At 65.8% G+C, this 108,578-nt stretch carries 121 protein-coding genes and 3 tRNA genes (2 of these 124 only partly in view); 77 read left to right on the top strand and 47 right to left on the bottom strand.

Translation table 11 applies throughout. The features are described 5' to 3' along the window. Both trxB and EV560_RS00860 read right to left on the bottom strand, forming a co-directional pair. Positions 1–401 carry the 5' portion of a thioredoxin-disulfide reductase gene (gene trxB, locus EV560_RS00865; RefSeq protein ID WP_131853074.1) on the bottom strand. It extends 565 nt beyond the left edge of the window, so only the first 401 of its 966 coding nucleotides appear in the window; it begins with the start codon at positions 399–401; its stop codon lies off the left edge, out of view. Between the two features lie 93 nt (positions 402–494). Beyond that, a complete protein-coding gene (locus EV560_RS00860) occupies positions 495–1,478 on the bottom strand; it encodes a mitochondrial fission ELM1 family protein (protein WP_248311838.1) in 984 nt (327 codons plus the stop codon). A 91-nt stretch (positions 1,479–1,569) separates the two neighbouring features. Here EV560_RS00860 and EV560_RS00855 point away from each other — a divergent pair, with 91 nt between their 5' ends. Continuing rightward, positions 1,570–2,037: an Lrp/AsnC family transcriptional regulator gene (locus EV560_RS00855; RefSeq protein ID WP_131853070.1), complete on the top strand. Its 468-nt coding sequence runs from the start codon at positions 1,570–1,572 to the stop codon at positions 2,035–2,037. A gap of 15 nt (positions 2,038–2,052) precedes the next feature. Here EV560_RS00855 and EV560_RS00850 read toward each other — a convergent pair whose 3' ends face one another. The 6 genes from EV560_RS00850 to EV560_RS00825 all read right to left on the bottom strand — a co-directional run bounded on the left by EV560_RS00850 (position 2,053) and on the right by EV560_RS00825 (position 9,142). Further along, positions 2,053–2,544: a hypothetical protein gene (locus tag EV560_RS00850; protein ID WP_131853068.1), complete on the bottom strand. Its 492-nt coding sequence runs from the start codon at positions 2,542–2,544 to the stop codon at positions 2,053–2,055. A gap of 130 nt (positions 2,545–2,674) precedes the next feature. Then, entirely contained in the window at positions 2,675–3,184 is a 510-nt protein-coding gene (locus EV560_RS00845; protein ID WP_131853066.1) for a hypothetical protein, read from the bottom strand. 53 nt (positions 3,185–3,237) lie between these two features. After that, entirely contained in the window at positions 3,238–3,732 is a 495-nt protein-coding gene (locus tag EV560_RS00840; protein ID WP_131853064.1) for a hypothetical protein, read from the bottom strand. 169 nt (positions 3,733–3,901) lie between these two features. Beyond that, positions 3,902–4,375, bottom strand: a complete 474-nt coding sequence (gene greA / locus EV560_RS00835) for a transcription elongation factor GreA (protein WP_131853054.1) — start codon at positions 4,373–4,375, stop codon at positions 3,902–3,904. Between the two features lie 99 nt (positions 4,376–4,474). Beyond that, positions 4,475–7,792, bottom strand: a complete 3,318-nt coding sequence (gene carB, locus EV560_RS00830; RefSeq protein WP_131853052.1) for a carbamoyl-phosphate synthase large subunit — start codon at positions 7,790–7,792, stop codon at positions 4,475–4,477. A gap of 141 nt (positions 7,793–7,933) precedes the next feature. Then, a complete protein-coding gene (locus EV560_RS00825; RefSeq protein ID WP_165923261.1) occupies positions 7,934–9,142 on the bottom strand; it encodes an MFS transporter in 1,209 nt (402 codons plus the stop codon). Between the two features lie 98 nt (positions 9,143–9,240). On the opposite strand from EV560_RS00825, the gene EV560_RS00820 reads away from it, so the two are divergent. Next, entirely contained in the window at positions 9,241–9,612 is a 372-nt protein-coding gene (locus tag EV560_RS00820; protein WP_248311837.1) for an ArsR/SmtB family transcription factor, read from the top strand. Here the strand turns inward: EV560_RS00820 and EV560_RS00815 are convergent, their stop codons facing one another. Beyond that, on the bottom strand, positions 9,613–10,995 hold the full coding sequence (locus tag EV560_RS00815) for an amidohydrolase family protein (protein ID WP_131853048.1): 1,383 nt from the start codon (positions 10,993–10,995) through the stop codon (positions 9,613–9,615). It lies immediately after the preceding gene. Between the two features lie 98 nt (positions 10,996–11,093). On the opposite strand from EV560_RS00815, the gene EV560_RS00810 reads away from it, so the two are divergent. Continuing rightward, a complete protein-coding gene (locus EV560_RS00810; protein WP_131853046.1) occupies positions 11,094–11,501 on the top strand; it encodes a GtrA family protein in 408 nt (135 codons plus the stop codon). On the opposite strand, the gene EV560_RS00805 is transcribed toward EV560_RS00810, so the two are convergent. Together EV560_RS00805 and EV560_RS00800 are read right to left on the bottom strand one after the other, a co-directional pair. Further along, on the bottom strand, positions 11,502–12,236 hold the full coding sequence (locus EV560_RS00805; RefSeq protein ID WP_131853044.1) for a class I SAM-dependent methyltransferase: 735 nt from the start codon (positions 12,234–12,236) through the stop codon (positions 11,502–11,504). A gap of 101 nt (positions 12,237–12,337) precedes the next feature. Next, a complete protein-coding gene (locus EV560_RS00800) occupies positions 12,338–12,586 on the bottom strand; it encodes a PilZ domain-containing protein (protein ID WP_131853042.1) in 249 nt (82 codons plus the stop codon). A gap of 143 nt (positions 12,587–12,729) precedes the next feature. On the opposite strand from EV560_RS00800, the gene EV560_RS00795 reads away from it, so the two are divergent. Continuing rightward, on the top strand, positions 12,730–13,986 hold the full coding sequence (locus tag EV560_RS00795) for an SAM-dependent methyltransferase (protein ID WP_131853040.1): 1,257 nt from the start codon (positions 12,730–12,732) through the stop codon (positions 13,984–13,986). A 7-nt stretch (positions 13,987–13,993) separates the two neighbouring features. Here EV560_RS00795 and EV560_RS00790 read toward each other — a convergent pair whose 3' ends face one another. The 8 genes from EV560_RS00790 to EV560_RS00755 form a co-directional block, all read right to left on the bottom strand. Continuing rightward, a complete protein-coding gene (locus EV560_RS00790) occupies positions 13,994–14,386 on the bottom strand; it encodes a PAAR-like protein (protein ID WP_248311836.1) in 393 nt (130 codons plus the stop codon). Between the two features lie 127 nt (positions 14,387–14,513). Next, positions 14,514–16,184, bottom strand: a complete 1,671-nt coding sequence (locus tag EV560_RS00785; RefSeq protein WP_131853038.1) for a hypothetical protein — start codon at positions 16,182–16,184, stop codon at positions 14,514–14,516. A gap of 39 nt (positions 16,185–16,223) precedes the next feature. Next, positions 16,224–17,510, bottom strand: a complete 1,287-nt coding sequence (locus EV560_RS00780) for a DUF2169 family type VI secretion system accessory protein (RefSeq protein WP_131853036.1) — start codon at positions 17,508–17,510, stop codon at positions 16,224–16,226. Between the two features lie 175 nt (positions 17,511–17,685). Then, positions 17,686–19,257, bottom strand: a complete 1,572-nt coding sequence (locus EV560_RS00775) for a hypothetical protein (RefSeq protein WP_131853034.1) — start codon at positions 19,255–19,257, stop codon at positions 17,686–17,688. Positions 19,258–19,388: 131 nt separating this feature from the next. Further along, positions 19,389–20,678 (bottom strand): DUF2169 family type VI secretion system accessory protein, encoded by a 1,290-nt coding sequence (locus EV560_RS00770; protein WP_131853032.1) that lies wholly within the window; start codon positions 20,676–20,678, stop codon positions 19,389–19,391. 280 nt (positions 20,679–20,958) lie between these two features. Next, on the bottom strand, positions 20,959–21,465 hold the full coding sequence (locus EV560_RS00765) for a GNAT family N-acetyltransferase (RefSeq protein WP_131853030.1): 507 nt from the start codon (positions 21,463–21,465) through the stop codon (positions 20,959–20,961). Next, complete coding sequence (locus tag EV560_RS00760; RefSeq protein ID WP_131853028.1) at positions 21,458–22,015, bottom strand: DUF1697 domain-containing protein; 558 nt, start codon at positions 22,013–22,015, stop codon at positions 21,458–21,460. Before EV560_RS00760 ends, EV560_RS00765 begins: the two co-directional genes overlap by 8 nt. Positions 22,016–22,056: 41 nt before the next feature. Further along, the gene (locus tag EV560_RS00755; RefSeq protein ID WP_131853026.1) at positions 22,057–22,956 is read right to left on the bottom strand and encodes a DMT family transporter; all 900 of its coding nucleotides are present in this window, start codon (positions 22,954–22,956) and stop codon (positions 22,057–22,059) included. Positions 22,957–23,049: 93 nt separating this feature from the next. On the opposite strand from EV560_RS00755, the gene EV560_RS00750 reads away from it, so the two are divergent. Then, complete coding sequence (locus EV560_RS00750) at positions 23,050–23,985, top strand: LysR substrate-binding domain-containing protein (RefSeq protein WP_131853024.1); 936 nt, start codon at positions 23,050–23,052, stop codon at positions 23,983–23,985. Positions 23,986–24,127: 142 nt separating this feature from the next. Here EV560_RS00750 and EV560_RS00745 read toward each other — a convergent pair whose 3' ends face one another. From EV560_RS00745 to carA, 3 genes are all read right to left on the bottom strand, one after another. Next, positions 24,128–24,940, bottom strand: coding sequence for a prephenate dehydrogenase (locus tag EV560_RS00745; RefSeq protein WP_131853022.1), 813 nt, complete (start codon positions 24,938–24,940; stop codon positions 24,128–24,130). Positions 24,941–25,116: 176 nt separating this feature from the next. Beyond that, the gene (locus EV560_RS00740; protein WP_131853020.1) at positions 25,117–25,443 is read right to left on the bottom strand and encodes an NIPSNAP family protein; all 327 of its coding nucleotides are present in this window, start codon (positions 25,441–25,443) and stop codon (positions 25,117–25,119) included. Between the two features lie 13 nt (positions 25,444–25,456). Further along, entirely contained in the window at positions 25,457–26,665 is a 1,209-nt protein-coding gene (gene carA, locus EV560_RS00735; protein ID WP_131853018.1) for a glutamine-hydrolyzing carbamoyl-phosphate synthase small subunit, read from the bottom strand. A gap of 145 nt (positions 26,666–26,810) precedes the next feature. Between carA and EV560_RS00730 the strand changes: the two genes are divergently transcribed. The 8 genes from EV560_RS00730 to EV560_RS00695 all read left to right on the top strand — a co-directional run bounded on the left by EV560_RS00730 (position 26,811) and on the right by EV560_RS00695 (position 34,173). Continuing rightward, complete coding sequence (locus tag EV560_RS00730) at positions 26,811–27,281, top strand: GatB/YqeY domain-containing protein (protein WP_248311835.1); 471 nt, start codon at positions 26,811–26,813, stop codon at positions 27,279–27,281. 57 nt (positions 27,282–27,338) lie between these two features. Next, the gene (locus EV560_RS00725) at positions 27,339–27,830 is read left to right on the top strand and encodes a hypothetical protein (protein ID WP_131853016.1); all 492 of its coding nucleotides are present in this window, start codon (positions 27,339–27,341) and stop codon (positions 27,828–27,830) included. A 178-nt stretch (positions 27,831–28,008) separates the two neighbouring features. Beyond that, complete coding sequence (gene dnaG / locus EV560_RS00720; RefSeq protein WP_131853014.1) at positions 28,009–29,919, top strand: DNA primase; 1,911 nt, start codon at positions 28,009–28,011, stop codon at positions 29,917–29,919. Between the two features lie 196 nt (positions 29,920–30,115). Further along, positions 30,116–32,134, top strand: coding sequence for an RNA polymerase sigma factor RpoD (gene rpoD / locus EV560_RS00715; RefSeq protein ID WP_131853012.1), 2,019 nt, complete (start codon positions 30,116–30,118; stop codon positions 32,132–32,134). A 79-nt stretch (positions 32,135–32,213) separates the two neighbouring features. Then, on the top strand, positions 32,214–32,477 hold the full coding sequence (locus EV560_RS00710; RefSeq protein ID WP_207907930.1) for a hypothetical protein: 264 nt from the start codon (positions 32,214–32,216) through the stop codon (positions 32,475–32,477). Between the two features lie 111 nt (positions 32,478–32,588). Further along, entirely contained in the window at positions 32,589–32,948 is a 360-nt protein-coding gene (locus EV560_RS00705; protein WP_131853008.1) for a hypothetical protein, read from the top strand. Positions 32,949–33,121: 173 nt separating this feature from the next. Next, the gene (locus EV560_RS00700; RefSeq protein WP_131853006.1) at positions 33,122–33,733 is read left to right on the top strand and encodes a LysE family translocator; all 612 of its coding nucleotides are present in this window, start codon (positions 33,122–33,124) and stop codon (positions 33,731–33,733) included. Then, a complete protein-coding gene (locus EV560_RS00695) occupies positions 33,733–34,173 on the top strand; it encodes a secondary thiamine-phosphate synthase enzyme YjbQ (RefSeq protein ID WP_131853004.1) in 441 nt (146 codons plus the stop codon). The genes EV560_RS00700 and EV560_RS00695 overlap by 1 nt, the downstream gene beginning before the upstream one ends. Positions 34,174–34,191: 18 nt before the next feature. On the opposite strand, the gene EV560_RS00690 is transcribed toward EV560_RS00695, so the two are convergent. Next, positions 34,192–34,509, bottom strand: coding sequence for a hypothetical protein (locus EV560_RS00690; RefSeq protein WP_131853002.1), 318 nt, complete (start codon positions 34,507–34,509; stop codon positions 34,192–34,194). Positions 34,510–34,676: 167 nt separating this feature from the next. Here EV560_RS00690 and EV560_RS00685 point away from each other — a divergent pair, with 167 nt between their 5' ends. Continuing rightward, on the top strand, positions 34,677–34,964 hold the full coding sequence (locus tag EV560_RS00685) for an HlyU family transcriptional regulator (protein ID WP_131853000.1): 288 nt from the start codon (positions 34,677–34,679) through the stop codon (positions 34,962–34,964). A gap of 116 nt (positions 34,965–35,080) precedes the next feature. Then, positions 35,081–36,391: a putative bifunctional diguanylate cyclase/phosphodiesterase gene (locus EV560_RS00680; protein ID WP_131852998.1), complete on the top strand. Its 1,311-nt coding sequence runs from the start codon at positions 35,081–35,083 to the stop codon at positions 36,389–36,391. A 13-nt stretch (positions 36,392–36,404) separates the two neighbouring features. On the opposite strand, the gene EV560_RS00675 is transcribed toward EV560_RS00680, so the two are convergent. Continuing rightward, entirely contained in the window at positions 36,405–37,427 is a 1,023-nt protein-coding gene (locus tag EV560_RS00675; RefSeq protein WP_131852996.1) for a 2-dehydropantoate 2-reductase, read from the bottom strand. Between the two features lie 234 nt (positions 37,428–37,661). On the opposite strand from EV560_RS00675, the gene EV560_RS00670 reads away from it, so the two are divergent. After that, positions 37,662–38,885, top strand: a complete 1,224-nt coding sequence (locus EV560_RS00670) for an MFS transporter (protein WP_131852994.1) — start codon at positions 37,662–37,664, stop codon at positions 38,883–38,885. Positions 38,886–39,025: 140 nt separating this feature from the next. On the opposite strand, the gene EV560_RS00665 is transcribed toward EV560_RS00670, so the two are convergent. Further along, complete coding sequence (locus EV560_RS00665) at positions 39,026–40,117, bottom strand: SMP-30/gluconolactonase/LRE family protein (protein ID WP_131852992.1); 1,092 nt, start codon at positions 40,115–40,117, stop codon at positions 39,026–39,028. 305 nt (positions 40,118–40,422) lie between these two features. Between EV560_RS00665 and EV560_RS00660 the strand changes: the two genes are divergently transcribed. Further along, positions 40,423–40,884 (top strand): NUDIX hydrolase, encoded by a 462-nt coding sequence (locus EV560_RS00660; RefSeq protein WP_131852990.1) that lies wholly within the window; start codon positions 40,423–40,425, stop codon positions 40,882–40,884. A gap of 123 nt (positions 40,885–41,007) precedes the next feature. On the opposite strand, the gene EV560_RS00655 is transcribed toward EV560_RS00660, so the two are convergent. Next, positions 41,008–41,736 carry a class I SAM-dependent methyltransferase gene (locus EV560_RS00655; protein WP_131852988.1) on the bottom strand — a complete coding sequence of 243 codons (729 nt, stop codon included), beginning with the start codon at positions 41,734–41,736 and terminating at the stop codon, positions 41,008–41,010. Positions 41,737–42,011: 275 nt separating this feature from the next. Beyond that, entirely contained in the window at positions 42,012–42,446 is a 435-nt protein-coding gene (locus EV560_RS00650) for a VOC family protein (protein ID WP_131852986.1), read from the bottom strand. Positions 42,447–42,522: 76 nt separating this feature from the next. On the opposite strand from EV560_RS00650, the gene EV560_RS00645 reads away from it, so the two are divergent. The 6 genes from EV560_RS00645 to EV560_RS00620 all read left to right on the top strand — a co-directional run bounded on the left by EV560_RS00645 (position 42,523) and on the right by EV560_RS00620 (position 48,675). After that, entirely contained in the window at positions 42,523–43,551 is a 1,029-nt protein-coding gene (locus EV560_RS00645) for a methionine synthase (RefSeq protein ID WP_131852984.1), read from the top strand. A 16-nt stretch (positions 43,552–43,567) separates the two neighbouring features. Continuing rightward, a complete protein-coding gene (locus EV560_RS00640; RefSeq protein WP_131852982.1) occupies positions 43,568–43,939 on the top strand; it encodes a hypothetical protein in 372 nt (123 codons plus the stop codon). Further along, positions 43,932–44,342 carry an acyl-CoA thioesterase gene (locus EV560_RS00635; protein WP_131852980.1) on the top strand — a complete coding sequence of 137 codons (411 nt, stop codon included), beginning with the start codon at positions 43,932–43,934 and terminating at the stop codon, positions 44,340–44,342. The genes EV560_RS00640 and EV560_RS00635 overlap by 8 nt, the downstream gene beginning before the upstream one ends. A gap of 127 nt (positions 44,343–44,469) precedes the next feature. After that, positions 44,470–45,696 carry a pilus assembly protein gene (locus EV560_RS00630; RefSeq protein ID WP_131852978.1) on the top strand — a complete coding sequence of 409 codons (1,227 nt, stop codon included), beginning with the start codon at positions 44,470–44,472 and terminating at the stop codon, positions 45,694–45,696. A 387-nt stretch (positions 45,697–46,083) separates the two neighbouring features. Beyond that, on the top strand, positions 46,084–48,486 hold the full coding sequence (locus EV560_RS00625; RefSeq protein WP_165923259.1) for a methyl-accepting chemotaxis protein: 2,403 nt from the start codon (positions 46,084–46,086) through the stop codon (positions 48,484–48,486). Between the two features lie 113 nt (positions 48,487–48,599). Next, positions 48,600–48,675, top strand: a tRNA-Ile gene (locus EV560_RS00620). 89 nt (positions 48,676–48,764) lie between these two features. On the opposite strand, the gene EV560_RS00615 is transcribed toward EV560_RS00620, so the two are convergent. From EV560_RS00615 to EV560_RS00570, 11 genes are all read right to left on the bottom strand, one after another. After that, on the bottom strand, positions 48,765–49,925 hold the full coding sequence (locus EV560_RS00615; protein ID WP_131852974.1) for a tyrosine-type recombinase/integrase: 1,161 nt from the start codon (positions 49,923–49,925) through the stop codon (positions 48,765–48,767). A 15-nt stretch (positions 49,926–49,940) separates the two neighbouring features. Then, on the bottom strand, positions 49,941–50,228 hold the full coding sequence (locus EV560_RS00610; RefSeq protein ID WP_131852972.1) for a hypothetical protein: 288 nt from the start codon (positions 50,226–50,228) through the stop codon (positions 49,941–49,943). After that, positions 50,225–50,380, bottom strand: a complete 156-nt coding sequence (locus EV560_RS35640) for a hypothetical protein (RefSeq protein ID WP_165923258.1) — start codon at positions 50,378–50,380, stop codon at positions 50,225–50,227. Before EV560_RS35640 ends, EV560_RS00610 begins: the two co-directional genes overlap by 4 nt. Further along, positions 50,380–51,306, bottom strand: a complete 927-nt coding sequence (locus EV560_RS00605; protein WP_131852970.1) for a DUF5131 family protein — start codon at positions 51,304–51,306, stop codon at positions 50,380–50,382. Before EV560_RS00605 ends, EV560_RS35640 begins: the two co-directional genes overlap by 1 nt. A gap of 2 nt (positions 51,307–51,308) precedes the next feature. Beyond that, a complete protein-coding gene (gene dnaN, locus EV560_RS00600; protein ID WP_131852969.1) occupies positions 51,309–52,424 on the bottom strand; it encodes a DNA polymerase III subunit beta in 1,116 nt (371 codons plus the stop codon). A 63-nt stretch (positions 52,425–52,487) separates the two neighbouring features. After that, positions 52,488–53,462 carry a DUF2303 family protein gene (locus EV560_RS00595; protein ID WP_248311834.1) on the bottom strand — a complete coding sequence of 325 codons (975 nt, stop codon included), beginning with the start codon at positions 53,460–53,462 and terminating at the stop codon, positions 52,488–52,490. A 36-nt stretch (positions 53,463–53,498) separates the two neighbouring features. Then, a complete protein-coding gene (locus EV560_RS00590) occupies positions 53,499–53,840 on the bottom strand; it encodes a hypothetical protein (RefSeq protein ID WP_131852967.1) in 342 nt (113 codons plus the stop codon). A 15-nt stretch (positions 53,841–53,855) separates the two neighbouring features. Continuing rightward, positions 53,856–54,053 carry a hypothetical protein gene (locus EV560_RS00585; RefSeq protein WP_131852965.1) on the bottom strand — a complete coding sequence of 66 codons (198 nt, stop codon included), beginning with the start codon at positions 54,051–54,053 and terminating at the stop codon, positions 53,856–53,858. 2 nt (positions 54,054–54,055) lie between these two features. Beyond that, the gene (locus EV560_RS00580) at positions 54,056–54,739 is read right to left on the bottom strand and encodes a hypothetical protein (RefSeq protein ID WP_131852963.1); all 684 of its coding nucleotides are present in this window, start codon (positions 54,737–54,739) and stop codon (positions 54,056–54,058) included. Then, positions 54,736–54,954: a hypothetical protein gene (locus EV560_RS00575; RefSeq protein ID WP_131852961.1), complete on the bottom strand. Its 219-nt coding sequence runs from the start codon at positions 54,952–54,954 to the stop codon at positions 54,736–54,738. Before EV560_RS00575 ends, EV560_RS00580 begins: the two co-directional genes overlap by 4 nt. Next, positions 54,954–55,364 carry a hypothetical protein gene (locus EV560_RS00570; protein ID WP_131852959.1) on the bottom strand — a complete coding sequence of 137 codons (411 nt, stop codon included), beginning with the start codon at positions 55,362–55,364 and terminating at the stop codon, positions 54,954–54,956. The genes EV560_RS00575 and EV560_RS00570 overlap by 1 nt, the downstream gene beginning before the upstream one ends. Positions 55,365–55,878: 514 nt before the next feature. Here EV560_RS00570 and EV560_RS00565 point away from each other — a divergent pair. After that, a complete protein-coding gene (locus tag EV560_RS00565) occupies positions 55,879–56,220 on the top strand; it encodes a hypothetical protein (RefSeq protein ID WP_131852957.1) in 342 nt (113 codons plus the stop codon). A 19-nt stretch (positions 56,221–56,239) separates the two neighbouring features. Here the strand turns inward: EV560_RS00565 and EV560_RS00560 are convergent, their stop codons facing one another. Continuing rightward, positions 56,240–56,950, bottom strand: coding sequence for a S24 family peptidase (locus EV560_RS00560; protein WP_165923257.1), 711 nt, complete (start codon positions 56,948–56,950; stop codon positions 56,240–56,242). 626 nt (positions 56,951–57,576) lie between these two features. On the opposite strand from EV560_RS00560, the gene EV560_RS00555 reads away from it, so the two are divergent. The 6 genes from EV560_RS00555 to EV560_RS00525 are packed head-to-tail and all read left to right on the top strand — an operon-like array spanning position 57,577 to position 62,014. Continuing rightward, entirely contained in the window at positions 57,577–58,059 is a 483-nt protein-coding gene (locus EV560_RS00555; protein ID WP_131852953.1) for a hypothetical protein, read from the top strand. Between the two features lies 1 nt (position 58,060). Further along, positions 58,061–58,525 (top strand): hypothetical protein, encoded by a 465-nt coding sequence (locus tag EV560_RS00550; protein ID WP_131852951.1) that lies wholly within the window; start codon positions 58,061–58,063, stop codon positions 58,523–58,525. After that, positions 58,522–58,734 (top strand): hypothetical protein, encoded by a 213-nt coding sequence (locus EV560_RS00545; RefSeq protein WP_131852949.1) that lies wholly within the window; start codon positions 58,522–58,524, stop codon positions 58,732–58,734. The genes EV560_RS00550 and EV560_RS00545 overlap by 4 nt, the downstream gene beginning before the upstream one ends. Next, positions 58,731–58,964 carry a hypothetical protein gene (locus EV560_RS00540; RefSeq protein ID WP_131852947.1) on the top strand — a complete coding sequence of 78 codons (234 nt, stop codon included), beginning with the start codon at positions 58,731–58,733 and terminating at the stop codon, positions 58,962–58,964. Before EV560_RS00545 ends, EV560_RS00540 begins: the two co-directional genes overlap by 4 nt. Beyond that, positions 58,961–60,454, top strand: a complete 1,494-nt coding sequence (locus tag EV560_RS00530; RefSeq protein WP_207907929.1) for a DNA methyltransferase — start codon at positions 58,961–58,963, stop codon at positions 60,452–60,454. The genes EV560_RS00540 and EV560_RS00530 overlap by 4 nt, the downstream gene beginning before the upstream one ends. A gap of 6 nt (positions 60,455–60,460) precedes the next feature. Beyond that, positions 60,461–62,014, top strand: a complete 1,554-nt coding sequence (locus EV560_RS00525) for a DNA cytosine methyltransferase (protein WP_131852945.1) — start codon at positions 60,461–60,463, stop codon at positions 62,012–62,014. A 5-nt stretch (positions 62,015–62,019) separates the two neighbouring features. On the opposite strand, the gene EV560_RS00520 is transcribed toward EV560_RS00525, so the two are convergent. Further along, the gene (locus EV560_RS00520; protein ID WP_131852943.1) at positions 62,020–62,415 is read right to left on the bottom strand and encodes a type II toxin-antitoxin system HicB family antitoxin; all 396 of its coding nucleotides are present in this window, start codon (positions 62,413–62,415) and stop codon (positions 62,020–62,022) included. Positions 62,416–62,439: 24 nt separating this feature from the next. Further along, the gene (locus EV560_RS00515) at positions 62,440–62,649 is read right to left on the bottom strand and encodes a type II toxin-antitoxin system HicA family toxin (RefSeq protein ID WP_131852941.1); all 210 of its coding nucleotides are present in this window, start codon (positions 62,647–62,649) and stop codon (positions 62,440–62,442) included. A gap of 95 nt (positions 62,650–62,744) precedes the next feature. On the opposite strand from EV560_RS00515, the gene EV560_RS00510 reads away from it, so the two are divergent. The 18 genes from EV560_RS00510 (at position 62,745) to EV560_RS00425 (ending at position 81,831) form a co-directional block, all read left to right on the top strand. Continuing rightward, the gene (locus EV560_RS00510) at positions 62,745–63,935 is read left to right on the top strand and encodes a DUF7146 domain-containing protein (protein ID WP_165923256.1); all 1,191 of its coding nucleotides are present in this window, start codon (positions 62,745–62,747) and stop codon (positions 63,933–63,935) included. Then, on the top strand, positions 63,932–65,665 hold the full coding sequence (locus tag EV560_RS00505) for a DNA primase family protein (RefSeq protein WP_131852937.1): 1,734 nt from the start codon (positions 63,932–63,934) through the stop codon (positions 65,663–65,665). Before EV560_RS00510 ends, EV560_RS00505 begins: the two co-directional genes overlap by 4 nt. Before the next feature lie 382 nt (positions 65,666–66,047). Then, the gene (locus EV560_RS00500) at positions 66,048–66,743 is read left to right on the top strand and encodes a hypothetical protein (protein WP_131852935.1); all 696 of its coding nucleotides are present in this window, start codon (positions 66,048–66,050) and stop codon (positions 66,741–66,743) included. A 339-nt stretch (positions 66,744–67,082) separates the two neighbouring features. After that, positions 67,083–67,655, top strand: coding sequence for a hypothetical protein (locus EV560_RS35635; protein WP_165923255.1), 573 nt, complete (start codon positions 67,083–67,085; stop codon positions 67,653–67,655). Positions 67,656–67,674: 19 nt separating this feature from the next. After that, positions 67,675–69,714, top strand: a complete 2,040-nt coding sequence (locus EV560_RS00490) for a terminase gpA endonuclease subunit (protein ID WP_165923254.1) — start codon at positions 67,675–67,677, stop codon at positions 69,712–69,714. 3 nt (positions 69,715–69,717) lie between these two features. After that, a complete protein-coding gene (locus tag EV560_RS00485; RefSeq protein WP_131852929.1) occupies positions 69,718–69,927 on the top strand; it encodes a phage head-tail joining protein in 210 nt (69 codons plus the stop codon). A gap of 4 nt (positions 69,928–69,931) precedes the next feature. Next, positions 69,932–71,449: a phage portal protein gene (locus tag EV560_RS00480; RefSeq protein ID WP_131852927.1), complete on the top strand. Its 1,518-nt coding sequence runs from the start codon at positions 69,932–69,934 to the stop codon at positions 71,447–71,449. After that, positions 71,446–73,434, top strand: a complete 1,989-nt coding sequence (locus EV560_RS00475) for a phage major capsid protein (RefSeq protein WP_131852925.1) — start codon at positions 71,446–71,448, stop codon at positions 73,432–73,434. Before EV560_RS00480 ends, EV560_RS00475 begins: the two co-directional genes overlap by 4 nt. Positions 73,435–73,535: 101 nt before the next feature. Then, the gene (locus tag EV560_RS00470) at positions 73,536–73,880 is read left to right on the top strand and encodes a DUF2190 family protein (RefSeq protein ID WP_131852923.1); all 345 of its coding nucleotides are present in this window, start codon (positions 73,536–73,538) and stop codon (positions 73,878–73,880) included. 199 nt (positions 73,881–74,079) lie between these two features. Then, on the top strand, positions 74,080–74,667 hold the full coding sequence (locus tag EV560_RS00465) for a hypothetical protein (RefSeq protein WP_131852921.1): 588 nt from the start codon (positions 74,080–74,082) through the stop codon (positions 74,665–74,667). Then, positions 74,667–75,071 carry a hypothetical protein gene (locus EV560_RS00460; RefSeq protein ID WP_131852919.1) on the top strand — a complete coding sequence of 135 codons (405 nt, stop codon included), beginning with the start codon at positions 74,667–74,669 and terminating at the stop codon, positions 75,069–75,071. Before EV560_RS00465 ends, EV560_RS00460 begins: the two co-directional genes overlap by 1 nt. A gap of 3 nt (positions 75,072–75,074) precedes the next feature. Then, complete coding sequence (locus EV560_RS00455) at positions 75,075–75,887, top strand: hypothetical protein (protein WP_131852917.1); 813 nt, start codon at positions 75,075–75,077, stop codon at positions 75,885–75,887. Positions 75,888–75,898: 11 nt separating this feature from the next. After that, entirely contained in the window at positions 75,899–76,111 is a 213-nt protein-coding gene (locus EV560_RS00450) for a hypothetical protein (protein ID WP_131852915.1), read from the top strand. Between the two features lie 36 nt (positions 76,112–76,147). After that, complete coding sequence (locus EV560_RS00445) at positions 76,148–77,650, top strand: phage tail sheath subtilisin-like domain-containing protein (protein WP_131852913.1); 1,503 nt, start codon at positions 76,148–76,150, stop codon at positions 77,648–77,650. A 79-nt stretch (positions 77,651–77,729) separates the two neighbouring features. Then, positions 77,730–78,113 carry a hypothetical protein gene (locus EV560_RS00440; protein ID WP_131852911.1) on the top strand — a complete coding sequence of 128 codons (384 nt, stop codon included), beginning with the start codon at positions 77,730–77,732 and terminating at the stop codon, positions 78,111–78,113. Next, complete coding sequence (locus EV560_RS00435; RefSeq protein ID WP_131852909.1) at positions 78,110–78,511, top strand: hypothetical protein; 402 nt, start codon at positions 78,110–78,112, stop codon at positions 78,509–78,511. Before EV560_RS00440 ends, EV560_RS00435 begins: the two co-directional genes overlap by 4 nt. 45 nt (positions 78,512–78,556) lie before the next feature. Then, positions 78,557–80,641, top strand: a complete 2,085-nt coding sequence (locus EV560_RS00430) for a phage tail tape measure protein (protein ID WP_131852907.1) — start codon at positions 78,557–78,559, stop codon at positions 80,639–80,641. Beyond that, positions 80,641–81,831, top strand: coding sequence for a DNA circularization N-terminal domain-containing protein (locus EV560_RS00425; RefSeq protein WP_131852905.1), 1,191 nt, complete (start codon positions 80,641–80,643; stop codon positions 81,829–81,831). The genes EV560_RS00430 and EV560_RS00425 overlap by 1 nt, the downstream gene beginning before the upstream one ends. A 35-nt stretch (positions 81,832–81,866) precedes the next feature. On the opposite strand, the gene EV560_RS00420 is transcribed toward EV560_RS00425, so the two are convergent. Then, positions 81,867–82,250, bottom strand: a complete 384-nt coding sequence (locus EV560_RS00420; protein ID WP_131852903.1) for a hypothetical protein — start codon at positions 82,248–82,250, stop codon at positions 81,867–81,869. Positions 82,251–82,413: 163 nt separating this feature from the next. On the opposite strand from EV560_RS00420, the gene EV560_RS00415 reads away from it, so the two are divergent. The 7 genes from EV560_RS00415 to EV560_RS00385 are packed head-to-tail and all read left to right on the top strand — an operon-like array spanning position 82,414 to position 88,278. Then, positions 82,414–83,523 (top strand): phage baseplate assembly protein, encoded by a 1,110-nt coding sequence (locus tag EV560_RS00415; RefSeq protein ID WP_131852901.1) that lies wholly within the window; start codon positions 82,414–82,416, stop codon positions 83,521–83,523. After that, positions 83,516–84,040, top strand: a complete 525-nt coding sequence (locus EV560_RS00410) for a phage baseplate assembly protein domain-containing protein (protein ID WP_131852899.1) — start codon at positions 83,516–83,518, stop codon at positions 84,038–84,040. The genes EV560_RS00415 and EV560_RS00410 overlap by 8 nt, the downstream gene beginning before the upstream one ends. After that, on the top strand, positions 84,037–84,567 hold the full coding sequence (locus tag EV560_RS00405; protein WP_131852897.1) for a phage GP46 family protein: 531 nt from the start codon (positions 84,037–84,039) through the stop codon (positions 84,565–84,567). The genes EV560_RS00410 and EV560_RS00405 overlap by 4 nt, the downstream gene beginning before the upstream one ends. Beyond that, positions 84,567–85,679 carry a baseplate J/gp47 family protein gene (locus tag EV560_RS00400; protein ID WP_131852895.1) on the top strand — a complete coding sequence of 371 codons (1,113 nt, stop codon included), beginning with the start codon at positions 84,567–84,569 and terminating at the stop codon, positions 85,677–85,679. The genes EV560_RS00405 and EV560_RS00400 overlap by 1 nt, the downstream gene beginning before the upstream one ends. A gap of 3 nt (positions 85,680–85,682) precedes the next feature. Further along, complete coding sequence (locus EV560_RS00395; protein WP_165923253.1) at positions 85,683–86,321, top strand: hypothetical protein; 639 nt, start codon at positions 85,683–85,685, stop codon at positions 86,319–86,321. Between the two features lie 10 nt (positions 86,322–86,331). After that, positions 86,332–87,768: a glycine-rich domain-containing protein gene (locus EV560_RS00390; protein WP_131852891.1), complete on the top strand. Its 1,437-nt coding sequence runs from the start codon at positions 86,332–86,334 to the stop codon at positions 87,766–87,768. A gap of 9 nt (positions 87,769–87,777) precedes the next feature. Next, complete coding sequence (locus EV560_RS00385) at positions 87,778–88,278, top strand: DUF4376 domain-containing protein (protein WP_131852889.1); 501 nt, start codon at positions 87,778–87,780, stop codon at positions 88,276–88,278. On the opposite strand, the gene EV560_RS00380 is transcribed toward EV560_RS00385, so the two are convergent. Beyond that, a complete protein-coding gene (locus EV560_RS00380; protein ID WP_131852887.1) occupies positions 88,271–88,795 on the bottom strand; it encodes a hypothetical protein in 525 nt (174 codons plus the stop codon). The genes EV560_RS00385 and EV560_RS00380 overlap by 8 nt on opposite strands. Before the next feature lie 14 nt (positions 88,796–88,809). On the opposite strand from EV560_RS00380, the gene EV560_RS00375 reads away from it, so the two are divergent. The 9 genes from EV560_RS00375 to EV560_RS00340 are packed head-to-tail and all read left to right on the top strand — an operon-like array spanning position 88,810 to position 92,562. Continuing rightward, positions 88,810–89,127 carry a hypothetical protein gene (locus EV560_RS00375; protein ID WP_248311833.1) on the top strand — a complete coding sequence of 106 codons (318 nt, stop codon included), beginning with the start codon at positions 88,810–88,812 and terminating at the stop codon, positions 89,125–89,127. Between the two features lie 23 nt (positions 89,128–89,150). After that, positions 89,151–89,276 carry a lipoprotein gene (locus EV560_RS35630; protein ID WP_165923252.1) on the top strand — a complete coding sequence of 42 codons (126 nt, stop codon included), beginning with the start codon at positions 89,151–89,153 and terminating at the stop codon, positions 89,274–89,276. Further along, positions 89,276–89,500 (top strand): DUF7940 domain-containing protein, encoded by a 225-nt coding sequence (locus EV560_RS00370; RefSeq protein ID WP_131852885.1) that lies wholly within the window; start codon positions 89,276–89,278, stop codon positions 89,498–89,500. Before EV560_RS35630 ends, EV560_RS00370 begins: the two co-directional genes overlap by 1 nt. After that, positions 89,497–89,979 carry a lysozyme gene (locus EV560_RS00365; RefSeq protein WP_131852883.1) on the top strand — a complete coding sequence of 161 codons (483 nt, stop codon included), beginning with the start codon at positions 89,497–89,499 and terminating at the stop codon, positions 89,977–89,979. Before EV560_RS00370 ends, EV560_RS00365 begins: the two co-directional genes overlap by 4 nt. Beyond that, a complete protein-coding gene (locus EV560_RS00360) occupies positions 89,979–90,341 on the top strand; it encodes a hypothetical protein (RefSeq protein WP_131852881.1) in 363 nt (120 codons plus the stop codon). The genes EV560_RS00365 and EV560_RS00360 overlap by 1 nt, the downstream gene beginning before the upstream one ends. Positions 90,342–90,348: 7 nt before the next feature. Continuing rightward, positions 90,349–90,543: a hypothetical protein gene (locus EV560_RS00355; RefSeq protein ID WP_248311832.1), complete on the top strand. Its 195-nt coding sequence runs from the start codon at positions 90,349–90,351 to the stop codon at positions 90,541–90,543. After that, on the top strand, positions 90,540–90,851 hold the full coding sequence (locus tag EV560_RS00350) for a hypothetical protein (protein WP_131852877.1): 312 nt from the start codon (positions 90,540–90,542) through the stop codon (positions 90,849–90,851). Before EV560_RS00355 ends, EV560_RS00350 begins: the two co-directional genes overlap by 4 nt. A 2-nt stretch (positions 90,852–90,853) precedes the next feature. Continuing rightward, positions 90,854–92,116: a hypothetical protein gene (locus tag EV560_RS36165; RefSeq protein ID WP_248311831.1), complete on the top strand. Its 1,263-nt coding sequence runs from the start codon at positions 90,854–90,856 to the stop codon at positions 92,114–92,116. After that, the gene (locus EV560_RS00340) at positions 92,113–92,562 is read left to right on the top strand and encodes a dATP/dGTP diphosphohydrolase domain-containing protein (RefSeq protein ID WP_131852875.1); all 450 of its coding nucleotides are present in this window, start codon (positions 92,113–92,115) and stop codon (positions 92,560–92,562) included. Before EV560_RS36165 ends, EV560_RS00340 begins: the two co-directional genes overlap by 4 nt. Before the next feature lie 23 nt (positions 92,563–92,585). Here the strand turns inward: EV560_RS00340 and EV560_RS00335 are convergent, their stop codons facing one another. From EV560_RS00335 to EV560_RS00325, 3 genes are all read right to left on the bottom strand, one after another. Then, the gene (locus EV560_RS00335; RefSeq protein WP_131852873.1) at positions 92,586–93,326 is read right to left on the bottom strand and encodes an HNH endonuclease family protein; all 741 of its coding nucleotides are present in this window, start codon (positions 93,324–93,326) and stop codon (positions 92,586–92,588) included. After that, a complete protein-coding gene (locus EV560_RS00330) occupies positions 93,319–94,521 on the bottom strand; it encodes an AAA family ATPase (RefSeq protein ID WP_131852871.1) in 1,203 nt (400 codons plus the stop codon). The genes EV560_RS00335 and EV560_RS00330 overlap by 8 nt, the downstream gene beginning before the upstream one ends. Positions 94,522–94,736: 215 nt before the next feature. Continuing rightward, positions 94,737–95,093 carry a hypothetical protein gene (locus EV560_RS00325; RefSeq protein WP_165923251.1) on the bottom strand — a complete coding sequence of 119 codons (357 nt, stop codon included), beginning with the start codon at positions 95,091–95,093 and terminating at the stop codon, positions 94,737–94,739. A gap of 82 nt (positions 95,094–95,175) precedes the next feature. Between EV560_RS00325 and EV560_RS00320 the strand changes: the two genes are divergently transcribed. From EV560_RS00320 to EV560_RS00305, 4 genes are all read left to right on the top strand, one after another. Continuing rightward, positions 95,176–95,538, top strand: coding sequence for a hypothetical protein (locus EV560_RS00320; RefSeq protein ID WP_131852867.1), 363 nt, complete (start codon positions 95,176–95,178; stop codon positions 95,536–95,538). 78 nt (positions 95,539–95,616) lie between these two features. Beyond that, positions 95,617–96,369: an SOS response-associated peptidase gene (locus EV560_RS00315; RefSeq protein WP_131852865.1), complete on the top strand. Its 753-nt coding sequence runs from the start codon at positions 95,617–95,619 to the stop codon at positions 96,367–96,369. An 810-nt stretch (positions 96,370–97,179) separates the two neighbouring features. Continuing rightward, a tRNA-Phe gene (locus EV560_RS00310) sits at positions 97,180–97,255 on the top strand. 30 nt (positions 97,256–97,285) lie between these two features. Beyond that, a tRNA-Arg gene (locus EV560_RS00305) sits at positions 97,286–97,364 on the top strand. Between the two features lie 117 nt (positions 97,365–97,481). Here EV560_RS00305 and EV560_RS00300 read toward each other — a convergent pair. After that, entirely contained in the window at positions 97,482–98,117 is a 636-nt protein-coding gene (locus EV560_RS00300; RefSeq protein ID WP_131852863.1) for a TetR/AcrR family transcriptional regulator, read from the bottom strand. 98 nt (positions 98,118–98,215) lie between these two features. Between EV560_RS00300 and EV560_RS00295 the strand changes: the two genes are divergently transcribed. The 9 genes from EV560_RS00295 to EV560_RS00255 form a co-directional block, all read left to right on the top strand. After that, complete coding sequence (locus tag EV560_RS00295) at positions 98,216–98,899, top strand: PspA/IM30 family protein (protein WP_131852861.1); 684 nt, start codon at positions 98,216–98,218, stop codon at positions 98,897–98,899. 42 nt (positions 98,900–98,941) lie between these two features. Beyond that, positions 98,942–99,220, top strand: coding sequence for a YiaA/YiaB family inner membrane protein (locus tag EV560_RS00290; protein WP_131852859.1), 279 nt, complete (start codon positions 98,942–98,944; stop codon positions 99,218–99,220). A 122-nt stretch (positions 99,221–99,342) separates the two neighbouring features. Beyond that, positions 99,343–102,741 (top strand): acyl-[ACP]--phospholipid O-acyltransferase, encoded by a 3,399-nt coding sequence (locus EV560_RS00285; RefSeq protein ID WP_131852857.1) that lies wholly within the window; start codon positions 99,343–99,345, stop codon positions 102,739–102,741. A 4-nt stretch (positions 102,742–102,745) separates the two neighbouring features. Beyond that, complete coding sequence (locus EV560_RS00280; protein WP_131852855.1) at positions 102,746–103,708, top strand: hypothetical protein; 963 nt, start codon at positions 102,746–102,748, stop codon at positions 103,706–103,708. After that, positions 103,708–104,586 carry a ThiF family adenylyltransferase gene (locus EV560_RS00275; RefSeq protein WP_131852853.1) on the top strand — a complete coding sequence of 293 codons (879 nt, stop codon included), beginning with the start codon at positions 103,708–103,710 and terminating at the stop codon, positions 104,584–104,586. The genes EV560_RS00280 and EV560_RS00275 overlap by 1 nt, the downstream gene beginning before the upstream one ends. Then, entirely contained in the window at positions 104,583–105,785 is a 1,203-nt protein-coding gene (locus EV560_RS00270; RefSeq protein ID WP_131852851.1) for a hypothetical protein, read from the top strand. The genes EV560_RS00275 and EV560_RS00270 overlap by 4 nt, the downstream gene beginning before the upstream one ends. After that, positions 105,782–106,897 (top strand): GNAT family N-acetyltransferase, encoded by a 1,116-nt coding sequence (locus EV560_RS00265; protein WP_131852849.1) that lies wholly within the window; start codon positions 105,782–105,784, stop codon positions 106,895–106,897. Before EV560_RS00270 ends, EV560_RS00265 begins: the two co-directional genes overlap by 4 nt. A 3-nt stretch (positions 106,898–106,900) precedes the next feature. Then, positions 106,901–107,899, top strand: a complete 999-nt coding sequence (locus EV560_RS00260) for a hypothetical protein (RefSeq protein WP_131852847.1) — start codon at positions 106,901–106,903, stop codon at positions 107,897–107,899. 222 nt (positions 107,900–108,121) lie between these two features. Then, positions 108,122–108,578 carry the 5' portion of an ABC transporter substrate-binding protein gene (locus EV560_RS00255; RefSeq protein ID WP_165923250.1) on the top strand. 1,100 nt of this gene lie beyond the right edge of the window, so 457 of the gene's 1,557 nt are visible here — the first part of the coding sequence; the start codon lies at positions 108,122–108,124; the stop codon falls past the right edge of the window.

The following is a 108,578-nucleotide window of genomic DNA, read 5'->3' as shown; positions in this document are numbered from 1 at the left end:
GAGACGCCGAAACCCTGGAAGGCCTGCTCGGAAGGCAGGCCGAGCCACTTGGCCTGGGCGCCGGTGGCGATGATCAGCGCGTCACAGGAATAGGTCTCGCCGCCATCGCCCCAGAGACGAAAGGGGCGCTGCGAGAGATCGACCTTGGCGATATGGTCGGAGACCATCCTGGTGCCCATGTGCTCGGCCTGGGCGCGCATTTGCTCCATCAGCCAGGGGCCCTGGATCACGTCGGCGAAGCCGGGATAGTTCTCGACATCCGTGGTGATCATCAGCTGGCCGCCGGATTGGAAGCCCGAGATCAGCAACGGCTCCATCAGCGCGCGCGCGGCATAGATCGCGGCGGTGTAGCCGGCCGGGCCTGAGCCGATGATCATGACGCGGGCATGGGTATGGGCCATGGTCAACTTCCTAAAACGCGCGGCGCGCTGCCGCGTCTTCGTTCCGTCAGATACGGTCTCGCTCGCGCTGTGCAAGCCCGAGACCGCTCAAGATCAGGCGATGCCGAGCTCGGCGCGGTGCTCGAGCCAGCCCTGGCGCACTCTCTCGGCAATAATCCCGGTCGAGTCTATGGGTTGATAGCGCGCGCCTTCAAGCCGTCCCTCGAAATGATGCACAGCGCCCTGTCGTTTCAGTGCTTCGAGGAAGGTCGCGAGCTTGCCGTGGCCGCCATGCGGCTCGAAGACGAGGATCGGTGCGCCGGTCGCGGCCGCCTCGCCGATCATGTTGGTGGAATCGGCGGTGGCGACGATGGCGTCGGCATTGGCGAGCAGCGGGATATAGGGGTTGGCGCCGGTGCCGTCCCACCACCAGCCGCGATGCCTGGCGAATACGGCCGCGACCGCCTTGTCCAGCTCGGGCGAGGTGCGGCGCGAGCGCGAGCCCATCAGCGCGACGCCCGACCCTGCGAGCGCGTCCAGCGCCTCGGCGAAGCGGGCGATGTCGTGCGGTTTGAAGCTATGGTGGCGGCTGTTGCCGCCAACCAGAACGGCTGCGCGCGGGCCGGGCAGGGCGGCGATGGCGGGGGGCGGGTTCGTCCGGGCGGCCGCGAGCTGCTCGGGCGCGAGCTTGTGCGGCGAGGTCACGGTGACCAGCACGTTCTCGCCGCGCAGGCGGTCATGCTCCGGGACCCAGATCAGGTCAGCGGTTGCCGCGCCGGTGCGCGGATCCTTGAGGAAGACGGTGAAGCTGCGCCCGTTCGAGGCCTTCTTGACCGCGCGCAAATAGGCGACCGCGCGCCGGCCGGAGGCGATGACGATATCGGGAAAGGGCGGGCGGATCGGGCTGTTCTGTCGGTCGGGGCCTTCGCGCGGGTCGATCGGCCCGCGCGGCATCAGCCAGACCCAGGGCTTACCGGGCGCGACATGCCTGATCTCCGGCGCGACGCCGAGCCGCTCGGCAACGCCGAGGCATTGCATCTCGTCGCCGGCCTTGCCGTCGGTGAGGACCCAGATCGAGGGCAGGGGGGCGAGCGGCAATAAAATGTCTCCGGAACTGGCGTGGAGGATGCCTTGTATCGCCTCAGCGCTGCGTCTACACCAGCGCAACTTCGTTTCCCTGGGGGATTTTGTGCGTTCAAAGCTCGACGAAATCGATATCCGCATCCTGCGCGAGCTGCAGGCCGACGGGCGGATGACCAATGTCGAGCTAGCGAGCCGGGTCGGTATCTCGCCGCCGCCATGCCTGCGGCGGGTGCGTGCGCTGGAGGAGGCCGGGCTGATCACGGGCTATCGCGCGCAGCTCGACGAGCGCAAGCTCGGGCTCGACGTCGTCTGCTTTGCCTTCGTCCATCTGGCGAGCCAGGCCGAGGCCGATCTGGAAGCTTTCCAGAGCCGCATTCGCGCCTGGGAGGCGGTGCGCGAGTGCTGGAAGCTCTCCGGCGATATCGATTTCGTGCTGAAATGCGTCGCGCCCGACCTGAAGGCCTTTCAGGATTTCGTCGGCGACCTGACGGCGCTGCCGAACGTCCGCAACGTTCGCACGGCGCTGGCGCTCGACCGGGTCAAGGACGAGCCGATCGTGCCGTTCGGCGGCTGATCCTGTGTCGCGGGCTCAGCCCCGGACCGCGCGGATGATCCAGAGCGCGTGGTTGTGGGCCAGCAGGTCGATGCGCTTGTCGGTCAGGCCGGGGGCGTACCAGGCGCCGGCATCGCCCGAGCCGTTCGAGGAATTGATCGGATAGGTGGCGAGCACGCGGCCATCGGCGCCGGTGACGGTGGTCAGGCTCTCGAGATGATCGCTGCCTTCGCCATCGTCGATGGCGCTGCCGACATAGGCGGAGAGGAAGAGCGAGCGCAGGGCCACCGTCACGACTGCGCCGCCGCGCTGCCCGTTCGGCGCGAGCGCCCGGTCGAGCTCGGCCTGGACGATCGCCCTGATCCTGCCGGCATAGGGGCCGACGCCGAGCTCAGCGAGGCGTGAGGCGTCGACGCGCACGGCGGCGATCGGCATGCCGGCGGCAATCGGCGTGGTCGTCTGGCAGCCCGCCAGAGCAATCGTTGCGGCCGCCAGGGCGGAGGCAATCAGGGCGCGACGGTCCAGCATGGCGGCGTATCCTTCGGGGTCGAACTGCTTAGAGCATGTCCGCGCTTCGTCGAAGCGCGGACATGCTCTATCCCTTTGTTTTGACGCATTTTCTTCACGAGAACCGGCGTCCACGTCGCTCGAAAATGCATTAACCGACGACGTAGCGCTTGATCCAGAGCGCGTTGTTCGCGACGAGCGCCGCGATCCGCCGCTGGTCGATATCCGGCAGATACCATGCGCCGCCGGAGCTGGACGAGATCGTCGAAAGGATCGGATAGGTCGCGAGCACGCGCCCGCCCGGCTCGACCAGCGTCGCGATGCTGTCGAGGCTGTCATTGCTCGCGCCGCCGCCGCCGAACCTGCCGCCGCCGCCGGTGCCCGCGTAGCTGGCAAGCCAGATGCCGCGGATTTCGACGACGAGCGTCGGGCCTGCTCCGCGCCGGAGCGCCGGGCCGAAAAGGGTGGCGAGCTCACGCTCCATCGCGACCTTGATGCCGGCGGCGTTCGCGCCCCAGCCCAGCTCGACGAGGCGGGAGACGTCGACGCGAATGGCTCCGACCGGAACGCCGGCTCCCAGTGGCGGCGTGGTCTGGCAGCCGGCAAGTGCTGCCGAGGCGCTTGCCAGGCCGGAGAGCATCAATGCGCGGCGATCGAGCATGGCGGGCATCCGTGCAGGAGGGCCAGGGTCCGTCCTCGTATCGGAGGACAGACCTAGCCCGGGACGACGTAGCGTTTGATCCAGGACGCGGTGGCGCGAACGAGCCGGTCGAGGCGACGTTGATCGATATCGGGCAGATACCAGGCTCCGGCATCGCCAGCATCGAGCGTCGTGAGGATCGGATAGGTCGCGAGCACGCGGTCGCCCCTGCCGAGCAGCAGGGTCTGGCAGTCGAGCGAGTCGGAATTGCCGGCGCTGCCGCCACCTGCGCCGCCGCCCACTGCAGCATAGCTGCTGAGGCTGATGGCGCGGACGGTCACGTAGAGAAGCGGCGCGCCGGGTTGCAGGGTGGGAGCGAAGGCCGCCCCCAACTGGCGCTCGAGCGCAACCTTGACCCAGGCTGCATGCGCGCCCCAATCCCGCACCAGGCGGGAGGTGTCGACGCGGATGCCGCCGATCGCCACCGGCTGTGCCAGCACGGCGTAGGAGGAGAGTGCCAGGGCGGGAGCTGCGAGCGAAGCGGCGAGGAAAGCGCGACGGGTGGTCATGGCATAGCCTCCGGATGCGATCATCCAGACATAGGGTGTCGCGCGGGCAAATCCATGTCCGCGCGCTTAGCGCTTTCCGACCCAAACCAGCCCGCAGACCGGCTCAATGGCTTCGGTGCATTCTCTTCGCGCGGACCGGAATCCACTTCGCTTGAAAATGCGGTCGAGGTCAACGGAAGCTGACGCTCACAACCTCGTAGGACTTGCCGCCGCCGGGCGTGTTGACCTGCACGGAATCGCCGACCTTCTTGCCGATCAGCGCGCGCGCGATCGGAGAGCCGATCGAGACCTTGCCCGAGCGCACGTCGGCTTCCGGCTCGCCGACGATCTGGTAGCGCTTCTCTTCCTCGGTGTCGTCGTCGATGAGCTGGACAGTGGCGCCGAACTTGATCGTGTCGCCGCCGAGCTTCGAGACGTCGATGATGTCGGCACGGCCGATCAGCGATTCGAGCTCCATGATGCGGCCCTCGTTCAGCGACTGGGCTTCCTTGGCGGCGTGATATTCGGCGTTCTCAGAGAGATCGCCCAGCGCGCGCGCTTCCGAGATCGCCGTGATGATGCGTTGGCGCTCGACCTGCTGGCGATGCTTCAACTCCGCCTCTAGAGCGGCGAAGCCGCTCGCCGTCATAGGAACCTTGTCCATCGTCCCGTCCCAAATTGCGAAAAGCCGAGCCACGGGCTGCCTCCTCGGCGGCCCGTGCCCCATCTCGATCGTTTATAGAACTGCCTCGCGGCGCAGCTTTCAGGCCGCGCGCACGAAGTAGGATTGCAGCGATCGTACTTCGAGATCGCCGCTGCGGTAGGCCTTGATGCCCTCCGCTGCCGCGATCGCTCCGGCCAAGGTGGTATAATAGGGAACCTTGTGCAAGAGGGCGCTGCGCCGGAGCGAGCGAGAGTCCGCCAAGGCCTGCGGCCCATCGGTCGTGTTGAAGACGAGCTGGATCTCGCCGTTCTTGATGGCGTCGACCACGTGCGGGCGGCCTTCCAGCACCTTGTTGATCTTGGCGGCCGGAATGCCCTCGTCCTGCAGCAGCCTGAGCGTGCCGCCGGTGGCGAGAATGCGGAAGCCGAGATCGGCGAGGATGCGGACGCTCTCCACGATGCGCGGCTTGTCCTCGTCGCGGACCGAGACGAAGACGGTGCCCTTGACCGGAACCTTCGAGCCGGCGCCGAGCTGGCTCTTGGCGAAAGCGATGTCGAAGGAGCGGTCGAGGCCGATGACCTCGCCGGTCGAGCGCATTTCCGGGCCGAGCAGCACGTCGACGCCGGGGAAGCGCGCGAAGGGGAAGACCGCTTCCTTCACGCCGACATGCCCGAGCGAGGCCGGCTTCAGGCCGAAGCTGGCGAGGCTCTCACCGGCCATGATGCGCGCTGCGATCTTGGCGATCGGCTCGCCGATGACCTTGGCGACGAAGGGCACGGTGCGCGAGGCGCGCGGATTGACTTCGAGCACGTAGATGACGCCGTTCTGGATGGCGTATTGCACGTTCATCAGGCCGCCGACATCGAGCGCCAGGGCCATCGCCTTGGTCTGGCGCTCCAGCTCGGCAATGGTCGCGAGCGAAAGCGAGCGCGGCGGCAGCGAACAGGCCGAGTCGCCGGAGTGGATGCCGGCCTCCTCGATATGCTCCATGATGCCGGCGATGAAGGCCTCCTTGCCGTCGGCGAGGCAGTCGACATCGACCTCGATCGCATCCGAGAGATAGCGGTCGAACAGCAGCGGGTTCTTGCCGAGCACCGTGTTGATCTGGCCGGTCTTGTCGTTCGGGTACTTGGCCTTGACCTCGGAGGGGATCAGGCTCGGCAGGGTGCCGAGCAGGTAATCCTCGAACTGCTCCTCGTCGCGGATGATCGCCATGGCGCGACCGCCGAGCACATAGGACGGGCGCACCACGAAGGGCAGGCCGAGCTCGGCCGCGATCATGCGGGCCTGTTCGACCGAATAGGCGATGCCGTTCTTCGGCTGCTTCAGATGCAGCTTGTCGAGCAGACGCTTGAAGCGGTCACGGTCCTCGGCGAGGTCGATCGCGTCGGGCGAGGTGCCGAGGATCGGGATGCCGGCCTCTTCGAGCGCGTTGGCGAGCTTGAGCGGGGTCTGGCCGCCGAACTGGACGATGACGCCGTGCAGCGTGCCGTTCTGCTTCTCGGTCTCGAGGATCTCGAGCACGTCCTCGGCGGTCAGCGGCTCGAAATAGAGCCGGTCCGAGGTGTCGTAGTCGGTCGACACCGTCTCCGGGTTGCAGTTGACCATGATGGTCTCATAGCCGGCATCGCGCAGCGCGTAGCAGGCATGGCAGCAGCAATAGTCGAACTCGATACCCTGGCCGATGCGGTTGGGACCGCCGCCGAGGATGACGACCTTCTTGCGGTCCGAGGGCTGGGCCTCGTCAGCCATCGTGCCGGCGAAGGGCATGGCGTAGGTCGAGTACATGTAAGCCGTCGGCGAGGCGAACTCGGCGGCGCAGGTGTCGATGCGCTTGAACACGGGACGCACGTCGAGGCCGCGGCGGCGGCTCCTGACCTCGCCCTCGCTCAGGTTGGCGAGCGCGGCGAGGCGCTTGTCCGAGAAGCCCATCGCCTTGATCTGGCGGAAGGCGCCCGGCGTGGTCGGCAGACCGTGCTTGCGGATCTTTTCCTCGGTCTCGACGATGCCGCGCATCTGGGCGAGGAACCAGGGGTCGATCTTGCAGCTCTCGTGGATCTGCTCGTCGGTGAAGCCGGCGCGCATGGCCTGCGCGACCTGGAGGATGCGGTCGGGCGTCGGCGTCGAGAGCGCGGCCTTGATCGCGTTCTTGTCGTCGCCATGGCCGACGCCTTCGATCTCGATCTCGTCGAGTCCGTCGAGGCCGGTCTCGAGCGAACGCAGCGCCTTCTGCAGCGATTCCTGGAAGGTGCGGCCGATCGCCATGGCCTCGCCGACCGACTTCATTGCGGTGGTCAGCGTCGGCTCGGCGCCGGGGAATTTCTCGAAGGCGAAGCGCGGGATCTTGGTGACGATATAGTCGATCGTCGGCTCGAAGGAGGCCGGGGTCGCGCCGCCGGTGATGTCGTTCTCGATCTCGTCGAGCGTGTAGCCGACCGCGAGCCGCGCCGCGACCTTGGCGATCGGGAAGCCGGTCGCCTTCGAAGCAAGGGCCGAAGAGCGCGAGACGCGCGGGTTCATCTCGATGACGATCATGCGCCCCGTGGCGGGATCGACCGCGAACTGAACGTTGCTGCCGCCGGTCTCGACGCCGATCTCGCGCAGCACCGCCAGCGAGGCGTCGCGCATGATCTGGTATTCCTTGTCGGTCAGCGTCAGCGCCGGGGCGATGGTGATCGAATCGCCGGTATGGACGCCCATCGGGTCGATGTTCTCGATCGAGCAGACGATGATGCAGTTGTCCTTCTTATCGCGGACAACCTCCATCTCGTACTCCTTCCAGCCGAGCACGCTCTCCTCGATCAGCACCTCGCTGGTCGGCGAGGCGTCCATGCCGCGCTCGACGATGTCGATATACTCGCTCTTGTTATAGGCGATGCCGCCGCCCGTGCCGCCCATGGTGAAGGAGGGCCGGATGATGGCGGGCAGGCCGATATCGTCGAGCACGTCGAGCGCGTGGCCAAGCGTCTTGACGTGATGCGAGCGCGGGGTGGAGAGACCGATCTTGGTCATCGCCTCGCGGAAGCGCTCGCGGTCCTCGGCCTTGTCGATCGCGTCGGCGGTGGCGCCGATCATCTCGACATTGAATTTCTCGAGCACGCCCATCTTCTGCAGCGAGAGGGCGCAGTTCAGGGCGGTCTGGCCGCCCATGGTCGGCAGCAGCGCGTCCGGCCGCTCCTTCTCGATGATCTTGGCGACGATCTCCGGCGTGATCGGCTCTACATAGGTCGCATCGGCCAGCTCCGGATCGGTCATGATCGTCGCCGGGTTCGAATTGACCAGGACGATGCGGTAGCCCTCGGCCTTCAGCGTCTTGCAGGCCTGGGTGCCGGAATAGTCGAACTCGCAAGCCTGGCCGATGATGATCGGGCCCGCGCCGATGATCAGGATCGATTTGATGTCTGTGCGCTTGGGCATGTCTGACCGGTCGGTTCGCGGGCGCGCGCCGCCCCCTCCGATCGGTCGAGCGGGGGCCAAGCGAGCGCCTGAATGAATGCTAGGCGCTCGCTATAGAGTGCAGTTGCGGCGGGGGAAAGCAAAAACGTCCCGCCGGATCGTTCAGCGCACAGGCGGGGCGATCGAGATCTCGTCGATCTCCGGCTCGCGTCGCGCCGGCCGGCGGCGGCGGATCGAGACGAAAAGCAGCGCGAGCGCGCCGATCTCGCAGAGCGCTCCGACGAAGCCGAGCTGCCAGGAGGCGCCGAGACGCAGGGTCTGCTGGCCGAGCGCCGAGCCAGCGGCGATGCCGAAATAGAGCGCCGAGGCGTTGAGCGAGAGCGCGACCACGGCAGCATCCGGCGCCATCGCCGCGAGGCGCGACATCTGCGCGGGATGGCCGGCCCAGCCGGCGCCGCTCCAGACCATGATGATCAGCGGCAGGATGAAGACCGCAGTCTGTGGCGGCAGCGTCGCGGCCACGGTCGAGGCGGCGGCGAGCGCACTGGCGAGCAGAATCAGCACGAAGGTCAGCGAGCGCTCGGGGCCGAAGCGGTCGGCGGCGATGCCGCCCGATTGGTTGCCAATGGCCGAGCCGATGCCGGTGACGACAAGCGCGGCGCTGAGCCAATGGCCGGTGATGCCGGCATGGGCGGCGAGGAAGGGCGCGATATAGGTGTAGAGCGTGAAGGCGCCGGTGGTCCAAAGCGCGGTGGTGCCGAGCGCGAGCAGCACGTCGCCGCGCCTGGCGACCTGCAGCCGCTCGCCAAGCGAGTTGGTGGCGCGCGGCAGGCCTGAAGGCAGCTGGAAGATCAGGCCGAGCAGGGCGAGCGCGCCGACGAGGGCGACGACCAGGAAGGCGAAGTGCCAGCCATAGGCCGCGACCGCCGTGCCAAGCGGCACGCCGAGAATCAGCGAGACGGTCATGCCGCCGGTGACGAGCGCGATGGCGCGGGCGCGGCGTTCCGGCGCGACCAGCGCGACGGCGACCGCATTTGCGGCCGGCATGAAGACGCCGGAGGCGAGGGCCATGACGATGCGGGCGACCATCAGCCAGGTGAAGTCGCTGGTGAAGGCGGCGAGCAGGTTGGCGAGGGTGAAGACGGTGAGCGCTCCGGCGAGCAGCGTGCGCCGGTCGACATCACCGAGCAAGGTCGAGAGGATCGGCGAGCCGATCGCATAGGCGAGCGCGAAGATCGAGATCAGCAGCCCGGCCGTGTCGACCGAGACGCCGAAGGCAGCTGCGAGATTCGGCAGGATGCCGGTGATGACCAGGCTGCCGGTACCGATCGCGAATGCGCCGCCGGCGAGCCAAAGGAGACGGGTGTCCATCGGACAGTCCTTCAAAATTTCAATGAACATTGAATTTAAGGCGGTGCCCACTTTGTGGTCAAGTTAATTTCAATGATCGTTGAATCTTGTCAGGAGTGATGGATTTCCCTATCTCGTTGGGAATGAAGCAACCTTTCCACCCCGAGCTCGACGATGTCCTGCCGGCCGATGTGTTCTCGGCGCTCGGCGATCCGATCAGGCTGGGAATCCTGGTCTCGCTGGCGGATTTCGACGAGGTCGACAAGGCGCGCTGCGGCAGTTTCGCGGAGCTCGCCTCGCCCTCGCTGCTCTCCTATCACTTCGCCAAGCTGCGCGAGGCCGGGATCACGCGCATGCGCTCCGAGGGCACTGCGCGCTTCATCAGCATTCGCCGCGAGGAGTTCGACCGGCGCTTTCCCGGCCTGCTCGACAGCGTGATCGAGACGGCGCGGAGCGATCCCTCGGTCCCGCGCGTCCGGCTGCCGGCCTGATCAGCCGCAGCAGGGACAGCCGGGCCCGAATACGGCGCGGCTGCCGAGAGCGGCGAGGCGGGCGCGCCAGCCCGGGACGCGCTGCTTGAGGTGAGCCAGCGTCCGGTCGCGATCCAGCATGGTCGGGCGGCCATCCTCCAGGACGATGTCGCCAGCGACGATGCTCGTCACCACGTCGCTCGCCCTGGCGTAATAGACCAGCGCCGCGTAGTCGCCGTAATAGGGCTGGAGATGCGGGCGATCGAGATCGACGACGATCAGGTCGGCCTTCTTGCCCGTTTCGAGCGAGCCGATCTCCTCCTGCAGCCCCATGACACGGGCTGCGCCGATCGTGTGCAGCTCCAATGCCTGAGCGCAGGAGAGGGCGGTCGGGCTGCCCAGGCGCAGGCGCATGGCATTGAGTGCGTTGCGCATGCCCTCGAACGGGTCGTTCAGCATCCAGTCGGTGGCGAAGCCGGTCGGAATCCCGCGCTCCATGATGTCCTCGAGCGGCGGATAGCGACCACGCCGCGGATAGATCGTCGGGCAATGGGCATAGGTCGCGCCGCTCTCCTGCGCGGCGTCGAGATCGCCTTTCTCCGCGAAGACGAGATGGGCGAGGACGACATCGGGAGCGAGCATGCCGGTATCGCGCAAAAGCTCGACCGGCCCGCAGCCATGCGCCGCCCGGACCTGCTCGACTTCCGCCGCACTCTGCGCGGCATGGATATGCATGCCGATTCCGAGACGGCTCGCCTCGGCGCGGGCCGCGCGCAACAGCTCGGGTGCGCAGGTATCGGTCGCATGGGTGCCGATGCGCGCCGTGATCCGCCCGCCCGCGGCGCCATGCCAGCGTTCGGCGAAGGCGACGCCGTCGCGCAGGCGTTCCTCGCCGATACCTGCATGGTGCGTGTAGTCGCCGCGCCAGAGATCGTGCAGGCGGACATCGAAGACCTTGTGGGCGATCTGGGCCCGGAGGCCGCAGGCCTCGACCGTTTCGGCGAGCCGGTGCGGCGCGTACCAGATATCGTTGATCGTGGTGATGCCGGCCTGGAGCATGTCGGCGCAGCCGGCCTCGGCCAGCAGGGCCCACTCCTCCTCCTCGATATCCTTCTCCATCCGGAAGGCGACCTCGAGCAGCGCCGCCTTGGCGGCATGGTCGTCGGTCTGGCTGCGGAAGATCAGCGAGGCGGCATGCGAGTGGCAGTTGACGAAGCCCGGCAGGACCGCCTTCGCCTCTCCCGAGAGCGTGCGGGTAGGGAACCAGCTTCCCTCGGGCTGGCGCGGGCCGGCATGGAGGATGCGTCCACGGGATATCGCGACCTCGCCGTCCGGGATCACCGGCATGCCGGGGCTGACCGGATAGAGGAACTCGGCGCGGACAAGCAGGTCGATTTCGGTCATTGCAGGTGCTTTCCACTCCCGGCCGCGATCGCAACAGCTTAGGCGGCGAGCGGCGAAGCGTGTAGGAAATCTGCCGGCATCCGGGCTATAGACCGCGCATGCCGCTCTCCCGCCTCCCGCGCCATTCGCGCCAGATCATCGCCTATGTCTTCGCCGGAGGCGTCACCGCGGTGGCGCATTATTCGCTGCTGATCGGGCTGGTGGAGCTGGCCAAGGTCGATCCGGTGCCGGCGACGCTGGCCGGCTTCGCGCTCGGCGCCGTCGTTTCCTACACGCTGAACCGTTGGCTGACCTTTGACGCGACGCATAGCCACGCCCAGGCGACCTGGCGCTTCGCGCTGATCGCCTTCGGCGGCTTCATCCTGACCGGCATCCTGATGCACGTCTTCGTCGGCCGGCTTGGGCTGCCCTATTTGCCGATGCAGGTCGTCACCACGCTGATCGTGATGGTGTTCTCATTCCTCGGCCACAAGTTCTTCTCGTTCGCCGATCGCGCTGCGCATTGATCAGCCAGGCACGATTCCGTCGCGGCCGTCGAGATCAGGCGTCTCCGGCGGCCTGCGAGCGGCGAAGGTCATCCGGTGAGGGTTGTGGCCGAAATTCGGCTGGCGCTCGACCGCGAGGTAACCGGCACCGCCGATCAGCAGGGTGATCTCGCCCTCCGTATAGGTCGCGAGGCCGAGCTCGGCGCGCAGCTTGCGGTAATCGGAGAGCGCGGTGCGCACGAGCCCCGCCAGCGCCGCGGTCAGGAAGCCGCCGCGCCAGGCGAAGGCGAGGAGCTGCGAGGCATCGGTGAGCGGGCTGACATCGGGCGGGATGACATCGGCGATGACGAGCCTGCCGCCGGGCTTCAGCTTCTCGCGCCAGAGCGCGAGCAGGTCCGACAGCTCGGTGCGGCTCAGATACTGGATCAGCGAATTGGCGACGACGAGGTCGAGCGACGCGTCCTCGAGCGCCGCGACCTCCTCGGGCGAAACGACGGCGATCTTGCGGATATGGCTGAAATTCGCCGCGAGCTTCTCGCGGACGCTCGGCGCGGCCTCGCAGAGATAGAGCTTGCCGCATTGGGCGGCGACACGATCGGCCGAGAGCGCCTCGCCGCAGCCATGGTCGAGCACGACGGCATCGGGCGAGGGGATATGACGGATCACGTCGGCCGCGACCTGCCGGTAGTGCAGGAGCTTATGGCGGGGGGAGACGTAAATCGCGTGCTCGCCGTTCCAGAAATCGCGCCAGGACATGTCTCGCCGTTGCTCGCCCGTGAGAGGGCGGCGCCGTGCCGCCCTGGAGGCCAGGACTACGACGAGCGCCCGCTCGCAACAAGCTTCGGGCGGTGCCGATCTCAATCAGTGAAGCGGATGCCGATCTCTCCCTTCCTGATCCAGACCAGGCTCGCGGCGGCGAAATTGCGCTCGTCGCCGTCGCAATAGGTCAGTTCGAGCGGCAGCGGCCGGTCCGTCTCCGGCTTCAGGCGGGCGCCCGTCAGCGACAGGTCGAGCACCCGGCATTCGACGAGAAAGCGTTGGGACGCGTCGAAAAGCTTCACCATACGCAGATGCGCACGCCATCGCTTCGCCCCCCGGTTCTCCATGCGCTTGCCTTCCTCACGCGACGATCTGCATGACGCTAAGGCGGCTGGATGGAGCGAGGCTTGAGCCACGGGCTCGCCTGCAGAGGCCGGGTTGGTGGAACGTGCAAAGCTCTCTAAGCTCTGGCGCGACTCTGGGGACGCCAATGCTGTTGTTGCCTAAACTTCTGAAGCGCTTCGTCAGGCAGGGCCGCCTGACGGTGATCACGCCCGACAACAAGCGCCATGCCTTCGGGCCGGGCGCGGGACCGATCCATTTCGCCGGCCAGGACAAGATCGCGCCCGAGGTCACGGTGCGCTTCAGCGACGACAAGATCGAGCGCGAGATCTTCCTCAATCCCGAGCTGGCTTTGGCCGAAGGCTATATGGACGGGCGCGTCAATTTCGAGGATGGCTCGACCATCCACGACCTGCTCAGCCTGTTCTGGATGCAGCGCAAGGAGATGCGCAAGCACCCGCTGCAAAAGGCGATCCGCGATGTGCGCTTCCGCATCCGGCGCTGGCGCATGCACAACCCGATCGGTGTCGCCGGCAAGAAGGTCAAGCACCATTACGACATCCCGACCGAGTTCTACCGGCTCTGGCTCGACGAGACGATGACCTATTCCTGCGCGTACTGGCATGCTCCGGACGTAGGACTGGAAAACGCGCAGAAGGCGAAGCTGCGCCATATCGCCGCCAAGCTGAAGATCGAGCCCGGCATGCGCGTGCTCGATATCGGCTCGGGCTGGGGCGAGCTCGCGATCTACCTGGCGAAAGCCTGCGGCGCCAAGGTGACCGGCCTCAACGTCTCGCCCGACCAGATGGCGGCGGCGCAGAAGCGGGCCGAGGCTGCCGGCGTCGGCGATGCGGTGACCTTCATCAACAAGGACTATCGCGAGCTCGAGGGCACGTTCGACCGGGTCGTCTCGGTCGGCATGATGGAGCATGTCGGCGTCGCGCATTACCTCGAATATTTCGAGCGTATCCGCGACCTGCTGACGCCTGACGGCATCGCGCTCGTCCATTGCATCGGGCGCGTCGGTCCACCCGGCTTCACCGGGCCGTTCTTCGACAAGTACATCTTCCCGGGCGGGTATGCGCCGGCGCTGTCGGAGGTTTTCGCAGCGGTCGAGCAGACCGGGCTCTGGCATTCCGACTGCGAATTCTGGCGCCGGCACTACCACTGGACGCTGGAAGCCTGGCGCTCGCGCTTCATGGCCAAGCGCGAGGAGGTCGTGGCGATGATGGGCGAGCGCTTCGCCCGGATGTGGGAATTCTATCTCGGCGCCTGCTCGATCTCGTTCGATATCGGCGGCGACATGGTGTTCCAGCTCCTGCTCGGACCGCATAAGAGCGCCGTGCCGGTGATCCGCGACTACATCACGGATGCGGAGAAGGAACTGGAGGCGCGCGGGTTCTGAGGGCGCGTCAGAGCGTGTTTCCCGGTGCCGGCATCGCCTGCGAGACCTTGACCACGCCGCCGAAGGCGCAGGCGCAGACGCTTTGAGCCGTCGCCATCGGAATGCCCATATGCTTGGTGCAGACCGAAGGCGGCGCCCAGGGAGCCGGGATCGTCGGCGTGCAGGGCATCGGGGTGAGAACGCCCTGCGCCGCCGCCGTCGCCGAGGCCACAGTGGGGTTGGCGGGGCTCTTGCACATGCCGAACGGCGTGATGTTCTTGCCGGGCACGATCTGGACGACGGTCGCGCTGGTCAGCCCGACCTCCTTGGGGGCGGCCGGCAGCTCATCGGCGATGAACGGCGTCGGCATCGCGCCCATCGAACACTCGAGCAAGGTCGCGGTGGTGAGGAACTGAGGCATAGGGTCGGCTCCGGAAGGGAACAGGTCAGAGCATTTCCGCGATTCCCTGAAGCGCGAAAATTCTCTAACCTTCTGTTTTAACGCATTTTCTTCACGCGAACCGGTATCCACTTCGCTCGAAAATGCTCTAGTCGAACAAGCCGCCGATCAGCATGCCGCCGCCCGCGGCGTTGTTGTTGATCGCCGGTGCGTTGTTGGTGATCTGATTGGCGGTGGTCGTGACCAGCGGGCCGTCGATATTCACGCCCTGGCCATCGATGGTGATGCTCGAGGCGCCGTAGCTGAGCTGGATTCCGCTGCGCGTCAGCTTGATGCTAGGCGCAGTCGGGTCCGCAACACGCCCGCGCATCCAGAGAGCCTGTGCCGCGGCCATGGCGCAGCCGCAGGCGCCCGAGATGGCGCTGAGCAGCACCGCCGCCTCATAGAGCTCCATGCCTTTGTCGAGCGCGGTCTTCAGGCCGTTGGCGTCGTCGGCCTTGCTTGCTTCCTGGTCGGCGCTGCCGGCCTCGAGCTCCATGCCGGACATGATCCTGAGCGCTGAGGCATAGGCGGCAAAGCCGCCGGTCTGCGCGGCGACCGACGCGTAGAACGCCACCTTGAAGGTGCCGATCGCGATCTTCATCGGCGCGGTGTCGATCTCGTTGATGCCGAGCTTGATCGAGTTGCTGGCGGAGATCTTGTGGTTCTCGTCCTGCGTCCAGGCGCCGGCAGAGCCCTTGAAGACCGCGCCATGCTCGCCGACCTCGACCTCGAAGCCCTTGCTCATCTCCATCTTGCCGGAGATCGAGCTGCCGAGGCTGAGCGCCAGCGAGTGCTCCATCTTGGCGCCGATGCTGACGCCGTAGCTCGCGTTCAGGCCGACCTCGCCCTTGTTCGCCACGGAGAAATCGAGGCTCTGGGCGCGCTTGTATTCCTGCTCGTACCAGCCGGCCGTTCCCTTGCGCTTCATCGAGACGCTGATGATCTCGCGATTGGCCTGCTGCGGCTTGATCTCGCCCTTCTTGACCCGCTCGGCATCCTTCTCGTCGGAATACTCATAGGTCGCCGAATAGTTCTCGCCGACGATCTCCTCGGCTTTCTCGTCGGCGATGAGGCTATAGGTCTTGCCGGTATGGATGTTGAAATCGCCCTTGGACCAGAGATTGACCTCGGCGTCGGTGAACATGCCGATGCCGGGCTCGTATTTCTGGTCCATCAGCAGGTCCTGCTCCCGCGTCAGGTCCGTGCCATTGTCCTTGAGGCGCTTTTCCGGCTTGCCGACGCGTAGATAGGAGAGCTTGGGAGCGCTCTTGCCGTCCTCGCCGAAATCGACGGCCTGGAAGATCGCGGCGCCGTCGGCGATGCGCGATTCGAGATTGTTCTTCAGGTAGACGTCGAAGCGCGCATCGCTGATGAAGCTCACGCCCGTGCCGGGCTTGAACGCCAGCGCGCGCTTGACGTCGGCGAGTCGTGCGGCCTCTTCCTTATCTTCCTTCTTCTCGGGCTGAGTGCCCTTGGTGGGCTCCTGCGCCAGATCCTGGTTGTCGAAGCCGGGACGTGCCTTCACATAACCACGCGTCGCGCCGACGATGATGCGCTTGGCTACCGCCGGGTCGCTTTCGGTCGTGCCGTGAGCGTGCATCCGGGGATAGCCGATGCGCATGCGCGTGTCGGCGGTCAGGCCCGCATGCTCGTAATCCGTGACATCGGAGGCCTGGAGCAGGAAATCGCTCTCCTTGCCTTTCCGTTCGAGGACGTCGTGGCCGTCATCGGCGGCGGTTTCGGTCTCGGCTTCTGCTACGGCTGCGCTGTCCTGCACGACACGGTCCCCTTTTTGTTCGTTGTCCGGCGCTGCAGCTCAGGCTGCCTTGAAGGCGGCCGTCATGGCCTCGAGCTCGGCGGTCTTCGACTTCATCAGCTCGAGCATGAAATTGAACTTCGCCGGCGTGTCCGGCGCGGCATCGAAGCCGGCCAGGATTTTTGGATCGACCTTGGCGTCGACGAGCGTCTTGCGTGCCTCGGCAAGGGCGGCTTGCTCGTCGCGCAGCAGCAATGCCGCCTCGCTCTCCTGCTCGGGGCCCTTCAGTGCCTGGTAGTCGCGATAGTGCTTCTCGAGCGGAGCGGGCTCCTCGCTCAGCAACTCCTCGGCGAGATACGCGGCGCGCAGTTCCGGCGCCCTGGCGTGGCGCGGCCGGAAGCGCTGCCGCCAGATCAGGTGCAGCTTCTCAGTGTCCATGTCGATATGGACCGTGTCGAGATCGAGCGGGACCTCGCCGAAGCGGGGCTTGTCGCTGTCGCCGAACTCACCTTCGATGAAGAGGCGCAGGCGCTTGCCCGGCAGGCCGGTGACGAAGCTGGCATGGCGCGGGTGGAGGTTCGTGAGCTCGATACGCTCGTCGCCGCGCCAATAGCCCTTGATCCACTGGTCGTCCGAAGCCGCCTGCGCCGTGCGGGGGTCGTAGTCGCGCGGCGGGAGCGGCGCGACGAAGGTCGCCCAATGCTGATCGCGCGTGCCCTCGCGGCCAAAACGCGGCTGCCATTGCGGCGAGATCGGCGCGAAGCAGGCCGGATGCTGCGGCTGTCCTGCGGCCTGCACCGGGGCGTTCGGCATTTCGATATTGGGGAGAAAGAAGAGCTTGCGGCCATCTTCCGCCGTCCAGGGCTCGCTGCCGCGGCCCATCGGATTCTCGGCAACGTTGAGGCCACCGAAGGCGCGTTCCCAGCGCAGCGGCATCTGGGTGAAGGGCAGCGGGCCCTCGATCACCATCTGGCCCTCGGCATAGCGGAGCCAGACGCGGTCACCATGAATCTTGAGGCGCTTGCTGACCGGGCCGATCTCGAGGCCGGCCTCGACCATGGTCGCAGGATGGACATCGGGTGCGTAGCAGGAACCGGTGAGGAGCACCTCGCCGAACGGCTTGTACATGACGAGATCATTGGCGTAGCGCAGGCTCCGGCCGATCTTGTCCATGTGGCGCTCGTCGCCGGTGAAGTTCGCCTGCTCATCGGCAGGTACAGTCGTCGGCAACCGCCAGTTCTGAAGCGAGAAGGTTCCCTTAACGATAAAGCTCAGCTCGGGAACAGCAGGGTCGAGCGTGCCGTCGAGCGGGATGAACTTGTAGGGCAGCGACGAGAACAGCTTCATGAAAGGTTATCCGGGCTTGCCTTGTTGTTGCGAGTGCTTTTCTGCTCCTGCAAACGTTAAGGGCTCGCCACTTCAGCATGGCATCGCAATCTTGCCTGTGACTTGCGGTTAATTTTTAAATATTTAACCGGCTTACTTTGCGGCATGGCCCGAAGGCCATTTTCTGCCGTTGCTATCAGGGCAGCATGGGCGCAACCGGGACCGGAGGCACCGGCGTGTGGTTGATGCTGGGCGCGCCGAGATTGACCGCCATGCCGCCAATCTCGACCGAACCCGTCATGCTGACGATCTTGATGCCGGTCGGACTGATCTCGATGCCGTTCGCGCCGCAGCGCAGGGCAATGGAGGTGCGCGACAGTTCGATATTGGGGGCGAGCGGGTCGGGTGTGCGCAAGGCAGTCCAGATCGCCTGCGCGGCGCCCATGACGATGCCGGCGGCGCAGGTGATCGCGCTCAGCGCCAGCGCGGCCTCGTAGACTTGCATGCCGTCGTCGAGCGCGGAGACCAGGTTATGGGTGTCATCGCCCTTGTTCTCGGCATCCGCGGCGGTCAGCGTCCGGTCGGCGCGCTCGGCGAGATAGGCGTTGAAGCCGGTGAAGGCGGCTGTCTGCGCGACGACAGCGACCGTCAGCACGGCCGAATAGATCTCGAGATTGGCCTTGATCGGCAAGGTATCGACGCCGGCAATCGTCAATTTGACGCTGCTGCTGCCGCAGAGCTCGGCATCCGATTCGAAGGTCCAGGATCCGGACGGATGCTTGAACATCGCGCCGCCGGTGCCGATGTCGATGCCGAAGCCGCGGTTGAGCTCGACCTTGCCGGAGAAGGAGGTGCCGAGGCTGGCGGCGACCGAATGCTCGAACTTCGCGCCGATGCCGAGCGAATAGGACGAGCTGATGCTGAAATCGCCCTTGTTCGCGGTCGAGAAATTCAGGGCGCGGCCGCGGTCGAAGATCTGGCGATACCAGCCGAGCTCGGTCGAGCGCAGCGCGTTGAGGTTAATGATCTTGCGGTCGACGCCCTGGTCGGTGATCTCGCCGGAATTGATCCGCTCGATATCGGCCTTGTTCTGGATCTCGTAGGTGCTGATGACGCTCTCGCCATAGGTCGAGAGGCAATAGCCCTGGGTGGTGAGGTTGATCGCCTCGCTGCTGCGCAGGTTGATGGGCTGGCGCGTCCAGGCGTTAAGCCCGCCATCGCTGAACAGGCCGATGCCGGTCTTCTGCTTCTGATCCGTCAGCTGGTTGTAGCGCCGCGGGAGCTCTACGCCGCCAATGTCCGTCAGCGGCTGATCGGCCTTGCCGATATGGAGATAGCTCAGGGCCGGCTTGACCAAGTCCGGAGCATCGTCCGGATCGGGCACGAAATCCTGGTCGACGGCGTGGAACTGCACGGCGCCATCGGCCACGCGCGTCTCAAAATTATTCTTCAGATAGGTGTTGAAGGTCGCGCCGGTGGTGAAGTTGACCCCGGTCGCAGGCTTGAAGGAGAGCGCCCGCTTGACGTTGACGAGCGGATCATCGTCGTTCGGCCGGACCGCGTTGTCCTGCTCGTCATAGGCCGGCAGATGAGCGGCGGGGAGTTCGGAGACGACGCGGCGGGCGATCTTGGCGTCGCTGACGGTCGCGCCTTGCGCGGTCAGCCGAGGATAGCCGACGCGCATGCGCGTATCCGCGGTGACACCGGGATTATCGTAGTCGAGGACTTCCGGCGCTTCGAGGAGGAGGTCGCTGGTCGGGTTGGGCACGTCGCTGACTCCTTCGATCGGCGCTCGGTTAGAGCATTTCCGCGTTTCTCCGAATCGCGAAAATTTTCTATCTATTTGTTTTGACGCATTTTCTTCACGCGAACCGGTGTCCACTTCGCCCAGAAAATGCTCTAGTGCGGCTTGAGAGCCGCCGTCATGGTTTCGAGCTCGGCCGTCTTGCTCTTGATCAGGTCGATCATCATCGTGAACTTGGCCTGGGAGTCGGGCGCGGCGTCGAAGCGGGCGATGATGCCGGGGTCTAGCTTGGCGTCGACCAGCATCTTGCGCGCCTCGGCCAGAGCGGCCTGCTCGTCACGCTGGGCCTGTGCCAGTTTCGGCTCCTGCGCCGGGGTCTTCAGCGCGGTGAAGTCGCGATAATGGGCCTCGACCGCGGCAGGCGGCTCGCTCAGCAATTCCTCGGCGAGATAGACTGTCTGGATCTCCGCACCTTGCTTGCTGCGCGGGCGGAAGCGCCGGCGCCAGAGCAGGTGCATGCGCTCGGTGGTCATGTCGATATGGACGGTATCGAGATCGAGCGGCACCTCGCCGAACCGCAACTGCTTGCCGTCCTCGGCCAGGGCCTCGATGAACAGGCGCAGGCGCTTGCCCGGCAGGGCCGTGACATAGTGGGCGTGGTCCGGGTGCATGTTGGTGAGGTCGATGCGCTCGTCTCCCTGCCAGTAGCCGGATTTGAGCCACTGGTCCTCGGGGGCGGCCTGCGCGGTACGCGGATCATAATCGCGCGGCGGCAACGGGGCGACGAAGGTCGCCCAATGCTGATCGCGCGTGCCCTCGCGGCCAAGGCGCGGCTGCCATTGTGGCGAGATCGGCGCGAAGCAGACCGGCGGAAGGCGCTGCTCATAGCTGCGGGCCGGCCGGTCGAGCGCTTCGACATTGGCGAGGAAGAAGAACTTTCGGCCGTCCTCGGCGATCCAGGGCTCGATGCCGCGGCCCATCGGATTCTCCGGCAGATTCAGGCCGCCGAAGGCCCGCTCCCAGCGCAAGGGCATCGCCGTGAAGGGCGCCGGCCCCTCGATCGCTAGCTGAGCCTGCGCATTGCGGAACCAGACCCGGTCGCCGACGACCCGAAGGCGCTTGTTGATCGGCCCGATCGTCAGGCCCGCCTCGACGACCGTTGCCGGGCGACCGTCCGGAGCATGGCAATCCGCCGTCAGCAGCACCTCGCCGAACGGTTTGAACATGACGAGGTCGTTGGCGTAGCGCAGGCTGCGGCCGATCTCGTCCATGTAGCGGTCATCGCCGGCGAAATCCTCCTGCTCGTCGGCCGGGAGATCGGTCGGCAGCCGCCAGTTATGAAGGGAAAAGGTCCCCTTCACGATGAAGCTCAGCTCGGGAGCTGCAGGATTGAGCGTGCCGTCGAGGGGGATGAACTTGTATGGCAGCGACGAGAGCAGTTTCATCCGGGGTGGTCCAGGCGCAGCCCCGACATTTCGGAGGCGCGGCTCTTAATCGAAGAAAATTAGCGCGCTGCCAATACATCGAGATGACGTAAATGGGCCAAGATGACCTGCCGTTCATAAGCTATCGGCCAAATAAATATTAGCCGGAATAGTATTTTCCGTTATGCGTGGGCTATGCTGCGGTCTCTGGGGCATTTCCGCGTTGCGCGGAAATGCCCTATCTATTTGTCTTAGGGCGTTTTCTTCACGCGAACCGGTGTCCACTTCGCTTGAAACTGCTCTAGCCGAAATCGAGCGCCAGCAGCGCTTCGTCGTAGAAGACGTCGCCTATCCGGAGCGCTCGGGATTCAATACCGTAGGGAACGAAGCCGAGCTTCTCGTAGAGCACATAGGCGCCGCGGTTGGTGGTGACGACATTGGCCTGCAGGATCAGGACATGGCGGCGCGCGTGCTCGATGACGGCCGTCACCAGCTTTTCGCCAAAACCGTGCCCGCGCGCAGTCTCGGCGACATAGACACCCCAGAGATAGCCCTTGTGCCGGGATTTGGACGAATTCAGCGTGCGGAAGCCGGCCATGCCGACCAGGACGTTGCCGAGGAAAGCGCCGAAGACCTGGCCGGGTGGCTCGGGTGCGAGCCTGGCGGCGAAGAAGGAAAGCGACTGCGCCGCCTCCTCGGCGTGGCTGGCGCCGAAGGCTTCAGGCGATGTCTCCAGGGCCGTGAGGCGCAGGTTGCGGAAGGTCTTGGCATCATCAGCGGTGAGCGGACGGATCAGGATCTCAGCCACGCGCCTCGACCTCTTCGGCGAGCTCCACGAGCTTGCTGATCGTGTTCCAGTTCCGCGCCGTGCCCTGGACTCCGAGCTGCCGCTCGATCAGGGCATTGGTCAGTTTCGACCGGCCGATACCGTCGACATAGTGCAGGTAGAGATCGCTGCCGACGAGGGCGATCTCCTCCGGGCCGCCATGGCGCTCGCGCAGTCGCGCCAGAGCACCTCCGTCCGGTTCGCGCTCCAGCGGCATGACCAGCAGATGGTTGGGCTTGCGGGTGTCGCCTGGTGCGAGGGGATTGTTCTCGACCATGCGACGCAACTCCGCGGCACTGCGTCCGATCACCCGGGGCTTGTAGGGATGATCCTGCGCGATTGCGGCCTCGAGCCGCTGTGCCAGTTCGTCGGCCTCGCCATCGTCATGGGCCGCGACGAGGTTGCCGCTTTGCAGGAGCGTCGTCGCGTGGCGAAGGCCCAGCGCGGGGCATAATCCGCGCAGGGCCTCCATCTTGATGCTGCTGGCGCCGCCGACATTGACGGCTCGGAGAAAGGCGATGAGCACGGCCATGCCGCATCATCGCAGAGCGGCACGGCCGCGGGAAGTTCGGTTCAGCGCTTCAGGTTGACGATGACGACGCCGCCGAGCGCCATCAGGCCGCCGATGATGCCGATCGGGCTCGGGATCTCGCCGAGCCAGAGGAAGCCGATCAGGGTCGCGATCGGCGGCACGCAATACTGGAAATTGGAAGCGCGAGCGGCGGGCAGCTTCGAGAGGGTGATCGCCCAGGTGCCGTAGGCGGCAAGGCTCGAGACGATCGCGAGGTAGACGACGGAGAACAGGGCTTCCGTGGAGGCCGTCTGCGCCTGAGCGATGGCGCCGGGCAGGAGCGGCGAGAGCACGAGCCCGCCGATCGCCATGTTCCAGGCGGCGACCGTGAGCGGCTTATGCCGGGCGAAGAGCGGCTTCTGCACCACTGTGGTGATGGCGTTGCAGAAGGCGGCGCCGAGGATGAGCAGGATGCTGACGCCGATATTCAGATCGAGCCCGTTGCCCAGCGCGATCAGGCCGATGCCGCTGAAGGAGACCGCGGTGCCGAGCCAGGCGGTGAGGCTGAAGCGCTCGCCAAGGATCAGCATCGCCAAGGCCGCGGTCATGATCGGATTGGTGTTGATGATGAAGCTTGCCGCGCCGGCCGGTACCACGGTCTGGCCGAGGTTCAGCAGCACGGCATACGCCGCGATGAAGACGACGCCGCCGACGAGGAAGCGCCAGATATCGCTGGTGGCCGGCAGCGGGGCGCGGGTGATGACGAGGAAGAGCGCGGACGGGATGCCGGCAATGGCGAAGCGCAAGGCCGCCATCTCAAGTGGGGAGAAGCTGGCGAGGCCGGCGCGGATCGCCGGGAAGGACGAGGCCCAGGCGATCACGGTGAAGCTGATCGTGAAGATCAGCGCGGCGTCGAAGACGGAGCGGGACTGGGCCGGGAGGGCAGGGCAGGCGGTGCTCATGGCGTGGTCCTCGGATGGGACGGAGAAGCTGCCTCCGATAGACGCCTCATCGAGCTGATTGACAAACGAGTAATTGAGGGATGATCTGTGAATATGGATCACAGCTCGCCCCTGCCGCCGCTCGATACGTTACGCGCCTTCGAGGCGGCCGCGCGCGCCGGCAGCTTCTCGGCTGCGGCAGAGGCGCTGAACCTCACCCATGGCGCGATCAGCCGGCAGATCGCCAAGCTGGAACATTGGCTCGGCACGCGGCTCTTCACCCGCCAGGCACGGGGTGTCGCGCTGACGCCCGAGGGCCAGCGGCTGATGCAGCGCACGCAGGAGGCTTTCGCGATCATCGCCGACACCTCCGATCGCTGGAGCGAGCCGCGCGGGGCGGCGGTGGTGCGCTTCAGCGCGATCCCGTCGGTGTGCAGCCTGTGGCTGATGCCGAGGCTGAAGCGGCTCGAGGCGGGCGATCCTCAGTTGCGCGTCGTGCTGCAGATCGACCATCGCCGCGTCGATCTGGAGGCCGAGGGCATCGACCTCGCGATACGATGCGGCCGCGGCGGCGCGCCGGGGCGCGTCTCGGTCCAGCTCTTCGAGGAATGGTGCTTTCCGATCGCCTCGCCGGAGGTTGCGAAGACGATCGGGGAAGGCGGCCCGGAGCGATTGCTCGAACAGCCGCTGATCCACGATTCGGATGCCGCCGGTTGGCGCGCCTGGTTCCTGGCGCAGGGGCTCGATTACCGGCCGCGCCCGCAGGACCGGCGCATCGAAGACTACAACCTTGTGCTGGACGCCGCCGCCGCCGGGCTCGGGGTCGCGCTGGCCCGCCCGCCTCTTGCGCAGGGGCAGGTCGATGCCGGACGGCTGGCCATGGTCGACAAGCGGACGGCGCTCAACCCGGTTTCCTATTGGCTCGACCGGCCGCTCGGCCAGCCGCGCCCGGCGGCCGTCGCGCTGGCGACGCGGATCGCTGCCGAAGCGGGGCTATCGCAGGCGCGGCTGGCGGCGTTCTTGAAGACCGAGGCTAAGGCGGCAGCCTGACAGCCTTTCGCGGGTATGCCGTTGATCGTCATGGTCGGGCTTGCCCGGCCATCCACGTCTTCGCAAGGCTGGGTTCAAGGCGTGGGTGCTCGCCAAAAGAGCGAGCATCCCGGGCCTCTACGCTGGCTCCTGGGGCCCCAGCTCAAGCCGCTTGCTCGGGATGGCGTGGAGAGACGTTCGGCTTGTGCCCGTTCTCCAGCAACACCCGCATCTCCTCGGCAAGGGCGAAGAACTGGTCGCGCACGGCCTTGGCGTGTGGATTGGCGCGCTCGATCGCGAGGAAGACGCCCGGCGCATCGTAGCGCACCATCTCGGTTGCCTGCATCAGCAGATCGAAGCTCGCCGTGGTCATGCGGCGTGGAAGCGGTTCCATGCCGACCAGGATTTTGGCGATGAGATGGGTCAGCCCCTGGACCATGGCCGCCTCGCGGTCATGTGCCTCGGGCGTGGTCATGATCACCGTCAGGCCGAGCGCCTTGCGCAGGAAGGCGCCGATGCGCCAGGCGCTGCTGCCGCGGATCGGACAGAGTGCGATCTTAAGGCCCCTGATGCCGTGGCGTCCGCTCTGCGGCCCGAAGAGCGGATGCGTCCCGATGATCTCGACATGAGCTGGCAAGTCGGCCTGCATCGCGAGGGCCGGACCGATCTTGACCGAGCCGACATCGAGCACGATGGCGCCGGCCTTGAGATGCGGGCGCAGCGCCGCGATGGCCGCAGGCATCTCCGCGACGGGCATGGCGAGGATGACGATGTCGCAGGCGCCGATGCCGGCGAGATCGGCGCGGGCCAGGCCCTTGCCCTCGGCGCTCGCGGGAATCTCCTGGGCGGGGTCGAACACGGCAAGGCGCAGATGCGGCTGCAGGTGCCGCGCCATGAGGCGGCCGAAGGCGCCAAAGCCCATGAGGCCGACGGAGGTGAATGGTTTCGAGGTGACTGGTTTCTTGGAGACAGGCATCGCGCTTTCCTTGAGGGGGGCCGCGATGCCGGGTGACTGCCTGAATTCAACCGCCAGCGCGGCGGTTGAGACATGGAAATGCCACCGCCTTATGAGGACGGGGCGTAATAGTTCCGGGCGAGAAGGCAGGACATGGTCATGCGCCGCATAGAGCGCGCGGCGCGGCGCCTGTCAACTCAGGGGATCGGCGAGTATTCGGTAAGCGTCATCAGCCGGTCCTCGATGGCGCCGACGAGGTCGCCGCTCTCGATCGCGGTGACGCGCTTGACCTCGATCCATTCCGGATCGGCCATGAAGCTCGCCCAGCGCGCCGTCTTGGTGTCGGCATCCGGCCAGACCAGGATATAGGCGAACTCGGTGCGCCCGGCGCTCTTGGTCTCCCACATCGCCACGATCTTGAAGCCGTGGCGTGCCATGATGCGCATCGCGTGATCGCGGAAGCGGGCGTGGAAAGCCGCCTTGTTGCGCTCGAATATCTCGTAGATGCGCAACTGATGGATCATCGCCTTCGCTCCCTTACGCGGCGGCCTTGGCCTTCTCCGCCTCCATCATCTCGATGAAGCGGGTGAAGAGATAGTGGCTGTCCTGCGGGCCGGGCGAGGCTTCCGGGTGATGCTGGACGCTGAAGGCCGGGCGGTCGTTGAGCGCGATACCGCAATTCGAGCCGTCGAAAAGCGAGACATGGGTCTCGGTCGCGTTCTCCGGCAGCGTCGCGGGATCGACGGCGAAGCCATGGTTCATCGAGACGATCTCGACCTTGCCGGTGGTCTTGTCCTGCACGGGATGGTTCGCGCCGTGATGACCCTGCTTCATCTTCATGGTCTGGCCGCCAATGGCGAGGGCGAGCATTTGATGGCCGAGGCAGATGCCGAAGGTCGGGATCTTGCGGTCGAGCAGTTCCTTGATCACCGGCACGGCATATTCGCCGGTCGCGGCCGGATCGCCGGGGCCGTTCGAGAGGAAAACGCCGTCGGGCTTGAGCGCCAGAATGTCCTCGGCCGTCGCGGTCGAGGGAACGACCGTGACCTCGCAGCCGGCCTTGGCGAGCAGGCGCAGGATGTTGCGCTTCACGCCATAGTCGATGGCGACGACCTTATGGGCGACGCTCTCGCGCTGGCCATAGCCGGCCGGCCATTGCCAGGGCGTCTCGCTCCAGTCGTAGCGCTGGGCAGCGGTGACGAGCGGCACGAGGTCGAGGCCGGCCATGTCCGGCAGCGCCGCCGCCTGCTGCTTCAGCCGCGGAATGTCGAAGACGCCGTCCGGATTATGGGCGAGGACCGCGTTCGGCATGCCCTTGTCGCGGATCAGCGCGGTGAGTGCGCGGGTGTCGACGCCGCAGATGCCGACGATGTTGCGGGCCTTCAGCCAGGCGTCGAAATGCCGGCTGGCGCGCCAGTTCGAGGGTTCGGTAATGTCGGCGTGGAGCACGACGCCGCGCACGCCCGAGGAGGCGGCGGCATTGACGGTCTCGATATCCTCGTCGTTGACGCCGACATTGCCGATATGCGGGAAGGTGAAGGTGATGATCTGCCCGGCATAGGACGGGTCGGTCAGGATTTCCTGATAGCCGGTCATCGCCGTGTTGAAGCAGACTTCGCCTGGTGCTTCGGCGGTGGCGCCGAGGCCGAAGCCTTCCAGCACCGTGCCGTCGGCAAGGACGAGGAGGGCGGTGGCGCGCGGCTCTGTCCAGCCGTCCTGGCCGGGGTTTCCTTCGGAAGCGGTCATGTCTATGTCTCGTCCAGGCCGCGTCGGGCGGCAATGCGGGGGCGGGGCAGCGGCTTCGCGCTCCGCCGGTCTGGAGCGCGAGCCTTAATGGCGCGGGTCCAAGCCGTCAATCCAGGCCCGCGCCGGGTTGTTATTGAAAAAGGGAATGAGTGAGATGACGAGCCTGCGCGAGCGCTTCATGGGCGATCTGAAAGAGGCGATGAAGGCCGGCGAGAAGGGCAAGGTCGGCGCTATCCGCCTGATCCAGGCTGCGCTGAAGGACAAGGACATCGAGGCGCGCGGCGCCGGCACGGGCGAGGCCTCGGCCGACGAGATCCTCGCGCTGCTGCAGAAGATGATCAAGCAGCGCCAGGAATCGATCGCGATCTACGACGCCAATGGCCGCCCCGAGCTCGCTGCCGGGGAGCGCGCCGAGGTCGACGTGATCAGCTCCTACCTGCCCAAGCAGATGTCCGAGGACGAGGTGAAGGCGGCGATCGCAGCGGCGGTGACCGAGAGCGGCGCCGCGTCCATGAAGGACATGGGCAAGGTGATCGCGATCCTGCGCGCCAACTATGCCGGCCAGATGGACTTCTCCAAGGCGAGCGGGCTGGTGAAGGCGGCGCTGGGCGGCTAGGTCTCCCGCACGGTTTCGCCATATCGAGGGCGCAGCTTTCGGCAAAGGAGGATCCCAATGCCGAAATCGACGATCGCCTTTGCCGCGGTGCTTTCGCTGATGACGGGAGGCGCCGCCGCCCAGCCTTCGGGCTGGAGCACGGGCTACCAGATGGGCACGGCCTATGCCGGCGTGTCGGGAGCGAGCGGCGCGCGCCTGACCTTCTACTGCGGCGAAGCCGCGGCAGCGCGCGCCAATCCGGCGATCCAGGGCGGCCCCTACCTGATGGCAGCCTTGCCGAACGATCAGCTCAAGGGAGTTGCGCCCGCCACCATCGAGGTCGTGGCCGACGGCAAGGCGATGCCGATCCCGGTCGCGGCGAAGCCTGATGGCGAACAGATCGAATTCACTTGGAAGCCGGAGCGCGGCTTCGGCCTGCCGCAGATGAGGTCGGTCGTGGCGGCGCTGCGCAAGGCCAAGCGGATCGAACTGCGTGCCGCGGGCTCGACTTTCGCGATCTCCGCCGAGGGCGCCGCGAAGGCGCTTGCCGAAGACCCGCTGCGCTGCTGAAAGGGATCCGCTGCGCTGCTGGAAAGCGGTGTGCTCTCGGCCAGGAGCAACTTGCCAGCACTGCTGCTGCCGCTTTTCGGATCGCGTTCCATGTCATGTCTGTGGATTGCGCCAATAAGCGGGGGGCATTCCGGATCGGTGATTGGCTTCGCGTTCGTCTGAGCCCACATAGAGCACAATGAAATTCCCGCCCTCCATCCTTGAGGAGATCAAGGCGCGGCTGCCGGTCTCGGCGGTCGTGGGCAAACGTGTGCGCCTCGCCAAGGCGGGGCGGGAATGGAAGGGGCTTTCGCCCTTCAACGCCGAGAAGACGCCGTCCTTCTTCGTCAACGACCAGAAAGGCTCGTTCTTCGATTTCTCTTCCGGCAAGAACGGCGACATCTTCAAGTTCGTGATGGAGACCGAGGGGCTCTCCTTCCCGGAGGCGGTCGAGAAGCTCGCGGCCGATGCCGGCGTCGCGCTGCCCAAGGTCAGTCATGAGGCGCAAGTCCAGGAGGAACGCCGCAAGGGCCTGCACGAGGTCGTCGAGCTCGCGGCGAAATTCTTCGAGGCCGAGCTCGCGGGAGAGCGAGGAGCCGGCGCGCGGCGCTATCTCCAGGGGCGCGGGCTCGATGGCGAGCCGCGGCGGCATTTCCGGCTGGGCTATGGCCCGGCCGATCGCTTTGCGCTGCGCGATCATCTCGCCGGCAAGGGCGTCAGCGCCGAGTTGATGATGGAGGCGGGGCTCCTGGTGCATGGCGACGAGATCGCCGTGCCCTATGATCGCTTCCGCGACCGCATCATGTTCCCGATCCATGACGGGCGCGGCCGGGTCATCGCCTTCGGCGGCCGGGCGATGAGCTCGGAGGTCTCGGCCAAGTACCTGAATTCGCCGGAGACACCGCTCTTCCACAAGGGCGGCCTGCTGTTCAACCATCACAATGCCCGCAAGGGCGCCCATGACACCGGGCAGATCGTCGTCGTCGAGGGCTATGTCGACGTCATCGCCATGACCATGGCCGGCTTCCCGCAGACGGTGGCGCCGCTCGGCACGGCGCTGACCGAGGACCAGCTCGGCCTGCTCTGGCGCATGGCTGACGAGCCGATCATCTGCCTCGACGGCGACAAGGCCGGGCGCAAGGCGGCCAGCCGGGCGATCGATCTGGCGCTGCCGCTGCTGGAGCCCGGCAAGTCGCTTTCCTTCGCGCTGCTGCCGGACGGGCAGGACCCCGACGATCTGGCGCGCTCGGGCGGCAAGCCGGCAATCATCGAGGTGCTGGGGGCGGCGAAGCCGCTGGTCGACATGCTCTGGACGCGCGAAGTCGAGGCCGGGCCACTCGATACGCCGGAACGTCGTGCGGCTTTCGAACGACGCCTCAAGGAGCCGCTCGGGCAGATCAAGGATGAGGCGACGCGCCGCCATTATCGCCTCGAAATGGACGAGCGGCTGGCGCTGCTCTTCGCCAGTGCGGCGCCGGCGCGTGGCGAACGCGGGCAGGGCGGCGGCTTTCAGCGCGGGCGCGGACAGGCCAATGGCGGGCGCGGCAATGGCCGTGGCGGCTGGCAGCAGCCGGCGCCCTGGGCGATCGGCCCGCTCAAGGCCTCGAGCCAGCTGACCCAGTCGAAGCTCATCACGCGCAACCGCGGCGAGGATGTGCGCGAGGCCTTCATCCTGCTGGCGCTGGCGAGCCATCCCGAGCTCGTGCTGCGCTGTGCCGACGAGATCGCGGAGCTCGCGCTCGACGGGCCGGCCGCAGAGCGCTTCCGGCAGGTGCTGCTGGATGTCGCACTCGATGGCGATCTCGACCGCGGGGCGCTCGCGGGCCGGCTGCAGCAGCCGCGGGTGCAGGAATCGCAAAGGGCGCTGCTGGCCGTCACCGGCCCGGCGGAGCGCCTCAAGCTGGCCGAAGCGGCTGATCCGGAATCAGTTTTTGACTCGATTCGTCAAGCTATCGTCTTGCATCATCGGGCGCGAACGCTACATAGCGAGCTGAAGGCAGCCGAGCGCGCATTGGCTGACGAAGCGACGGAAGCCAATTTCGCCTGGATCAAGGACGTCAAGGCCCGCCTCGAGACAATCGAGGGGACCGAGGCGATGTCCGGAGATTGAAGGGCACATGCTTCAGCGTTGCCGTCCCTGTCGCGCAACGTGCCGCGGGTGGTTCACGATTCATCAAGGGTGATCGGGTCCATCTGAACGAGATGATTTGGCTGGGTGAGCGTGCCGGACCAGCGGCCGCATCGCCCTTTTATGCGTCGGCATGGGCTTTGCAGCCCCGGCCACGAAGTGTGCGGAGCGCTGATTGATGGCGACTAAAGTGAGCGAGCGGGACAAGGCCGATCAGGTCGCACCGGAAGCCCCCCCGACTTCTGACGGACCGCTGCTCGACCTCACCGATCAGGCCGTAAGGCGGATGATCAAGCTCGCCAAGAAGCGCGGGTATGTGACCTATGACGAACTGAACGAGGTCCTGCCCTCGGAGGAATTCTCCTCCGAGCAGATCGAGGACGTGCTCGGTCAGCTCAGCGAGCAGGGCATCAACGTCGTCGACAACGAAGATCCGGAAGCCGCCGGCGAGGAACGCGCCCAGCGCGGCAAGGATGGCGCTGCCGACGACGACGAAGGCGAGGGCGACCTCGTCGAGACCGCGCGCTCGGCGCTGCCGGTCGAGGTCAAGCGCAACCTGGAGCCGACCGAGCGCACCGACGATCCGGTGCGCATGTACCTGCGCGAGATGGGTTCGGTCGAGCTGCTCTCGCGCGAGGGCGAGATCGCGATCGCCAAGCGCATCGAGGCCGGCCGCGAGGCGATGATCGCCGGGCTCTGCGAGAGCCCGCTGACCTTCCAGGCCATCATCATCTGGCGCGATGAGCTCGTCGACGGCAAGGTGCTGCTGCGCGACATCATCGACCTCGAGGCGACTTATGCCGGCCCCGACGGCAAGAACCCGGTGCAGCTGCCGGGCGAGGGCGGCGAGGAAGGCGAGGCTGCCGAAGAGGCTGCGCCGGAGGGCGAGGCCCCGCCGGACGGCATGGACGACGACGACATGGAGAACAACGTGTCGCTCTCGGCCATGGAAGCCGAGCTCAAGCCGCGCGTGCTCGAGACTTTCGACTCGATTGCCGACAACTACAAGAAGCTGCGCCGCCTGCAGGACCAGGACATTGCCAACCGGCTGGAGAACACCAAGCTCTCGCCCTCGCAGGACCGCAAGTACAAGAAGCTGAAGGACGACATCATCGTTTCGGTGAAGTCGCTCTCGCTCAACAACAATCGCATCGAGGCGCTGGTCGAGCAGCTCTACGATATCAACAAGCGCCTGATTTCGCACGAGACGCGCCTGCTGCGCCTCGCCGAGACCTATGGCGTCGCGCGCGACGACTTCCTGAAGCAGCATGTCGGTGGCGAGCTCGATCCGAAATGGCTGCTGCGCGTCTCCAAGCTCGGCTCGCGCGGCTGGAAGGAATTCGTCGCGGCGGAGAAGGACCGGATCAAGGACCTGCGTGAGGAGGTGCATACGCTTGCCTCCGAAACCGGCCTGGAAATCCAGGAATTCCGCAAGATCGTGCTGATGGTCCAGAAGGGCGAGCGCGAGGCCAGGCAGGCGAAGAAGGAGATGATCGAGGCCAATCTGCGCCTCGTGATCTCGATCGCCAAGAAGTACACCAACCGCGGCCTGCAGTTCCTCGACCTGATCCAGGAAGGCAATATCGGCCTGATGAAGGCGGTCGATAAGTTCGAGTATCGCCGCGGCTACAAGTTCTCGACCTACGCCACCTGGTGGATTCGCCAGGCGATCACCCGCTCGATCGCCGACCAGGCCCGCACGATCCGCATCCCGGTCCATATGATCGAGACGATCAACAAGATCGTGCGGACCTCGCGCCAGATGCTGCACGAGATCGGCCGCGAGCCGACGCCGGAGGAACTGGCCGAGAAGCTCGCCATGCCGCTCGAGAAGGTGCGCAAGGTGCTGAAGATCGCCAAGGAGCCGATCTCCCTGGAGACGCCGATCGGCGACGAGGAGGATTCGCATCTCGGCGACTTCATCGAGGACAAGAACGCGATCCTGCCGATCGACGCGGCGATCCAGAGCAATCTTCGCGAAACAACGACGCGAGTGCTCGCATCGTTGACCCCGCGCGAAGAAAGAGTACTGCGGATGCGCTTCGGCATCGGCATGAACACCGACCACACGCTCGAAGAGGTCGGCCAGCAGTTCTCGGTCACCCGCGAACGCATCCGGCAGATCGAGGCGAAGGCGCTCAGGAAGCTGAAGCACCCGAGCCGGTCGCGGAAGCTCAGGAGCTTCCTCGACAATTGAGGACATGAAGGCGGGCCGCGAGGCCCGCCTTTTTTCTGCTTGGATCGAGGTGAGGATCGAACCCGCAACGGAGACTGCGATGACTGCCAATCTCGATCCCACACAAGCCGAGGCTGCAACGGCCGTTGCCCAGGACGAACAGCAAAAGCAGGCGGTGGGCGATACGACTGTCGGCGAGATCGTCTCGGGTGTTGCGGATGCCGGCGTCGACATCGTCGGCTCAGGCATCGCCGAAATCGTCATCGGCGCGGTCGGCGCGACGATCGAGGGTACCGGCGTCGTGCTCTCCGTGGTCGGCGAGACGGTCGGGGCCATCATCGGTGGCACGCTTGAGGGGCTGTGAGCTGCAAGCGCCCTGAATTCTGCCGCCTACCGTCAGTCGCTGCGCAGGTTTAACGCGGGTTTCACGCCGATCGCTCTATCCTGACGGCCGCTTGGTTCTGGCGGACGAGACATGGCGAAAGCGCGGCTCTACTTTGTCATCGGCAGCGCGCTGCTCCTGGCGGTCCCGCTCGTGAGCTTCGTCTCCGGCCTCGTCATATTCCCCATCGCCTTCTATGCAGTGCTGGCGATCATCGCGAATGCCGGCCTTCCCGTTGTCGTCGCGGGCGCTGCGCTGCGGCAGCTGGGCTTCGCGATCGGGCCCAGTCGCTATTACGAGGGCTGGCTCCATTGCAGCATCCTCTGGCTCGGCTGTGCCCATGGGCTGTCGCATTGGGGCGACGCGGCTGCGAGCATGGGCGGGCGCAACATTCCCTATTTCGACGTTCTCTTTGCGCCCTACCGCTTCGTTCTCGGCCTCCCGGTCGGCTAACCGCGGTACGAGAGCATTTCCGCGCTTCCCTGAATCGCGGAAACTCTCTATCCCCTTGTTTTGACGCATTTTCTTCACGCGAACCGGTGCCCACTCCGCTCCAAAATGCTCTAGACAAGAATGGCGCAGACGCGTCTGATGGCTCGCATCGAACGCTCAGCCGGACGGTGCCCATGTCCCCCGAATTCCTTCTCACCTCGCTCATCATCGTCGCCTCGCCCGGCACGGGCGCGATCTACACGATCGCCGCCGGCCTCACCCGAGGTTCGCGCGCCAGCGTGGTTGCCGCCTTCGCCTGCACGCTTGGCATCGTGCCGCATCTTCTCGCGGCGATGATGGGGCTTGCCGCGCTGCTGCATGCGAGCGCGCTCGCCTATGAGATCGTGAAATATGCCGGCGTCGCCTATCTGCTCTTCATGGCCTGGCAGACCTTGCGCGAGCAGGGCGCGCTCAAGGTCGAGACCAGGGCCGATCCGCGCTCGGCGTTGCGCGTGCTCGTCGACGGCATCCTGATCAACCTGCTCAATCCCAAGCTCTCGATCTTCTTCGTCGCCTTCCTGCCGCAGTTCATCGCCGCGGACGAGGCGAGCCCGCTCCTGCGCATGCTGGAGCTCTCCGGCGTCTTCATGGCGATGACCTTCGTCGTCTTCGCGCTCTATGGACTCTTCGCCGCGGGGATGCGTGACAAGGTGATCAGCCGTCCGGCGGTGATGGCCTGGATGCGGCGGGCTTTCGCCGCAGCCTTCGTGGCGCTGGGGGCGAAGCTTGCGCTGACGGAGCGTTGATGCCGAAGCAGTCGCTCATCAGCATCGAGACGCGTGGCCAGGGCCTCTACGAATTCACGGACCATGTCCTCGCCTTCCTGCGCGAGGCCTCTTCCCTGCGCGAGGCTTCTTCGGCGAGCGGGGTGCTCACCCTCTTCGTGCGCCATACCTCCTGCTCGCTGCTGATCCAGGAGAATGCCGATCCGGATGTGCGGCGCGATCTCCAGGCCTTCTTCAAGCGTCTGGCGCCGCCGGCCGATGATCCGGCGATGGCCTATCTCGTCCATCGCATGGAGGGGCCGGACGACATGCCCGCCCATATCAAGGCGGCGCTGATGCCGGTCTCGCTGTCAATTCCGGTGATGGAAGGCCGATTGATGCTTGGCACCTGGCAGGGCATCTATCTGTTCGAGCATCGCGACAACCCGCACCGGCGCGAAGTCGTGCTGCATCTGAGTTGAGCTGGGCCCGGAACCCGGTCATCGCCCCGCGAAAATGTCCGGCTGCGGCCGCGGCTCCCACGATTGACCGGAGGCGATGAGGCAGCTCTTGCCCTGCGGTGTGGTGGCGAAGAGCGTCCAGGAGCCGGAACTGGCGGCAAAGATCTCGATGACGAGGCCGCTCGCGGTGAGTCCATAGCCGATGATGCGTTCACCGAACATGGTGCGAAGCTGCTCGACCGCCTCGGGCCGATCCGTGCAGGGCTGCTCGTGTGGCGTCTGGCTGTGGGCTGCGGCGGCCAGAATCAAGCCGGCCGGCACGAGCAGAATGAGCGCGACGATCTTGGACGGTTTCATGGCCGGCTCCCTGTTCGGGGCGGCCGTCGGAAGCGAGCGCAGCTCGAGGGTCGGTTGGTCGCCCTGAACCCTTAAGACGTGGGAACCGCGCGATCGGCTTTCAAGCCGGGCTGGCTCCCCCTTCCGCGTTTCGTGCCGTATAGAGGGCCGAATTGGAGGAGGTTCTCATGTCGTTTCTGAAATCCCTGTTCGGCGGGCGCAAGGCCGAGAGTGACAAGCCGGCCGGCCCGGCGAAAAGCATCGATCACAAGGGCTTCGCGATTCATGCGACGCCCTATCTTGAGGGCGGGCAGTACCAGCTCTGCGGCGTGATCGAGAAGGAGATCGACGGCGAGACGAAGAGCCATCGCTTCGTCCGCGCCGACCGTTTTCCGGGCCTCGACGACGCCGCCGATTTCACGCTGGTGAAGGGCCAGCAACTCGTCGACGAGCAGGGCGAACGCCTGTTCAAATGAGCGCGGCCGGCCTTTCATTCGAAAGTTGATGACGAAGGGTCAGGTCGCTTAAGGCTTTGTTGGCATCTCTGCGCTCTCATTGCGTGTCGAATTTACGCAGTGCGAGCGAATTCCGAATGTTCCAGGCTGTTGCCGGACCAGAAGGCGCCGACCAGCGCTTTTCGTCCGGGGCTATCACTCTCGCACCCGGTTTCGCGCCGTTTGCCGAAACCGGTTTTGAACTTCAGGCCCTGCTCTCTGCGCCGTCAGGGGGCGGAGAGCCGATCGACAAGGTCTGGCTTGCCGGCCTGTTCGATCAGCTTCCTGCCGCGGTCTATCTGACCGACGCGGATGGCCGGATCAGCTATTTCAATCCCGCTGCCGCCGCTTTCGCCGGGCGCGAGCCGAGGCTCGGCCTCGATCTCTGGTGCGTGACGGAGCGACTCTTCAACCAGGCCGGCGAGCTGATGGCCCATGCCGACGGCCCGATGGCGCAGGCCCTGCGCGAGGGCCGCGCGATTCGGAATGTCGAGCTCCAAGCCGAACGGCCGGATGGCAGCCGCATCCGCTTCCTGCAGAATCCGACGCCGCTCTTCGACCGCTTCGGCCGGCTCGTCGGCGGCTTCAACCTCCTGTTCGAGCTGAGTGGGCGCGACGAAGCCCGCATGCCCGATATGGCGGAGCATGCGGCCGATTGCGAGCGCCTGGCTTTCCGCAGGAATCTGCGCGAGGCGATCGAGAGCGGCGCAATCCTGCTGCACTACCAGCCGCAATTCCGGCCGGACGGGACAGTGATCGGCTTCGAGGCGCTGGCGCGCTGGCGCGATCCCGTGCGTGGCGTGGTCTCGCCCGCGACCTTCATTCCGGCGGCCGAGGAGGGCGGGCTAATCGCCGCGCTCGGCGCCCATGTCCTGCGCAGCGCCTGCCGCGAGGCGGCGAGCTGGGCGAAGCCGCTCAGGATCTCGGTCAATCTCTCGCCGCTCGAATTCCAGTCGGACGAACTGCCCGCGCTGGTCGAGACGATCCTGGGCGAGACCGGGCTCGAGGCCGAGCGGCTTGAGCTCGAGATCACCGAGGGCGTGATGGTGACCGACGCCGTGCGCGCCATGACGACCCTGTCGCGGCTGCGAGCGCTCGGCGTGCGCATCGCGCTCGATGATTTCGGCACCGGCTATTCGTCGCTGTCCTATCTCCACCGCTTCCCGCTGACGACGCTGAAGATCGACCGCAGCTTCGTCGCGACGCTCGGCGTCACCTTGGAATCGGCGGCGATCACGCGCGCGGTCATCCAGCTTGGCCATGCGCTCGGCATCGAGGTGGTGGCTGAGGGCGTCGAGACGCCGGAGCAGCTCGACTTCCTGATTTGCGAAGGCTGCGATCTGGCGCAGGGCTATCTGCTCGGCCGGCCGCTCGACGCCTCGGCCTATGCGCATCTGACCGGCGGCTAACAGCTTCCATCGGTCACGACGGCGTCGCCGCCTTCCGTAGCTCCGTCAGCAAGGCGGCGCCGGACCAGCGCGGGCGCTCGGCGGCCTGCTCGGCCGCATGGACCAGCCCGCACAGACAGGCGTTGACCGGTGCCTTGCGGCCAAGCGTCTCGGCCAGGCGAAGCACTTCACCATTGATCCAGTCCACCTCGGTCTTCCGGCGCGCGGCGAGATCGTCCGACATCGAGGAGCGGGCCAGCGGATCGATGGCGAGAAGCTTTCTGCCCAGCCTGGAAAACAGCGCGTCGGGCAGGTGCAGAGCGACCGGGATCATGCTCGCCGGAAGCGGCGTCAGCCGAGCCGGGCGAATGCCGGCCCGCCGCAGCAGCGCGAGGGCTTCGGCCTGGGCGAGCGCGAGGCAGCGCCTATAGGCGCGCTGGGACAGCTCTTCCTTCAGAGGCAGGTTCGCCAGCGCGTTGATGGCGTTGTTGAGGTTGAACAGTAGCTTCGCCCATTGCACCGGCACGATCTCGAGCTGACGGGTCAGCGGCAGGCCGGCCTCGTCGAAAGCGGCGAGGAAGGGCTTCAGCTCGAAGGCGGCCTTGACCTCGAGCCGGCCGTCCGAGGCCTGGTGAAAGGCGCCGGGCCCACGCGCCACGACATTGAACGGCACGATGCCTTCGAGCACGATCTGGTGCGGGAGCACGGCGCGCAGGATCGCTGCATTGCTCAGGCCGTTCTGGAAGCTGACCACGACGGCGCCGGGGCGGAGCAGGCCTGCGAGCCGGGCGGCGGCTGCGGCGGTATCGGCGGATTTCACGGTCACCAGCACGAGATCGGCCTCGGTCGCAGCGACGGCCTCGGTCGAGAACGCGATCGCCTCCGGCGGCACCTGCCAGTGGCCGCCCTGGTAATGCGAGAGCGTGAGGCCATGCTCGCGCAATTCGTCGCCGATTCGTGGGCGACCGACGAAGCAGACCTCGCTCCCCGATGCCAACAGGCGGCCACCGATATAGCAGCCGACCGAGCCGGCGCCGTAGATGCAGATCGTTGCCATGGTCTCGATGCCCGATTGCGCGCCGTCTCCTGCGCGACGAAGCTTTGGGAGCCTCCCGGCAGGACATGTCCGGGTCAAGCCCAAGCATGGCAGGGATTGCTGACAGGATCGGGACCGCGTTGCCCTATCGACGCCGTGCCGCACTGCTGCCGACGCGCTTGTCGCGCCATTCGAGGCTGCCTAATCATCAGGCAGCGAAAAAAAGCCGTTCCCTCGAGGCGGCACCGAGGAAACATGCCGCCGGAAGATCAGCGCTACGCACCCGATTCCGCCTATGCCTGGTTGCGGCTGGCGCTGGCTTTGGTGGTTGGCACCGTCGCTTGCGTCGGCACGTGGTCGGTCGTGGTCGTGCTGCCCTCAGTCCAGGCCGAGTTCGGCACGCTGCGCTCCGGGGCCTCGCTGCCCTATACCTGCGCGATGCTCGGTTTCGGCTTCGGCAATATCGCGATGGGCCGCGTCGCCGATCGCTACGGCATTCTGATACCGATCATGCTTGGCGCCGTGCTTATGGGCTTGGGCTATTTCCTGGCCGCGCTTTCCGGCAGCCTCTGGCAATTCGCGATCGTGCATGGGCTGCTGATCGGGATCGGTGCCGGAGCCGGCTTTGCGCCGCTGATCGCCGATCTGTCGCACTGGTTCCGCAAGCATCGCGGGCTCGCGGTCGTCTTCGGGGCCTCCGGCAGCTATTTCGCCGGGATGTTCTGGCCGCAGGTCATCATCTGGGGCGTCCAAGCCCATGGCTGGCGGGCGACCCATATCGGCATCGGCATCGCGGTGCTTGTGGTCATGCTGCCGCTCGCCTTCTTCTTCCGGCGCAGGCCGGCCGCCGCGACGCTGGCGGCAGCCGAGGCGTCCAGCGCCGGGGCGCGCGGCGATCTCGGGCTCTCGCCCAACCAGCTCCAGGCCTTGCTCGCGGTTGCCGGCTTCTGCTGCTGCGTCGCGATGGCGATGCCTCAGGTCCATATCGTCGCCTATTGCGGCGATCTCGGCTATGGCGTGGCGCGCGGCGCCGAGATGCTCTCGCTGATGCTCGGGCTCGGCGTCGTCAGCCGCATCGGCTCGGGCTTCGTCGCCGACCGGATCGGCGGAGCGGCGACGCTGGTGATCGGCTCGGTGATGCAGGGACTCGCGCTCTTTCTCTATCTCTGGTTCGACGGGCTGATCTCACTCTTCATCGTCACGGGAATCTTCGGCCTGTTCCAAGGCGGCATCGTGCCGATGTATGCCATCATCATCCGCGAGTACCTGCCGCCGAAGGAGGCTGGCGTGCGCATCGGCCTGGTGATGTCCGCGACCATCATGGGCATGGCCTTCGGTGGCTATATCTCGGGCGTGATCTTCGACTATTTCGCCTCCTACCGCATGGCCTTCCTCAACGGGCTCGCCTGGAACCTCGTCAATCTCGCGGTGGTGTGCTGGCTGATGCTGCGGGTGCGGCAGAAGCCCCAGCCCGCCTGAGCGGAACGCCAATCGTCATTGCGAGGAGCGACGGGGCAATCCAGGGCGACACAGAGCGCTGCCACCCCTGGATTGCTTCGCGGAGCCTGTACTCGGGCTTGCCGAAGGCAAGACCCGGGTGCTCGTAATGACGGGGCGGATCAAACCGCGCCGTGCGCCTCGACATAGAGCGCGTAGAGCGAGTGCGAGCTCGCCATGTACAGCCGATTGCCCTTCGGACCGCCGAAGCAGAGATTGGCGCAGCGCTCCGGCAGGCGGATGAACGCAAGAGGCTTGCCGGCCGGACTGAACACCATGACGCCGTCGAGATCCTCCGACTTGCCGCGCAGGTTGAAGACCTTGCGCCTTCCGTCCTCCGCCGGCTCTGCCTCGAGCGCGCCGTTGCTGCCATAGCCGCACCAGAGATTGCCGTCGCGATCGACCCGGAAGCCGTCGAGCGCGCCGAAATCGTCAGCGCTGACGACCTTCACCTTGTTCGAGGCCTTGCCGTCGGCGTCGATATCGAAGCTCCAGATGCTGCGGTTCGGCGTGCCGCGCCATTCGACCACGTAGAGCTTCTTCTCGTCGGGTGAGAAGGCGAGGCCGTTCGGATTGAGCAGGTCGGTGACGACGGCGGTGACCTTGCCGTCCGTGCCGATGCGGTAGACGTTGGTGGTCGCCTGCTCGGGCTTGGCGCGCGAGCCCTCCCATTCGCCGCTGATGCCGAAGAGCGGATCGGTGAACCAGATCGTGTCGTCGGATTTGACCACGACATCGTTGGGCGCGTTCAGGCGCTTGCCGTCATAGCTGTCGGCGAGAACCGTGATCTTGCCGTTCTTCTCGGTGCGGGTGACCCGGCGCGTCACCGAGTGCTCGCAGGTGATCAGCCGGCCCTGGCGGTCGCGGGCGTTGCCATTGGCGAAGTTGGCGTTCTCGCGGAAGACGGTGAAGCTGTTCTTCTGTTCGTCGTATTTCATGATCCGGTTGTTCGGAATGTCGCTGACGAGGACATAGCGGCCCTCGGGGAAATAGACCGGGCCTTCCGCCCAGCGCATCCCGCTCGCGAGCTGCTCCACGGTGCTCGAATAGATCCGGTACTTGGCGAAGCCGGGATCGAGGATTTCGACCGCAGGGTCGGGATAGCGCTGGTTCGGCTTGAACGGGAAGGCCTGGGCGAAGGCCGATCCGGCCAGCGAGGAGCCGGCGATGGCGGCAAGGCCGCCGGTGAGCAGGTGACGACGAGACGTGTCCACGGTTGTTCCCTCCAGCTTTTGTTGTGGCGACGCCCGGCACGAGCCGAGCTCTTCCGGCGTCCGCGTGCTGCCGCCTTGGCCATCGGCGAGCGCTCGCTGATATAGCATCGAGTTTCAGATTTGAAATCTGAAATTTCAGAGTGACTCCTGCGGATGGACCCTCCTCGGCGGCTCTCGTCCGCCGCAGGCCTCTCCGGGTGGACCCGCATGGCTGGACAGGTCGGCCAGCGCGGCTGACATTCCACCGGATGCTTGGCCTCTCATTGCCCTCGCTGGGCCGGAGGGCTTCAGCGAGGATGTCCGGGATGGCTGCCACCAGCGCGGGGCTTTTGCTGTATCGCCGCAGCGCCGAGGGGCCATCGATCCTGCTGGTTCATCCGGGCGGACCGTTCTGGAAGAACAAGGACGGCGGCGCCTGGTCGATTCCCAAAGGCGAGATCGGCGATGGCGAGGACCCGCTCGCAGCCGCCATCCGCGAGTTTCAGGAGGAATTGGGCACGCGGCCCGTGGGCGATTTCGCGCCGCTGGGAGAGGTGGTACAGCGCGCGGGCAAGCGGGTGCTCGCCTTCGCGATCGAAGGTGACCTCGATGCCGCGGCGATCGAAAGCAACAGTTTTACGCTCGAATGGCCGCCGCGGAGTGGCCGTATCGCTCAGTTTCCCGAGGTCGATCGTGCCGACTGGTTCTCCCTGCCGGTTGCGCGCAAGAAGATCCTCGAAAGCCAGCGGCCGTTCCTCGACCGACTGGAGGAGCTGGTGCGGGTGTGACGTCCGTCCGGACGGCGGATGCCAGAGCATTTCCGCGTTTCCTCGAACCGCGAAAATGCTCTAAGCTTTTGTTTTATTGGATTTTCTTGACGCGAGTCGGTACTCGCTTCGCTCGAAAATGCCTTAGCTCAGGCCGTAGTCGATTGCCGGCTTCTTGAACCAGACGCTGCTGCCGCTGACATAGCCGGATTTTTCCTTCACGGCGGCGAGCACATTTTCGGGCAAGGCCTCGGCGAGCTCGGGCTGGAACTTCCGCCCTGCATGCGCGCAGGAGAAGATCAGCGGAAAGGAAACACCGAAGGCGAGCATATAGGTTCCGAGCATGTATTGTTCGTTGTAGTAGCGCTCGACCCAGGCTGGCGGATAGTCCCATGGCCAGAGCACGTCATGGATGCCGACATCGATCCCCGGCTTCAGCTCCGGCAGGATGTCGATGAAGAAGACGGTGACGTCGGAATTCTGGAACGAGCGATGACTGCCGTCGAAGAAGACCACGCTGTCGGCGTCGAGCTTCGAGAACAGAGAGACGTCGACGAACTCGACGCCCGAGCGGATCACCTCGTCGGCGATTGCGTCGACCTCGGTGCGCGGCTCCGGATCGATCGAGATGATCCGGGTTTTGAGCTTGTGGTCCTCGATCGCGCGGCGCGCGAATTTGGTCGAGTTGCCCGAGCCGATCTCGACATAGGTCGCCGGATTGCGCCGCGCCAGGAGGTGGTAGAGCACCATGCTGTCGAGGCTCGGAAACCAGCCGTTGATCCAGCGCGGCTCCTGGCTCTTGGCATCGGCCCCGATGGGGATCGCAGAGAAAAGCTCGCGATATGTTCCAATTTTCGTAATGATTTCGCGCATCCCCTTCTCATGGTGTGAAAATATCGAGTGGATGTGCTTGGAGATTTCTTGTGAGTACCCGTAGCGTGGGCGGAAGTCGGGCGGAAAATTGATGTCGAGTTTCATGCCGATATCCTTTAGCCGAAAAGAAAAATCTGACCCTTCTATATGCTCACAGCCGCATATTACTCTTGATTTGATATGGCGCCAGTATGTCACTCGGCCGACGTCACGTCGCGGTGAGGTCAGGGCGAGGATCGCGCGGATGGTGTTCCGGGGGAGGTGATCCGATGGAATCAGGCTGGCGCGTCACCTGGCCGATAGGTGCCGAAGCACCAGACATGGCCCTCGGGGTCCTTGCAGATGAAGTCGCGGCTGCCATAGGGCTGGTCGCGCGGCTCCATGCAGATTTCCGCTCCGGCGGCGCGAGCCCGCTCGCAGCGGGCGTCGATGTCATCCGTCGCGATATAGGGCGAGGCGGTGGTGCCGCCGAGCTCGGCCGGGCGCGAGACCAGCTTGCCGAATTCATTGTTCTCGGCGGAGCCGAGCATGACGAAGCTCTCGCCCATGCGCAGTTCGCCATGGAGCAGGGTCTTGCCGTCGTCGGAATAATAGGCCGCGTGCTTCTCGAAGCCGAACGCCTCGATCAGCCAGTCATACATGCGCGGCGCGTCGGCATAGCGTAGCGAGATGCAGATCATTGCGGGTTTGGTCATTGCGATTTTGGTCATGGCGCTCTCCGATATCCCAGCTTGACGCAATCTGCGGCGTGTCCAATCTCGGCTGCAAGCCTCAAGGGTGAACGCCATGCTCCAGACCACTCTCGCCGGCAGCCTGCCGAAGCCGACCTGGCTCGCCGAGCCGGAGCGTCTCTGGGCGCCTTGGAAGCTCCAGGGCGAGGCGCTCGAAGCCGGAAAGCGCGACGCCACCATCCTCGCGGTGAAGCTGCAGGAGGATGCCGGCCTCGACATCGTCGGGGATGGCGAGCAGGCGCGGGTCCATTTCGTCCATGGCTTCCTGGCCAATCTCGACGGGATCGACTTCGCCAAGAAGACGGTGATGGGCATCCGCAACAACCGCTATGAGGTCGAGGTGCCGACCGTGACGGGGCCGATCCGGCGCAAGGGGCCGGTCCATCGCATGGAAGCGCTTGCCGCCCGCGCGCATACCAGGCGCAAGCTGAAGTTCACGCTGCCGGGGCCGATGACGATCGTCGATACGATCGCCGACGAGCATTACGGACGGCGGGAGGATCTCGCCATGGCCTTCGCCATCGCTTTGAACGAGGAGGCGCGCGAGCTGCAGGCGATCGGCGTCGACGTCATCCAGTTCGACGAGCCGGCCTTCAATGTCTACATGAAGGAGGTCTCGGACTGGGGCATCGCCTGCCTGGAGCGCGCCGCGCAGGATCTGACCGCCACGACGGCGGTCCATATCTGCTACGGCTATGGCATCAAGGCCAATATCGACTGGAAGGCGACGCTCGGCTCGGAATGGCGGCAATACGAGGAAACCTTCCCGGCCATCGCCAGGAGCTCGATCAAGCAGGTCTCGCTCGAATGCCGCAACTCGCATGTGCCGCTCGACCTGATCAGGCTGCTCGACGGCAAGGATGTGCTGGCGGGCGCGATCGATGTCGCGAGCAACGCCGTCGAGACGCCCGAGGAGGTCGCGGCGACGATCCGCGCGGTGCTCGCCTTCGTTCCGCCGGAAAAGCTCTATCCCTGTACCAATTGCGGGATGGCGCCGATGTCGGGCGAGGTCGCCTATGGCAAGCTCGCAGCGCTCGCGGCCGGCGCGGCATTGGTGCGCAAGGAACTGGGCGGGCAGGGCTGAGGATGGAGCGGGTGAGGTGAGGGGGCTGACACGGTTCGAGCATCGTGGGCAGCGTGTCATCCCGGCGCGGCGTTTCGCGCTTCGGATGGGCCGGGCGATCCTGCTCTGGATCGGGCTGACGATTATCGGCATGTGCATCGGCATGATCGGTTACGCCACGACCGAGGGCATGGGTGCGACCGACGCCTTCGTCAATGCGGCGATGATCCTCTCGGGGATGGGGCCGGTCGGCGAGCTCAAGACGCAGGCAGGCAAGCTCTTCGCCGGTACTTATGCGCTGTTCTCAGGGCTCTTCGTGGTGATCGCCACAGGCTTCGTGCTGGCGCCGGTGCTGCACCGCGTGCTCCACTCGTTCCATGTCGAAGAAGGAAAGACCGACGATGACTGAGTCCGGCCTGCAGCCTGAGGAGGAACCACGCGGCAGCCTGACCGTACGCACCATCGCCATGCCCGCCGACACCAATTCCAATGGCGATATCTTCGGCGGCTGGGTGATGTCGCGGATGGACCAGGCCGGCGGCATTGCCGGTGTCGACCGGGCGCAGGGCCGGGTGGTGACCGTCGCGGTCGAGGCCATGAACTTCATCCGGCCGGTCAAGGTCGGCGACGTGCTCAGCGTCTATACCGAGGTGGTGTCGGTCGGCCGGACATCGATGAAGATCCAGGTCGAGGCCTGGGCCAGGCGCTTCCGGACGACGTTGAATGAGAAAGTCACGGATGCGAGCTTTACCTTCGTGGCAATCGACGAGGAAGGAAAGCCACGGCCGGTGCCGCCATTGCCGAGCAGTTAGATCTGCGGCGACTCGGCGATTACGCTAATGGAATCTTCACCTCCCCTTCAGCTTGCCTGGCCGCGTTAACCATTGAGACAGCGGGTGGTGGTTCTGTCGTGGTGTCAACCCCGACAGGACCTTGGTCATGTACCACCCGGCTCGCCACTATTTTCGCAAGCTGCTCACGCTGCCGTCGCGCCTGCGTTCAGACGAACGCGGCGGCGTCCTCATGATGTTCGCGGCCGCACTCGTGCCGCTGCTGACCTTGACCGGCGTCCTCGTGGAGACGTCGCGAGCCCAGAACGCGAAGATCGACCTGCAGAATGCGGTCGATTCCGCCGTATTGGCGGCCGCGAAGCTGAACGATGCGGACAATACCCGCGTTGCAACCGCTGGCCGCTATTTCCGCTCCGCCCTGCCGACCGGTTTTCCGGGGACGGTCACCACGTCGAATTTTGCGGTTACCAGCGGCAGCGTCTCGGTGACGGGTGCCGCGACGGCGACGATCCCGACAATGTTCGGCAGCATGCTCGGCGCTCAGACGACGGTCTCGGCGAATGCCACGGCGCTGATCGCCAAGCCGCAGGTCCGCCATCTCGATCTGGTCTTCTGTATCGACGCGACAGGTTCGATGCAGAATACCATCAATGCCGTCAAGAATACCGCGCTCACCTTCGAGAGCAGCCTGAACGGCGAGCTTGAGAAGCGCAAAATCGAGAAGTTCGACTCGATGCGCGTCAAGGTCGTTTTCTACCGCGACTACGGCGGCAACTCGATTCCCACCGGAAAGAACGCGGACATGCGCGATGTCGGCGACCGGCCGGTGATGAAGGTCAGCAATTTCTACCGCCTGCCCGATCAATCGACCGGCTTTTCCACCTTCGTCTCTCCAGAGAAGGCGAGCGGTGGCGGCGACCTGCCGGAATCCGGCCTCGAATGCGTCAACGAAGGCATGAACTCGACCTGGACCAAGACGGGCGAGACGGTCGTCGGCGGCAGCAGCGCCGGCAAGACGATCACCGCCTCGTTCAACGTCATCGTGGTCTGGACGGATGCCGATGCACAGCCGCCGTCCTACTCGCGCTCGCTGCTCAATCCCGATTATCCGCCGGCCAATATCATGCCGCGCAAATGGGTGGGGACGCCGCCGGAAGTGGGGCTGTCGGATAAATGGATTGCCGCACCCGCGATGGACCACGGCAATCAGATGCTGGTCTTCTTCGGAAACGCGCAGACGACCAACTGGAAGCCGGTTTCAAAATGGCCGAACTTCTTCCAGGGCGGCACGCTCACCCAGGGCAACACGCAGCTCGTCACCAAACTGGCCGATGCGATCGCGACCAAGACCAAGACGCCGACGCTGACCCACTGACGCCCGACTGGTATTCCGCTTCGGCAATCCATGGCTCTTGCGTCAAATCTTAACGATTACTGAATTGCCGGCTCAGGTCGGCGATTCAGAATAGTGCGCCCACTTAAGCGTTTTTTAAGCGCGATCCCCCATTCCTATAGGTCAAGAGGCTTGAAGCCCTCGAAGCTGGTTCAGAGGTCTGGGGGACCTATTTCATGCCCGTTTATCGGGACATCCCGGCTGTCGGCATCGCTGCCGATCTGATCCCGCTTGGTCGGGCTCTCCACCACCTAGCCTCCGCAAGCTATGCGGCTGCGGCGATGAGCCTCTCATCGCCGGGTCGTCCGACATTCGTGGCCCTGCCGGCCTGAACCATTTGCGCGCGGCGATGCATACCGGAGACCGATGATGAACAAGGCCAAGAAGCCCGAGCGCCAGCGTACGCCGCTGCGCATCGGTATCGCCACGCGCATCTATGCCGCGCTCGGCTTTCTGACCGCGCTGACGATCGTGGCGTCGCTCGTGGCCTGGTTCTCCTATGATCGCGTCAACCAGACGGTCGCGGATATGGTCGAGCGCAAGATGCCGGTGGTCGAGCTGGCTCTCGAATTGTCCCAGGCGGCGACGCAGTCGACCGCGCTTGCCGGCCGGTTCGGCGAGGTCCGCACCGTGCGCGAGCGCGCCAACCTGACCAACGAGCTCGACGCGGTCGAGTCCCGCCAGTTCGACCTGCTGCGCCGCATCGCCCAGGGCAATGTCAACAAGGACAAGGCGCAGAAGGCAATCGACGAGCTCTCCCGCCAGATCAACGGCATCAACGACCTGACCGGCGAGCGCTTGCGCAATGCCTCCGAGGCGGCCTCCGCCCTGGCGCAGCTCGACAGCGCCCGCGAGGAGTTCGAACGCTCGGTGTCGACCGAGGCCGATGCGGCCAAGTCCGACCTCCTGATCGGCATGGAAGGCATCAAGGGCCTGACCGGCAACGAACTCGACAGCGCGCTCGAGACCGTCATCGAGAAGGATTTCGTCTCGTTCGATCTCGCACGCGGCCTCCAGGCCGATATCAACGAGACGATCGGATTGCTCCGCGAGATCGCCCAGATCGACGACAGCTCGCGGCTCGGCATGGCGGGCAACCGCTTCCAGGCCATGGCGCAGCGCGTGCGCAAAAGCATCGCCGACGCCGAGAAGCTCGCGCCGAACGAGGGGCGCAAAAAGTCGGTCAACTCCATCCTGGCCACGGGCGAAGGCAGCAGCGGCCTGATGAGCGTGCGCGACCGCGACATCATCACGCGCGAATCCGTCATCGTCGGGCTGAAGGAGCTCAACCTGGCGGCCGAGGTGGTGCGCAAGGAGGTCGAGGGCCTGGTCAAGGGCGCACGCGGCGAGGCTCTCGAAGCCAAGGCCTCGACCAGCGCCATGATCGAGCAGAGCAAGATCTGGCTGGGCGGGCTCGGCCTCGGCTCGGTGCTGGTCGCGCTCGCGCTCTCGCTGATCTATGTCCGCCCGGCGATCGTCGGACGCCTCAACCGGCTCTGGTCCGCGACCCGCGCCATCGCCGATGGCCAGCTCGAGACCGTCGTCGACACCAAGGGCAATGACGAGATCTCCGACATCTCGAAGAGCGTACTGCTCTTCCGCGACAATGCGGTGGCCCTGCGCAAGGCCGAAGAACAGAAGATCGAGGATGACGCGCTGGCGCTGCAGCGCCGCCGCGAGATGATGAAGGAACTCGGCGATGCCTTCGGCGAGGTCGTGGCGGCTGCCGCGGCCGGCGATTTCAGCCGCCGCGTCGCCGCGACCTTCGCCGATCCGGAGCTCAACGCGCTGGCCGAATCCGTGAATTCGCTCCTGGAGACGGTGCAGGGCGGCCTCGGCGAGACCTGCGAGGTCCTGGCGGAACTCTCTGCCGGCCATCTCTCGACCCGCGTCGCCGGCCTCTACCAGGGCGCCTTCGCCGAGCTCAAGGACGGCACCAACGGCCTCGCCGAGGAATTCGAGAGCACCCTGGCGCGCCTCTCCGACACGGTCGCGGCCGTACGCAGCGCAACGAGCGAGATCCTCGACGGTGTCACCGACCTCGCCGAGCGCACCACCGAGGAAAGCAATGCCGTCTCGATGGCGACCAACCAGCTCGGTGCCTTCGCCGGCACGGTGAAGAAGACCGCCTCCGAGGCCGCCCAGGCGATGGGCATGGCCGAGAGCGCCGAGCAGCGCGCCCAGCAGGGTGAGAAGGTCGTCTCCTCGGCGCTCGACGCGATGCACCGCATCCGCGCCTCCTCGAACAAGATCTCCGAGGTCATCGCGATGATCGACGAGATCGCCTTCCAGACCAACCTGCTCGCGCTCAATGCGGCGGTCGAGGCGGCGCGCGCCGGCGATAGCGGCCGTGGCTTCGCCGTGGTCGCGGCCGAGGTGCGCAGCCTCGCCAAGCGCTCGGCCGATGCCTCCAACGACGTCAAGCGCCTCGTCGAGGCCGCCCATGGCGACGTCGCGGTCGGCGTCGGGCTGGTCGAGGAGACCTCGTCGATGTTCGAGAGCATCGTCGCATCGGTCAACGACCTCACCGGCCTGATGAACGGCATCTCGCAAACCGCCCGCAGCCAGGCCAGCGACGTCTCGACCATCAACAACGAGATCGACGGCATCGGCACGATGGCGCATCAGAACGCGGCGCTGGTCGAGGAGACCAACGCGGCTCTGGCGCTCACCGACGAGCAGACCCGCGCGCTGACCGAGCATATCGGCCGCTTCAAGTTCCGCGAGGGACATGTCGCCGAGCATGGCAAGGACATGGCGCGCGCCGCCTGACCCCCGCCACCAGTATCGAAGCATGCAAAAGGCCCGCTGCGGTACCGCAGCGGGCCTTACGCTTTTAAGATCGGGCCTTGCCTGCCGGCTGGCGGCGATGTTACGCGAGATGCGGGTCGGTAGCTCAATGGTTAGAGCTCGCTGCTCATAACAGCGCCGGTGCCGGTTCGAGTCCGGCCCGACCCACCACCTCTCTATTCTGTCACTGATTTTATTGTGTTTTTTCGCCTGTTTTTTCCCACGGGCTTCAACCCGGCCTGAAAGTGGGAAAGATCTGTTCAGGCTTCGTCCTCTGAATTGGGATCGTCAACGTCCTCGATTCCGTCGAGATCGCCGAGATCGATGAAGGCCATGCCGGCGCCGGCGAGCTTCCGCCGGTTTGCCTTGCGCGTGTAGAGGGCGGCCTGCTTAGGGCTCTCCCAACCAAAGATCGCCATCAGCTGATGCTCGGTCGCGCCATTGTCAGCGGCGATTGTCGCGCCTGCCTTGCGTAGGCCGTGAGCCGAGCATTGCGGCAGGCCTGCCTGATCGCACCAGTCCCGCATCTTGTTGCCGAAGCCGTTCCCGGTGAACGGTCGATCGTACTCGGTGACCAGGAAGGTCAAGTTTCCGGCAGGGGAGTGGTCGACGATGTGGCGAAGCGCCGGCAGCACCGGAAGCTGCCGTGCCTTCGGCTTGCGTCGGCCGTGCTTCTTCTCGGTGAAATGCAGCCAGCCGTCGCGGATCATCTGCCGGCCGAGCAGCACGACATCGGAGCGGCGCACGCCGGTGAAGAGGAGAAGCCCGAGCGCGAGGTGGGCTTTGGTGCCGAGCGGGTGACGCTTCGCAAAGGCGCGGACCTCCTCGATCGTCCAGGTGTGGAAGCCGTCGCCCTCGGTCTCGAAGAGCTTGATATCGCGCGCGAGGTTGACCTTGACGATCTGGACGTTGGGGGCCACCGCCCATTTGAAGACTTGGCGTAGTGCCTTGACGCGGTTGTTGCCGGCACCGGGCAGATCGAGCTTGCGATCGCGCAGCACATAGAGCGCCTTCAGGCTCAGATATTCGAGCGGCATGTTGGCGAAGGTGTCGGACGAGTCCGGCGCGATCGGCTCGTCATAGGTCGCCTCGAGGATCTGCTTGCGCGTCTTTCTGGTCTGAAGGTCGTTGCGCAAATAGTCGGCGCATTCAGCCATGTAGCGGGCGCAGAGCCAGCGGTAAGTCCCAGGCTTGGGCAAGGTGACGGTCGAGTTCGAGGCAATCCCGGCAGCTTGTTCCGGTGTCGGCTCCCGCTTCAGGGTGTCTAGCGCGGCCGCAGCGTCATAGGCATCCCGGAAGGCTTTGGTCCCCGGCTGCTCACGAATACGGACCTTGCTATGGCCCTTGCCGCGCCAGAAATAGATGCGGACGTTGCCGTGGCGGTCCAGGTCCTCATAGACGTAAGGCAGATCGATCTGCACCCTGCTCACCGCGATTTAGACCGCGACCTTCTTCCAGCGCTCGGCGTCGGCGCCCTCGCTTTCCGCGGCATCCTGTTCGGGCAGGGCATCGAAGGCAAGATCGAGCTTCCGCACGTCCCATACGACCCGGGCATCAATCTGTTTCGGTTTCGGCATGCGGCCGTCCTCGACCATCTGGTCGAACTTGGTCGCCGACACACAGATATAGGCTGCGGCCTGCAGTCGATCGAGCCCACGGGGAGGCAGAGAGGCGGGAAGCACCTCGGCGCGTCGAGCCCTTCGGCTATAGTCGACGACGGTCATAGGATGGCGGCGAAGATGGTGGCAGCGCTGCCGATGCCCAGCACGATCGCGAGGCGTCGGCTGAAGGGGTCATTGTCCTGCCTGCCGGCGACGCCGATGGCGCAGGCGATCACGAAGGACAGGCTGCCGCCGAGGATGAGCAAGTTGGCCATCAGCAGCGGCCTCCCACGGGGAAGGCGGAATGCTCGATTCCATCGAGCAGCCGACCCGCAGCCTTCTTGCCGATGCGGCCCATGACGTGGAAGCGCTCGCCGTGAAAGCCGCGCCCGCCCTCCAGGTTGAGCCAGCGCGTCCTGTCGTTGTCGGCAAAGCGACGACTGTAGTCCTGGCGCCAGTCGGGATCGTCGCGATCGCGGTCGATCTGCGGATACCAACTGCCCCATTGCTTGAAGAAAAAAGCGGTGCCGGAGGCCGCGCATTGATCGCGGATCAAGCGGGCCCAGTCGGGATGCATCGGCCGCGGACCGCTTTCGCCACCGACGATGATCCAGTCGATTTCGGAGAAATCGCCGACAATCGGCCCGAGCAGAGGTTCGCAGGAAAGGCCGACCCAGGGGATGCCGAGCTTTGCCTTGAGGGCGCGAAGTCGCGGCACGTCGCGATCGAACTCGGCCTGGTTCACGACGGTGACGATCAGGCCCGCGTGCCCCGGCCAAATCGTGCTGGCAATCGCTCCCAGCCGCTTCTCGACTGCGCTGATGCGCTTCGTAACGATCTGGATGTCGATCCGGTCGCATTGGACGATCTTTTCCCAAGCCTCGCCAAACCAGTCGAGCGGCACCTCGAGATCAAAGAGGTCCGACATGGACTGGACAAAGACGCGGCGGCGCGAGTTGGGATGAAGCTGGCCTATCTGCGCGTCTGCGGCCCACCACGCATAGTCGTTGTCGAGCCTATTGAGCAGCCTCGCTGCGCCCTTGATCTTCTTTCGCGGCGCGCCCGTCCCCCAATGGCCGGTTGAGAACCGGTCTGACAGCGTCTCGGCATAGCAGTGGTCACAGCCGGGGCCGACCTTGGTGCAGCCCCACCAGAAGTTGACGGTCGCGTCAGTCCATTCGATTGCGGTGCCGTCAGCCATCATCAAACCCTCATCGGCATAAGCACGACGAGGAGGCTGTCGCCTTCGCGCCGCTGGAAGATGGCGGGGGCGCCCGGCTCGGCGAGCTTCATCTGGACGGTGTCGCCGGCGAGCACGCCGACGATGTCGAGCAGGTAGCGGGCGTTGAAGCCGATCTCGATCGGCGGGCCGTCGTAGTCGGGCTCCAGCTCCTCGGTGGCGGCGCCGGCGTCGGGATTGGTGACCGAGAGGGTCAGACCGGCCTCGCCGAGGGCGAGCTTCACGGCGCGGCCGCGCTCGCTGGAGATGGTGGCGACACGGTCGATCGCGGCCTTGAAGGCTGCGGCATCGAGCATCGCGATCTTGTCGTTGCCGCTCGGAATGACGCGCTGGTAATCCGGGAAGGTGCCGTCGATCAGCTTCGAGGTCAGCGTCGCCGCGCCGAGCGTGGCGCGGATCTTGGTTTGCGACAGCTCGAGCGTGATCTCGCCATCCTGGTCCTTGGTCATGCGCGCGAGCTCGGCCACCGTCTTGCGCGGGATGATGATGGCGGGCATGCCGGCCGCGCCCTCGGGCAGGGGCATTTCCATGCGGGAGAGGCGGTGGCCATCGGTGGCGACGGCGCGCAGCTTCGCCTCTCCCCCGCTCTCATGGGCGTGCATGTGGATGCCGTTGAGGTAATAGCGCGTCTCCTCGGTCGAGATCGCGAAATCGACCTGGTCGAGCGTTGCGGCGAGATCCTTCGCCGGCAGGGAGAAGCGGTGGGTGAACTCGCCGATGGTGATGTCGGGGAAATCAGATTCTGGCAGGGTCTGGACGGTGAAACGCGAGCGGCCGGAGCGCAGGGTGAGCCCCTTGTCGTCGGCGCCGTCCAGCGTGATCGAGGCCGAGGCCGGGAGCTTGCGGACGATGTCGGACAGGGTGTGTGCCGGCAGTGTGGTGCAGCCCGGCTCCGCAACCTCGCAGGCGAGGCTGGTTTCGGCCTGGATGTCGAGATCGGTGGCGCGCAGGGTCAGCCGATCGCCCTCGGCGCGCAGCAGGATGTTCGACAGGATCGGGATGGTGTTGCGGCGCTCGACCACGCGGCTGAGCGCGGCGAGGGCCGGGGCGAGCGTGTCGCGCTGGACGGTGATCTTCACGGGATGCGTTCCGCTTCAAGGGAAAAGGGGCGGGGCCGAAGCCCCGCCAGTGCTGGGAGCTGGTCAGGCCTCCGGGGAGCCTTCGAAGGTCGGCGTGCCCGTGCGATCGGCGACGGTGGACAGATCGTCGCGCACGCGCTCGGTGACGTGCAGGTCGGGCCGATACATCTGGTAGAACCACCGGATCTTGCCGCCGGCCGGGCGGTACCGGAGGCGCACCGGGATGGTGATCTTCTCGCCCATAAAGAAGGGCGCGATGTTGAGCATGAACAGGCCGGGCACCTTGAGCGGCTGGCCATTGCTGTCGCTGTGGCGTTCCTCGAAAGCGATCTGAGCCTCGCCCGTCGTCAGGTTCACGACATTCTTGACCGCGCTGTCGACATTGACCTGCAGGCCGCGCGACAGCTGGATCAGCTGCGCTGGCGTCGCGATCTTGGTGTCGAAGTCGCGCTCCAGATTGATGCGCTCGTGATCGTTCGGCGCAGTCAGGTCGGCGATACGATCCTCGAGGAATGAGGCGAAGGCGCCCTGTTCCATCGGCTCGCCATTCTGCTCAACCCAGGCCTTCCACTCCTCCGAAAGCGGGAAGTCATAGCGGATGCGATGCTTCAGATTGTCGGCCGCGCCGCCGCTCACCTTGTCGTGGTAGTCGATGACGGCGGTAAAGCCGGGCTTTTTCCAACTCGTGTCCGCGAACACGGCCGAGTGCTCGGTCTTGTGCCGGTTGAGTAGATCAACGAACGATTCGAGCGTGAGCGCCGTCGCCGTCCCGCGCTTGCTGGCCGGTTTGGTTCGGAAGGCCTCGACCAGGTCCCGGGCGGGCGTGAGAGTTCCGTTGCGGGCGTCGACGATTGCCGGGATGGCTCTTGGAACACCGGCGCCGAGATCCGGCAATTCGACGATCGTCGGTAGGGAGAAGAGGCTCTTCTTCGTCAGGTCGACAATCGCCGCGATGCCGCGCTCGGAATTGGGAATAGCCCCCTCGAAGAATGTTTCGAGGGTCGCTGTGACGGGTTCTGAGGTTTTGGCGGTGGCCACTGCGGGCTCCTGTGCTGGTGGTTGAGAGGGGCGCGATCAGGCGTTGGTGCCGACGACGCCGCGCGGGCCGTCGAACATGTTCGTCTGCTGCGGGTGTTCGGTGCTCAGCGATCCGTCATCGAGCACCCAGAAGAAGGACGAGCCGCGCACGGGCTTGGGCCGCTTGGACTGCACGTCGGCGGTGATGGTGGCGGACCCGCCCTCGACCTCGATCGCGAGCGTTAAGGTGACCGTGCCCTTTGCCTTCGCCTTGGGCCGACCGCCGCACTGCGCCTTGAGATCGGCGAGCGTCTCGGTCAGCTCCTTCGAGACGGCGGCGATTGCCTCGCCATCCTCCAGTGAGCCGATGATGGTCTGCGCATCGCGGATGCGTTTCATGGGTGGTCAGGCCTCCTAGAGAGCGCGGCGTGGCGCGGCTTGGGGGGAAGTGGCAGCGGAGAAGCGCTCGTCGAAAGCTTTCAGGCAGTGATCAGCCCAGTCGGTGGCAACCATCGCGCTCAAGCAGCTGTTTGAGGTGGCCACGGCGACCCATGCCGCGAGCCAGACCTGCGTCCGGTCGAGCGCCTCGCCCTTCTTTGGGGTGACATCCATCGTCAGGCCTCCACCGGCTGGCGCGCGGCTGGGCGCGGCGCGGGTTTCGGGGAAGAGGGAGAGGCACCGAAGCGCTCCGGAAGGTACCGGCGCAGGCGCTCGCGGAATTCATCCGCCGTGTCGGGCCAAGGCCAGACCTTGAGCTTGCCGGACAGGCGCAGCGGCTCGGCCTGCTCGATCGAGGGGTGCCAGAGCCGGGTGCCGCGGCCGAGGAAATGGTTCCGCTCGGTCGCGAGCATCCGCAGGTCGTAAGCGCGGACGATGTCTCGGAACGCGGCCGGGCAGCCGCTCGTGCCGAGGCCGGCAGCCTGGTAGATCGCCACGTCGACACTCTGCTTCAGCCTGCGATTGACCTCGCGGACGATGCGTCCGGCGCCGGCGCAATCCTGCTCGGCCAGGGCCGCCTCGGCCTCGGCGATCGGGGTCGCCTTGTCGTTCAGCACGTATTCGTGCGCATCGTGCAGCAGGAAGCAGCCGGCGGCCTTGCGGTCGCCGGTGTCGCGAAAGACCGCGTCAGCTCCGACAACGCTGTGCTGCCCGACCGAGTACGGCCCGCTGCCGATATGGCCGGTGAAGCGCGGGATGCGCGCAAGCGCGTTCGGGATGTCGATGTCGAAATCGACCTGGCGCCAGTCGGGGGCCAGGAGCTCGAAGATCCGTCCGCTCTCAGTGGGGAGCCAAGTCACGCGCGTACCCTCCGGCCGACCAGCCAATAGCCCAGTCCGACAAGCACGATCAGGAAGCCGGCCAGGACTGTCGGCTGCAGGTGATGGTCGGCGACGCCGACGAGCAGGGCGAGGAAGGTGAGGCCGGCGAGCAGGATCACGGCCGCGAGGCAGAGCCCGGCCAGGACCGTGAACGCCTCGCCCGCGAGTGAGAGGCCTTGACGGAGCGTCGTCATCAGAGCGACCCGCCGCCGATGCCGGCCCAGGTCAGCAGGCCGAAGCAGAAGATGCCGAGTGAGGCGGCCTCGACGAATTGCCGGCCCAGCGTGTCGCGGCCGAAGGCATAGACGCCCGAGGCCTCGTCCTTCTCGCGCTCCTCATTGAAGCGGCAGAAGGCGGGCTGGCCATGGGCGCGGATCTGCTCGCTGGTCCAGCCCTTGGAGAGCAGATCGGCGAGGGAGACGACGGCATCCTCGCCGCCGTCGAAGACGAGGGCGCGGATGTCCTCGACCATGCGCTCGCCGATCGCGCCGGCGGATACCATGCGTGCGCGTTCGAACGGCCAAATATAGCCGTCCTGCGTGGCGATGCGACTTTCGAGATAGCCGCGGCCATGGCCGGCGGCGTCGGCGGGGTGCTGCTTCAAGGCGGCCTCCATCGGTTGGATGGAGAATGGATAAGTTGGATAAAACCAACTGTCAATAGGAAAGTTGGAAACATCCAATTCGGTGAGATCCGACTGGACTCTTGGTCGTGGCTGGGATGTAAATGAGAACTTAACGAGAACAAACCTGGAGCGTCGGGCGTGAGTATGGCCTGGTCAGATCATCGAGTTCCAACACCGCCGTTGTCCCAACTGACGGCGCTGGAAGTGCTGTGTGAGCCCTGCGGGCGCACTCGTCGGATGGAGGGCGACAAGGTTGGTCAGCTCGTCGAGCGGGGATATCGCAGTATCGACGATCTGGAGGGGCGCCTGGTGTGCTCTGCCTGTGCGGAGCGGCGCCGTCTAACAATCATTCCCTACTTCCGCCGGGCCGGGCAGGCCATGGACGCGTCCCGGGTCTACTCTATCGCGTGCGTGTAGGCGTACTCTTGCGTGCGCGCGGGCGATGGGTAACGTGGGGCTGGCCAAAGGCTGAGGGCATTCTGGGGGGCGGGGCATGCTGAAATACGCTTTGTGTATTGCTATTGGAATGGCAGCCGCGACAGGTGCTGTAGCCCAGTCGCAAGAACAGAAGAATGTAATGCAGCACCTTGCGGTGCTGTTTGTTGCTAACAAGTGGTGTTCGGATTATCGCGTGAGCGTCACTGCCATTAGTGCGGCCGCGGCGAAGGCTAAGGTTAACGTTGATAAAGAGCCATTCCGCACATTCTTAAACGCCGAGGTCGACAAAAGCGAAGAAGCGCTTTCAGACGCTGGGGCCAAAGCTGGTTGTGACGTTATTTATGGGCTCTACGGGCCAAAAGGGTCCGCGGTCTCTGGTCAGATTATGCGCAAGTAGTTCTGTTCCTATTGAATAGTCAGCCCCAAAGCTCCTCCATGGGGATGACTCTCAAGATGCGAGCAATCTCGTGGTGGCCGAACTCAAGGCGGCCGCGCGGGTTAAATTGTTCGACCACGATTTTCTTTGCGTCCCGGCCAACGAGCATTTTCACATAGGCCTTGCCCGCCTTGTCTTCTTCTGTCGGCTTCAGCTCGACCACGATGAAATCCTCAATCGCTGGCTTTTTGGAATCTACATAGACCCGCTCGCCATCGCGGAATTTCGGCCACATCGACAAGTTGGCGACACGTAGGGCGAATACGCCCGGCCGGTTGAGTAGACCGGGAGGCCGGACGACGCGATCAACGACGTTGCCGTTCAGCTCGAAAGCGCTCTCGTCGTCGTCGATGCTCGCTATGCCGACGCCGAGTTCCTCTACGTCTCTAACTGGCGCAGACCAGGGTGCCATTGCTGGGCCCTCCATGACCGCGTTGGGTTCCGCGACATAGGGCGCTATGGGTGCGGCCGGCTCGGCCTCGAGGCGCCCCATGGCCGACAAAATTTCTGTCGACGTGGCTCCGATGGCGATGGCCAGCTTCCCGACGTTGGCGCCCGAGACGCTTCGCTTCTTCCCGATGAGAATGTCGTTCACAAACGACCTTTCGAGGCCGCCGTCGCGAGCGGCTTCGAACGGATTCTTGCGACTGATGGCGAGCTTCGCCTCGACTAGTGATTTCAGTGTGGTCATGTTGGAAATATCCCACATGACTACCGTTGGATTCGACTTGGAAAAATCCCCTTGACGAGGTTGGATGTTTCCAACTATCTCGGAGGGTATGGAAGCCGAACTCAAAACGCACCTCCTCGCTCTGGTAGAGGCATACTCCGCCTCCCAAGGCCTCGGCGTCACTACGGTTTGGCGGCGAGCGATCAATAATCCCGCATTCCAGGATCGGCTTCGCTCCGACAAGACCATCACGCTTCGCAGCTACGACCGGGCAGTTTCGTGGTTCGACGCCAATTGGGCCGAGGGCGCAGCCTGGCCGGCTGGTGTCGTGCGTCCCTCCGTTTCCCCTCCCGCCAGGCCGCCGGTCTCCCATCCCATGCCGGTTGCCGCCCCTCCCAAAGCGGGCCCTTGCTCGGAGTCGGCCTCGGCCTGCTCCGAGCCTTTCCTTGCCGGAGCTGAGGCATGACGCGCCCGCTCTGCCTTCGCCAGTCGCCGGATCGCACTGCGCAGGCCTTCGCGGGCCTGTCGAACGCGCGCCTGGCGCCTCGATATCTCGTGATCCATGGGGTCCCTCCGCCGTGATCTGACGGGCCGACTGTCCCCCCGAACCGCGTTTTTCCCAACGAAAAAGCAATGGAGCTTTTTTCGTGAGCGATACCGCTTTGCCCGATGGGCTGATGACTCTCTTCAAGACCGGTGCCCGCGCACTGGTGTTGGCCTGTGCGGCGCCTGGGCAGACCGGGCCCCAGCGCGTGGAATCGATCACCGGCTTCAGCCAGGGCCAGATCTCGAAATGGGGCAGCGAGAACGATCCGGCGCTGATGCCCCTGCATGTCGTCGGCATCCTCGAGGCCGCGAGCGGCAAGCCGATCATGACCCGCATGCTCGCGACCCTGACCGGGCACCGGCTCGAGGCCTTGGCCGAGGGCGGCGACGCGCAAGTCGATCTGATGACCGACATCGTGCGGATCACCGGCAGCCATGCCCGCTTTCAATCCACCGCCGCCGACGCGCTCGAAGACCAGAAGCTCACGCCCGGCGAGGTGAAAGAGCTGATCAAGAGCGGCATGGCCCATATGGACCAGATGTCCGCGCTGCTGCGCCGGCTCGCGCCGTTGGCGGGGGCCTGAGATGGGGCCAGGTCAATTCAAGCCGGGCTCGCTCTCCCAGCTGGTGCTGGCGCGGATCCGCGAGGGCGGCGCCTATCCGGTGACGCGCCTGCAGCTGCGCCGCAGCTTCCCGGACCGTGACAAATTCATCGGCCGGGCGCTCGACCGGCTGATCGGCTCCAACCTGGTGCGGGAGACGCCCAAGGGCTTTCTATCGTCCGATGCGCCGCCGCAAGCGCCCTTCATCGAGCGCGCGCCGGCTGAGCCATTGTCGCCGGCGACGCGCCTCAACCTGGCCGCGATCGTCAACCTTGCGCATCGCTATCGCGGTGCCGGCATGGCCCAGCATGCGGTTTCGCTGATGGACCGGGCGTGCGCGGTGAAGAGCCTGCCGGTCCATGTCCGTGAGGATCTGCTGGCGCTGGCGGACCTCTTCCGCTGCGGCGAGCATCTCTATGGCGAAGCGCCGGCCGCGAGGGCGGCATGAGGCCACGGCGTTTCCAGATCGAGCATGCCGGCAAGCGCAAGCGCTCGGCCGCGCGCGGCATGGCCAAGCTCGGTTTCCCGGCGCTGGTGATCGCCATCGTCCTGAAAATCCGGATCGAGATCGCGCGCGAAATCGTCGCCTGCCGCAACGCGCCGGCGGCGCTGTGGAGCGCGGCCGAGCTGGCGCTTTTCCGGGAGAACGCCCGATGATGAACCTGCGCGAGATCGTCGCCGAGATCGAAGGCGCGGCCCAGCAGGAAGCGGCCGGCATCGCCATCCTGGAGACCACGCGGTTCGAGCCGGAGCTGGCGCGGACCGTGCCCTATGCGCTCGCGGCTGCGAAGCGGCGCGCCGAGGCGTTGGCTATGGCGGCGCAGCTGCTGCGTCACCCGATTTGCGCCGGGTTGCCCGGGCTGCCGGCCGGTGGGGCGCGGCCATGAGCAAAGCGCTGGCCTTCCTCGATGGGCGCGTCGTGCTGCATCCCGGCGATTGCCGCGTGGTACTGCGCGGGCTCGCCGATGCCTCGATCGATTCCGTCGTGACCGATCCGCCCTATGCGTTGGTTTCGATCGGCAAGCGTTTCGGGAAGCTGGGTTCGGCTCCGACACGCGACGGCGACGTCTATTCGCGCGCCTCGGCCGGCTTCATGGGCCAGCGCTGGGACACGGGCGAAACCGCCTTCGATATCGAGTTCTGGGCCGAGGTGCGGCGCGTGCTGAAGCCGGGCGGGCATGTCGTCGGCTTTGGAGGGACGCGGGCGCATCACCGGATGTGGCTCGCCATCGAGGAGGCCGGCTTCGAAATCCGCGATAGCCTGCTTTACCTGTTCGATCTCGACCCGATTGTCGAGGTCTTCTTCCTGTCGCTCGATCTGTGGCAGCAGCAGACCTTTCTCTACATCATGGACCAGGCCGGACCGGGCGGCATGCTGGCCTGGATCTATGGCTCCGGCTTCCCGAAGAGCCATGATGTCTCGAAGGGGATAGACAAGCAGGCGGGTGCTTCCCGCGCGGTGATTTCGGAGGGGCGTGCCGTAAAGCGCATGATTCCCGGCGCAGACCAGCACAAGCCGGGATGGGAGAAAACCAACGGCAGGGTGTTTGTGCCGACCGAAACGGCGCCTGCGACTGACCTTGCCGCACTGTGGGAAGGCTGGGGCACGGCGTTAAAGCCCGCCTGGGAGCCAATTGTCCTGGCGCGCAAGCCGCTAGCTGGCACCGTAGTCGAGACGGTGCTCGAGCACGGGACCGGGGCGCTGAATATCGACAGGTGTCGGGTTGGCAATGAGGTTCTGCCGGAGCAGCGCGCTGGACAGGCGAGACTAGGAACCTTTGAGCGCACCGGCATGGTGACGCCAGAGCGGACCGGCCGCTGGCCAGCCAATGTTCTCCACGATGGCGGCGTTGAGGTCTTGGCGGCCTTTCCAGATGCTGCCGGCCAACTACGCAGCGTGACGGGCGCCGAGAGGGCTAAGCGCACCGTCAATGCCTTCGGTGACTTTGCAGGAACACACCACGGTGCCGAGCCTCGCGCCGATTCCGGATCGGCTGCGCGGTTCTTCTACAGCGCCAAGGCGGATGCCGACGACCGGCTCGGCTCGAAACATCCGACGGTCAAACCCATCGACCTGATGCAGTGGCTCTGCCGGATGGTGACGCCCCCCGGGGGAACGGTGCTCGACCCGTTTGCGGGCACCGGCACGACAGGGGAGGCCGCATTTCGCGAGGGATTCCGCGCTCTACTGATCGAGCGTGAAGCGCAGTTTCAAGCCGATATCGCCCGGCGCATGGAGCTGGCGCTCGCCGGCCCGGTGACGCGGAAAGCGGCAAGCATCAAGGCGCGGGGCAAGGGCGGGAGGAGCGCGGCCGGCGGACTTTTTGACCAGCTGGCAACCGAGCAGAGCGCCGCCGCGCTCGACGCGGCGGAGTAGCGCGACTTGATCCGCTATCTCTCTGTCTGTTCTGGCATCGAGGCCTTCACAGTAGCGACCGAGGGGCTTGGCTTCGCGGCCGCGGCGTTCTCCGAGATCGATCGCTTCGCCTCGGCAGTGCTGGCGGAGCGCTTCGGCTCGAACATGCCGGGCGAGCCGCTCCCCAAGAATGCGCCGCCGAATATCGGCGACTTCACGCGCCTCCTCGATGACGCGGACCTGCGCGCCTCGCTCGGGCGCATCGATCTTCTGGTCGGCGGCACACCCTGCCAGGCCTTCAGCTTCGCGGGCAAGCGGCTCTCGCTGGCCGATGCCCGCGGCAATCTCACCCTCGCTTTCGCGGTGCTCGCCCATGAACTTGTTCGACATGGACTTCGGAACGCCGTCTGGGAGAATGTCCCCGGCGTCCTCTCCACGCCCGACAATGCCTTCGGCTGTTTCCTGGGAGCGCTTGTCGGAGCAGATGCTCCCCTCGATCTCCCGCGAGGAATCGGCCGGTGGCCGGACGCAGGCATGGTTTCCGGGCCACGGGCACGGGCGGCTTGGCGGGTTCTCGACGCTCAATATTTCGGCCTGGCCCAACGACGCGAGCGTGTGCTCCTTGTCGTCGATCTTGGAGGAGGGGCCGATCCCGCATCGGTACTATTTGAGCCCCAAAGCCTGCAGGGGAATTCTCCGCCGCGCCGAGAAAAGGGGGAAAGAGCTGCCGGCGCAACTCAAGGCGGCGCTGGAAGCCGTGGCCGCCCGCCAGGGGGGGGCAATGCATTCGGGGGTAACAACTGCGCCGGGCCAATAGAAGTCGCGACCGCTGTCAACGCCCATGGCGGGCCGATGGGGCGTATGGATTTCGAGAGCGAGACCTTCATTGCGGAGGTTGCGCAGCCGCTCGGTGCGAAGTGCGGGGGAGGCTGGCGCAACGACCTCGACAACGACACTTATGTTGCCGAAATCGCCGCGGTCCTGGATGCCAATTTCGGGAGATTGCAGGGGGCGTCCGGACAGGACGCCAATCATGGTCATTCGCATCTCGTGGCCTTCGACACGACGCAGATCACCAGTGCAGCGAACTGCTCCAACCCGCAACCTGGCGATCCCGGCCATCCACTTGCGGCGTCCGCTCATCCACCGGCCCTGGCCTATCGCGTCAGTGGAAATCATGGAGCTTGGGAAACTGGCGACAAGGTTGATGCGCTTACGACCGGGACAGATCGCACGGCCCATCTGGTCGCCTTCAGCATCATGCCGCAGAACAGCGGCAGGGACTACAAGGCCCGCGAGGTGGATATAGCCCAGCCGCTGATGGCTGGCGGTCCTGTCGGAGGTAATCAGGGCGGCGATTATGTGCTGCAGAATTGGGCCGTGCGTCGCCTTACACCCGCTGAATGCGCGCGCCTGCAGGGCTTTCCCGACCACCATTCCCGCATCGCCTGGCGCGGCAAGCCGGCTGAGCAATGCCCGGACGGGCCGCAATACAAGACCTATGGCAACTCCATGGCGACCAAGAAAATGCGCTGGCTGGCGGAGCGGCTGGCGGCGGCCCTGGCAAGCGCTACGTTATGACGGCTTCACCGACCCATGATGCGCGCGAGCGCAGCCTTTGCCAGGTAGCCGGACCGCGTCGAGCCCTCGGCCGCGGCGCTGCGGTCGATAGCGTCCAGCAGCGCCTCGTCGATGGTCACGTTGATCCGCACGGCCTTTTCCGGGACCTCGATTCGGAGCGTGACGAGCGTTCCGCCCTCGAGCTTGCCGCCGAGAGCGCGGACGATGTCGCCGGGTGTGCTCAGCAGCGGCATCGCCTCGCCATCCTCGATCATGCCCTCGATGTGGAAGCGCAGGGCCTGCTCGCCGCGCAGGATGATGTCGTTGAAGGTGTCCGCGGTCGAGATGCAGCCCGGGAAATCGGGGAAGGAGATGCCGAAGCTCTCGCCCTCCTGGTGGATCAGTCCGACGACGTGTCGCATGGTTCGTTCCTTTCCGGGCTGGGACTACCAGTCCCAGCCCGCCTGCGTGAAGATCGATTTCAATGTGCCGGTCGGTATCTCGCGGGTGCCCTGATCGATTGTGACCCGCCCCGGCCGGTCAGGCCGCTTGTACTGGACGTGATCGCCGGGGCCCTTGCGGACGATGACCCAGCCCTCGGCGCGAAGCCTCGCTTCGATATCGCGCCTCTGGTTGCTGTGCTTGCTCCGACCCATCGTCCCGCTCCGTTTGATGTGTGTATTTATACACACTACATTTCGCAAGGTCAAGCGAGAATGTGTATTCGTGTGTATGAATTTGGGGTGGCGGCGTGAACCGTCTGAGCGAGGCCCAAATCGCCGACCTAAAGGCGCGGGTCGATCTCGGCGGCCTGGCTCAGGAACTCGGCGCGCGATTGCGCCGTGCCGGCGGGAAAATCGTCGGCTCCTGTCCGATCTGCGGCGGCGGCGCGCGGGCGACGCGCTTCGAGGTGAAGGGCGAGGCCTGGGTCTGCGCGGTCTGCTGTGATGGTGGCGACGCGATCAGGCTGGTGCGGCAGGCGATCGGGCTGGATTTCGCTGGCGCGATCGAGCGGCTCGGCGGTCCGCGCGCGCTCTCGGCCGAGGAGGCGCGTGCCCTTGAGGCGAAGCGGTTGGCACGCGAAGCCAAGGAAAAGGCCGAGGCGAACGCCTATCGCGAGCGCGAGCGCGCCGCGTGTCTGCAGATATGGGGCGCCGGGCACTCGGCGAGGGAAGGTAGTCTGCTCCGTTATCTCAACGGGCGCGGCCTGATGCTTCCGAGCTCGGCGCTGGTGCGCGAAGCGCCGGCCGTGGGCTATTTCCATGGCCGCGAGGAGGACGAGCGCGGGCGAATGGCGCCGGTGCTGCTGGCGCGCACGCCGGCCATGCTGGCGCAGCTGCTCGACAATGACGGTCAGCCCTGCGGGCTACACATTACCCATTTGCGGGCCGACTGGAGCGGCAAGGCCGAGCTGCATGACCCTGAGACCGGAGAGATTCTACCCGCGAAGAAGATGCGCGGATCCAAGCAAGGCGCGCATATCCGCCTGCGTGAGCCCTCGGCTACGCAGCTGCGTCTGGCACACGAAGATGGGCGGCCGGTGCGGATGTTCATGGGCGAGGGTATCGAGACCACGCTCGCCGTGGCGAGGGCGCTTTACCGGGCAGGGCGGCTCGATCCGCTCGACATTTTCTGGGCGGCCGGCGATCTCGGCAATCTGGGCGGGCCGCATGCGGGAACGCTGGCGCATCCCAGCCTGACAACGCCGAAAGGCCGGCCGCAGCGGGTGCCCGGGCCGGAGCCTGCCGATGGGCCAGCAATACTGATCCCGCCGGCGGTGTCTGTGCTGCTGCTGCTCGGCGATGGTGATTCAGAACCCGTCCTGACCGCGCAGACGCTGGAGCGCGGCAAGCGCCGCTATGCGAGGCCGGGGCTGCAAATAGGCATCGCGATGGCACCTGACGGCCAGGATTTCGGTGATTTGGCGAAGGCAATGCCATGAGCGATGACCCTGACGATACGATCCTCGCCATTGTCGAGGGTGCCCTGGCACAGGCAGACGCCCCGCAACCCCGCAATCGAGAGGATGGCCCCGGTCGCGACGCGCGCGAGGACCAGCCGGATCGCGGCCGCGACCATGTCGACCGGCTGGAATTCGCCATGGCGCTGCTGCCGAACGACACGGATAACGGGCGCCGGCTGATCCATTGGCGCGGCGACGAGCTGATTTTCGTGCGCGATGTCGGCTGGCATGTCTGGAACGGACGGTTCTGGGACCCGATCGGCGCGGCCGAGGCGGCGCAGCGGCTGGCCCAGCGTGCCGCTCGCTGGATCGCCGCCGAAAGCCTGGTGATGCATCCGACGCCGGAGCAGCAAGAGGCGATCGATGCCGGCCGAGAAGCGCGGCGCGTGGCCGAGGATGAGCGCAGCGACGGGCAGAAGCTCGCGATCGAGGAAGGCAAGCGCGCCATCGCCGCCTGGTCGAGGCGAAGGGGCAAGAGGCGTGATTTCTCGGTCTCCTGCGGCAATGGCGCGCGCATCGCGCAGATGCTCACCCAGGCCTCGCCCCACCTTACCGTGGCGGTCGATGCGATGGATGCCGACCCCTATCTGGTGAACCTCGAGAACGGCACGCTCGTCTTCGAGCAGACGCCCGACCCCGAATGCCCGGATCCGGACGTGGTGCGGCTGATCTGGTCTGTGCGGCTGAAGCTGCACGATCGGACGGACCGACTGGCCAAGCTGATGCCTGCGATCTTCGAGCCCGGCGCGGCCTGCCCGCGCTGGCAGGCCTTTCTCGACCTGTGCCAGCCGAACAAGGCGATCCAGCGATTCCTGCAGGTGTTCTATGGCTATTCGCTGCTGGGTATCATCGGAGCGCAGAAGCTCGCCTTCCACTATGGCGAGGGTGCCAACGGCAAATCGACCTTCATCGAAGCGATCTGGCGCGCCTGCGGCTCCTATGCCGGCACGCTCAACTCCGAATCGGTGACGGGCACGCAATCGCGCGGGGCGGGGCAGGCGACGCCAGATATCGCCCAGCTGCCCGGCAAGCGGCTGGTGCGCGTCTCGGAACTGCCGCGCGGCGAAATGCTGCGCGAGGCGCTGGTGAAGCAGCTGACCGGCGGCGAGCCGATGATGGCCCGCCACAACTACGGCAATTTCTTCGAGCTCAGGCCGGTGTTCAAGGCGACCATGTCGGGCAACGACAAGCCGAGGATCGACGGCGTCGACCTCGGCATCTGGCGCCGGCTCTCCCTGGTGATCTGGGCCGAGACGATCCCGGAGGATCAGCGCCGCGAGATGGAGGTGATCCTGGCCGAATTCGCGGCCGAGCGCTCCGGCATCCTCAACTGGCTGATCGAGGGCACGCTGTCCTACCTCAATCACGGGCTGATCGAGCCGCCGGAGGTGAAGGAGGCGACCAAGGCCTACCGCGCCGACATGGACCAGGTGCAGGGCTTCATCGACGCCTGCGTGGTGCGACAGCCGCCCGTCACGCCGCCCGACGAGCCGAAGCAGCTGCCGAGCCGCATGCTCTATGAGGCTTATGAAAGCTGGTGCCTCGCCAACGCGATGAAGCCCTGGAGCGAGAAGGCCTTCAGCCAGACCATGGTGAAGAAGGGCTTCGTCAAGCACGACGGCCGAATCCGCACCTTCGAGGGCATCACGCTGCGCGACGTGCCCGAGCGGCCCGAGCCCCGCAACCCCCGTTATGGAGACGACAGGTGACGCGCAATGCTCGCACTTGCCATGTGTTTTTGCTGATCGATGTCGATGTGACCTCGCTTGCCATGCGCGTGGCGCGTCGAGGGTTGCGAGGGTCGCGCGAGGGTTTGCGGAAACCCTCGCAGGGCGAAATTGGAAGCGTACTCAATGGGATAGATGAGGGCATGCGAGGGTCGCGCGGGTTGTCGCGCCTCACATAGACATGTGGGGTTTCGGGGAAGCCCCGAACCATAATCCTCACAATGCCCATACACGTCCTAAACCCTCGCAACCCTCGCAGATGAGTAGATAAATAATTGAATTGGTTATGGATTTTGGCTCGCGAGGGTTGGTTTCAATGCTCGCAAGACCCTCGCAACCCTCGCAATCACGGAAAGGCCGGACCATGGCGGTGAAAGAGCAGATCGATATCGAGGCGCTGCTGCATCGGGCTTATGCGCAATATCGGGTTCACCGGGTGACACCGGGGAACGTGCTCGGGCTCTACGCGCCGATGCAGGGACCGTCGAGCTATGCCTCGCTGATGTCGATCCTGGAGCTCGGCACGCGGGTCGACACCAGCGGCATCGGCGCGCGGCTCGCGGGCTTGCAGACCATGGCCTCTGCGACGCCGGACGACATGCTGATCGTCCATGATCATGTGCTCGCGCTCTCGCAATGGCTGATCGAGGGGGCGGATACGGCCGAGCCGTCCGTGTGGCGGCGAGACGAGATCGCTGCGAATGGCTGGCGGATCGAGGATGCGGCGACGGGGCTCTGGCTGGTGCGGCCGGATACGAGCGGCGAGGCCGCGGACGTGTGGGCGCGGCTGACCGAGCCATATCTGGCTGCTGTCGTCATCGAGCATGCGAGCGCGGGCTCACGCCCTGACTGGCAGACCGGGCGCGAGAAGCGGAGAGGCCGGGCTACCAAGGTCGAGTTGGCCGAGGAGCGGCAGGCGAGGGCGTTCTATGCCTGCTGGCGTGCGGCGCTGGCTGTGCTGGCGGCGGAGCTGGCGTCTGTTCTGGCGAAGCACGAGCCGACCGGGCCGGCTGCGTCGGCAGAGCCCTGGAACGCGCGAGTGCTCGCCGATGTGGTGTGAGAGGGGCTTCCGGAGCCATAATTCAATGGCCCGCAACTCACTGAAATCACAAGCGTAATGCCGTTTTGACAGCGCCAAGCCTATTGACGTAGTATCTCTCACACCAAATCAGGTTCAAGAAAGCCCCGACGCCACCGCGCCGGGGCTTTCGCGTTCGGGAGGCCGACCATGTGACCCTCGACCGGCCGAGCCGGCCCGCCAGGGCGCGGGTCCTTCCTCCCCCGCCCCTCCCTGCGACGTGGAAGCGGCGCGGGATTTTTCCAGTGAAGCTGGTTTTTCAATCGGGTTGACAGGGTTGCTAGGCCGATGACGGCGGTTGCCAGCGAAGTGATGTGGACAGTGAGCCGCATCGCCGAACGCGAAGGCATCACCCGGCAAGCGATCTCGAAGCAGGTCGCGCGGCTGATCGAGCAGCATAACCTCGATGTCTCCCGCGACGGGCGGGGCAGGGTCTCCGCCGTCAACATCGTCCATTTCGACGACCTGCGGCGCCGCTTCGGCGATAGCGGCAAGGTCCATGCCGCGGTCGAGCGTCCGGCATCGCCGGAGCCTGAACCGGCTGGCGGTTCCGACGCCACGATCGACGGCGCCCGCCGCATCAAGATCATCCACGAAACCGAGATGATCCGGCTCCGCATGGCGGAGGATGCCGGCGACCTGGTCCGCATGGACCGGATCAACGACGCGACCGACCGGCTGGTCGAGGAGCTCGGCCGCATCGTCGACATGCTCCAGCATGCCGACCAGATTGCCGCTGCCTTCCAGCGCGGCGGCCTCCATGAGCTGCGCATCCTTCTCAAGCGGCTCACGGGCGAAACCCGCACGGCGATCGCTGAGAGCTTTGCCGGCCTGGCGCGCACCGCGCCGGCCAAGGACGAAGGGTTCGCGTTCGAAAGCGACGAGGAGGCCTGAAGCAGACGGAAGCGAGGCGATGGCGGAAACCGAGGTACGCTTCGCGCACCCCGGCGCCCTCCGCCTCCTTGCGTCGCGGATAGCGGTCGGCATTCGCCCGCCGAAGCCGATGCGGGTCTCCGAGTGGGTTTCGCAGAATGTCGTCCTGATCGACGGCCCCGCGAGCGGCCAGCTCTGGTCGGCTCGCGGCGCGCCCTACATGGTCGAGATCCTCGACTGCCTGTCGGAGGACAATCCCTGCAACCTCGTGACGGTGCAGAAGAGCCAGCAGTCCGGCGCCTCGATCGCGGCGCTCGCCTGGGTGCTCTACTGCTCGGATCGCGAGCCTTCGAACATGATCTTCGCGGCGCCGGCGCTCGACGCTGTCCGCCGCATGAACAGCGGCAAGCTGCAGCCGATGATCGACGCCTGGCAGCGTCGCACCGACCGCAAGCTCATCGTCGACCAGGTCTCACGCTCCGGCGCGAGCTCGACCACCTTCGAGAAGGTCTTCGCCAAGGGCGGGCGGCTCTATCTCGCCAACGCCAACTCGGTCACGGATCTCTCGTCCGTGACCACGAAGAAGGGGATCAAGGACGAGGTCTCGAAATGGTCGCTCATCCCGGGCGGCGGTGACCCCGAAAGCCTGTTTTTCGGCCGCTTTACCGCGTTTCGCGGCACCGGCGACTGGAAAATCCTCGAAATCTCGACGCCAGAGGCTGATCTCGGCGACGAAACCGGCGAGATGCCGGGACAATGCCGGATCAACCGCAGCTTCAAGGCTTCGGACCAGCGCCACTGGTTTATGGCCTGCCCGGGCTGCGGCGAGTTCTTCCGGCACCATTTCGAACGTCTTCGCATCGATTTCCAGCAGCCGGAGCGCTCGCGCTACGCCTGTGAGAACTGCGATTACGAGATCAGCGACGCCGAGCGTCGCATTCAGCTCCAGCCCGAGATGGGCGCCCATTGGCGGGCGCTCGCTCCCGGGCCCGGCCGGCATCCCGGTTTTCAGATCGACGCCTTCATCTCGCTGATGATGGGCTACGAGGCGATTGCGCGCGATTTCATCGACGCACGCAAGAAACCGGGAGGCCTTGACGACTTCACCAAGCTGACGCTTGGCCTGCCCTACAAGGTCAGGGCCGACGTTCCCGACTACAAGCGCCTGCTCGATCGCCGCGAGGCGCATCTGAGGCGCGGGCACATCCCGTCGGACGCGCTGCTGATCACCGCGGCGGCCGACGTTCAGATGCGCGGCATTTGGCTCGAGATCGTCGCCTGGACCAAGGATCGCCGCTCTTACCTGATCGACGCGATGCATATCTCGGGCGATACCGAGAGCCCGCAGGGCGCCGTATTCGAGCAGCTGCGGCGCGAGACGCTCGACCGGCGCTTCCCGGACGCCTTCGGCGGCGAGCGGCGGATCGACTGCCTCGCGGTCGATTCCGGCTATCGCGCCAACGTCGTCTATTCCTGGGTGCGGCTGAGCCAGCAGGTTCATCCGGACACCGGCCGCGACCTGATCCTCGCGATCAAGGGCGACAAGGGTTGGGGCAAGCCTCCGCTGGGCCAGCCACGGCCTCAGGATATCGACCTCAACGGCCAGAAGATCCGCCAGGGCGCCAAGCTCTGGGCGGTAGGAACCTGGCCGCTGAAGACGAGCCTCTATCTCGACCTCGCCAAGCAACGGCTCGGCGAAACGGTCGCGGAAGTGCCCCACGGCTATTGCCATTTCGGCGGCTGGGTCGACGAGCAGTATTTCCAGCAGCTCTGCGCCTCGCACCTCGAGGATATCAAGGTGCGCGGCCTGCCTGCCGGCAAGCGCTGGGTCGACCTCCGGGAGAACCACTTCCTCGACTGCCGGGTCTACAACATCGCCATGGCCGAGCATCTCGGCCTGTCGATCATGACCGACGACGAATGGGCGGCGCTCGCCCGCCACCGCGGCGTGCCGCCGGCGGCAATCGAGCAGACGCTTTTCACGCCCCGGCCCGAGCCGGAGCCTCAACCTGAACCCGAAGCGCCACCACTCTCCGCGCCCGTCGACGACTGGCTTGGCGGGCGCGGCACGAATTGGTGAGCCATGGCCTGGACGCAAGCCGATATCGACGCCCTGAAACGGGCGATCAAGACCGGCGCGCGGCGGGTCGAATACGGCTCGGGTGAGACGAAGCGCGTGGTCGATTACCGCTCGCTGGCCGAGATGAAAGAGATCCTGGCCGACATGGAAGACGAGGTCGCGGGCCCGCTCGCGCCGCAGCGCACCGCGATCACGCAATTCAGCCGCGATTGAGCCGATGAACCTTCTCGACAGCGCAATCGGCTGGATTTCGCCCGAGACGGCGCTCCGGCGCTGGCAGGCGCGACAGTTGCTCGATGCCGCGCGCGGCTATGACGCAGCTCAGAACGGCCGCCGCACAGCCTCTTTCCGTCGCGGTGAGGGCTCGGCCAACGCCACGATCTCGCGTGCCCTGCCTGTGCTGCGGGAACGCTCGCGGGAACTGGTGCGCAACACCTTCATCGGCGCGCGCGCACTCGACATCCACGCCACCCATGTCGTGTCGGCGGATCTGACCGTTCGCTTCACCGGCAAGGGGCCGGCGGTCAGGCAGGCGCAGGCGCTCTGGGATGAATGGGTGAAGGTGTGCGACATCGAGGGTGAGACCGGGTTCACCGGCCTGCTCTCGTTGCTGGTGCGCTCCTCCTACGAAGGCGGCGACGCGCTGCTGCGCATGCTCGATCGCCCGCTAGGTGACAATCAGCGACCAGTGCCGCTCGCTCTGCATGCGGGCGAGGGTGATCTGATCGATGAAGGTCGGGACACTGGTTCTCTGCTTTCGGGCGCGGCGCACGCGCGGCTCGGCGTCGAGCTCGGCGCCTTCGACGAGCGCTTAGGCTACTGGTTGCACCGGGTTGCGCCGGGCGAGCCGCAGCGCCTCGGCAACGCACTTCAGCCGTCTGTCCTGGTGCCGCGCGAGCAGGTTTGTCACCTCTATCGCCGCATCCGGCCCGGCCAGGTGCGCGGTGTACCGCTCTTCGCGCCGGTGTTGATGGCCGCGCGTGACTTCTCGGACGTGATGGACGCGCTTGTCGTCAAGGCCAGGCTCGAGGCCTCGATCGGCGCCTTCATCAAGTCGAACGACGGTGCGACTAGCATGGGGGCGGCGATCGCGGGCAAAGGGCCCGACGCTCCGACCCGTCTGGAGCAGATCCGCCCGGGCATGGTGCAGTATCTGCGCCAGGGCGAGGAGCTGCAGGCCTTCGCGCCCGCGTCGAACACCGCCTTCGAGCCGATTTCGCGCGTGACCCTAATGGGTATCGCAGTCGGCGCAGGCTTAACCTATCACCAGCTCACCGGCGACCTGTCGAACGCCAATTATTCGAGCCTCAAGGCCGGCTTGACCGATCAGCGCAAGTTCGTCGCAGACGCCCAGTGGCACATGCTGGCGCCGCAGGTCATCGACCGCGTGATCTCACGCTTCATCGACAGGGCCATCCTTGCTGGCCGTTTGCGCGATCGGTCTGGCGGCTACCCCTGCCAGGTCATCATGCCGGCCTTCGAGCCGGTCGATCCGAAAAAGGATCTCGAGGCCGATATCCTCGCGGTGCGAGCTGGCCGCATGTCTCCGCAGGACTTCCTCGGCGCCTGGGGCAAGGACTGGCGCACAGTTGTGGAAGAGTTCCGGCTCTTCTTCGCTGAGATCGACGGGTCCCAGCCACTCATCTTCGACATCGACGCCCGCCAGCGCACGCAGACAGGGGCGCAGATTACGGACGCCTCGCAAACGTCGCCCGCCAGAGAGTCAACCGAATGAAGATCCGCTCCGTTGCCCCCGGCGTTACGCCGGAGGGCTTTGTCCCCGGCTCGGCGCTTGATCGCCGCGCTGGCGGCGACATTGCTGTGCGCTTCGCCCCGGCGAGCTACAACGCTGAGGCGCGCACCATTCGGGCGGTTGCCTCAAGCGGCGCCCGTGTGCGGCGCTGGGGCATCTTCGAGGAACTGTCGATCTCGCCGGAGGCGATCGACCTCGCCAGGGTAGCGCCCGGGCAGGTCAAGCTGCTCGACAGTCACGACCAGGGCTCGATCGACAGGATCCTCGGCACGGTCACCCGCGCCTGGATCGAAGGCGGCAGCCTGATGGTCGAGATCCGCTTCGCGGATACCGAGGCGGGGCGCGCGGCCGAGGCGAGGGCGCAGTCGCCCGACGCTCCCGGCCTTTCGGTCGGCTACCGCGTAACGACCTGGACTCTCACCCAGGTCGAGAACGATTCCGAAATCTGGCGGGCCGACCGCTGGGAGCTCCTCGAGGTCTCCCTCGTCGCCGTGCCCGCTGATCCCGCCGCGCTGTTCCGTGCGGCCCAGACTTCCACCCCTGAAACCTTGGAGACTGACGACATGCGTCGCAATGCACCGGCGGATGCGCCGGCTCCCACGCCGATCACCACGCCTGCCGCGGCTCAGCCGGCCGCCGCTGCTCCAATCGAGACCCGTGCCGCTCCCGCGGCTCCGGTGCAGCCGAGCGCGGCCGATCTTCAGCGCGGCGCGACCGAGCGCGCGACCCAGATTATGGAGATCGGCGAGCGCGCTGGCATGGACGGTGTGGCGGTTCGTGCGGCCGTCGCGAATACTGCCCTGACGGTCGAAGCGTTCCGCGCCCATGCCTTTGACGCCCTCGTGGCCCGTCAGACGCCGACCAGCCATATCCGCATCGAGCGCGACGAGACAGAAACCCGCCGTCTCGGCATGGAGGAGGCGCTTACCCGCGGCATCAACCCAGCGTCCATGCAGGGCGAGTGGTCTGAGGCGGCCGTGCAGTATCGCGGCTTTTCGCTGGTCGAGATGGCCGCTGAGCGTCTCGGTGAGCGTCGCGTGGCTCCGACCTTCGGCGCCCGCGAGGAGGTCCTGCGTCGTGCCATGCACACGACCAGCGACTTCCCGCTCCTGCTCGAGAACTCGGTCAACCGGAACCTCACGGCCAGCTACGTTCTGGCGGTGCCGACCTATCGTGAGATTTCGGTTCGCGAGGACTTCAACGATTTCCGCCCGCACACCGCGGTCACTGTTGGAGATTTCCCACTGCTGCAGCCGATCGCCGAGGCCGGCAACATCAAGTTCGGCACCATCGGCGAGAACAAGGAGCAGGTCGCGATCGTGCCATATGCCGTCGGCCTGGCATTCTCGCGCCAGCTGTTGGTGAACGACAACCTCAATGGCCTCGCCCGGGTCATCGCGAACTACGGCCAATCGGTCGCGCTCTTCGAGGAAAAGACGGCCTATGCCGTCAAGGCGCTGAACTCTGGCGCCGGCCCGAACCTGATCGAGGCTCCGGCTGGCGCGATGTTCGCCGCCGGCCGCGGCAACTTGGCCGGCTCCGGCGGCGCGATCAGTGTCGCGACTGTCGGCGCCGCCCGCGTGGCGATGCGAGGCTACAAGAGCATCGACGGAAACGAACTGCTCTACAACGCGCCGCGCATCCTGCTCATCGGTCCTGCGAAAGAGACCGAGGCGGAGCAGTTCCTCGCGACGATCACTCCCAGCACCAACGCGAATGTCGTGCCGGAATCGATGCGCAGCCTGCGGCCTGTCGTCTCGCAGATGATCACCGGCAATTCTTGGGAGCTCTACACCGAGACCTCGGTGCGGGCGAACTTCCGCTGGGGCTTGCTCAATGGCTACGAGGCGCCCCGCGTGCGCGTCGAAGTGCCCTTCGGTTCGCAGGGCACGCAGATGTCCGTCGAGCACGATTTCGGCTTCGGCGGCATCAACTGGCGCGCCGGCTACCGCAATCCCGGCAACTGATCTCAGCCTGACAGGCCGGATTGGCCAGGGCTTTGACCGATCCCGTCGGAGGCCTCCGGCGGGATTTCCAAAGGCCTGCCTCTCAAACTCGGAGACACAACATGAAGAACTACGTCCAGCCCGGCGACGCGATCGACTTCGTCGCCCCGTCCGGCGGCGTCGTCGGCGGTGCGGGCTTCCTGCTCGGCACGCTCTTTGGCGTCGTCGCCCGCTCTGCCGCCCAGGGCGAAACCACGGTTCTCAACTGCAAGCCCGGGGATGTCTTCAGGCTCCCCAAGGCGGCGACCATCACGCCGGCGCCCGGCGCGATCCTCTATTGGGACGACACCAACAAGAACGTCACCACGACCTCGGCCAGCAATACCAAGATCGGTGTTCAGGCTGCGCTTGCGGCCTCGGGCGCCACAGACGCAACCGTCTTGGTGCGGCTGAACGGCGTCGCCTGACATGGCCTGCTCCGCCTGTGCCGAGCGGCGCTTGCTGCTCGGGCAGGCCGTCTCGGCCGCCTCGCGCGGTGCGTGGCAGGAGGCGGGCCGCCTCACGGCTTCCGCCTCCGCCACGCTGCCGCGGGATGCGCGGACCTTGGGAGGGAAGGTCGCTCAGGCCGCCGCAGCTGTACTCTCGCGAAAAGGCTGAGCCGGCACAATGTCCCTCGATATCAGAACAGAGATCCGCTCACAGGATATCGAGCGGATGCTGCTGCAGGCCGGTGCGCGCGCTCCGGTCGGCATTGCGCGGGCGCTCAACCGGGCCGGCGTTCCGACCGAGAATGCCTATCTGCGCGTGGTCAAGACCACGCTCGGCCTGCGCAACCACCCCTATGCCAAGGCTCCCGTCGGCAATGTGATGAAGCGGCGCACCTCGCGCCGCGCGGCGACAGCGGCGAACCTGGTCTATTCGCTGGCCGGTTTCGGCCGCGGCCTGCCGGCGATCTATTATCAGCCCAAAGAGGCGCCGGCAGGCGCCTCGATTAACTGGCTCGGTGCGCGCCAGCGCATCGACCGTTCCTTCTATCTCTCGGCCAAGTTCCCGCGCCGCAAGCGCGGCGCCATCTCGCATGCCGTCTGGCGCCGCACCGGTCACGGCAAATGGGCGCTCGACCGGCCGCGTGGGCCCGGCATTCCCGAGGCGATGACGCAGGACGCGCCCCGCACGACCTGGGAGAGCCAGGCCGCCGCCCGGCTCGGTCCCGCCCTGGCCAGTGCGCTCGCCGCCGTCCTCAGGGGCTATTGATGTCCGCCTTCGATGAGCTCGACGCGCTGATGCTCGACGTGGCACAGACCGCTTTCGGCGACCTCGCGACGCTCCACCCGATGAAGCAGGGATCGGCCGGGATCAACGCCGCCCTCGTTCCCGACGATAGCCGCCCGACCCAGGCCGATATCTCGGTCATCCAGTCGAAATGGACCGAGCGCGGCCAGATCGGCGGCAACGGCATGCCGACCCCGCCCGGCGCCTTCAAGCTCGCCGTGAGCGGCATGCGCCATGTCGCCACGGTGACGATCGCCGATCTCGACTGGCTGCCGACCAAGGGCGACGAGCTCGAGTATGCGGCCGAGCCCGGCGTGCGCTACCGCATCGCCGAGCCGATGCCCGACGGGCTTTCCGGCCTTCATCTCGCCCTCACCAGGATCTAAGGCATGAGCCTATCGCGCCTCGCGCTCCGCCTCGCCGCGATCGAGACCTTGGCGCCATCAGCCTTGCAATCGGATCCCAATGCGCAATGGCCGACGGCGGCCGAAGGTCGTTTCCTGGACAGCCAGATGACGCCCGAGAGCTTCGCCGAGGGCGTTGCCCAGCGCCGCCTGCCCGTCGTCGCCGTCTACGCAGATGAGGCCAAGCGCGAGCCCTACGGCACCGCGGCCGACAGCCTGGTCGACGGCTCCGATCAGGTGACGCTGGCATTCGAGATCATGGTGCCGGGCGTTTACCGGCAGGATGACCAAAATGCCTATATCGTCCCGGCCGTCGCGCTCGACGCGCTGGCCGAGGCCACCCTCGACATGGTCGAGGAGCAGATCCGCCAGGTGCTTCAGGATGCGCGGATGTCGCGGCCGCTCTGCCTGGTCCTGAGCCATGTCAGCCGGGTCGAGAGCCGCCCTTGGCGCGATGCCGATCTCGACACGCGCCTATCGGCACGGCGTGTCGAGTTCGATTGCCATCTGATCAATGCCGAGCGCAGGCCGCTCGCAGGGCAGACCGGTCTCGACCGTCTGCCCGAGCCGCTGCGCAGCGTTGCGCTGGCCCTGCCGGAGGGCAGCTATGGCCGCGCCGCCTGCAATGTCGTCGCGGCCGCGCTCGGCTCGGCCGCGGCCTTCACCGCGCTGGCAGAGCTGCGCCTCGCCGCCAACCTGAAGCGCGGCGCCGGTGATGCCGCGCCGCCGCCGGTGAACCCCGGCGTGACCCCGCCCGTCGGCGATCTCGCCGGCAGCGTCGTCATCCCGCAAACCTGACCGAGGCAGCCATGTCCCTGATCAAGACCGTCAAGCTGGCGGACCCCGCGGCGCGCGTTCCGTGGCCCGGCGTCCCCGGCCGCCTGATCCCGTCCGAGCTCTTCACCGTGTCGGTCGTCGATCCATTCTGGTCCGGACTGGTTGCGGACAAGACGCTGATCGAGGTCCCCTCCGAGCCGGAGACGCCCTCCGAGTCGGAAAAGCCCGGCAAGCCGAAAGCCTGATCTTCCCCTTCATCACCTGACGAGGAGAGCCGCCCTATGGCGCAGCTGTTCAATTTCATCCCGGGCAGCGGCCTCATCGCGCCGGGCATCTTCTTCGAGCTCAATTCGGCCGGGCAGTACCAGTCGAAGTCGCGGGGCCTCGTGCTCGGCCACAAGTCGAGCGCTGGCTCGCTCGCCGACAACGCGCTGACGCTGTGCTCGACGATCGAGGAGGCCGCGCTGCTCGCCGGCCCCGGCTCGCAGCTCTACGAGACCTTTCGCCTGGCGCGCCAGAATGCGCCGGTGCAGGAGCTCTGGGTTGCGGCCGTTCCGGTCACCGGCACGCCGGGAGCCTGGACCCTGACCCTGAGCGCGATGGCCGCCGCCGGCGGCGATGGTGTCTTCGAGATCTCCGGTCGCAAGATCGCCCTCGCGGTCGGCCCGAGCGAGGCGGTCAACACCACGGCGACCAATCTCGCGGCCGCGATCAACGCCTATGTCGACCCGCTGACGAAGGCCTATCTGCCGGTCACCGCCACGGTCGCCACCAATGTCGTCACGGTCACCGCGCGCCACGCGGGCACGACCATGAACGAGATCGAGCTGACCACGGACCCGAACCTGCCGGGCAACATCTTCGCCGGCAAGATCGCGGTCGCGGCTACGGTTCCGGCCACTGGCACCGCCTCGGTCTCCGCGGCCCTTGCCGCGCTCGGCGACGAGCCCTTCGACTGGATCATCTCGCCCTTCGGCGAGACCACCAATCTCGACGCCGCGCAGGCCGCGCTCTCGGATGTCTCCGGTCGCTGGGCCTGGAATATCCAGCTCTACGGCCATTATTTCACGGTCAATACCGGCAATACCGGCGCCAACACGACCTATGGCCTCGCCCGCAATGATCGCCACATCACGGCGCTCGCCCGGGTTGCTGCCCCGACGCCGTCCTGGGAGATGCTCGCGGCCTATGTCGCGCGGCAGCTGCCCTGGCTCGCGGATGACACCAACGGCAATGCCGCCCGCAACATGTCGGACCTGGTGCTCGAAGGCATCCGCCCGCCGCGCGATCGCTCGCTCTGGCCGAACTATGCCGTGCGCAACACGCTTCTGGGCTCCAGCATGTCGACCTGGAAGGTCAACGGCGCCGGCCAGGTCGCCATCGACAAATGCGTGACGATGCAGCGCACGAACGCGGCCGGCCAGCCCGACAGCGTCTTCCGCAGCATCCAGACCATCGCCATCGCGATGCACTCGCTGCGATACATGCGAGCCGGCCTGTCCTATCGCAACGCCAATAAGGGCTATGCCCAGGCCAACCCGGCGAACCTGCCCTCGATTGCCACGGATGACGACATCAAGGTGGATTGCATCGCGCTCCACCGCGACCTCGTCAATCGCGGCCTGCTCGTCAACAATGCCGAGTTCGCTCGCCGCCTGCGGGTCGGGCCGGATACCTCCAACCCGGCTCGCTGCAATATCGGCATGGATCTCGACGGGGTCGATCCGCTCGACATCATCGCGGCCAACGCTTCCTTCTACGGCCAGTATCCCGCCGCGGCCTGAGACCACGCTCGCCGCGTCCTAGCCCGCCGCCGCTGAGGTGGCGGGCGCCTTCTCTTCATCCCTGCCAGGAGCCCGCGCCATGTCCGATTTCGGCGGCCTGATCAAGTTCCGCCTGCCCACGGGCCAGAACCTCTCGATTCGCGGCTCCGTCACGCACAATCCTTTCAACATGAGCTCCGAGGCGGTCGTGAACCACGACCTGTCGACGGATCGTACTTTCACGCCTCAGGGCTACCGCTTCGCGATGTCGCTGAAGAGCAAGGACAGCTCCGGCAACGCGATCGACTTCGCGGCGCTTTACGCGTTCGACAAGGTCGATTTCACCTTCCTGCACGATACCGAGCGGGTCGACCGGACCTATTCGCGCGCCTCGCTGATCGGCGATCCGCAGATCGACGGCCTGACCGGCGAGCTGTCCGGCATCACCGGCGTCGCCGAGGGCTATCTGGAGACGCGCCGGTGAACCCGGAGCAGCCGGTGCCGCGTCGCGAGGATCTGGCTGACGGCTCGGTGCGGGTCTATTTCGCCGCGCCGATCCCGCACGGCGTGGAGCCGAAGGGTTTCGTTACCTTCCGTCCGCCGACGGCGGGCGAGGTGCTGATGCACGACGATCCCAAGGCCTATGTCTACAACGCCGACGGCCTCGGGACGCCCTACACCGACCGCGCGGCCCTGTGGGGCTGGGGCCAGCGGCTGATCGAGGGGCATGATCTCGATGTCATCGGCCGCGAGCGCGACCCTGCGCTCGGCATGCTGATCGCGGATGTCATCCTCGATTTTTTTCTGAACGCGCGGAAGCGGTTGAAGCCCGCATCCGCGCCCTCGCAGACCGATTCGGCCCTCGCGACGTCGAAGCAATGAGCCTGCCGCGCCTGAAGCGCTGGGCCGATCTCTACAGGTAGGACCATGGTCACCGCTGTCCGCGCCGAAGCGATCATCACCGCGCAGAACAAGCTGCGGCCTGGTCTCGCCTCCGCCGCGGCGGAACTGTCGCGCTTCCGCCAGATGCAGAGCAAGGCGACCGCGGCCTTCGGCGCAACCGCGGTCAAGGCGCAGGCCGTTGCGGCGCGGGCCTCGACGCTGGCGATCGGCGCACAATCCCGCCTCGCTGCGATCGGCCGCAATCAGCTGGTGACGCTCGGCGGCCCGGCCGCGCTGGCTGCGTCGTACAAGCAGTTCGCCGATGTCGACCGGCAGATCAGCCGCGTGGGCATCACCGCCAATGCCAGCGCCGATGAGCTCTCCGGCGTGCGCGGGCAGATCGAGGGCATCGCCTACGAGACCGCCCAATCGTCCGGAAAGGTGACCGGCGGCCTCGATGTCCTGGTCGCGCAGGGCCGCACGCTCAAGGAAAGCCTCGAATTCCTCCCCTCAGTTGCGCGCACAGCGGCCGCGGCGGGTGCCGAGGTCGAGGACATCGCCAAGTCCGCCGATGCCGTGTCGAGCAATTTCAAGATCGCCGGCAAGGATATGCAGGCGGCTTTCGATGTCATGGCCGAGGGCGGCAAGGCCGGTCAGTTCGAGCTGAAGGACATGGCTCGCTACCTGCCGAGCCTGGCCCCGGCATCGTCAGCGGTCGGCTTCACCGGTCAGCGCGGCCTCACCGATCTCGTCGCCATGCTGCAGGTGATGCGCAAGGGCACGGGCTCGGCCGAGGAGGCTGTCGCCTCGATGTCCAACATCTTCCAGAAGATGGAGAGCGAGGAGACGACGAAGCGCTTCAGCAAGTTCGGGGTCGACCTCGCCGCCGGCATGGCCAAGGGCCGCAAGGAAGGCCGCAACCTCATCGAGGTTTTCGAAGAGCTCGCCAACCAGGCCCTGAAGGGCGATCTGTCCAAACTGCCGCAGCTATTCTCCGATGCCGAGTTCGCCCGCGGCGTGCGAGCTCTGCTGACCTATCGCGGCGAATGGCAGAAGCTGTCCAACACAATCGGCGAGACGGCTACAGGCTCGGTCGCGCGCGATCTCACCAAGGTCACGAAGGACGCCCGCGCCCAGATCGACCGGATGTTCGGCGCACTGGAAAACCGGGCGGTGCAGCTCGGCGGGTTCCTCGCCAAGCATATCGTCCTGCCGCTGGACGAAGGGCTGAAGCGGATCGAGGCCGGCGAGAACAAGGCGGTCAATATCGCCTCGGAGGGCTTGAAATACGCCAGCGCCAACCTGATCGCCAATCAGGAGCTCGATGGCGCGAAGCCGGGTGCCTATTCCGACGAGACGCGCAAGCTGGTCGATGCTCGCAAGGAATTCCTGCTGCGGCAGCGGATCGATGCAGAGCGGGAATCTCTCGGCGGCCGGATTTCAGGATTGCAAGGCGAGCGCGCCAAGGCCGTTCGCGATGGCGAAGCGCAGCTGGCCGGCAAGGTTCTGCCCGCCGGCGTCCGCAAGACGATCGAGGCGAAGACCAAGCTCAGGACGGACGAGATCGACGGCCAGATCGCTCAGGCCCGAACCCGGCTTGGCGATATCAATCGCCTTGTCGGCGAGGTCGACGAGCTGAACCTGAAGCTGGCCGAGGCGCAGGGGCAGGGCGCGCGCGTCACAAAGCCCCGGATGTCGCAGCCGAACCAGGGTCCGGGCTTCGCTTATGTCGGCCCAGGCGCGACGAGCTTCGTCCCGACGCTCGGCGGCGGAGGCGCGGCGCCATCGGTCGCCTATGGCGGCGTTCCGATCTCGCAGGTCGAGCCACCGATCCGACCAGCCGAGCTCTCAGCCAAGCCATCGAGCTCCGCCGAGATCGCCTCGGCGCTCGGCGAGGCCAAGACGAAGGCCGACGAAGTGCGATCGAGCGTGGAAGGGATCGGCGGCGCCGGTCAGTCGGCGGGCGCCACCATGGCGAGCGGCTTTTCCGCAGGTCTTTCGCAGATGGAGTCTGATCTCGCTGCTACGGTCACGCGGATGCAGCAGCGCCTTAACACATTGCGCGCCCCGACCCTGTCGATCGGCGGCGGCGCCGGCGGCTTCGACACCGGAAAGCAGGGACCGAACTGATGACCGACTGGGCGAGCCGGCTGCAGAATGCCTCGTTCAACGGGCTCGGATTCTATGTCGAAACAGACGATCCCGAGGCCGGGCAGCGCGTCTCCACCGCCGGCATCCCGAACGGTCGACATGTCAATGAAGGCTTCGGGCCGCAGGCGCGCAAGTTCGAGGTCGAGGCCTATTTCACCGGGCTCGATTGCTATGCGGGCGCTTCCGCGCTGCTCGACATGGCCGAGAACAAACATCGCGGCATCCTGGTGCTGCCGGCCTGGGGCTCGGCCTTCGTCCGGCTGATCAAGGCGCGCGGGCATTTCGACAAGAAAAAACTCGGCCTCGCTACCGTTTCGCTCGAGGCTGTGGCGGAGCCGGACAATGCCGGAATCTCGCTCTCAGCCAACGCGCTGGAAAACCAGGTCTATGCCCTGGCGAGCCTCGCCGCCGCCGCCTTCGGCCTGTTTTGCTCTGCCTCATTCCGGCTGGCCGGCCAACCCTCGACCGTGGTCGAGCAGGCGGTGACGGCGGCGGCCGGCTCGCTCGGCGATCTGGTCGCGCTGCGCCAGGAGGCGCGGCTCTCGCCGGAGAGGCTGGCGCAGACCGGGCCCGCCTTCGACCAGGCGCTTGCCGCGCTGGCCGGTTTCGCCACTGCGCCGGACGAATTCGGCATGGCGCTGGCCGGCGCCGCGATTGCCCTTGGCGATGCCGCCGATCCGGCGAACCTGGCGCAGTCGATCGTCGGCTTCGGCCGCCCGGCCGATCCGCCGTCGCCCCAGGTTTCGCAAGGTACCGCGCTCGTCATTGCCGAGAATGCGGCGCAGGCCGTGGCGCTGACGGCCGCGAGCCGGGCGTTGACGCTCGGGGAGGCGATGGCGCGCCGGACCTATGTCGACCGCAGCGAGGCTGTCGAGGCTCCCACGGTCTCAACGGCTGTCTTCGACGATGCGCTCGCCCGCGTCGGCCGCGGCGGGCTCGATCTGGCCCGTGAACTTGCCGCCATGAAGGGCGTACTGGCCGAGCTGGTGACCAGGCGCGAGGCCGACCTCGCGCCGCTCATCACCGTATCTGTGCCTGCCCGGATGCCTTCGCTGTGGTGGGCGCATCGGCTCTATGCCGATCCGCACCGCGCCACCGAGCTGGCGAAGCGGGCAGGGGCCTTCAACCCGGCCAGCATGCCGGAGCGGTTCGAGACATTAGCATCGTGAACCAACCTGCGTTCCGCACAGCGGTAGAGCTCTAATCAGTCAAAGCGGACAGTCGCGTCGTGAAGGGTCGTTAGTTCATAGATCGCACGGTCTTGCTGGACGGACAAAGTAATCGATCCCGTGCAGCCAAGTTTATTTTCAGCCTCATCGCTATAGCAATTCCGCATAAGCGAAAGGTACTGAAGCTTGTCAAAGATATTCCGATCGAGATAGATTTTCAGTGACGGGGACTTGGCATCGCGCATCCAAACGCCCTCGCTTCGAGCGTTGAAAAACGCGATGTCGTCAATCGTAATAGTCTGCCCCCGAAACCTGTCGGCTTGCGTAACCAAGTGGATCACGGACGGCTTTTCGACGTCATGCCCCCACGTGGCGGCGCCAACCACCAGAATACCCCCGGCAAATATCCAATCACGCATCAGCGCTTTCCCGATATGGCGGGACACTGCCGTCCGGGATCACGGGCGTCAAGCGCGGCGGGTGGTGGCGGGCCCGCGAACGCGCTTCGCGGTGATGATGCGGTTCGGCGAGATGGCCAGTTCCAAATCAGCCAACTCACTGACTTAGTTCGAGCAGGACGGTATGCCCTTCGAAATCGTGACGATCAGCGCCGCCGGGCTGGAGCTCAGCCCGGTGACGATCGGGATCACCATGGCCATGGACGAGGCGGCGCGCAGCTTCGAGGCCAAGGTCAAGCAGCCCGGCATGAGCCAGGCTCAGCTGCTGGTTGCGCTGCGCAATTCGCCGCCTTGCACCATTCGCACGGCGGCGAGCGACGGCGTTGCTTGGGGAGTGACCGCCGGCGGCAACCTGGTGCTGACCGGCCATGTCGAGAAGCGCTCGCCCCGTCTTGGCGAAGCCGAAGCCGAACTGGCGATTTCCGGCCGGTCGAAGACCGGCGATGTGGTCGATAGCGCCGCCGATCACGAGAGCGGCGAGTTCCGCGACAAGAAGGCCCCGGAGGTCCTAGGCGCGCTCGCGGGCAAGCAGAATGTCAAGGTCGAGAGCGAACTCGACCATCCCCCCCGCGAGCTATTTCGGCTGCGGCCGGGCGAGACCATCTTCACCGCGGCCGAACGCTGGTCGCGGGCCGAGGGCTTCGCCATCGGCGATACGCCTGAGGGTAATCTCGCCCTGCGCAAGGCGGGCTCGAAGCGCCATGCCGGCAGCCTGACCGAGGGCCGCAATGTGCGCGACGCTTCGGCCGTGCACGATGACAGCAAGCGCTTCGGCAAGGTCAAGGTCCGGGCCCAGGCTCCGGACGGGTACGCGCCCGACGATCTGCAGGTCGAGGACGAAGCTGGCGATACCCAGGCCGGACGCCAGCGGCTCAAGGTGATCGTGCCGCCCGAGCAGATCCGCAAGAAGGACGCGCGCAAGCGGGCGCAATGGCATCGCGACCGCGCTGCGGGTGAGGGCACGACCTGCGAGGTCACCGTGACCGGCTGGCGCGACGAGGGCGGAACGCTCTGGCAGCCCGGCTGGCTGATCTTCGCCGAACTCCCCTCGCTCGACGTGATCCAGGACATGCTGATCAAGACCATCAAGCTCGATCAGCAGGGCGACGGCGAGAAAGGCTATACGCGCGCGACGCTGGGCCTGGTCGATCCGCGCGCCTTCGGCGGCAAGCAGCCGAAGGGCGCGAAATCCTCCGTGCTCGATCTCGGCAAGATCGGGGGCGACGATGCCTAGCGAATTCTGGGCGGCGTCCGAGCTCTCGCGCGGCAAGCTGAGCAAGGTCGACGATAGCGGCGACGGCCAGTTCGTCGACTTCGCCGGCTATCGCGGCGAGAGCTTCACGAAGGTGTTGCGGCCGCAGCCGCATGGCTTCTCGTCTCATCCGCCGGCCGATGCCGTCGGCATCTTCATGCGCCACGGCTCGTCCGACCGACTCTCGGCGATCGGCTTCGAGACGCCGTCCCGGCCGCGCTCGATCCCGGCCGGGACTGCCGTCCTGTACGATGCCGCGGGCAACCTGATCTTCGCCAAGGGCGGCGAGGGTGTGAGGCTGACCGCCGCGCAGGGCGGCGTCACCGTCACCGCCAGCGCCGGCAATGTCCTGGTCGAATCGACCTCCGGAACCATCACGCTGAAACGCGGCGGCATGGTCGTGATCGTCTCCGATACCCGCATCGATCTCGGCGGGCCCGGCGGCCAGCGCGTCGCCACCGAGGCAGGCTTTTCCAACAAGGTCTTCGCGATCCTATGACTTATCCCGTCACGATCTCTGCGCGGCAGGCGGCAACGCCGGCGTTGTTCTGGTCGACCTTCTGGGACGAGGCCGAGCAGCTCGGCGACTGGCGCGTGGCGCCCGCCGGCGATCCGGTCAACCCGGGCGGGCTCGATGCCAGCGAGCAGCTCGCCTCGGCCGTGATCATCTCGCTCTTCACCGACAGGCGTGCACCGGAGGGCTGGCGCCCTGATATCGCTGACCGGCGCGGCTGGTGGGGCGACAAGGTCGCCGCCGAGGGTGAGGCGGCGGAGGAGATCGGCTCGCTGCTGTGGACCCTCCGCAACGAGGTCGCGACCGAGCAGAATGCCGAGCTTGCGCGGATCTACGCGATCGAGGCCCTGGCCTGGATGCTTCGGGACAGGGTCGCGGCGGAGGTCACCATCACCTCTGGGCTGATCGATGATCCGCGGCGCGGCATCTGGCTCGACGTGAAGATCTCAGACCGCTCCGGCGCGCTCGCCTATGACCGCCGCTTCGCCCGCCTCTGGCAAGAGATACGCTGATGCCCTGGCAAACCAAGACGCTCGACCAGCATGTCACCGACGCGCAGAGGGCCTTCAACGCCAACCTGCCCGGCGCCGATGCGGCGCTTGCTCGCAACAACCTCAAGCCCATGGCCATGGTGCTGGGCGGCGGCTTCGACGAACTCACACGCTTCGCCGCCTGGGCTGCCGATCAGCGTTTCGTTCTGACCTGCGATGCCGACCAGCTCGACCGCCACGGCGCCGAGATGAAGCCGCCGGTACCGCGCAAGGAGCCGGCCCAGGCGCGCGGTCCGGTGACGGTCACCGCGGCCGGCGCGATCTCGCTTGCCACCGGCTCTGTGCTTGCTCGCTCGGACGGTGTGCAGTTCACGGTCGACGCCGGCATCGTGCTGGCCGGCGCCGGAACGGCGACCGTCCAGGTCACCGCCGTGCTCGCTGGCGCCGATGGCAGCTCGGATGCCGCGGTCGTGCTGGCGCCCGTCTCCGGCCTCACCGGCACGGCGGTCTTCGCAGTCTCCGCCGATGGGCTTGGCGGCGGCGCCGATCGCGAGAGCCACGGGGCCTACAAGGCGCGCTTGCTCTTCGCCAAGGCCTTCCCCGAGCATGCCGGCGCGCCGGCCGACTGGCTGCGATATACGCTCGCCATCCCCGGTGTGACGCGGGCCTTCATCGAGCCGCTCGGCCATGGCCGCGGCACGGTGGTGGTCTATCCCTTCTTCGACCTGACCCGGCCGAATGGCATTCCGCTCGAGAGCGACCGGGCGCAGGTGCTCAGCGCGCTGCTCGTGGCGGGCCCGGGCGCGGGGCAGCCGGTGGTCAGGATCGCCGAGGCCGTGCCGGTCGATGTCGCCTATAGCGACCTGTCGCCATCGACACCGGAAGTTCGCCAGGCGGTGGCGGCAGAGGTGGCCAACACCTTCTTCATCAACTCGCGCGTCGCCGGCAATGCCGAACCGCATCCCTCCATGCCGTTCCTGGCGACGCCGGCCAGCTTCTCGCGCTCCTGGCTCTGGCAGGCGGCGGCCAATGCCTCCGGCGAGCAGCGCCATGTCCTGGTGACGCCGGCGAGCGATCCCGTCTTGACCAGCGGGCAGACGGCCGTGCTCGGCACTCTCAGCTTCCAAGGATAGATGATGGCGACTGCCGATCTCTGCCGCAGCGACGAGGAGGTCGCACGCGGGCTCGCGGCTCTCAGGCCGCGCGGCGATGCCTGGCGTAATGGCGGCCATGACGGGCTCGACGGCTCCGGCATGGGCAATACCTTCGCCGCGCTCGGCGCCGCCTTCGGCCCCGTCGAGCGACGTTTCTGCGCGCTGATCGACGAGTTCTTCTGCTCGAGCGCGGTCGAGACACTCGATCTCTGGGCGCTCGAATATGGCGTACCGGACGGTTGCGACCCGTTCGCCGACATCTGCGAGAAGGTCAACGCCGTCGGCGACAGCATCCCCGATTATGCGGAGGCGGCGGCGCAGCGGCGCGGCTGGTCGATTGGCATCGCCCAGGATTTCACGACGCTGGTCGAGGATTGCTGCATGGGCATGGGCCTGATGGGCACCATGATCATGGGCGCCGAGCAGGGGGTGACCTGGCGCATCACCATCGATCTCGCCGCATCGCCGGCCTATTCGGCGCCGCTCGATGTCGAGCCGCTGATGGGCCTGATGCTGCTCTCGGACGGGTTCGACTGCCCGCCCGATATCGAAGGGCTGCGCTGCCTGATCCGCCGCATCGCCCCGGCGCATGCCGATCTGATCTTCGAAACCATCAACTGAGGCTTATCGCATGGTCAATCTTTGGGGTCCCGGCGCGTTCGGCGCGCTGCGGAGCGTGCTGACGCGTCCGTCGTTCACGCCGGACAATGCTCCAGGCGATCAGGACGACTGGTCGAAGGATTGCAGTTCTCCGTCAGATCGGGATGGCACCGAGTGGCGGGCGGCCCTGCTCAACGCTCTGATCGCGCAGCTGCGCGGCGTCGTGCGCGGGGCCGGCACGCCGGACAGCAACCTCGATGATCAATTGCTGCTCCGCTCGGTGCGGAAACTCAGCGGCGCCTATATCATCGCCGGCGGCACCGCGAACGCGATCACCGCCAGCTACAACCCGGCGTTCCCGAGCCTCGCCAGCTTGGTTGGCGTGCCGCTCCGGATATTCGCGAGCGCCACGCCGACGGGGAATGTCACCCTGAACGTCGATGGTCTGGGTCCGGTCCCGGTCCGCGGCTGGGCAAACGGTGAAGTCGGCTACGGCGATATTCTGATCAGCCAGGTCTTCCACGTCGTTTATACCGGCGCGGCCTTCCAGCTCATCACGAACCCGTTGCTGAGCACGGGCTACTACAGTGCAGGCGGTACGGCGAATGCCATCACCATTACGCCGGCTCCGGCATTTCAGACTGCAGCTCAGTACGTTGGTATCCCATTTCGGGTTGTTGCCGCGTTCACCAACACAGGACCTGTGACGTTCGCGGTCAATGGCGGCGCCCCGGTTGCTATCCAGAGGCGCAACGGGGCACCGCTCACGGCGGGCGATATTGTCGTCGGGCAGATCTTCCAGGTCACCTTTAACGGCACGGTCTTTCAGCTCGTCACGCAGCTGGAGACGTTCTTCGTCACACAAGCCTTCGCGGGTGCTGGCGGCCAGGCGGGTTTCTCAGGCTCGCTTGTCGTTCCGACCGGTGTCACTCGGATGTTCATTCGAGCATGGGGCGCTGGCGGCGGCGGTGGCGGGTCAGTCTTCAACGCGTCGGGTGGCGGCGGTGGCGGCGGCGGCTATGCCGAGAACTGGTTCCCGGTCCTGCCGGGTGCAACCCTTACCATCCAGGCTGGAACGGGAGGGGCGGCGGGCGGTGTGGGACTTGCGGGCGGGAACGGCACCGGGTCGTTCGTTTCGGCCGTCGCTGGACCGGTCACGGGCGTATTCCTGTCGGCGGGCGGCGGTGGTGGTGGTGGTGGCGCGGCATCTGCCACAACGGTCGGGGCCTTCGGCACCGGCGGAACGACGTCCGGCGGGTCATTTCAGCCCGCTGGCGGCGCAGGCCAAGCCGGCCAAGTGATTGGCTCGATCTATTACGGCGGCTTTGGCGGCGCGTCGCCCTTAGCGGGAGGCGGCGGTTACCCTTCAGCACAGGGGGCAATCTTCGGCTCTGGCGGTGGCGGCGGTACGAGCAACACTGCCGCGCCCGGCACCGGCGCCGGCGGCCTCGTTACAATCTCCTGGTGAGGACTGACCATGTTCGCGATGATTGATGAGAGCGGCCGCGTTTGCGAACTCTTTCAAGACAGCCCTGGGGCATGGCCCCCGCCCCAGCGGCTCGTTGACGTTTCAGGCGTCGAGGGCATCGCCGAGAACTGGACGATGGACGATGTGGGGACTTTCCACCCCCCTCCAGCTCCTCTCCCCGTCGACCTGCTCGCCTATGCGGCTGACAAGCGCTGGCGGATAGAGGTCGGTGGAATCACCGTCTCGGGCGTACCGGTTGAGACGGACGATCGCAGCAAGATAATGATCATGGGTGCACGCGTCGCCGCGGAGGCCGACCCGGAGTGGTCGACCATTTGGCACGGGGCCGATGGCGGCACTTACCCGATCGACGCCGCGGCTATGATTGGGATTAGCGATGCCGTAGAGTCCCACGTCAATCGGGGCTTCGGCACATTCGCTAAGGTGAAGACCCAAATCGAATCTGGCGAGATCAAGACTGCCGCCGAGGTCGACGCCGCCTTCAACTGACGGCGTCGCGCCTGCCGCCCCGAACCAGATATCCGATCGCTCCGGCGGTCTGATTTACACGGGGCTCGACACAACGCTCTGTTAGAGTCCACGCCCGCTGCTCGCTCGCCAGAACACGTGTCCGGACCTCGGTCTTCGTCGCGCTGATCTTTTTAGCGGTGACTTCCATCGGGCGAATGGTGAGGCCGGCAAACGGGCCTAGCGTCTCATACACGACCATAACGACGCCGTCGCTGCGCCGTTCGGTGTGGACTTCAAGCGGCCAGACCCGGTTCATCTGTTGGAACACGCAGGCACCGAAGCTCGAAAGGTCCGCGTCGACGATGCGGACGTACTGATCGGGGCTCTTTGGATTATCCGGAGAGCACGCGCCTAAGCATAGAGCTGTAAAGCCGCCCAAAAAAAGCCGTGCCACCGTTCCCGTCAACTGCGCCTCCTTTTTCTGGGGGATGTAGGAAACGTAGGCGAAGGTCTTTTTGTTCACAATCTTCAGCCGCTGCGAGGCGGCTTTTTCCATACCCGGAGTACATCATGAATATCGCCGCGCTCGTCGCGCTGGCGCTGCTGTCGCTCGTCTCGGGCGCGGCGGCGCATAGCTGGTATCCGTATGATTGCTGCTCGGACCGCGACTGCTGGCCGATGGGCGTTGATGCCGATGCCCGCGAGCCCGATCCGCGCATCGTGCCCGGCGGCTATCTCACCCATGACGGGATCTTCGTCGCCGAGCGCGACACGCGGCCGAGCCGCGACGGGCGCTTCCATGTCTGCCGGCGCGGCGGCGCGGCGGCCGGCAGCGTGATCTCGACCTCGCAGGGCGTCTGCCTGTTCGTGCCGCGCCCGACCTTCTGATGTTCCCAACCTCGGAGACCACCATGAAACGCCTGGTCCTGGCGGCGCTCGCGCTCGCCTGGCTGACGGCCTGCGCGCCCCTGCGTCACGACGACGGCGCGGGCGACCTGTTCAAGGTCCTCATCTGCAAGCGCGACGGCAGGTGCTGATGCGCCTCATCTGGAATTGGAAGGCCGTGCTCCGCCATGCCTGGAGCATCCGCCTGCTGCTCGTCGCCGGCGTCCTGAGCGGCGCCGAGGTCGCGCTGCCGCTGCTCAACGGCGTGCTCGACATCCCCAAGGGCGCTTTCGCCGCGCTCTCCTTCCTCGCCACCGCCGGCGCCTTCGTCTCGCGCCTCGTGGCTCAGCAATCCGTCTCCGGAGGTGAGGCATGAGCCGCATGAGGAAAAGCGCCGCGGTCGCGGCGCTGGCCGCGTCCGTCGTCGGCGGTTTCGAGGGGATCAGGCTCGCCGCCTATGCCGACCCTGCGAGCAAGGGCTATCCTTGGACCGTCTGCTATGGCGAGACCCGCCTCGAGGATGGCTCGCCGGTCCGCCCGGGCATGAAATTCACGCTCGACCAGTGCAAGCAGATGCTGGTCAAGCGGGCCGACGAATTCGCCGACGGCGTCGAGCGCTGCGTGCCGTCGGCGAAGGACATGCCGCCGAAGCGCTACGTCGCGCATCTCAGCCTCGCCTACAACATCGGTACCGGCGCCTATTGCAAATCGTCGGTGGCGCGGCTGCAGAACGCCGGCCAGCCGCGGGCGAGCTGCGACGCCTTCCTGAAATGGAACAAGGCGGCCGGCGTCGTCTTCCCGGGACTCACGCGCCGGCGCCAGCAGGAACGCGCCATGTGCCTGGAGGGGCTGTGATGTTCGGCCTCGACAAGACCTTGCTCCGCGCCGGTCTCGTCATCGCCGGGCTGATCGCCGCCGGGCTCGCCTTCTGGGCCGGCATGGCGGCGATCGACCGGATGGAGAGCCGCGCCGCGGCAGCGGCCACCGCCGAGCGCGACGCGCACTGGCGCGCCGAGATCTCGGCCAGCAATGCCGCGGCCGAGCGCGAGCGCGCCGACCAGGTCCAGCGCGCGGCGGAGGCCGAGAGCCGCGCCCGCAGCGAAATCACCCGCCTCACCGACAGCCTTGCCGACCTGGAGCGCCGCAATGCGAGTTTGCCGAATGCTGATGCTTGCGGTCTCGACCGTAACCGTGTCCGCCTGCTCGACGCCCGATAAGCCGATCGTGCGGACCGAGTTCATCCGCCCCGCCATCCCGGCCGAGGCGCGCCAGCGCTGCGCCGATCCGGTCTCGCTGCCCGACCGCGCCCTGAAGGCGCAGGAGGTGACGAGCCTCTGGTCGCGCGATCGCGCTGGCCTGCGGATCTGCGAGCAGCGGCGCGCGTCCGCGGTCGCTGCTGTCGATCGAGAGGCGCCATGATGTTCGGGCAGGAAATCTCACTGCCGGTCGTGATCTCGGTCGTGACGGCGATCTGTGCCGTCGCCGCCAGCTGGGGCGTGGTGCGCTTCCAGGCCGCGCAGCACGACAAGCGCATCGCCCGATTGGACGAGCGCTGCGAGGCGCTCGGCCGCGAGCTCTCGACCTTCAAGGAAGCGGCGGCGACGCGCTTCGTCACGGTTGAGATGATGTCGAAGCTCGAGGAGCGCGTCGTCGGCGCGATCGACCGCCTCGCCGACCGGCTCGACCGCATCATCGAATCTCGCAGCAACAGCCGCAGGACGGGTTGAGCATGGCAGAACATGGCATCCCTTGGCCCGACGGTACGCGCGAGGAGATCCTGCGGCGCGCCTTCAAGCTGCATCAGACCGGCAGAGAAATCGCGCGCGATTTGAAGCTGCGCGAGGTAAGCGTTCAGAAGGTCATCCGCCTGCGGAAGAAGGAGGCCCAGAGCGGCGAACTCGGCTATGCGCCGGTGCTGCCGGGCTATCATGTCAGCAAGACGACCGAGGAGACCGACGCCGCGGGCAATGTCGAGCGGCGTTGGATCGAGCAGAAGCCGGCCCCCGGCGATACGTTCGAAGTTCCGGCTGGGCATGTCGTCAAGGGCGTCTCGGCGCTCACCGATCCTGATGGCAACGTCAAGCAGCAATGGGTGAAGACCCGCGAGGCGCCGCCGGATCCGCTCGCCGTTGCCGAGGGGCTGAAGCGAGCGTTCAAGGGTTGGCGCCCCTCCGCTCGGCCGATCCCGGCGCCGGTCGAGACGATCGAGGATCTGCTGACGCTCTATCCGCTCGCCGACTGGCATATCGGCATGTTCGCCTGGGGCCGGGAGACCTCGGTCAATTGGGACCTGAGGATCGCCGAGCGCGTGCTCGGCGCCGCCGCCGCCGACCTGGTGGAGCAGGCGCCGCGCTCGCGCCACGCCATCCTGCTGGGCGGCGGTGACCTGATCCATTCCGACAACCAGTCGAATCGTACGGCGCGCTCCGGCCATCAGCTCGATGTCGACGGGCGCTACCCCAAGGTGGTGATGGTGGCCGCGCGGCTGCTCGTCGCCATGGCCGATGCGATGCTGGCACGGCACGAGCTCGTCACCATTCGCATCCTCAAGGGCAATCACGACGAGCACGCCTCGGTCGCTGTCGCCTATTTCCTGTTGGCGTGGTTCCGCAACGAGCCGCGGGTGACCGTCGATGTCGACCCGTCGCTGTTCTTCCTGCACCGCTTCGGCAAGGTCATGCTCGCCGGCACGCATGGCCATGAGACGCGACCGCATCAGATGCCGGAGCTGATGGCGCAGCGCTGGCCGTCGATCTGGGGCGAGACGCTCTTCCGCTACGGGCACACCTTCCACCTGCATCATAAGCGGCTGCTTGGAGGGGAGGGCGGCGGCGTCACCGTCGAGACGCATCAGGCGCCGATCCCTCCCGATGCCTGGCATTGGGGCGCGGGTTTCCTCTCAGGCCGCTCGATGCAGGCCATTACCTATCACAAGGACTATGGCGAGTTCGGCCGCAACCGGATCGCCATTCTCGATGGAGGCGCCGCGTGAGCGAGAAACCAACCAACCCGAAGGATGCGCTGGCGACGTCGCGTCTGCCGATGCACTTGGTGCCGGATACGATCGAGGCCTATGCGGCGCTCTCCTTCGCAGAAGGAGCGGCCAAATACGGCGCCTTCAACTGGCGCGTCGCTGGCGTGCGGGCATCAGTTTATCGCGGCGCGCTGCGCCGACATCTGGCCAAGTGGTGGAATGGCGAGGATGCCGATCCCAAGACCGGCGTGCCGCATCTCGCCTCGGTCATCGCCTGCGCCGGCATCCTGCTCGACGCGAAGCTATGCGGAAAGCTGACCGATGATCGCCCGCCGGCGGCGCCGGTCGGCGAGCTCGTCGACGAGCTGGAGGCTGAGGTGAAGCGGATCCTCGACATGTTCGCCGAGCGTCAGCCGAGGCATTGGACAATTTCTGACGTGCGGGCCGCGCACGGAATGGATTAGCAGACAACGAATTATCTGCGATCTCATGCGATAGCCAGCATGATTTTGTCCGCTTCATCTTCCAGTGATTGTAACTTTGCGCTCCATAGTCCAGCTTGTTGAAGCCATAATTTCGAGGACTGAAACTCGGTAGAAGTAAGGACGATTGTCGCGGATGTCGCGCTATAAGCATTATATCGTTGGCATTCCCCAAGGATCGATTCCATTTTGTTTAGTATGCGGTTGCGTCTTGTGGCGTGTAATGGAAATTGAGCCGTATTTATCATCTCTGTGAGATCGTCTAACATTTTATAGAATATCTCTCCGATTTTGAATCTCTTGGTGACTGCTCGCAAATAGTCGTTAAGATCGACTACATCGATGGTCATTTTTCCTTTTTCGGTGCGAGGACGCATCCTATAGTTGGATATGAAAATGTGATCGCGAGGGTCATCCACCGAAGGATCAATTATCTCACCTTCCGTCGTAACGTCATGCTCGTGCTTTCTTCCATTGCATCGTTTGCATGATGGAAGTAGATTGCTCCATTTTAGCACGTCATTCCGATGGTTTTTCTTGCAACGAAAGTGCTCAACTTCCATGTATTTCGATTCTTCGTTCGTATTGGTTTCGCAATAGCAGCACTTTCCATGCGACATGGCATTTAAAGACTGCTTTAAATTTTCCATGTTCCACACAGATTCGCCTGTGCGTATAAAATGCTCCGTGAGTTGCTTTACTTCATCGGGATCAAGCGGGTCGGCAGCGCGATCGAGCTTAATCATTTTTCTCGACCAAGAACGGAGAGGCCTGCATTTTGAAGAGTTTATGCATCTCGTTACTGGGGTGGAGCATGGACTGAAGCAATCCAAGAGTTTCGTGAACTCTTTCACCATCCTCAGCGTCGAGCGCAGTATAAAAATCGGCGACTGCGCGCTTGTATGAATCTGAGACGGCGTCATCTAATCCCATCACGTCAGTAAGGATTTCTTCGATAGTCCAGCCCTTATATGCTTGTGAAGATTCCGTGAGTGTCGCTCTCAGCGTATTTCCTTCGCCGTCAAGGCGCAAAGCTATGACTTCTCCTGGCCCGGCATTCTGAACGACGTGTGGACTATGCGTTGTCACGATGAACTGAGCGTTCGGAAACGATGACCGAAGTATCTGAATTATTTTGGTCTGCCAGCTTGGGTGAAGGTGGAGGTCAACCTCGTCGATCAATATAACGCCAGAGAATTTATCGGCCGTATCTTGAAAGCCTCTGACTTCAATTTCGTTGATGATGCCGATCAGGAGAGCGAGTGAGCTACGGAATCCCGATGAAAGAAACTCGAACGGTATCTTCCCGTCTTTGGTATTAACGAGAAGATCAAACGTTGATGCGTCGATATTTGAGAATTTCACCGACGGATCGACGACTGAAAAGAATGAACTCGCGACGTCAAGATTTCTGATCTTGTAGGGAGGTAGCGCTTCTACTATCGAACGGAACATATTTCGGTTGATTAGCCAGCGCTTGATATCGTCTGATGCAATTCCTTCTAGTGACTGGGATAAAAAGCGATGATCCTCTGTAGGAGGATCCCGGGTTACCGCTTGAGCTGTAGAGTACGGAATATCGCGTCGAGACGGAAAGAAAAGTATTCGATTAGCGAGTCCATGCAGATTTGACAAAAAATGGGCTGGAATAGGCGGGGGGTTCTCTGCTTGTATGCTAGTGCTCCGCAATGCGTCATTATCGTATACCGATATCTGCCAGCTTCCAGAGGATTCGGAGAGAGCGCGGCGCGCGATATAAGATGATTGCGATCCTCTAGCAAAGGATGCAGAAATCAATTGGAGTATCGTTGTTTTTCCAATGCCATTAGTTCCGCAAATTATATTTACTTTATCGTTGAAGCTTAAGTCAAAATTTTCAAACCTCCCAACATTTGCGATTGATATGCTGCTTATTCGCAGTTTAGAACTTGGATCAATCATTCGTGCTGACCTTGCGCAGGATGGGAGCTGGCCTGGCTGCAACCTATGATCCGTAGTCGGACTCAATCAAGAGTGATGACGGCACCTCTGCCAAAATCTTCGCGCCTGCTCGGAGACGACGAGATTGCCCACGGCTCGCCTCCACGGAACGATGCATTCCCATCGCTGTTAGGCATGGTTTCTTCCTCCGCTGATTGGAGTGAACCGCCGACGACTCAACGGGTTCCGCGCCACTGCACCTCGCGACCGCGATGTTCCGATCGCCGGCGCTCGTAGTGCTCTTCGGAATATTGCCTGCGGTAGCTAGGCCACTCTTCCCGGATCCTGGCCATCGCCTCTTCGCGAGTGCGCTCATGGCCGCGAAACCTGCCGGGCTGCGGCAGGCCAAAGACGCTGATGCCCCAGAACCAGCCGGGTCGGTCCGGTCCTGTGTGACCGCGATGGTCGGCGATCACACCGATATTCTCGCCCTCCTGGTCGATGACGTGCCAGAACTCATCGCTATCGGGATAGGTCCGGCGCAGGCGGAGCGCTTCCGGTCTGGTCATGGGCGCCGCTTTTCCGCTCGGCATGATCGCCTCCTTGACTCGTACGCCACCCACGATGTTCTTATTTCGTTCTCATTTCCGATGCGAGTCGACATGCTGTCAGGCCATGGCGGGAAAACGCAATTTCCCCAACCTGGAGACGACGCTGCTGGACTGGCCATGGGTGCTGGTGCGGTTGCGCTGTCACTACTGCGACAAGAGCCGGGACGCGCGCCTCGCGTTTCTAGCGCGCAAGTTCGGAGATCTCACCACGATCGGCGAGATCATCAGCATATGGCGGACGCCATGCGCCTTCAGCCCGGAGGGCGAAAACAGGAAGCCTCAGAAGTACAGCGTGACCGGGAAGTGCGGCGCCTACGCGATCGACATGGAAGGCGGGCCGCCACCGAACCTGCCGCCGAAGGTTGGCGGCCTCCGGATCGTGGCCGATAACAGCGTGCGCATGCCGCCGCGTCGAAAGGCGGGATAGGCGCGGGCCAGAATCATCCTTGGCCTGTTAAGCGCGCGCGGATAGAAGCTGTCGCCGGGTGAAGGGAAGCTCCTCAGCATGTGCAACCTTTATAGCCACACTAGATCGGTCGACGCGATGCGGCGGCTGTTCCCGAAGTTTCGGGGCTGGGAATTGAACCTGGCGCCGCAGCCAAACATCAATCCTGACCGGCCGGCGCCTATCGTCCGCAACGTCGCCGGCGCCGACCAGCCCGAGCTAGCCATGGTGCGGTGGGGCATGCCGTCCTCAAGGAAGGCGCTGCTCGACGCGGCGACCGTTCGTGCAGACAAGCTGCGCGCCAAGAGCAAGGAGGTGGATTTCGACCATCTCCTGCGCATGGAGCCTGACCGCGGCACGACGAACGTGCGCAACACTAACAGCTCGCACTGGAAGCGCTGGCTCGGGCTCGAGAGCCGCTGCCTCGTGCCGTTCACCAGCTTCAGCGAGTTCGACCAATCGGCGCGGCAGGATGTCTGGTTCGCCTTTGACGAGAAGCGGCCGACCGCGATGTTCGCTGGGATCTGGGCGCCGCAATGGACCTCGGTCCGCAAGATCAAGGACGGCGAGGAGACGATCGACCTGTTCGCCTTCCTGACCACAGAACCGAATACGGAGGTGAAGAAGTATCACCCCAAGGCCATGCCGGTGATCTTGACCACACCGGAGGAATGCGCCCGCTGGATGACGGAACCTTGGGACCAAGTGAAGGAACTGCAGCGGCCGTTACCGGACGGCTCGCTATCCGTCGTTGCGCGCGGGGCGAAGTTCGATCAGGCAGCCGACGCGCTCGACCTGAGCGCCAGCAGCTAGCCCCAGCATCCGGCGCGGGCGGGCCTGCTGTAGATTGCGCAGCTAGACGAGCCCAAGCCAAGCTGCGAGACCGATCAGCGCTGCAATCGCTGCGATCACCAGCATACGGCTATCGCTCGGGCCAAAGCGCATCTCAACGACCTCTGTTTTCAGTCCTAGGGAGCGCCAAGTTGTGAAAGGTGGGAAAGTTCCCCTCCGAAACGCCCGAAAACACGTGAGCGAATTTTCTTTCTCACTCAGGCCCAACCGCTTGAAAACGCCGGATTGTTGTACTCCGGCCCGACCCACCACCTCCACAACTCGTTCGAATGCGCCGCCGAGAGGGTGATCGCGTCTGGCCGTTTCGATCTCCGGTCTCGCCGAGAAGGCAATGCCTTGCTCGGGTCAGGCCGGCACGGACTGATTGTACGATGCGAGCGCCTGAGATATGGCTTGGGACGGATAGGAGATCACGACGTGGCCATCTCGCTGCGATTTGCGCGCGGACAGAACCGGTTCCCTTGGGGAGGCGGCTGACGGCGCGCGCGTGATCATCTGAGATCCGACGAGCCTCGGGGCCCCTCCTTAGCCGGAGCGGGCCCCGAGGCTTTTTTGTGCCTTCATTCCTGGAGAACACCGATGCGACGACGAAGCCGACGGCGATTTAGGCCCCGATTTCAAAACGGATTGCGACCCCTCGTTCCCTGCTGCGCACCGCGCGGCAAACGATGGCGCATGTCTATAGTCCAATCATAAGTCTTTGAAAATAAACACAAAATACCTGTATTCTGTATTGACGCGCCGTTCTTCGACGCCTATGTATCGATCAACGCCGCGATAGCTTAGTTGGTCTGAGCGCTCGTTTGAAAAATGAGAGGTAGTCGTTCGATCCGACTTCGCGGCACCAAATTATGACTATGGTCAGTTTCGCGAATACGCTTTCCTAGCTCAATTGGATAGAGCGCCAGATTACGGATCTGGAGGCTGGTTGGGTTCGAGTCCCCCGGAGAGCACCATTTTGGGGAATTGCCGTGGCCCGACCGAGGCCGGCTCGCAATTCTCAGCGGAGCGAACGACGATCATTGGCCCGAGCGATGAAAGCTTGGACGATCGGCTGGCGATCGCGTGGCGGGTCAGCGTCTTGCACGGGTTGCCTCGCCCGCGAGCAGCCCCGTGCAGATCAGGCGTACAAGCGTCTCGATTTGCCGCTCCAGCTCGGCGACCGGGACAGCCACGAGTTTCTCGTCGAGACCCAGCGCCAGGACGCCGTGAACCGCTGAAAACATCGTGCGGGTGAACAGCGCAACGTCAGCGCTACCTGCCTGCGGCATCAGGCTCGCAAGCGGCAGGGCGATGTGCCGGAACAATGTCATCTGCTCGCTCAAGGCCCATTCCGGCACGGTGCTCCCCTCGGCCATGCGGTGCTCGAAGAGCGTTCGCCAGAGCGGCAGATTGGCGCGCGCGAAGCGGCAATAAGCCAAGGCCACCGCGACGAGCTGCTCGACCGCCGGATCGGAGCTGCCCGGCAAGGGGCGCGCCTCCGCCTCCTGCAATGCGCGATCGAGACGGGCGAGTGTCCGCGAGCCGACGCGCAGGATCAGCTCGTCCAAATCGGCGACCAGATTGTAGATCGCTCCGACCGCGCAGCCGATCTCGCGAGCCAGCTCGCGTGCCTTGAGACCGTCGAGCCCCTTCGCGGCAATGGTCCGCTCGGCGGCCTCCAGGAGCGCTTCGCGCTGCCTCTCCCTGCGGTCTGTGACGGGCGCCATGAAACCTCCTTTGAACAACGTTCATAATTCTGCTTGAACGACGTTCACGCATGATGTACACAGATTTCGTGAACATCGTTCATACCAAGGGAGTGGCAATGTTCAAGACCGTCATCACACTTTTCCGCGGAGGCATCGCAAAGGCCGAGGAGGATCTCGCAGATCGCAATGCGCTGCTCATCCTCGACCAGCAGCTCCGCGATGCCAGCGCAGCTTTCGAGCGCGCCAAGAAGGGGCTCGCGGTGGCGATCGCCCAGGACCGCCAGGAGGCGTCGCGTCTCGTGGCGACCAACGCCCAGATCACGGATCTGGAGCAGCGCGTCGTCGCTGCGCTCGCGGCGGCCGACGAGCCGTCGGCACGCGAGGGAGCGGAGGCAATCGCCGCGCTCGAAGCGGATCGCGACGCCGCCCAGGCAGCCCAGTCGCTGTTCGGCGCGGAGATCCTGCGGCTGCGCCGCCATGTCACCCAGGCGCAGGTCCGCCTCGCCGAACTCGATCGCGGCCGGCGCCTGGCTCGCGCGTCCGAAGCGGTCCGCGACCTCCGGCGTGGCCGCGTCGAAGAGGCCCGTCCGTATGAGGCGACGCTCGCCGAAGCCGAGACGACACTGCGGCGTCTGCGCGAGCGGCAGGCGGAGGCGGAAGCCGCTGACCACGCTCTCGACGAACTTGACGGCGCAGCCACGGAAACCGTGGCTGAGACGCTCGCCGCGAGAGGTTATGGCAGCCGCCTCAAGCCCTCAGCCGACAGCGTGCTCGAGCGCCTGCGCGCCGCTGCCGCCTGATCCGCCCCAGCCACGTCCAATTTCGTTCGATCGGAGATCGCCATGAGCCAGAACAGCCAACCTCACAGCAGCGCCTGGGTGAGCTTCACCTACGCGTCCTTCTTCGGCGCGGCCGCCATGACCGCCGCCGGCATCCTGTTCATGCCCCTCGACCTGTGGGCGAAGGGCTATCTCGCGATGGCCGCAATCATGCTCGTCCAGTCTTGCATCACCATGACCAAGACGGTGCGCGACATGCACGAGTCTGCGCGGCTGGTGAACCGCATCGAGGACGCGCGCACCGAGCGCCTGCTCATGGATGTCGGCAAGCCGGGCGCCTGATAGGCGCGAAAGCCGTTCGGCTTCGGCAACGGCGCCTTAACCGAGAAACCGCATCGCCCCGCACGTTAAGCGATTGCTTGCCAAGGGCGATGCAGATTTCCTCGTCTCACCGTGAGTTGGCCATGATCGATACGCTGGTTCTGAAGCGGCGCTTTGCGCCCTTGTTCTGGGCGCAGTTCTTCTCTGCGTTCAACGACAACTTCCTGAAGAACGCACTCGTCTTCATCATCCTCTACAAGCTCGCCGGCTCGCATGGCGAGGCGCTTGTCACGCTCGCGGGGGCGCTGTTCATCGCACCGTTCTTCCTGCTCTCCGGCATCGGTGGGCAAATGGCGGATCGCTTCGACAAGGCCGTCGTCGCCCGTCATCTCAAGCTCGCCGAGGTCGGCGCTGCCGGTGTCGCGGTGCTCGGCTTCTTCCTGCATTCCGTGCCCGTGCTCTTCGTCGCGCTCGGGCTGTTCGGCATCATCGCGGCGCTGTTCGGGCCGATCAAATACGGCATCTTGCCCGACCACCTGAAGCGCGAGGAACTGCCGGCCGCCAACGCCCTGATCGAGGGCGCGACCTTCATCGCCATCCTGCTCGGCACCATCGCCGGCGGCATGACGGCCCGCGACGGCGGCGACCCCGCCTCGCTCGGCGGGCTCGTCATGGTCTTCGCCCTGCTGTGCTGGGGCGCGACGCTGTTCATCCCGAAGACGGCCCCGGCCGCGCCGGATCTGCGCATCGATCCCAATATCATCCGCTCGACCGCCGGCCTGCTGAAGGATCTCTGGTCGGATGCACGGCTCTGGCGCACCGGCGTGATGGTCAGCCTGTTCTGGCTGATCGGCGCGGTCGTAATGTCGCTACTGCCCTCGCTGGTGAAGAACGGCATGGGCGGCACCGAGCTCGTGGTCAGCGTCTATCTCAGCATTTTCGCGATTTCGATCGCGGTCGGCTCGGGCATCGGCTCCTTCCTGTCGAGCGGGCGCATCGTGCTGCTGCCGGTCCCGGTCGCCTGTTTCGTGATCGGCCTGTTCGCGCTCGATCTCGGCTGGGCCATCGCCGGGCTCATCCCGCATCAGCCGGCGCTGGAGATGCGCGACTTCTTCTCGCATGGCCCGGCCTGGCGCGTCGGCATCGACCTCGCCGGCCTCGCCATCGCCGGCGGCATCTTCATCGTGCCGTCCTTCGCTGCGACGCAGGTCTGGGCGCCGGCCGAGAAGCGCGCCCGCATCATCGCCGCCGTCAACGTGCTCTCCGCCGCCTTCATGGTCGCCGGCGCCGTCGTCGTCGCGCTGCTCCAGGCGGCTGGCCTGAGCCTGTCGCAGCTCTTCCTGCTGATCGGTGTCGGTGCGCTCGCCGCTTCCGTCTGGATTTTCAAGGTGATGCCGAGCAACCCGCTGACCGATTTCCTGTCGATCCTGCTGCGCGCCTTCTACCGTCTGGAGGTGATCGGGCAGGAGAACATCGCCAAGGCCGGCCCCAACGCGATCATCGCGCTCAACCATGTCAGCTTCCTCGACGCGGCGGTCGCGCTCTCGATGCTCGACAAGGACCCGGTCTTCGCCATCGACCACGGCATCGCGCAACGCTGGTGGGTGAAGCCCTTCCTGCGCCTGACGCGCGCCATGCCGCTCGACCCGACACGCCCGCTGGCGACCCGCTCGCTGATCAACGCCGTCAAGTCCGGCGAGAGCCTGATCATCTTCCCGGAAGGTCGCCTGACGGTCACGGGGAGCCTGATGAAGGTCTATGACGGCGCGGCGATGATCGCCGAGAAATCCGGCGCCAAGGTCGTGCCCGTGCGCCTGGAAGGACTGGAGGCGACGATCTTCTCGCGGCTGAACCGCGAGCAGGTGCGCCGGCGCTGGTTCCCCAAGGTGCGCGTCACCGTGCTGGAGCCTGTCGCCCTGACGCTTCCCGAGGAGCTGAAGGGGCGGGCGCGGCGGCAGGCCGCGGGCACGGCGCTCTACCAGGTCATGTCCGACCTGATCTTCCGCACCACCGATATCGACCGCACCGTGTTCGAGGCCGTGGTCGAGGCCGCAGCCGTCCACGGCAAGGGCAGGGTCGCGGTCGAGGATCCGCTGACGGGGACATTGACCTATCGGCGCCTGCTGATGGGCGCCCGCATCCTCGGCCAGAAGCTCGCCGGGCTCGTCGGCCAGGGCGAGGCGATCGGCGTGATGCTGCCCAATGCCAACGGCGCCGCCGTGACGGTGCTCGGCCTGATCTCGGCCGCCCGCGTGCCGGCGATGATCAACTTCACCGCGGGGGCGACCAATATCGCCGCCGCCTGCAAGGCTGCCCGGATCGGCACGATCGTGACCTCGCTCGCCTTCGTCGAGAAGGGCCGGCTCGGCCCGCTCGTCGAGGCGCTGCGGGCGGAGGTCGCGATCGTCTATCTCGAGGATGTGCGCGCCGGCGTCTCGGCCCGCGACAAGCTCGCGGCGCTGTTCAGCCACGACAAACCGATCGCTCCGGCCAAGGGCTCCGACCGGGCCGCGATCCTGTTCACCTCCGGCTCCGAGGGCGTGCCGAAAGGCGTGGTGCTGTCGCATTCGAACATGCTCGCCAACGCCGCCCAGGCGGCGGCCAGGATCGATTTCGGCCGGCGCGACAAGGTCTTCAACGTGCTGCCGGTGTTCCACTCCTTCGGCTTGACGGTCGGGCTCGTCCTGCCGCTGGTCTCCGGCGTGCCGGTCTATCTCTATCCCTCGCCGCTGCATTACCGGCTGGTGCCGGAACTGGTCTACGGCTCCAACGCCACGATCCTGTTCGGCACCGACACCTTCCTCGCCGGCTATGCCCGCGCCGCCCATCCCTATGACCTGCGCTCGCTGCGCTACATCCTGGCCGGCGCCGAGCCCGTCAAGGAGGCGACACGCCGGACCTATATGGAGAAGTTCGGCCTGCGCATCCTGGAAGGCTATGGCGTGACCGAGACGGCCCCCGTGCTGGCGCTGAACACGCCGATGTTCAACCGTTTCGGCACGGTCGGCCGGATCATGCCGGGCATGGAGGCGCGGCTGGAGCCGGTGCCGGGCGTCGACGAAGGCGGGCGGCTGCATGTCCGCGGTCCCAATATCATGCTGGGCTACCTGAAGGCGGAGAATCCGGGCGTGCTCGAGCCGCCGCCGGAGGGCTGGCACGATACCGGCGACATCGTCACGATCGACCGGGACGGCTTTGTCACCATCAAGGGCCGGGCCAAGCGCTTCGCGAAAATCGCCGGCGAGATGGTCTCGCTGGCGGCGATCGAGGCGCTGGCGGCGGAGTGCTGGCCGAACGCGCTGTCCGCCGTGGCGAGCGTTCCGGATGCGCGCAAGGGCGAGCGCCTCGTCCTGGTGACGCAGCAGCGCGATGCGACGCGCGCCGAGTTTCAGGCCTTCGCCAAAGGCAAGGGCGCTGCCGACCTGATGATCCCCGCCGACGTCCTGGTCGTGCCGGCGGTGCCGGTGCTCGGCTCGGGCAAGCTCGATTTCGCCGGCGTCAACCGCCTGGTGCGCGAGCGCCAGGCTGCCGCGGCGGCGTGATGGCATGCTGGGCTTCTGGCTCAAGGCCCTGACGGCGCCGACGCTCGACCTGACTCTGGCCACCCATCGCGGGCTGGTGACGCGCATCGTCGAGCGGCCGGGCGCGGTGCTCGACGATGCGGCGCTCGCCGCTCTGGTCGATCAGCTCCGCGCCGTCGCGAGCCGGACGCTGGCGCAGGGCGATCTCACCTATGGCGTCTTCTCCGGTGAGCGCGAGCGACTGGCCCAGTCGATCGTGACGCTGATCACCGAGAGGGAGACGGGCAAGCCGGTCGCCTTCAACGCATTGGTGCAGATGCGCATTCCCCTGAATGGCGAGCCGCAGAGCGTCACCCATCTCGGCCTCGTCATGGTCGATCCGGAGGTACGTGGCCAGGGCCTGTCCTGGGTGCTCTACGGCCTGACCGTGCTGGTGCTCTTCGTCCGCGGCGGCCTGCGACCGCGCTGGATCTCGAATGTCACTCAGGTGCCGGGCGTCGTCGGCATGGTCTGCCAGACCTTTTCCGACGTCTATCCTTCACCCGATCCCGGCAGCCGCCAGAGTTTCGCCCATCTGACGCTCGCCCGGCAGATCATGCGCGACCACCGTCATGTCTTCGGCGTCGGACCGGAGGCCGGCTTCGACGAGGCACGCTCGGTCATCACCGACGCCTATACCGGCGGCTCCGACGACCTGAAGAAGAGCTTCGACGCCGCGACCCAGCACCGCGAGCCCCGCTACAACGAATATTGCCGGCGCGAGCTCGACTACGAGCGCGGGGACGACCTGCTCCAGATCGGCCGCATGGATCTGCCGGCGGCGCGGCGCTACCTGCTCGGCCAGGTGCCGCGTGCCTCGCTGCCCGGCATTGCCGGAGCCTCGGTCTTCCTGCTGCTGCGGCGCCTCCTGCTGCCGCTGGCCCACTGGCTCGACGACGGGCGCCGGTTGGGCAGCCTGCGGCCGCGCGATGCGAAGGCGAAACCCTGATGGCGGCTTTCTCCTACGAGCTCTTCACCACCCGCAATATCGGCTTCGTCACGGCGCAGGAGCAGGCGAGGCTGCGCGAGACACGCATCTTCGTCTGCGGGGTCGGAGGCATGGGCGGCGCTGCCTTCATGGCTCTGGTGCGGGCCGGAATCGGCCATTTCATCATCGCCGATATCGACGAATTCGAGGTCTCCAATCTCAACCGCCAGGTCTTCGCCACGGCTGCGACCATCGGAGAGCCGAAGGCGGTCGCTGCGGCAGCAGCCGCGCGCGCCATCAATCCGGATATCGAGATCGAGGTGCTGGGCGCCGAGTGGAGCGAGCGCCTGCCGCAGATCGCGGCGCGCTGCCCCGTCATCGTCAACGGCATGGACGACATCGCCGCCGGCCTGCATCTCTACCGCACCGCCAAGACCGCCCGGGCGACCGTGATCGACGCCTATATGTCGCCGCTGCCCTCGGTGATCGTGGTGCGGCCGGAGGATCCGCGGCCCGAGGAGCGGCTCGGCTTCCCGACGCTCGGCAAGGACTGGACCGCGATCGGCGACGAGGAGCGCCGCGCCGCGATGCTCTGCGAGGTCGAGCATGTCATGCTGCATTCGCGCTCGCGCCACCATGTCGATCTCGCGCTCGCTGCCGAGGTCGCCGTCGGTCGGCGTAGCCGCATGTCCTTCGCGCCGATGGTGATCACCACCGGCACGCTGATGGCCTATGAGGCGATCGCGCTTGCGCTCGGCAAGCGTACCGGCACGGATTGTCGTGGCTGGTTCCTCAATCCGCATCGGCCGGCGATCGAGAAGCCCTGGCCGGAGCCTGTGGCTGCGCTGCTGCGCCCGCTCGTGCGCCGCGCCCTGCGCCGGATGATGGCCGCGCCATGAATCCGGCCCTCGTCGCCGATTCGATCGTCGACCTCTGCGGCGCGCTCGGCCTCGGCATCGCCATGCTCACCTTGCGTCGGCGCGATCCGCACGGACCCCTGACGGCACGTTTCCTGTTCGCCCTGGGGCTCGTCACGGCGCTGTTCCTGCTGCGCGGCCTTGGCTGGTGGACGGGCAGCCTGCTGCTGGAGCGGTTGGCACTGGCCTGCGCCGCCGGCCTGCCACTCGGCGCACTCGTCGTCGCCGAGGGCGTGCTGCGCCGGCATGCGCCGCGCTGGCTCAAGATCGCGGTGCTCGGTGGCGCCACGCTGCTCGCACTGGCGAGCCTCGCTGGCTTCGGCGATCACGGCGGCGCCTACGACGTCATGCTGGCCGGCTTCCAGCTGGCCAGCTTCGCAGCCTGTGGCGTACTGCTTTTTTCCCGCGATTGCGCATCGCTGACGGCGGCGGAGAACGGCATGATCGGCCGGCTGGCGCTTTGCGCCTTCCTGGTGCTGCCCTTCCTGCTCAGTGATTTCCGCGGCATCGCCACCGCCATGCCGGTCAGGCTCGGCGGGCTCGGCGCGCTGTTCCTGATCTCGATCGTGCTCGTGACCGGCGGTGGCGCGCAGACGCGCCGGCAGGGCTTCGCCCTGATGGCATTGCGTGCCAGCGCCGCGCTCGCACTGGGCTGGGCCGCGGCCTATCTCGATCCCGATATCGATCTCGTGCATGGCATCCGCATGTGCGCGGTGATGCTGGCCGGGGTGCTGACGATCGGGCTGATGGCCGATGCGCTCAACGGTGCCTTCGAGGCACGTTCGCCCGGCGTGCTCGCCTCGATCGCCCAGTCCCGCGCCGGCACGCGCGAGGAGCTGATCGCGCGCCTGACCAGCCATCCCCTGTTCGAGAGCGCGGTCCGCCTGCGCGAGCCCGCGCTCGCCGAGTTCGATCCGCCAATCCTGAAGGAAGCGCTGCGCGAGGTCTCGGTGCTGCGCGCCGCCGATCAGCCCTGGCAACGCGCCGCGGACGATGGCGGCACCGAGCGGATCGCAGCACTGCTCGCGACCTATTCGGCCAGCCACCTCCTCGTCGTCGTGCGTGATCCGCTCGACCTGCTGGTGCTGACGGTGCCCGTCGTCTCCGCCGATCCCGCGACCGAGACGGCGTTGTCGCTCGCGCGTCGGCTGTTGGCCAACGCCCCCACGGAGGCGGCATGATCGAGATCGTCAGGAACGACCGGCGCAAGGCGTTCGCCGTCACCGGCACCGTCTATCCACTCGGCTCGCCCTATGTGCCGCCGATGTGGTCGGATTTCGACCGCATGCTCGATCGCGCGCGCAACCCGCTCGTCAAGGACGGGCACGGCCGTTTCGAGCTCTTTACTGCGCTGCGCGACGGCCGGCCGCTCGGCCGCATCGTCGCGGCGATCCACGATGCCTCGAACGCCCGCCATGGCACGAGCCGGGCCCAGTTCGGCTATTTCGACTGCGCCGATGATGCCGAAATCGCCGCCAGCCTTCTCGCCGCCGCCGAGGACTGGGCGCGCGAGCGCGGCATGGTCGAGATCGCCGGCAATTTCAATCTCACCGCCATGCAGCAGATCGGCGTGGTCACCGACGGATATTCCGGCCAGCCCTTTACCGACATGGTCTGGAGCCCGCCGCATATCGCCCGGCTACTGGCGGCGAACGGCTATGCTCCCACCTTCCCGATGACGACCTTCGAGATCGATCTCGCCAGCGTCGAGCCCAGGCTCCTGCTCGGCCCGAAGCAGCAGGCGATCCTGGCCGATACCGACTATGCCTGGATGCCGATCGACCGGCGCCATTTCGCCCGGCGCCTGGAGGAATCGCGGCTGATCCTCAATGACGGCTTCGACGGCAATCCTATGTTCGTGCCGCCAAGCGCCGAAGAATACCGCTTCCAGGCCGGTGACATGATGTGGGTCATCGACAAGCGGATCTCGACCGTCGTGCATTACAGGGGCGAGCCTGTCGGGGCGATCATCGCGATTCCCGATCTCAACCCGCTGGTCAACGCTGTCGGTGGGCGGATGGGTCCCGCCTTTCCGCTGCGCTTCCTCTGGCATCGCTGGACGAACCGTCGGGCCGTCATCGTCTACCAGTCGGTCAGCCGCGCTGCGCATAATCGCGGCATCAACGGCGCGATGCTCTACAAGGTCGCGACCGCGCTGAAGGACGCCGGCTATACGACGCTCGGCGGCACATGGATCGCCGATGTGAACGGGCCGAGCCTGCGCCAGGCCGAGAAGGCGGGCGCCAGGCCGTTGCATCGCCTGCACCTCTTCTCGAAGCCGCTGCGAGGCTGAGCGATGCTTGACCAGGCCCTGCTCGAAAGCCTCGTCGCCGAGGCCCGCCTCGCGCCCAGCGTCCATAATATCCAGCCGACCCGCTGGCGCCGAGCCGGCGATCGCATTCTGGTCCTGGCGGATCCCACCCGAAGGCTGCCGGTTGCCGATCCGACCGGCCATGATGTCCGCCTGTCGCACGGAGCCGCGATCGAAGGCATGGCGCTCGCCCTGAGCAGACGGGGCCTGCGTATCGTCCAGGTCGAACTCCATCCCGGGGCAATCCCGGTCGATGGCGGCCTCATCCCGGTTGCGGCGCTCGACATTGCGCCAGGCGGGGTGCCCGACCAGCTCTCCGACCTCGTCACGCAGCGTGCGAGCTGGCGCGCCCGTTTTATGCCGGGCAACGCCGGCACCGACCAGGCATTGGCCGACCTGGCCCGGACCGAGAGCGACCTCACCGTGATCACCGAGCCCGGCCAGATCGAGACGATTGCGGGCCTGGCCGATCGGGCGGGGTTCCACTTCCTGTGCGATGCCGCTCATCGCAAGGAGCTCCTCGCCTGGATGCGGCTCTCGTCGGGCCATGCCGCCCATGCCAGGGACGGCTTGAACGCCGAGGCAATGGCGCTGGGGCGCCTGGAAGCGCTCGCTGCCGGGCTCGTTCTCGGGCCGCTGTTCACGACCTTGCATCTGATCGGGTTGGCCGAGCCGCTGACGAGCGATGGAGCCAAGACGCGCTCCGGCGCGATCGCCCTGTTCCATCGCCCGGCGGGCGAGGACCCGGTCCTGACCGGGCGGGCCTTCTATCGCGCCTGGCTCGGCATGACCCGGTCCGGCTTGAGTGCCTGCCCGGTCTCGGTGCTGGTCGATTGGCCCGAAAGCCGCAGCGCACTCACGAAGCTCTTTCCCCCGCCGGCCGGGCGACGATTGGTCAATGTGTTCAGGATCGGCGCGGCGGAGCAGCATGGCGTTTGTCCTCATTATCGGTTGCCCGTGGCCGAACTGCTCGAATCCACCTGATACAACCCGAAGGGTCACGAGCGCTTGTTGGTCAGCTCGTTGAGCGTGACGTACTCCGGCATCCGTTGCCTGACGCCGAGCCGGACTCGGTTTCCCGTGCTGCTTTTCCCATCCCGGATCCTCTTGGCGCGGAGCTTGCTAATCGGCTGCTGATCGGGTGGCATTGCCTCAAGCCGCAGCCAGCCGGACAGGTGGCGCATTCAGCGAGCAGGGGAGAAGCAGATGATGGGATCGAGGTTTGGCCTGGTGCTCGCCGCTTCCGTGCTGGCGCTCGGCGCGGCCCATGCGCAGACTCCGAAAAAGGGCGGCACCGTGCATGTCGTGGTCCAGCCCGAGCCGCCGATGCTGATGCAGGGGCTCAACCAGAACGGCCCGACCAACATGGTCGCCGGCAATATCTATGAATCGCTGCTGCGCTATGACGAGAAGCTCAATCCGCAGCCCTCGCTCGCCAAGAGCTGGGAGATCTCGCCCGACGCCAAGACCTATACGTTCAAGCTGCAGGAGGGCGTGACCTGGCATGATGGCAAGCCGTTCACGGCCGACGATGTCGTCTTCACGCTCGACAAGTTCCTGCGCGAGGTGCATCCGCGCTGGCGCCCGATCGTCACCAGCCAGGTCGACAAGATCGAGAAGCTCGACGACCTCACCGTCAGGATCGCGCTGAAGCAGCCCTTCG

The sequence above is a fragment of the Allobosea sp. BK604 genome (assembly GCF_004341515.1).
GTDB lineage: Bacteria > Pseudomonadota > Alphaproteobacteria > Rhizobiales > Beijerinckiaceae > Allobosea.
The sequence above is the reverse complement of the archived record's forward strand: the minus strand, read 5'-3'. Positions and strand labels throughout refer to the sequence as shown.

Bases quoted from the DNA above. Each gene is read 5' to 3' on its own strand.
- EV560_RS00605 (WP_131852970.1), bottom strand. From the start codon at position 51,306: ATGGCTGACGGCACCGCAATCGAATGGACTGACGCGACCGTCAACTTC.
- EV560_RS00385 (WP_131852889.1), top strand. From the start codon at position 87,778: ATGTTCGCGATGATTGATGAGAGCGGCCGCGTTTGCGAACTCTTTCAA.
- EV560_RS00370 (WP_131852885.1), top strand. From the start codon at position 89,276: ATGCGCCTCATCTGGAATTGGAAGGCCGTGCTCCGCCATGCCTGGAGC.
- EV560_RS00650 (WP_131852986.1), bottom strand. From the start codon at position 42,446: ATGACCAAAATCGCAATGACCAAACCCGCAATGATCTGCATCTCGCTA.
- EV560_RS00630 (WP_131852978.1), top strand. From the start codon at position 44,470: ATGTACCACCCGGCTCGCCACTATTTTCGCAAGCTGCTCACGCTGCCG.
- EV560_RS00410 (WP_131852899.1), top strand. From the start codon at position 83,516: ATGCCTAGCGAATTCTGGGCGGCGTCCGAGCTCTCGCGCGGCAAGCTG.
- EV560_RS00740 (WP_131853020.1), bottom strand. From the start codon at position 25,443: ATGATCCATCAGTTGCGCATCTACGAGATATTCGAGCGCAACAAGGCG.
- EV560_RS00290 (WP_131852859.1), top strand. From the start codon at position 98,942: ATGAGCCAGAACAGCCAACCTCACAGCAGCGCCTGGGTGAGCTTCACC.
- EV560_RS00560 (WP_165923257.1), bottom strand. From the start codon at position 56,950: ATGACCACACTGAAATCACTAGTCGAGGCGAAGCTCGCCATCAGTCGC.
- EV560_RS00390 (WP_131852891.1), top strand. From the start codon at position 86,332: ATGGTCAATCTTTGGGGTCCCGGCGCGTTCGGCGCGCTGCGGAGCGTG.
- greA (WP_131853054.1), bottom strand. From the start codon at position 4,375: ATGGACAAGGTTCCTATGACGGCGAGCGGCTTCGCCGCTCTAGAGGCG.
- EV560_RS00460 (WP_131852919.1), top strand. From the start codon at position 74,667: ATGTCCGCCTTCGATGAGCTCGACGCGCTGATGCTCGACGTGGCACAG.
- EV560_RS00420 (WP_131852903.1), bottom strand. From the start codon at position 82,250: ATGCGTGATTGGATATTTGCCGGGGGTATTCTGGTGGTTGGCGCCGCC.
- EV560_RS00795 (WP_131853040.1), top strand. From the start codon at position 12,730: ATGCTGTTGTTGCCTAAACTTCTGAAGCGCTTCGTCAGGCAGGGCCGC.
- EV560_RS00260 (WP_131852847.1), top strand. From the start codon at position 106,901: ATGCTTGACCAGGCCCTGCTCGAAAGCCTCGTCGCCGAGGCCCGCCTC.
- EV560_RS00755 (WP_131853026.1), bottom strand. From the start codon at position 22,956: ATGAGCACCGCCTGCCCTGCCCTCCCGGCCCAGTCCCGCTCCGTCTTC.
- EV560_RS00375 (WP_248311833.1), top strand. From the start codon at position 88,810: ATGAATATCGCCGCGCTCGTCGCGCTGGCGCTGCTGTCGCTCGTCTCG.
- EV560_RS00730 (WP_248311835.1), top strand. From the start codon at position 26,811: ATGAGTGAGATGACGAGCCTGCGCGAGCGCTTCATGGGCGATCTGAAA.
- EV560_RS00550 (WP_131852951.1), top strand. From the start codon at position 58,061: ATGGGGCCAGGTCAATTCAAGCCGGGCTCGCTCTCCCAGCTGGTGCTG.
- EV560_RS00685 (WP_131853000.1), top strand. From the start codon at position 34,677: ATGTCGTTTCTGAAATCCCTGTTCGGCGGGCGCAAGGCCGAGAGTGAC.
- EV560_RS36165 (WP_248311831.1), top strand. From the start codon at position 90,854: ATGGCAGAACATGGCATCCCTTGGCCCGACGGTACGCGCGAGGAGATC.
- EV560_RS00365 (WP_131852883.1), top strand. From the start codon at position 89,497: ATGAGCCGCATGAGGAAAAGCGCCGCGGTCGCGGCGCTGGCCGCGTCC.
- EV560_RS00660 (WP_131852990.1), top strand. From the start codon at position 40,423: ATGGCTGCCACCAGCGCGGGGCTTTTGCTGTATCGCCGCAGCGCCGAG.
- EV560_RS00805 (WP_131853044.1), bottom strand. From the start codon at position 12,236: ATGTCCTGGCGCGATTTCTGGAACGGCGAGCACGCGATTTACGTCTCC.
- EV560_RS00445 (WP_131852913.1), top strand. From the start codon at position 76,148: ATGGCGCAGCTGTTCAATTTCATCCCGGGCAGCGGCCTCATCGCGCCG.
- EV560_RS35640 (WP_165923258.1), bottom strand. From the start codon at position 50,380: ATGGCCAACTTGCTCATCCTCGGCGGCAGCCTGTCCTTCGTGATCGCC.
- EV560_RS00295 (WP_131852861.1), top strand. From the start codon at position 98,216: ATGTTCAAGACCGTCATCACACTTTTCCGCGGAGGCATCGCAAAGGCC.
- EV560_RS00360 (WP_131852881.1), top strand. From the start codon at position 89,979: ATGTTCGGCCTCGACAAGACCTTGCTCCGCGCCGGTCTCGTCATCGCC.
- EV560_RS00790 (WP_248311836.1), bottom strand. From the start codon at position 14,386: ATGCCTCAGTTCCTCACCACCGCGACCTTGCTCGAGTGTTCGATGGGC.
- EV560_RS00770 (WP_131853032.1), bottom strand. From the start codon at position 20,678: ATGAAACTGCTCTCGTCGCTGCCATACAAGTTCATCCCCCTCGACGGC.
- EV560_RS00815 (WP_131853048.1), bottom strand. From the start codon at position 10,995: ATGACCGAAATCGACCTGCTTGTCCGCGCCGAGTTCCTCTATCCGGTC.
- EV560_RS00265 (WP_131852849.1), top strand. From the start codon at position 105,782: ATGATCGAGATCGTCAGGAACGACCGGCGCAAGGCGTTCGCCGTCACC.
- EV560_RS00750 (WP_131853024.1), top strand. From the start codon at position 23,050: ATGGATCACAGCTCGCCCCTGCCGCCGCTCGATACGTTACGCGCCTTC.
- EV560_RS00575 (WP_131852961.1), bottom strand. From the start codon at position 54,954: ATGACGACGCTCCGTCAAGGCCTCTCACTCGCGGGCGAGGCGTTCACG.
- EV560_RS00675 (WP_131852996.1), bottom strand. From the start codon at position 37,427: ATGGCAACGATCTGCATCTACGGCGCCGGCTCGGTCGGCTGCTATATC.
- EV560_RS00415 (WP_131852901.1), top strand. From the start codon at position 82,414: ATGCCCTTCGAAATCGTGACGATCAGCGCCGCCGGGCTGGAGCTCAGC.
- EV560_RS00710 (WP_207907930.1), top strand. From the start codon at position 32,214: ATGACTGCCAATCTCGATCCCACACAAGCCGAGGCTGCAACGGCCGTT.
- EV560_RS00825 (WP_165923261.1), bottom strand. From the start codon at position 9,142: ATGGACACCCGTCTCCTTTGGCTCGCCGGCGGCGCATTCGCGATCGGT.
- EV560_RS00780 (WP_131853036.1), bottom strand. From the start codon at position 17,510: ATGAAGCTGTTCTCGTCGCTGCCCTACAAGTTCATCCCGCTCGACGGC.
- EV560_RS00725 (WP_131853016.1), top strand. From the start codon at position 27,339: ATGCCGAAATCGACGATCGCCTTTGCCGCGGTGCTTTCGCTGATGACG.
- EV560_RS00635 (WP_131852980.1), top strand. From the start codon at position 43,932: ATGACTGAGTCCGGCCTGCAGCCTGAGGAGGAACCACGCGGCAGCCTG.
- EV560_RS00465 (WP_131852921.1), top strand. From the start codon at position 74,080: ATGTCCCTCGATATCAGAACAGAGATCCGCTCACAGGATATCGAGCGG.
- EV560_RS00515 (WP_131852941.1), bottom strand. From the start codon at position 62,649: ATGGGTCGGAGCAAGCACAGCAACCAGAGGCGCGATATCGAAGCGAGG.
- dnaG (WP_131853014.1), top strand. From the start codon at position 28,009: ATGAAATTCCCGCCCTCCATCCTTGAGGAGATCAAGGCGCGGCTGCCG.
- EV560_RS00315 (WP_131852865.1), top strand. From the start codon at position 95,617: ATGTGCAACCTTTATAGCCACACTAGATCGGTCGACGCGATGCGGCGG.
- EV560_RS00800 (WP_131853042.1), bottom strand. From the start codon at position 12,586: ATGGAGAACCGGGGGGCGAAGCGATGGCGTGCGCATCTGCGTATGGTG.
- EV560_RS00700 (WP_131853006.1), top strand. From the start codon at position 33,122: ATGTCCCCCGAATTCCTTCTCACCTCGCTCATCATCGTCGCCTCGCCC.
- EV560_RS00655 (WP_131852988.1), bottom strand. From the start codon at position 41,736: ATGCGCGAAATCATTACGAAAATTGGAACATATCGCGAGCTTTTCTCT.
- EV560_RS00520 (WP_131852943.1), bottom strand. From the start codon at position 62,415: ATGCGACACGTCGTCGGACTGATCCACCAGGAGGGCGAGAGCTTCGGC.
- EV560_RS00475 (WP_131852925.1), top strand. From the start codon at position 71,446: ATGAAGATCCGCTCCGTTGCCCCCGGCGTTACGCCGGAGGGCTTTGTC.
- carB (WP_131853052.1), bottom strand. From the start codon at position 7,792: ATGCCCAAGCGCACAGACATCAAATCGATCCTGATCATCGGCGCGGGC.
- EV560_RS00610 (WP_131852972.1), bottom strand. From the start codon at position 50,228: ATGACCGTCGTCGACTATAGCCGAAGGGCTCGACGCGCCGAGGTGCTT.
- EV560_RS00745 (WP_131853022.1), bottom strand. From the start codon at position 24,940: ATGCCTGTCTCCAAGAAACCAGTCACCTCGAAACCATTCACCTCCGTC.
- EV560_RS00300 (WP_131852863.1), bottom strand. From the start codon at position 98,117: ATGGCGCCCGTCACAGACCGCAGGGAGAGGCAGCGCGAAGCGCTCCTG.
- EV560_RS00820 (WP_248311837.1), top strand. From the start codon at position 9,241: ATGGATTTCCCTATCTCGTTGGGAATGAAGCAACCTTTCCACCCCGAG.
- EV560_RS00590 (WP_131852967.1), bottom strand. From the start codon at position 53,840: ATGAAACGCATCCGCGATGCGCAGACCATCATCGGCTCACTGGAGGAT.
- rpoD (WP_131853012.1), top strand. From the start codon at position 30,116: ATGGCGACTAAAGTGAGCGAGCGGGACAAGGCCGATCAGGTCGCACCG.
- EV560_RS00395 (WP_165923253.1), top strand. From the start codon at position 85,683: ATGGCGACTGCCGATCTCTGCCGCAGCGACGAGGAGGTCGCACGCGGG.
- EV560_RS00705 (WP_131853008.1), top strand. From the start codon at position 32,589: ATGGCGAAAGCGCGGCTCTACTTTGTCATCGGCAGCGCGCTGCTCCTG.
- EV560_RS00565 (WP_131852957.1), top strand. From the start codon at position 55,879: ATGCTGAAATACGCTTTGTGTATTGCTATTGGAATGGCAGCCGCGACA.
- EV560_RS00275 (WP_131852853.1), top strand. From the start codon at position 103,708: ATGGCGGCTTTCTCCTACGAGCTCTTCACCACCCGCAATATCGGCTTC.
- EV560_RS00405 (WP_131852897.1), top strand. From the start codon at position 84,037: ATGACTTATCCCGTCACGATCTCTGCGCGGCAGGCGGCAACGCCGGCG.
- EV560_RS00400 (WP_131852895.1), top strand. From the start codon at position 84,567: ATGCCCTGGCAAACCAAGACGCTCGACCAGCATGTCACCGACGCGCAG.
- EV560_RS00670 (WP_131852994.1), top strand. From the start codon at position 37,662: ATGCCGCCGGAAGATCAGCGCTACGCACCCGATTCCGCCTATGCCTGG.
- EV560_RS00285 (WP_131852857.1), top strand. From the start codon at position 99,343: ATGATCGATACGCTGGTTCTGAAGCGGCGCTTTGCGCCCTTGTTCTGG.
- EV560_RS00450 (WP_131852915.1), top strand. From the start codon at position 75,899: ATGTCCCTGATCAAGACCGTCAAGCTGGCGGACCCCGCGGCGCGCGTT.
- EV560_RS00425 (WP_131852905.1), top strand. From the start codon at position 80,641: ATGACCGACTGGGCGAGCCGGCTGCAGAATGCCTCGTTCAACGGGCTC.
- EV560_RS00430 (WP_131852907.1), top strand. From the start codon at position 78,557: ATGGTCACCGCTGTCCGCGCCGAAGCGATCATCACCGCGCAGAACAAG.
- EV560_RS00455 (WP_131852917.1), top strand. From the start codon at position 75,075: ATGAGCCTATCGCGCCTCGCGCTCCGCCTCGCCGCGATCGAGACCTTG.
- EV560_RS00690 (WP_131853002.1), bottom strand. From the start codon at position 34,509: ATGAAACCGTCCAAGATCGTCGCGCTCATTCTGCTCGTGCCGGCCGGC.
- EV560_RS00645 (WP_131852984.1), top strand. From the start codon at position 42,523: ATGCTCCAGACCACTCTCGCCGGCAGCCTGCCGAAGCCGACCTGGCTC.
- carA (WP_131853018.1), bottom strand. From the start codon at position 26,665: ATGACCGCTTCCGAAGGAAACCCCGGCCAGGACGGCTGGACAGAGCCG.
- EV560_RS00840 (WP_131853064.1), bottom strand. From the start codon at position 3,732: ATGACCACCCGTCGCGCTTTCCTCGCCGCTTCGCTCGCAGCTCCCGCC.
- EV560_RS00760 (WP_131853028.1), bottom strand. From the start codon at position 22,015: ATGGCCGTGCTCATCGCCTTTCTCCGAGCCGTCAATGTCGGCGGCGCC.
- EV560_RS00485 (WP_131852929.1), top strand. From the start codon at position 69,718: ATGGCCTGGACGCAAGCCGATATCGACGCCCTGAAACGGGCGATCAAG.
- EV560_RS00350 (WP_131852877.1), top strand. From the start codon at position 90,540: ATGATGTTCGGGCAGGAAATCTCACTGCCGGTCGTGATCTCGGTCGTG.
- EV560_RS00280 (WP_131852855.1), top strand. From the start codon at position 102,746: ATGCTGGGCTTCTGGCTCAAGGCCCTGACGGCGCCGACGCTCGACCTG.
- EV560_RS00695 (WP_131853004.1), top strand. From the start codon at position 33,733: ATGCCGAAGCAGTCGCTCATCAGCATCGAGACGCGTGGCCAGGGCCTC.
- EV560_RS00545 (WP_131852949.1), top strand. From the start codon at position 58,522: ATGAGGCCACGGCGTTTCCAGATCGAGCATGCCGGCAAGCGCAAGCGC.
- EV560_RS00625 (WP_165923259.1), top strand. From the start codon at position 46,084: ATGAACAAGGCCAAGAAGCCCGAGCGCCAGCGTACGCCGCTGCGCATC.
- EV560_RS00270 (WP_131852851.1), top strand. From the start codon at position 104,583: ATGAATCCGGCCCTCGTCGCCGATTCGATCGTCGACCTCTGCGGCGCG.
- EV560_RS00480 (WP_131852927.1), top strand. From the start codon at position 69,932: ATGAACCTTCTCGACAGCGCAATCGGCTGGATTTCGCCCGAGACGGCG.
- EV560_RS00325 (WP_165923251.1), bottom strand. From the start codon at position 95,093: ATGCCGAGCGGAAAAGCGGCGCCCATGACCAGACCGGAAGCGCTCCGC.
- EV560_RS35630 (WP_165923252.1), top strand. From the start codon at position 89,151: ATGAAACGCCTGGTCCTGGCGGCGCTCGCGCTCGCCTGGCTGACGGCC.
- EV560_RS00330 (WP_131852871.1), bottom strand. From the start codon at position 94,521: ATGATTGATCCAAGTTCTAAACTGCGAATAAGCAGCATATCAATCGCA.
- EV560_RS00505 (WP_131852937.1), top strand. From the start codon at position 63,932: ATGAGCGATGACCCTGACGATACGATCCTCGCCATTGTCGAGGGTGCC.
- EV560_RS00470 (WP_131852923.1), top strand. From the start codon at position 73,536: ATGAAGAACTACGTCCAGCCCGGCGACGCGATCGACTTCGTCGCCCCG.
- EV560_RS00850 (WP_131853068.1), bottom strand. From the start codon at position 2,544: ATGCTGGACCGTCGCGCCCTGATTGCCTCCGCCCTGGCGGCCGCAACG.
- EV560_RS00680 (WP_131852998.1), top strand. From the start codon at position 35,081: ATGTTCCAGGCTGTTGCCGGACCAGAAGGCGCCGACCAGCGCTTTTCG.
- EV560_RS00320 (WP_131852867.1), top strand. From the start codon at position 95,176: ATGGCGGGAAAACGCAATTTCCCCAACCTGGAGACGACGCTGCTGGAC.
- EV560_RS00585 (WP_131852965.1), bottom strand. From the start codon at position 54,053: ATGGATGTCACCCCAAAGAAGGGCGAGGCGCTCGACCGGACGCAGGTC.
- EV560_RS00845 (WP_131853066.1), bottom strand. From the start codon at position 3,184: ATGCTCGATCGCCGCGCATTGATGCTCTCCGGCCTGGCAAGCGCCTCG.
- EV560_RS00335 (WP_131852873.1), bottom strand. From the start codon at position 93,326: ATGATTAAGCTCGATCGCGCTGCCGACCCGCTTGATCCCGATGAAGTA.
- EV560_RS00490 (WP_165923254.1), top strand. From the start codon at position 67,675: ATGGCGGAAACCGAGGTACGCTTCGCGCACCCCGGCGCCCTCCGCCTC.
- EV560_RS00440 (WP_131852911.1), top strand. From the start codon at position 77,730: ATGTCCGATTTCGGCGGCCTGATCAAGTTCCGCCTGCCCACGGGCCAG.
- EV560_RS00380 (WP_131852887.1), bottom strand. From the start codon at position 88,795: ATGGAAAAAGCCGCCTCGCAGCGGCTGAAGATTGTGAACAAAAAGACC.
- EV560_RS00540 (WP_131852947.1), top strand. From the start codon at position 58,731: ATGATGAACCTGCGCGAGATCGTCGCCGAGATCGAAGGCGCGGCCCAG.
- EV560_RS00500 (WP_131852935.1), top strand. From the start codon at position 66,048: ATGGCGGTGAAAGAGCAGATCGATATCGAGGCGCTGCTGCATCGGGCT.
- EV560_RS00810 (WP_131853046.1), top strand. From the start codon at position 11,094: ATGCCGCTCTCCCGCCTCCCGCGCCATTCGCGCCAGATCATCGCCTAT.
- EV560_RS00530 (WP_207907929.1), top strand. From the start codon at position 58,961: ATGAGCAAAGCGCTGGCCTTCCTCGATGGGCGCGTCGTGCTGCATCCC.